Here is a 115,343-nt window from a genome sequence, read left to right as displayed (position 1 = left end):
AAATAAAACATTAACGCAGATAGCGCTGGAATGCGGATATTACGACCAGTCGCACTTTATTCATGACGTGAAGGAGTTTACTGGCTATCATCCGGGTTTTTATTTTTCAGGCAAGGCCGAGGGAACTGAATACCGGAATGCATAATGTCTGGTTTTTACAATTTTGAGAACAGGGGGACAGCTAATTTTGAGAAAAAAACAAATTATGGCAACAATACACATCCCCGAAAATTACCAGGCTGTCATGCCTTACCTCATTGTTAAAAACGGTGCTCAGTTTATCGGGTTTACCCAAAGTGTTTTTGGCGCAACCGAACAATTTAAAACCATGCGCGACGAACATACCATTATGCACGCCGAGATTAATATAAACGGCAGCACCATCATGTTTGCCGATTGTACCGATACTTACCAACAGCAAAATGCAGGTATGTTTGTATACGTAGAAAACTGTGACGAAACTTACCAGAAGGCCCTTGATAACGGAGCCGAAAGCATCATGTCGCCGGCCGATCAACCATACGGCAGGAGCGCAGGGGTAAAAGACCCGTTCGGAAATACATGGTGGATTACTAACCCGTTATAAATAATCTAATTTATGGAACTTACACGGTGATATAAAAAGGAGGTTTGGAGTAAGTGGTAATGTGAGGTTTGCTGTTGACGGCTATTTTGTTGACGATGAAAGTATGCTCATTTCGGCGCAGGACATCAACGAAATAAACCTAACCTGGAAAAAGAATAAAGATGGGTCGCCGGATGTGACGATCAACATATGGATACTGGCGCCTGAAGCCCGCAAAGGCCCTGTTGCCGGAAGGCGCCCAACTGATAAACCCGGTGAAATTTACATAAGGGGATTGGTATCAAAATAATTTTATTTCGGATAAAATCTTTTCCTTTGCCGGTCGTCATACATATAATATATGTACGCTTTTATTTTAGCATTACACTCTCTTACGCGCTGGTTTGTTATGGCCAGCCTGCTTTTTGCCATTTATCGCGCTTACAGCGGATGGCTTACTAACAAAAGCTATTCAAAATTTGACGACCGTACACGGGTTATTACCACCAATATTGCCCATATCCAGCTAACTATTGGGCTCTGGCTGTATTTCATCAGTCCGATAGCCAATTACTTCATCAGCCATTTTAAAGAGGCGGTGCACGAGCGGCAGATCAGGTTTTTTGGCATGGAGCACGTTACCATGATGCTGATCGGCATTACGCTGATCACCATTGCCTCATCAAAAGCCAAACGAAAAACACTTGATAAGGACAAATTTAAAACCACGGCCATTTGGCTAACCATTGCCCTGCTGGTTATTTTAAGTTCCATCCCCTGGTCGTTTTCGCCGTTAATCAGCCGCCCGTTATTCAGGCCGTTTTAAATACCGGGCCTTGAAAACTGAGCGGTCATCTTATTTAAGGGCGAACCACCTCACTCAGCAACATCAATCACCAACTTACCGTTCGCCTTACCATTCTCTAATATCTCGTGGGCTTGATTGGCCGTAGCCAATGTAAATGTACGCTCATCTACCAGCGGAACAATTTTGCCGGCTTCAACAAGTTTTGCGGCCTCCTGCATAATTTCACCATGATGTTTGCGCCCTCTACCGGTGAGCATCGGCATCAAAGTAAACACTCCTGAGTATGTAGCTCCCCGGAATGATAAGGGCGCCAGCTTATGCTCTCCCCAGCCCAGGCAACTTACCACATGACCAGTATAATAACGCACCGCATTAAATGATGCATCTAAAGTGGCTCCGCCCAGGGTATCATATACAATATCAAACCCTTCGCCGTTAGTATAATTGTTCACATATTCTTCAACAGTTGTGGCACGATAATCGATAAAAGTAGCGCCAATGCTTTCAATATATTGCTGTTGGGCCGCACTGCCGGTAGCATATACATCCGCACCAAAGGCTTTCGCTACCTGAACCGCTAAATGGCCAACGCCTCCGGCACCACCATGTACCAGCACTTTTTGTCCCTCATGCACATTTGCCCTGTCTACAAGGCCTTCCCAGGCAGTTATAAAATTAAGCGGCATCGAAGCCGCCTGTCTGAAACTTAAGTGAGATGGTTTAATAGCAAGCAGGTCTGCATCAAAGGCAGCATATTGCGCGTAAGTACCCTGTAGCCCACCAATACCACCGGCAAGGCCATACACTTCATCGCCAGGTTTAAAAGTATTTACATCAGCACCAACTGCTTCAACTATGCCGGCAAAGTCCATCCCTAAAATGGCAGGTAAGGGCTGCCTGGCATGTCCGCCTTTACCGGTACGGATCTTATTATCCAATACGCTGACGCCGCTGGCTATAATACGCACCAGTACCTGGCCTTTGGAGGCAATTGGGCGGTCAACTACGGTTATTGTGAAAGGCGCATTTGCTTCAGGAGCGATAAGGGCCTGCATTGTTGTATTTTGAGTTTCCATTGTGTTGTTGTTTAATTACAATACAAAATTATACAAGCGGTCAGCCATATTCCTTGTACAATCCCTCGTAACATTTGTACATTTACACTATGGTAAAAGATAATTTATACCAGCCTTTTGAAGTTGTTTTGCGCGAACCACTCAGCGCCTGTCCCCGCAGCGAACACTCACACAGCTTTTTCGAGTTTATTTATATCATAAGCGGCACCGGAAAGCAGTGCATAAACAAAAGCAAGTTTACCTATAAACCCGGTCACCTGTTTTTACTTACACCTGATGATTCACATTATTTTGAGATACTAACCGAAACACAGTTCCTGTTTATCCGCTTTAACCCACTTTACATTAAAGATCGTGACCTTAGCAACGAAACAGCCGAGCATCTCAATTTTTTGCTAAAAAACGCAGGCCAGGCACCGGGATGTATATTAAAAACCGATGAAGACAAGGCCGTTGTAAAACCCATTATGCAGGCCATCATCAGTGAAAAAGAAAAAAAAGGGCTTTACAGTAGAGCGCTCCTGCAGCAATATATCAATACGGTTATAGTAATCGCCGCCCGTAATGTGGCTATGAGCATGCCCGATGAAGTTAGTGAGGCCACCGAAGAAAAAACACTTGATATCCTGCAATACATCCAGGCCAACATCTACTTCCCTGAAAAACTAAAAGCTAAAGTCATAGCCGATAAAGCCGGGATCTCTGAAAACTACCTCAGCCAGTATTTTAAAAAACATACCGGCGAATCCATGCAGCAGTATATAATCAATTACAAACTGAAGCTGATTGAGAACCGTTTACTGCACAGCAACATGCGTATGGTTGAAATTGCCAATGAGCTTGGTTTTAATGATGAGAGCCACCTGAACCGTATTTTTAAAAAATACAGACATATGAACCCTTCGGATTTTAGGAAAGCGGGAGGAGAATTGCATACCCTTGTTTAATACGTTAAAGCCCGTCAGTTTTATATTAACGACCCAACAAAAACAAGAATTATATTTTAAAAATCGCCATGAATTGAAAATTTGATTAAAATATCTTCAAAAATTTCAAAATAATTTGCTTTTTTATCAAAAACACTTCATAAATTACAATTCTGAAAGATAACTGATTGTCAATTTTTAATTTATTGTAATTTTTTCATGGAAGAATCAGCTTATTTTGACAAATACAGCCCAATTGATAATGTTTGGGACGAAATGTATGGCTTGGATGCTAATGTTCGGGAGCATTACCGTAAAGTTATAGACTACATTTCGAAGGAATCGGCCGACGACCTGAACAAAAAGGAGGAGCTTGCCAAGCGTCTTTTCATGAGCCAGGGCATCACCTTTACCGTTTATAACAGCGGCGAAGGCATTGAAAAGATCTTTCCTTTTGATATTATCCCCCGTATCATCACTGCCGATGAATGGGCTTTTGTTGAGCGTGGCATCAAGCAGCGCCTTAACGCGCTTAATTTATTTCTGAAGGATATATACCACAATCAGTTTATAGTAAAGGACGGCATAGTACCTATTGATATTATTTATTCGTGTCCGCACTTTCTGCGCGAGATGTACCAGCTCCAGGTGCCTTATGATATTTATGTACATATTTCGGGCATCGACCTTATCCGTGATGAAGACGGCACTTTTTACGTGCTCGAAGATAACCTGCGCACCCCATCGGGCGTAAGTTATATGCTCGAGAACAGGGAGATCACCAAACGCTTATTTCCCGACCTGCTGCCGCAATGCAGTGTGCGCAGCGTTACCGAATATCCGTCAATATTATATAAAAACCTGCTGGCGCTTTCACCCCGGCAGATCCATAACCCAACTATTGTTTTACTTACGCCTGGTATTTATAATTCGGCCTATTTTGAGCATACCACGCTGGCCCGCCTGATGGGGGTTGAATTGGTAGAAGGACGCGACCTGGTAGTGAACAACCATAAGGTGTACATGAAAACCACCACCGGGCTGCAACAGGTTGATGTGATCTACCGCCGGGTGGACGATGAGTTTCTCGATCCCCTGGTATTTAACCCGGCAAGTATGCTTGGCGTAGCAGGCCTTATGGGAGCTTACCGTAAAGGCAATGTAGCCATAGTAAATGCTACAGGCACAGGCGTTGCCGACGATAAGGCAGTTTATGCCTATGTGCCCGATATGATCCGCTATTATCTGAACGAAGAGCCCATACTCAAAAACGTGCCAACACACCAGTTAGGCAATCCGGATGAACGCGAAATGGTATTTAAAAACCTCAATAAAATGGTGGTTAAGAAAACCAATGGCAGCGGCGGCTACGGGATGTTGATGGGGCATGCGGCAAGCGAGCAGGAAATAGATGAATATAAAAAGGAAATCCTGAAAGATCCGCGTAATTTCATAGCACAGCCAACCATCAGTCTTTCGGCGGCACCATGTTACATGCAGGGCGAACTAAAGCCACGCAGGGTTGATTTAAGGCCTTACGCGCTGTACGGCCCCGATGGCATTGAAATTGTCCCAGGCGGCCTAACCCGTGTGGCGTTAAAAGAAGGGTCACTGGTGGTAAACAGCTCGCAGGGTGGCGGCAGTAAGGACACGTGGGTGTTAAGCCCCCCGACCCCCTAAAGGGGGAGGAATTGCAGAGTGTATGCTTTTTAATTTTTTTTCCTGGGAGAGAAGTTGTGCAGGCCAAAAACTTAATTGAACAAAGTAATTAAAATATAAACAACAAAATACCGGCGACAAAACCGCCGGCATAATCATTCCCCCTTTAGGGGGTTAGGGGGCTTTTATGTTAAGCAGGGTTGCAGCAAGTTTTTATTGGTTAAGCCGTTACATTGAGCGCAGCGATGGTATGCTGCGGATGCTCAAAATTAATTATGCCTCATCGCAGGATACGGTGCAGGAATTTACCTGGGAACCTGTAATGAGGATTTTTGCAGGACTAAACGCCGGCGAAGCCGAAAAACTGGACAACGACAGCCGGTCGGTTTTAAAGTATATGGTTACCGGGAAAAATAATCCTAATTCCATACTCAACATCATCACACTGGCACGAGAAAACGCCCGCGGTGTACAGGAGCACATCACCAAAGACCTTTGGCAATGCCTGAATGAATATTACCACACTGTAAAAGATCCGCGGTTGGAACGCGCCCTGCACCGGGAAGACCCGATAGGGGTACTGGACGTGCTGATAAAACAAGTAATGCTTTATTACGGCACAGTGGAGATTACTATGGAGCGCGGCGAAGGCCGTGCATTTATGAACATTGGCAAATACCTGGAGCGGGCCATCCAGTCGGTTGATATTTTGGATACTAAATTCAGCTCGATAAGTGATAACCCCGATCTGCTTACTGATACCACTTACTGGAAACACCTGCTGCTTTCATTGGGTGGCTACGAGCTCTATTTGAAAACATATCGCGAAGGTTTTGAGGCCGAAAACGTTTTGGAGCAGGTTGTACTGAACAACGATTTTCCGCGCTCGGTTATTTATTCGGTAAATAATATTCAGCGCTATTTCGACAGATTGAAGAATGACAGCAATGCCGATGACTACAGGGAAATGTCGTTTCAGATAGGCCGGTTGCAAAGCCGCATAAAATACAGTTCGGTAAAAAGTATCAAACAGGAGGGCTTGCACTTGTTCCTCACCCAGATCAGGAGTGAGCTATACGGCATAGGCAATTCACTAAACCAACATTACTTTGCTAATTCATAAATTTAATTTGAAAATGTGTCGATTTGAAAATTTGAAGATGCTCCTACCCTAAATCATTTTCAAATCTTCAAATTATCCAATTAACTAATTCAAGAAATAATGCCTGAATTTAAGATCCAACATATCACCAAATACACCTATGAAGGCCCTGTTCGTGACAGTGCCAACCAAATCATCCTGTTCCCGATAAAAGATGAATACCAGGAAGTGGTAAAACAGGAGCTAAATATAACAGGTAGCCCGGTTGTTGATACTCATATCGATTACTATGGCAACGAGGTTGGCAGTTTCACCTACAGCAACCAGCACAACATGCTGGTCATTAACTCAAAGCTGGTTGTCATTACCCGCCAGCGCCCCCTTCCGGTTAATGATATTTTTCCGGAGCAGCAATGGGAGGATCTTAAACGGCTTCAATACATGGTGCCCTATATTGATTTTTTAAAGCAGGAATATTTTGAAGGCCTGCCCGAGCTACAGGAAATAGTTGAACAGGAACGGCGTAAAGATGAAACCCCCTTTCAGATAGCACTTCGTTTTTGCAGCTGGGTTTACAAAAACTTTGAGTACATCAAAGGCGTTACCACGGTTGAAACTACACTGGATGAAGTATGGAAACTTAAAGCCGGCGTTTGCCAGGATTTTGCCCATATTTTAATGGTGATGCTCCGCCAGCTTAAAATACCATCCCGTTATGTAAGCGGCTATATCTGCACCCATAGCAGCGCTATGCGCGGCGAAGGTGCAACCCATGCCTGGGCCGAAGTGTATGTGCCCGACTATGGCTGGCTTGGCATCGACCCTACAAATAACTGTATTGCCAATGAAACCCACGTACGCCTGGCTGTGGGCCGCAATTTTTCAGATTGTTCGCCGGTTAAAGGTGTTTATAAAGGCGCTTACGGCCACAAGCTGGAAGTATCAGTAATTGTTGACGATGCAGATACTATTGTTTTTGAGGATAAAACCCACGAATCGCCGGCTATGCACGCGGTAGCCGAATTTCCTAAAAACAGCTATCAGCGATATATGGAGATCATTCAACAACAGCAGCAACAACAGCAACAGTAGGTTAGTTGGCAGTGGCAGTTTTCAGTTGGCGGTAGCAGCGGAGAAATTGTTGTCACACCAACAATGGTACAGGGAATCCCTTATTCAGGTAAATCAACGTCAAGGCTCTGATAAAAAGCAACAAGGCCCGGTGCTATTACATGTACATCGTGCTGTTCTTCAATTAAACGGCGGGCGTTGAGGCCAATATTACGGCAAAATTCTTCGTCGGTAATACAGCGTTCAATAGCATCATAAAACTCCTGCCGGTTATTAGCAATAAGGATATTAGTGCCATTGGTAAAATTGATGCCTTCGGCACCTAATGAGGTAGAGATAATGCATTTTTCCATCGCCATGCCCTCTACTATTTTAACCCGCATGCCACCGCTTGAAAGCAAGGGCACCACCATAATAGCCTTACTGTTCACAAACTCAGAAGCATCGTCAACCTCACCCTGGATAAAGATCTTTCCCATCGCTTCATACTCATCAAAGCTATCGGGGATATTATGCCCGGCAACATAAAATTTTACGCGGAGGTCGCCCTCGGTAAGGTCTTTATAAAAATTCTCAATAAACCATTCAATCCCTTCCCGGTTGGGCATCCAATCTAACGAACCTAAAAAAAACAAACTTGGGAACTCCGTTTTATTATAGTCCGGCTTATAATCGGTCAGGGAAATACCTACTGGAAAAATATCAACCGGAATGGTAACACCGTAGGACAACAGCGTTTTTTTATCTTCATTGGTAAATACAGCAATGGCATCAAATTTATTAAGCTGCTGCAGTTCATAATCTTTCACCCGGCGGGCCAGCAAATGCAGGTACCACTTCTTAAACAGGTCGGTTTTTCGTTGTGCCAGCCTCATCCATACCTGGTGTTCAATATTATGCGACCGGTAAATTAACCTGGCTTTTGTATGCTTACGCATAGCGGCCAGGTAAGGCGTTACAAACAGGCCTTCAAACTGGATAACATCGTATGATGTCTGGCGCAATTCGCGTAGCAGGAGTTTTTCAAATTCAGCATTGTAATAACGATCAACGTTGTTTGATTTTTTGCTGAACAGGTTGGTTATGGAATCAAGTACCGATATATTAATGTTAATGTCATATGATGTGTACCTGATCTTCTGCATCAGCTCATCTTCGCCTGTTTGTACACTACCATGATATCTTTTCCCGTTTAAAGCAACCAATGCAACTTCATGTCCAAGTGCAATCAGCCCTTTTATGGTATTGCAAACCACAATAGCGTAACCGCCATTCTGCGGAAATGGGACACGATGAGTTAAAATTAGGATCTTCAAACGGCGGATTTGGTTTTTAACAAAAATACCATCCTGAACGTGGTATTCAAAACTTCATTAAAAAATACTTAACTGCGGGTCGGTTACCCTGAAAGTACGGCGGTGATAGGGTGTAAAACCAATCTTCATTACGGTTTCACGATGCCTTATGGTTGGATAGCCTTTGTTGGTATGCCATTCATATTCCGGGTGTTCGGCCGCTATTTGCATCATATAATCGTCGCGGTAGGTTTTAGCCAGGATAGATGCGGCCGCTATGCTGAAATATTTTCCATCGCCTTGTATAATACACTCATGTGGGATGTTCCGGTACTTTTTGAAGCGATTGCCGTCGATGATCAGGAACTGAGGTTCAAGATGTAATTTTTCGATGGCCCGGTGCATCGCCAGGAATGATGCATTGAGAATGTTAATCTCATCTATCTCCAGATTATCAACAGATGCTACGGCATAAGCCACCGCTTTTTCCTCAATTTCGGCCCGAAGCCGGTACCTTATCTCTTCGGTAACTTGTTTGGAATCGTTTAGCAGGTGATGATCAAAATCAGGCGGTAAAATAACTGCGGCGGCAAATACAGGCCCGGCCAAACATCCTCGTCCCGCTTCATCGCATCCTGCTTCCAAAAATTCGTACTGGTACCTGGCTGATAACATCCGGTAAATATAATAAGAGTTGTAAACGTGTTAGTAAAACAATTAGTATGATGTATTTTTCAACATGTAGTTAACGCACCCTTTACTTAAAAAATTTTTAGCGTAAGCAGGGTAATATCATCAATGGGCTTGCTTTTATAAACGTTGCTCAAATAATCCAACAGCGCCTGATTAAAATTATCGGGCGATAGCTCGCCATGCGCAAGCACAAAATCAAGTAATTTATCCTCATTCCATATTTTGGTGCTGGGCGATTCAAAATCCATGAGCCCATCCGTATAGTTAAAGATCAGGCTGCCGGGCTCCACATCAACTTCGCCCTCGTTTAAAAAAGGCAGATCTTCAAAAACCCCAATCATGGTGGTACCCAGTTTAAGTGGAATGGCACCGCCTTCTGAATAAAGTATAGTTGGGTTGTGCCCCGCATTGATATAATTAAGCCGTCGTTTTTTTTGATTATATCGCGCAAGGAACAGAGTGATAAACCGTTCGCCTTTGGTATTGCTGAGTACAATCTTATTTAAACGGTCAATAATATTGGTCAAATCATCCTCAACCGCCGCCCAGGCATGCAGGCTGGCCTGGAAATTGGCCATCAGCAAAGCAGCCGAAATACCCTTACCCGATACATCGGCAATACACCATAAAAACTCATGCTCATTAAGGCGGATAAAATCAAAATAATCACCGCCGATGTTTTGATGCGGAAGATACTTAGCCCCAATCTCCACACTATCATCTTTATGTTCACGCATGGGGATCAGCATATTCTGCACTTCCACCGCAAGCTCCATCTCGCGCAAAAAACGTTCTGATTGCAGCCGTTCGCGGAAAAGTTTTTTATTTTCAAGCGCCACAATGATCACGTTCATCAGCGTTTGGATGAAATTGAGATCATTGTTAAGCATCTCGCCCGAGGTATTAAAATCGCCGATAAGGGCATAGGCAAGAGCTTTGCTTTTGTGATATACCGGGATAAAGTAATTGTATTTTTTAAGGAGGGGGTCGCGATGCCCGGCAATAGCTATAGGCGCTTTAACTTTACTCAGCTTTTTACACGCACGGGCCAGCACTACCGATGATTCAACGTCGCCGCCATACTTAGCTATACAGGCAAATTTATCATCCTTTTCAATCAAAAACCTGAGTTTACCTACCTGCAAATAGTTTTGCAGAATAACTTCCAGCATTTGAATGAGAATAGGAGTAGCGGTATTTTTGTTTATGGCCCGCGTTATTTCCAATAAAGAATTTAATTCCGACTGCCGTTTGAGCAAAAGCCTGATCAATTCGTCTTCGCCGGAACCGTCGTCTATATTCAGCATATTGATATAAGTACGCTGACTAAAATAGAAGAAATAATTTTTAAATACGAGTACTTTGTGATTTTATATCAAAGGCATCGCGCAAGCCAACGGTTACCAGGTTAAAAGCATAAACCAGCAGCATAATGGCCATACCAGGAATGATAGCCAAAAAAGCCGAGTCCATAACAATATAACCATAATGTTCCTTGATCATGCCGCCCCAGGTTGGCATAGGCGGTTGTGCGCCAAAACCCAAAAAGCTAAGCCCCGCCTCTAAAAGTATAGCCGAGGCAAAGTTTGAGGAGGCCAAAACCAGTATTGGCCCGGTTATGTTGGGCAAAATATGTTTAGCTATAATGCGCTTGTTGCTAAAACCTAATGCCCGTGCGGCCTCAATGTACTCCACCTGTTTAAGGCCCATTACCTGGCCGCGCACCAGGCGCGCCACTTCAACCCACATGGAAAGGCCAACGGCTATAAATATTTGCCATAATCCTTTACCCAGCGCAAATGATATGGCGATCACCAATAACAGGGCAGGCAGTGCCCATAAAATATTCATCAGCCAGCTTAATGAGGAATCAACCCATCCTCCAAAATAACCCGCTACAGCCCCTACAGTTACGCCCAGCAGCATACTGATGATAACCGACATCAAACCAACAGCGAGCGAGATCCGTGTGCCCAGCAACAGGCGGCTTAGCATATCCCTACCATAGCCATCAGTACCAAGTAAAAAGGTTTTAGCCCCGATATTCTCCTCCCGTAAGCGGGCTTCAAACTTTTGATAAACAGCCGGGATTGCAGGCAGGGCAATTGTTTGGCCGTTATAATTAAAAATAACCTTCCCGTTTTTATAAACCGGCTTTTGCCCGGTCATTACCTCAAAAATATTGTAGGCTTTTTTCTCGGGCTTATCTTCATCGCCAATATATCCATTAACGTAAATAGAATCTTTAACGAAATGATACCCGGTAACGGGAACTTCTTTATAAAACGACGGCTGCCCATACAGCATCCTGCTGAACAAATTTACGGTATCAACAGCCTCCGCTTTCCTGAGCTTTAACATCATATAGGTTGAGCCCGGCTTTTTTATACTGAGCTGTATGATCATATTATTGGCCTGGGGCGTATCATCGGGCATAATGAGGTAGCCCAGTATCGCAACAAGCAGCGTAAGCAGGATAAATGCAAGCCCGCCTAAAGCAATTTTATTACGCTTAAAAACACGCCAGGTGCGTTTTGCTGGTGTAATTTCGGCCAATGTGTTAATAGTTCATGTGTATTGGCTAAATATCGCTTAAATAGGTGCAATTAGCAATAAGGACGGCTTTCTTTACATTTAGATAGCCGAAAGCTCAAAGCGGAAAGCATAAAGCTTACAAGCCTCTTATCACTAAATCCAGTACATCTAATTTGCTTTGGTTAAGCCCCAATTTCAGCTTTATGCTTTTAGCCTTGAGCTTTTAGCTCCTAATAATGGCTTTTAACTCATTTAACGATTCTTCCTTTCCAGGCATACTTCTTATTTTTTCCTAAAAAACCGATAATGACGAAATAAAGGATATTAAGCGGCAAAACGAAACTTACATACCAAAGTAGTTCACGCCGTTTTAAGAAGTTCATGATCGGTGTCATGTATAACAAGTCTATCGCATATTTAATTCCGATAGTAAGCAGAAACAATTTCAGGAAACAGCTATCGAAAACACCCAGAACGGCGGTTAACAATAGCATAAAATTACACAGCCAGATACTAAGCGCAAAGGCAACCATTTTTTTATTTTTGTACTTGGTTGATTTTGATGCCCAGCGGCGCCTTTGCTGTATAAACTCTTTTAAATTAGGCTTTGCGTGGGTATATACAATTGCCTCGCGCCGTTTTAAAAAGCCTATCCTGCCGGGATAACGCTCCCCAACCTTGTGCAACAAAAGTTCATCATCGCCCGAGGCCAGGTCATCGATGCCGGTAAAACCGCCAACTTCATAAAATACATCTTTACGATAAGCAAAATTTGCCCCGTTGCAAGTGGCGGCAAAACCATGACCTAAAAACGCGCCCCCCATACCAATAAGCGATGAAAAATCAAGCGTTTGCATGCGCTCAAACACCGATTGCTCCTGGAAATAAGTTACCGGCGAAGAAATCATAACCAGGTCATGCTGCTCATAAAAGCCAACTATAGTACGCAGCCATTGATTACCCATACGGCAATCAGCATCCGTTGCTACCATTAAATCGCCTGTTGAAAGTTTAATGGCTTCGGCTATCGCTTTCTTTTTATAGGAGTTAAGTGTTTCGCCAAGCCTAAGCTGCAACAGCTTTACACCCCGTGCCGCATAACTGCTGATGATAGCCGCGGTATTATCGGTTGAATGGTCGTCAACAATAATGACCTCCACCAGGTGTTTGGGATAGTCCTGGGCCAAAATATCTTCAATGGTAAGGTGGATCTTCTCTTCCTCGTTACGGGCCGCAATAAGCACAGTAACTTGGGTGCTAAATGTTTGGGCGATAACCGGAGGGGTGGTGACCTTTGCCCAGCCTATCCGGAGATAGATGAGCAACAGCACATAAAGGCCCATGGAAAATAATGAAATAATACTAATCAGCGCGGTCAAAAGAATTTGAGTTTTAAAACAAAAAACGATCCTAAAATAGCAGGAATAAATAAATTAATAAGCCATATTGACGATACACCGGCTATTACGGCGATATTTTGATCGGTCACATACACAAACAGGTGCGAAGCAGTAAATCCGCGTACACCAATATCAAAGAGATCAAGCGATGGGATGGCTGATGATACCACGAAAAACAGCATCAGCATCAGCATCATGGGTACAACAGCCATATGCGGCATCAACAACTGAAAAACCAGAAAATACTGCATTGAAAAGGTGATATACCGCGCAATGCTAAAACCCATGATCTTGATAAGCTCGTGGGTGTGATACCGGCCCATTACTTCAAAAAAGCGATGATATTTTTTAATGAACGGAACCCTGTCAAGCAAAGTAACTGCCCAGTTGATATGAAAATAAAATATCAGCTGCATAGCTACAATTATAACGCCGATAGCAACTACCCCCCAGGCCAGCAATAAATTGGCATGAATGAAATTGACTACAAACCAGATCATGGCTATTACGCCCAAAACATTGGTTACCGAACCCTGGCTAAATGAACCTACGCCCATGGCAAAAATGCCCGGAATACGTTTACGGGGCGGCAAAAACATAACGCGGCCGCCATATTCGCCCAGCCGGTTTGGTGTGGTTACTGCCCAGGTAAGGCCGCAAAAAACAGCCTCAACAGCTTCCCATAATGAAATATTGATTAAAGCTTTGGTTACATAGCGCCATTTAAGCGCCTCCAGAAACCAGTTCAAAAACATCAACATAACCACCATCCCCATAACAATAACAACATGGGTAGTACTTATTTGCGATGCGAAATGTTCAAACTGCTTTAGGTCGTTATTCTTTTTGTTGAACTGCCGGTAAATAAACCACCCTGCAATTATCAATATACCGGCCTTAAGAAGATATGAAACAACCTTTTTAGCAGAGCGTGTCAAATAGATAAATTTTATGCAATGTTACAAAAAAATGGGGCATGCTAAAGCTTGCCCCATACAACACTGCACGGTTAATTTTGTTTACTTCAATCTTGCCTTTAAAAACTCCAGGGTATTTGCATACGCGTCCTTCGTAGCATAGCTGTTATAAATAGGATTGCTCGGGTTTGCAAAACCATGGTCGGCATCATACTGGTGCAGGTAAACCTTTTTTCCGGCGGCTTTCATATCTGCATCAAATTTAGCTACAACCTTAGGGTTAATCCACTGATCTTTATTGGCGAAGTTCCCCAGCACATCGGCGTTTAAGGCTTTTAGTTTATTTACGTCCTGCTCGGGCATACCATAATACATTACACAAGCTACCGCCTTTTTACCCGCAAGTAAGCTGGTTTGCAAACTCCACCCGCCGCCAAAGCACCAGCCAATAGTAGCGATATGTGCTTTGGGGCCGGCATATGCTATGGCTCCGTTTACTATAGCACGGGCCCTGTCGTCATTTACCGCCTGCATAAATTTCCCCGCGTCTTCGCGTGTGGTAGCTACCTTGCCGTCGTATAGGTCGAGGTCAATGACGTTGACGTTACCCAGGTCATTATATAGCTTTTCTGATTCTTTTTTTACATAGTCATTAAGGCCCCACCATTCATGTATCACCAATAAATAATTATTAGTAGGCTTTTTGGCTTTCATGAAAAATGCTGATGCCTGTTTACCATCAGGCGTTTTGTAGGTGATGGCCTCGCCGATACTGCTTTGAAAGCGGATTGGCAAAGGATTTTTGTGCGACATTTTGAACCGGGTATCGGAGGCCAGCATGGCAAACTGCTGTGTTGCAGATGGATTACTGCAGCAAACCACTTTGCGCTGCGCAAAAGTTATAGTGGTTAAGCTGATAAATAATGTTAATAAGAGCAGTTTTTTCATAGGGTTCAATTTTATGTTAATGAATGCTGTTGTGCATTAAAACAATTACGTTGATAATATAGTTTTAGTTGCGAGGGATAATGTGATTAACCGGTATAAATTTATGATAATGTATACACACTTACCTAAAATTTAATGCACACCTGTTTATTATCTACTGAATCTTATGTGGGTAAAAACACGTATATAGCAATTACCAATATATATTTAATATGCCTGTCCCGCCAATCCCTGACAATGAAATGGAAAGGCTTTTAAGCCTTTCGGAATTTGATCTTGATTATACCGAACACAAAGACAGTTTTAAGGACCTGGCTAAGCTGGCAGCCAAAGTTACCGGCACGGAGGTTTCGCTGGTTAATCTTATCGACTCCTATACACAATGGAGTATCAGTGGCCATGGTTTAGAAATTGAACAAATGCCCCGTGAGGATTCGGTTTGTCAGTATACTATTATAGACGGAGAATATTTTGAGGTTGAAGACTTGCGGAATGACGAACGTTTCCGGGATAAATTTTATGTAACCGACGGGCCCAAATTAAGATATTATTATGGCATACCGCTAAAGGTAGGCGACGATCATAATATCGGGGCCTTATGTGTGCTTGATAAAAATGTTAAGGAACTCACACCCGAAAAGGTTGAACTTTTAAAGATCATTGCCAATGAAATACTAAGCAGGTTAAAAGACCTGAAAGTAATTACCAAACTAAAAAGTAAGCTTGCTGAAGCCAGCGAAATACAAAAAAAGGTAGCTCATGATATCCGTGGGCCTTTAAGCGGAATCATCGGCCTCGCCCAGCTGATCAGCGAACAAGGGGAGTCAAACCAGATAGAAGAGGTGCTGGAGTTTACCAACCTGATCCATAAAAGCGGGCGATCGATACTGGAGCTTGCAGATGAGATCCTGAGTGCTGATAAAAACGATCATAAACCCATATCCAATGGGGCGGAATTTAACCTGCTGGTATTTAAAGATAAAATTGAACGGCTTTTTATTCCGCAAGCCCGCAATAAAAACATTTTGCTTACGGTTACAACCTCATCCGAATCGGAGCGGATTCCCTTTGCCCGGAATAAACTGTTACAAATAACGGGGAACCTTATCTCAAACGCCATAAAATTTACTCCGGCTGGCGGTTATGTTAATGCAGACCTGAGTCTCGAACCGAACGACCATGCCCATATACTGCAAATCCAGGTGAAGGACAGTGGTGTCGGTATAGATGAAAAAGCTATCGAAAAAATACTGAAAGGCAATGCAGCTTCAACAACAGGAACAACCGGCGAAGCGGGATTTGGCTTTGGGCTGGCATTAGTAAAACATCTGATCGAAACCCTTAAAGGATCAATCAATATCTACTCAAAACCTGGCGAAGGGACTGTATTTGAGGTAAGGCTGCCGCAAAAAATGCAATAATAAAAGACCCTGTCCGGAAGATAATAGGGCATAGAGATTTGCATAGGCAAAAAAATCCCTAAATAAGTTGTTTTCCTGAAGGTAGATTATAGATGCAATACCTAAAGTAAAATACCGGGCTTTTAGGCCGGTATTTTACTTTAGGTTATATTTTTACCAGCTTTTGCCGCCGCCGCCACGATTGTCTCTTGAATAGCCGCCACCGCCACCGCGGTTGCCGCCACCGTAACCACCGCCGCCACGGTTACCACCACCGTAGCCACCGCCACTGCTTCTGCGGTCACCGCCTGGTTTTTTCTCTTCTGCCTGGCTTACTGCAATTGATCTTCCTTTAACTTCAGAACCGTTTAGGCCGCTTATAGCTTGTTGTGCTGCCTCATCATCTGCCATTTCAATGAATCCGAACCCTTTGCTTCTTCCTGATTCCCTGTCAATAATAATTTTTACGGAGTTAACTTCACCATAAGCTTCGAAAAGCTGCTTTAAATCGGCTTCCCCTAAAGAAAAAGGAAGACTTCCTACGAATATGTTCATTAATATTTAGTTTTTAATGGGCATGCTTTGTTAATTACCCACGTTTTGTTAACATCAAATATAGTAATAGATATTTGATGATTACTGCATGTTTATGTGAATGAGTGCTTTTATTTTAAAAAAAATTATTTTTTTGACCCTTTTGAGGAAATAAATGGTGAAAGCCAACTCATTAATACAAAGGCCAATCCGTTTTGTTTTGAAAATATAGTGTTTTCGTAAAATAAATATAGAAAGAAGGGGCCGCCCGTATTTTTTTTAATATTAAAGTAACATAAAGTTATTTTCCGAAGATAAATCAGCATTCAAAACCTAAACAACCGACTCAATTTTATAGTGTTTTCCATTTAGCGCAAACTCATCTCCGGCTTTTTTGCCGTTAAGTAAATTGCCTATTGGAGATGCGGGCGAAACCGCAAAATATGTTTTGCCATTGAGTGTCAAAACACCGGCGCTGATAGCCAGGTAAAAATTGCCGTTATTGGTAATTATCACACTACCTGGTTCCGCATGTACCGCGGCACCGGTGGTACCAATCCGGTTTAAGGCAACCAACAGCTTGTTTGCCTCATTTAGCTGCGCCATATTGCGGTTGGTTTCCTGCTGCGCCATTTCGCGCCCGGTTTCATATTTGTCACCCGCACTGCTTTTGGTATCGTCGGTTGAGGCTTTTTGTGCATCGGCTATGGCAAGCTCCGCGGCTTCCATAATTTTACGCACGTGATTAACACATAACTGGTGTAATTCTTTCTTCAGATCGCTCATCTACTAAATCAAATAAAAAACGAAAATAGGGAAAAGGCTAACATCAGTTAATAATAGTTCTTTATTTAGCAGTTCTTTAACAACATAAATTATATGGCTACCGACGGGGTAAAAATAATTGACGGAGATCTTGCTCATGATACTTATTGGGGCATTATGGACCTATATGACAGCAAGGTTGATTTTGAACTCATCAAAGACAAATTTCCGGTGATGGAATTAAGCCATTTTGACGATTATGACAACGAAATTTATATCACAGCCTGTGCCTTAGCATACTGGGAAATCGGGAAAATCAATGCTGAAATATTATCCCTTGTAAAGAGAATGATTGACAAAGGCATCAGCGTCGCGATTTGGGCCGAAAGTTCTGTAAACGAAGGAAAAGCCCGGCACCACCAACTTGAACGATTCTGGAAAAAGATATCCCTGGAAAACGTTAAGATAAGAGCCCCTAAAACATACCGAACCATTACAAACTTATACTTTAAGCCAGATACAGCACTAACCTTTAAGCATATCGACGGCAGTTATAGGGTGATTATCTGTATCGATATTATCCAACACCGCGGCGCATGTGATTATCGTTTTGCGTTGACAACCTATCGAGCAAAAGAGAAACCTACTTTGGTTAATTTATTAAACAATGAGATAATTGGCAGAAAGATGGGCACCGGTTATGATCAATCAGAAACCAGGGCAATGCAGCCAGGAATTGAACGTGTCTGGAACTTTGAAAAAGAGGGAGGAAACTGCAATTTCTTTTTTGGTATTGTTCAATTTGGCATAAATCATAAAAATCTAACAAGCTTCAATACCAAGCTTGAAATTATCGGTACCTTAAAAATATTGCCCGGGCTAAAAATGGCTGGTTCACTAAGTGGGCTTAGAACTTTTGAAGATCTCGAAGCAGAATTTCTTGATTTAGAAAAACGCCTCAGAATATTTGGCGATAAAAAATACCCTGTAAAAGTGTTGTGTGACCTTTAGCAAAAATAAAAGCCCCCTTGCACTCGCTGCTTGGGGCTTTAAACCTAAACCTTATCACTATTTGCAGGCGTTAACCTACAAAGTAGATAAACGTTACGAAGTGCAATAATGGTATGTATGCCTAATTAAAACTGACAAAATAATGATATTCGCACATTACAAGCCAGTCGTTAGTTTATATTAACTGCCTTATCTACAGCTTACCGGCAAAAAATTTAAGGGTTGAAATAATATGTTTTGCCCAGTATGACCACTCGTGCCCACCTGTGTTTTCTTCATAAACATGAGGGATCTTCTCCTTATCCAGCTTTTTATGCAAATCGCGGTTATAATTGATGAGTAGGTCATTGGTACCGCAATCAAACCGAACAGGCGGCAGTTGTGCTCTGTATTTTTTAAATGTTGCAAACACATCTTCATCGGCCACAATATCCTGGGCATAGGTTTTTAAAGGCTCACCGGCAAAAAGTTTGATTTGCGGCAAGCTTGTTATAGACGACAGGCCGGCAATGGCCTTAAATTTATGCCCGTATTTTGCGCCGATCCTCAAAGCGCCAAATCCTCCCATAGAGAGGCCAGCTATAAACAGCGGTGAATTTTGTTTTGCACCCGGAATATTCTCCATTACAGCCGTAGGCACATCCTCGGCTATCCACTGTTCAAAATTAAAGCCGCTATGCGGCAAATAACCTGAGCCATCGCCCCAAAGCCCGTCTGACGGCATGGCTAATATCATTCTTGGCAATTCGCCTTTTTCAATCAGTTCATTGGCTTTTAAATGAACGCCCCCGCTCATGGCCCAGCTCCAGGCACTGCCATATACACCGTGCAGCAATATTACAATAGGTAAAACCTCGTTTTTATTGGCACCCGGCGGTACGTATAAACAGATATCGCCACGACCTTTGAGATTGGGCGTTTTTACCGTTATAAACCGCAGCTGATTACTTTCATATTGCGGATTGGAAATTTCTGTTGTTTTAAATGGCATTAGCTTTTTAGTCGAACACGATAACTCCTTTGGCATTCCTGCCTTTCAGCATGTCGTCAAAAGCTTTATCAAGTTCGTTTATAGAATATGTACGTGTAATCATTTCTTCAAGTAATAAGTGCCCGCTGGTATAATGTTGTACTATATCCGGAAAATCAATTTGCGGGCGGCACTTACCATAAAGCGGGTTAAGGTAAATCTTATCCCATTCAAAAAGGCGCATATCAATGGTGATCTCCTGCTCAATCCCGCTTACCTGCACGGCCGTACCGGCATTGCGCACCATTGCTAAGGGGGCTGCACCTAATTCGGGGATGGCAGTGCATTCAAAAGCGTAATCAGCCCCGCGGCCACCGGTAAGTTTTTTTACTTCTTCGGCGGCTTTAAGCAGGCCTATATCATCTTTCGTGGCTAAAATAGTGTGTGTTGCACCAAACTTAACAGCCATTTCAAGCCGGGTGGGGTTAATATCAATAGCTATGATTATACCCGCGCCGGCAATTTTTGCACCTTGTATCACATTAAGGCCAACGCCGCCGGTACCCAATACAACTGCTGATGAACCTGCTTTTAGCCTGGCTGCATTTACAACTGAGCCGTAGCCTGTCATCACCCCGCAGCTGATGATACTTGCAGCAGGGAATGACATGGTTTCCGATGTGTTTTTTACCACCGCCGACTCTTTTACCAAAGTATATCCGGATATGGTACCAATATTAAACGACCTTAAAATGGGATCGCCATTAAGCGTTGTTCCGTCGAGACCGGCATGGCCCGGAGTGTAGCCATTGCCGCCGGCTGCAACCGGCGAGGCTACTTCACACAAATGCAGGTTACCCTCCAGGCACTGAAAGCATTTGCCGCAATGCATGGCCCAGTTTAAGATCACCTTATCGCCGGGTAGTACACTGCTAATATTTTTCCCAACCGAAACCACAATACCAGCGCCTTCATGACCTATAATGAGCTGCTTTCCCCAGCTTAATGAGTCATGATCGGTATGGCAAAGTCCCGCCGCTTTTATTTTAACCAGCACTTCATGTTCTTTCGGTTCATTCACCACAATATCCTGTACCGAAAAACCACCCTTTCCATTGGCAATAGCTGCCTTGCATATTATGGCCATAATTGGGGATATGTTAAACGTTTTTCATACACCGTTAAACCGGTGGTGCAAATAATAGCAATTACTATAGCTTGCCATATTAACAGTGCTGAATGCAACAAAAATAGGTTAAGCTATGATTCTAAAACTTTAGCAAATTGTCCAAAAAGTGGCCTATATTATCCACGAAAAGGCTCTTTATAACATTCAGCAATGTTTTTAAAGGATCATCGGATAAAATACACCAGTTTTCCACGCCTGTAGTTATTGTTAATAATCAAGCCTTTACATTACTTTAAACTTCAATTATAAAGAAGCAAAAAGGGGGGGGGAGCTGGCGGTAAATTTATCCGCATTTGGCGTGGAACCGTAGGAGTTAAATTGAAAAGTAATCTTAAAAAAAACTTGCGCCCGTTTGCAACGGGCGCTTAATATGGTTCAGCGATTGTATCGCCAGTTGCGTCATAAACGCAAACCCAAGTTAAGCATTCGTTGCAAACGGGCGCAAGAATAACCTCCATGTCATTTTGAGCGCAGCATGGCAGCCGCACGGAAACAGATCCGCACCGAATAGCTACGAGATTGCTTCGTCGTCCCTCATCTATGACATGTTTTTTCTTACATCGAAGCGGAAGCCTTCACATTTTCCATGCCGTAATGTTTCAGGATATCTTCAGGTACACCTGTCCACTTGCCGGGTTGGTTACCTGCGTAGCCAATATCTTTCACCCCAATTTCGCTGGTGAAAAAGCCTGATGCGGTAAGATCACGCATGCGGTTGAAGAAAGCCACACCCTGTGCCATTTCTGGCTTAGCTTTAGCGGGGTAAGCGATCATATCAATTAGCTGGATCTGCTGATCTTTTGTGCAATCGGTAAATGGCTTACCGAAACGGTTAAGGCATTGTAAATCCAACCAACGTAAACCACCACGCATCGGGGTTTGATGATCGGGCATATCTTTTACAATAAACTCAATAAAATCCGGCACCTTGGCATCAGATGCGCTGCCCGATTTATCATCCTTAGGGATAATGATGTCGGCAAGCACAGTGATGGTAGCCATTTCGGCAGCGGTGAAAAATTTATCGGCATGCAGTTTTTTATCCCGCTCAACCTCAAACGGCTGGCGACCTACTTCGTCACCGGCTGCTGTGGTAGTTGTTTCTTCTGCGCCTTTTTTAGTATCGGTTTTACAGGCCTCCAGTAATAATCCTGCCGAAAGTGTACCCAAGCCAAGGGCTTTGAGGGAGTCACGTCTGTTCATAAAATTGTTATGTTAGCTTGTTAAACGTTTAATTTTTTTCTTTCCTGAATAATGTATTCTGCGGTACGCATTGATAACGCAAGGATTGTCCATGTAGCGTTTTTATCGCCTTGTTGTACAAACGGAGCGGCATCAACTACAAACAGGTTTTTACAATCATGCGCCTGGCACCATTTATTTAAGGCCGATTTTTTAGGATCGTTACCCATGCGGATGGTACCTACTTCGTGAATGATCTTACCCGGAGCTTCCAAACCGTAGTTGGTTTCAGGGCCTTGCGGCGGACCGTATATTGCCCCGCCCATATTGTGCATAATTTCCTGGAAGGTTTCCTGCATGTGTTTGGCCTGTTTAATTTCATCAGGGGCCCATTTATAGTGGAAACGCAATACCGGGATCCCGTATTTATCAACTACGTTAGGATCAATTTCGCAATAGTTATCATAACGGGCAATAGCAGTACCACGACCGGCCATGCCAAATTGGGTACCATAAAAACGACGATAGTCGTCTTTCAACGAAGCACCATAACCACCGGCTTCTTTCATTTTACCATCGCGGCCCGGCACTACACCATTCATGTTTTGGATGCCACCGCTAAAACCATATGAGGGCATATGTAAACCGCCGCCATATTCGATGTGGTAACCGCGAGGGAAATCCAGTTTTTTATTATCTAACCACCATGGCGAGTAGATGTGCACACTGCCAACGCCGTCTTCATTGTAACGCTTGCGGTCCATCAACTGTGGAAGGAAACCACCGGCGCTTGAGCCGGTTGAGTCATGCAGGTAATGCCCTACAACACCGCTGCTGTTAGCCAAACCGCCCGGATGCTGGGCCGATTTTGAGTTAAGCAAGATCCTGGCCGATTCGCCTGCGCTTGCACCAAGGATAACTGTTTTGGCGTTAACCTGGTATTCCTGCAAATCTTCTTTATTAACGTATGATACACCCACAGCCAGGCCTTCGGCATTAGTTATCACCTCGCGTACCATGGCGTTGGTAATCACCTTTAAGTTACCTGTTTTGATAGCCGGGATTACCAAACATGATGATGCCGAGAAATCGCCATAAACTTTACAACTACGACCGCATTGCCCGCAGAAGAAACATGCGCCACGGTCTTTATTGCCCGGTAAAGCTTCTGTTAATACCGAACCACGGCCCGGAATAATTTTAACGCCAGCTTTTTGAGCACCTTTTACTATATAAAGCTCATTAAGCCTCGGTTTGGGCGGAGGAAGGAAAATGCCATCCGGTTCGTTCTCCAAACCTTCCTTGGTTCCGTAAACACCTATCATACGGTCAACCTTATCATAGTATGGTTTTACATCGTCATAGGTGATTGGCCAGTCGTCGGTAAGGCCGTCTTTGGCCTGGAAATCACGCGGGCCCATCCTTAATGAGATCCGGCCCCAGTGATTGGTACGGCCACCCAGCATCCGCGAGCGGAACCAGAAAAACTCTGTTTTATCTTTTGTTGTGTAAGGTTCGCCGTCGATTTCCCAACCGCCATAGGCAGCGTCAAAATCGCCGAAAGGACGGGTAGTACCGGCACCGCGGCGCGGCGACTCCCATGGCCATTTTAACTGTTGTGAATCTTTAGCAGGGTCAAAGTAAGCACCGGCCTCAAGCATTAAAACTTTTATCCCGGCGTTGGCCAATACGTAACCGGCCATACCCCCGCCGGCACCAGAACCAACAATCACCACATCATAGGTGGCTGATGATTTTTTAATTTGCAGATCGCTCATATTATATCAAAGTATCCTTCTTTCTTATACGAAGAGAAATTATACATGCCTGGAGCATGTTAACACAATTTAAGTTATGGTATAAAGATATGAACAGGGCACTATATCCGTACCCTGTTCATAAAAAATATTAAAGCTGTTTCAATTTAATGTTACGGTAGCTAACCAGGTGACCGTGATCCTGCAAAGCAATGTGGCCTTTAGGATATTGGGCAAAACCTTTCCAGTTTTTAAACTTGCTATCAGCTAATACCTTGTTCCATTCGTCGCTGCCCATTTTTACATCAACAATTTGGGTACCATTAAGCCAGAAAGTAAGCTGACCATCTTTTTTGCGCAATTTCACTTTGTTCCATTCGCCGGCCGGTTTGCATACATCTTTTGAAGGGGCAATCATATCATACAATGAACCCGCAAGGTGGTTGGCTTTTTTGTTATCGCTGGCATCTTTATTATCAAGCACCTGCATTTCCATGCCAGTTAAGTAAGTTGCGCCAAATTGAGGGTCTTCATGCACCCCGAAAATAATGCCGCTGTTACCCTCTTTGCTGATGTTCCACTCTAAGGTAAGTTCGTAGTTTTCGTACTCGCCATCGGTAACCAGATCGCCATGACCTTCTGCTGCCTGCGGATCGAGTTGCAAAGCACCGTCAACAACTTTCCAGCCTACAACTTCCTTTTTTAAGTAGGTGTGCCAGCCATTGGTGGTTTTCCCATCGAACAGTTTGGTTTGTGCCGATACCGACAGGCAAAAAGCCGGGATGGCCATCAGGCCAAGCATGATTTTTTTCATAAAATTATAGTTGTTTTTATAGTATCAGAACCGCCATTAAAATAGCGTTGGTTGGTTGCGGCGGCTCCTGTTGGTTTCATTGTTTTACTTTGTACAAGGTATCTGACTTAAAAAGTATAAAAACTGTTTAAGGGCATATTTTGATAAAACGTTTTAATTGCAAATTAACTGAACATTTTTTTAGGTTGGGCTAAATATATTGGCTTTTTTTTAATGCTAAAACGATTATCGCAAAAATAAAGTATAAGCCTGCGAAAACTGAGGTAAAAGCTTGGTTACAATGGACAATTTATGGTAGATGGACAACATCGAGCGGGCACCTGATTGTAACAAATGAGGTGTCCCAATTTTTTGATTCCCCATAAAAAAGTGAAAAACCGCCGGTAGTTATTTTTTTAAAAAACAGTAAGGTTCCATTTTTTGAAAGTGAAACAGCGGAACGGCTTTTTTATGAAACACATTGGTAATCAGTTACCTAAAAAAAGGCGAAACAATATTAAACAATTGATTATCAATTAGTAAAGCCTAAAGGAGTAGTTTAAAGGCGTTTCATGTGCGGGCCTGAAAAACCCTATTATTTTCGCTGTTTTTTATGGATTTTAAAGTTTTTCGGATTAAGCAGAATGAACAGTGCGGAGTGCTGACAAAATCCTGTCACCATAATTTCGGATGGAAAGGTGTTGTTTTGCCCAAGTGGCAAAATAAGCCCGGGCTTTAGCAAACGCTATACCGGCGCCCGCGCGGGGCCGATTGAGAAACAGCCAACAAACGTTCATAATTTCTGGCCAATGTCATAAGAAAGTGTTTAGAGATACATTTACTTAGTCCTGACATATCCCCCGGTATAAAAAAACTTATAATAGGTAATATTGCGCCGTTGTGGTTAACCTTATCTTAACGCATAAGATTAACCGTAAATAACTATAACCCAAGCATTATCGGTAATTAATATTTACTACATTGATCAATTTTTATTTAATAAAACCAGGTTTCAAGAAATTTGGGTTAACGCGGCGTTTTAATTTAACGTTTGCATTAAAAGCGATTTGCTTACTGCTCCTTTTTATTACTGTTGACAATTTAACAGCGACTGCGAATACCCGCACAGCTGCTCCGACCGATTCGCTGGCTGACAGCGCACTGATGAAAAAGCGGCTGATTAACCAGGCATTTGATCACATTTATGAGCAAAACCTGCGTGTATCCGAAGGCGGGAACGATTACTTTAACAAAATAAAAACGCAGCTCACTGCCGACCTGGCGCCGAACTTCGTTTTATTCAGCACGCCTAAATCACGTTTCTTCTTTGTGTTTACCGCACGGGTAAAGATCCGCCTGCTGTCCTCACAGGGAGCACCGGTAAAATCTCCAAGCTTTATGCCGGGCGGTACGCTGTATTTCAGGGTGAACGAGGATACTTACAATCCAAAGTTCTTTTCGTTCGGTTACTCGCATCATTCCAACGGCGTACGTGGACCATCACTTAACCCCGATGGCAGCTTTAACCGCGATAGCGGCAAGTTCACCACCAACTTTTATACTTTAACTTATTACAGTGGCAAACGCTTTGATAAAAAAGACCTGATCATCAACCGTTATGATAACCTGGGTTTAGAGGTCCACGCCGGTTTATTCAACCTTGGCCTGTCCGAAGGCTTGAAAGATCATTATGGCTTTATTCGCATCAACGGCAGCCGCATGTATAATTTTGCCAAAGCCATTGAAGATCCAACAGATAAAAGCAAAAAGATCTACCAAAACTGGCAGCGCATCCGGTTCGACTTCACTTACATTGCCGACAAGTACGATAATTACTCAACCTTTGATTTCAAGAAACGTTTAAACGTGAGCCTGAAATACTATTACCAGTTTCCCTTTATGCCTGATGCCGCCCTTATGGTTGGCGGAGGCTACCGCGGACAGGATGATTACAACCAGTTTTTTGAGGATAGCTATGGTTATGTCACTATTGGCTTTGCAACAAGTTTGAGCTTTCATACGCATAAGTAGTAGATTTTTCTACCCTACATTTCTCCAATCGTCATTGCGAGGTACGAAGCAATCCCAAACTTTACAGAGGGATTTGCTTAGCCGCTCTGCCTATCGGGGATTGCTTCGTACCTCGCAATGACGAGATGTAGAAAAACAAAGCGAGGGTTCGAAAACGAACCCTCGCTTTGTTTAGAGAACTTTCTGCCGTCAGCCTGTGATTTGTTGCCCTGCTGCCAAGCATCCAACCCCGCATAACCCTCTTTTTTGTACATTTGCCGCATGGCATCCATTAAACCATCCGTACCCAAAGGCACCCGCGATTTTTCACCCGCCGAAATGGTGAAACGCAATTATATTTTCGACACCATTAAATCCGTTTTCCGCAAATATGGCTATCAGCAGATAGAAACACCCACCATGGAAAACTCATCAACCTTAATGGGGAAATATGGCGAAGAAGGGGATAAGCTGATATTTAAAGTACTTAACAGCGGTGATTATCTGGCCAAGGTTGACGAACAAAAACTTATTGAACGCAATTCTAATTCTGTAGCAGTTGCCATATCAGAAAAAGCCCTACGCTATGACCTTACCGTGCCTTTTGCCCGTTACGTAGTTCAACACCAAAACGAGATCACTTTTCCGTTCAAGCGTTTCCAGGTGCAGCCGGTTTGGCGTGCCGACAGGCCCCAACGTGGCCGTTACCGTGAGTTTTACCAATGCGATGCGGATGTGGTAGGCTCTGATTCACTACTGAACGAAGCCGAGTTTATTATGATCTATGACGAGGCTTTAACCAAGCTTGGCCTTAAAGATTTCAGCATCAAAATCAATAATAGAAAAATACTATCAGGAATTGCCCAGGCTATAGATAAATCCGATAATATCATAGATTTAACCGTAGCCATTGACAAACTGGATAAGATCGGTCTCGATGGCGTGATTAAAGAACTGCTCGAAAAAGGCTTTACCGATGCCGATATCGACAAACTAAAGCCGGTTATCCTGTTGGAAGGCAACAACACCGAAAAGCTGGCAAGTCTTCGTGAAGCGTTAGCGCAATCAGAGATTGGCTTAAAAGGCTGCGACGAAATAGAAACCGTTTTCGGCTATATAGAACGCTGCCCGCTGCAAACTGCTAAGCTTGAATTGGACATCACCCTTGCGCGTGGCTTAAACTATTATACCGGTGCCATCTTCGAGGTGAAAACCAACGAAGTAAATATGGGCAGCATTGGCGGCGGCGGCAGGTATGACGACCTTACCGGCATGTTCGGCTTAAAAGGCCTTACCGGTGCCGGGATCTCCTTCGGGGCCGACAGGATCTATGACGTACTGGAAGAGCTAAACCTTTTCCCCGCCGGCAGCAATCAAACCACGCAGGTGCTTATATGCAATTTCGATAAAGAAGGCGAACTTTATAGCTTACCTCTATTACAGCGGCTTCGCCGCAACAATATCAACACCGAACTCTATCCCGCAGGTGCGAAAATCAAAAAGCAGATGGAGTACGCTAACAATAAAAACATCCCTTATGTGGTGGTTGTCGGCGGTGATGAAATGCAAACCGGGCTATTGACATTTAAAGACATGGCAAGCGGAGTTCAGGAAAAACTGACGGCGGATGAGATCGTAGCAAAACTGAACCGGGATTAAACGTTTTTTTGGCTTTCAGGATTTTTTTCGTTGTCAGAGGCCCGGCCCACCATACTTCGACGGACTACCCATGACATAATAAAAATCAAGGTCATGCTGAACTTGTTTCAGCACCCCACTCGCTAAGCGGCCATGCTAAGCAAAACGGCCATCTGTCCTATGGGATGCCGAAATAAATTCGGCATGACGGCAGGTATATGTAATGTTTCCTATCCCCTTTTCTCTCCCTCATCCTTTTTCAAATGCCCTTCAAGCTGCGGGTTTTGAGGAGGGAGGGTTTTTACGCGGTGTTCAACCTCGGTTTGCTGAACATGAACGGCGTAATCTGCGGGCTCGATATGGCTCCCGCTGGCCTCGGCAAATACCTGGGTAAACTCGGCACCAATGTACAATATGGCCGATGTATAATAGATCCAAACCAATATCACAATAATAGAACCCGCGGCGCCATATGCCGACCCTTGCGCTGTATATTGGATATAAAGGCTGATGAGGTATTGACCTATCATAAACAGGATAGCTGTAAATACCGCGCCGCTGCGCACATCCCGCCATTTGATTTTAACATCGGGCAAAAACTTAAATATGATGCCAAACAAGGTAGTGATCACCACCAGGGTAATGCCCAGGTTTAGCACCTGGACAAATACTTTCGTAAAAGAATCGATACCGGGAAAAAAATGCTGGATCTGATCTTTCAGGGCACTTATAACCAGGTTGATAATAAGCGATGCCAACAACAGGAAGCCCAGGCTGATGATGAGCGAAAAGGACACAAACCGGTTTTTCAGCAATTGCATCCAGCCGCTTTTGGGCTTGGCTTTGACCCTCCAGATTATATTAAGCGAATCCTGGATCTCGATAAAAATACTACTCGCGCCCAATAAAAGCGTAACCACGCCAATAACAACCGCTATGCCCGATTTCCCGGATAGCGCAAGGTGCTTTAACGCATCCTGAATTTGTGCCGCCGGTGTTTTGCCAACATAACGAACAATTTCGGGGTACAACCGCTCGGTTGCGGCATCCTGTCCAAAAACCAGGCCGGCTACCGATATTACAATAATTAATAAAGGGGCAATTGAAAAAACAGTGTAATAAGCCAGCGAGGCGCTTAATTTTAAGCCATTATCTTTTGAAAAGCCCGTGAACGATGCCAGGAGAACCTTCCATAGTTGTTTAAAGTATGCTTTGCTTAAAAATTTCATGCCTGCGTTTTTGTAGATTAATGCTTATTCGTGAATGGTTAAGCAATATTGATGCCTTTTGTAGGGCTATTTAAATAAAAGTTGTGAGTTTTGGACGGGCTTAAAATATTTAGAGGGCCTGTACCGGAATATCCAGCAGCTCATATTTTTCCCAGCCCGTAAAGTCATAATGCCACCATTCGGTTGAGATCACCCTGAAGCCGTATTTGGCCATTATCGTTTTTAATAATTCGCGGTTTGCAATTTGCTGCGGCGGTAAATCCATATAGTTTGCCCCGGCCTTACGGCTAAAGCTATCAAAGCCGGTTGGCATATCCAGTTCTTTGCCGGTTTTAATGTTGATAAGGGAAAGGTCAATAGCGCAACCACGGTTATGCTTTGAGCCTTTGCGCGGATCGGCTACAAAGTTGGTATCGGGGGCCATTTCATAAAAATTAACGGTAACCGAATAGGGCCGATAGGCATCATAAATTTTAATACCGAGTCCCTGCATTTTTAATTCGGCTTCAACCTGCTGAAGCGCTTTTACAACCGGGAGCCTTGCATAAGCTTTGGCCCTTGTATACATGCGGCGATGCATGAAATTGTTGGTTGTAGCATACCGCAGATCTAAGATAATTTCGGGGATATATTTCTTTATTTCAACCAGCTGTTTATCCGGGTTTGCTTTAACCTGTAGTTTATAGCGGGCAATACCATAAATTTTTGTACTGTCGATATATTTATAATGCTGCGCGTTAACGCGCAAAGCACACGCTACAAATATCAGCAATATCAAGTACCGGTGATTCATATTACCCGTTTATCTGTGCGATACGATCAGCAAATCGAGGTCTTTGCAGGGGATCGAAAAACGCTCGCCAATGTGTTTATTGGTAAGCTGGCCCTGGTAAATATAAACCGCGTTACGCACTCCCGATTTTTGCCAGATGAGGTTTTTGATGCCGCCCATATCGCCAATATCAAGCAGTATTGGTGCAAAAATATTGGTGAGCGCATAAGTAGCGGTACGGGCTACACGCGATGCGATGTTAGGCACACAATAATGAATTACATCATATTTGCGAAAAACGGGGTGGGTATGATTGGTAACTTCGGATGTTTCAAAGCAACCTCCCTGGTCAATACTTACATCAATGATCACCGAGTCGCGTTTCATGCGGCTAACGGTTTCCTCGGATATAATGCAGGGGCTGCGGCCATCTTCGGCACGGAGCGCACCTATGGCCACATCGCAGGTGGTGATGGCTTTTTCTAATACAATAGGCTGTACCACCGATGTGAAAACGCGGTTACCGATATTATTTTGCAGGCGGCGAAGTTTGTATATCGACGGATCGAATACCTTAACCTCGGCACCCAATGATATGGCGGTGCGTGCCGCGTATTCGCCCACGGTTCCGGCACCAAGAATCACAATTTCGGTTGGCGGAACGCCGGTGATGCCGCCCAGCATCAGGCCTTTGCCTTCAAAAACATTGCTTAAGTATTCGGCTGCTATAAGTATGGAGGTAGCGCCCACAATTTCGCTCATGGCCCTTACCACCGTGAGGGTATTGCCCTCATCGCGCAAATGCTCAAAACTTAGCGCGGTGATCTTTTTGGCCATCAGCGCCTGAATGCTTTCGGCCTTGAGCGTAGCGATTTGCAGGGTAGAGATCAGAAGCTGCCCGGGTTTCATCAGCTCAATTTCGTGAGTAGTAGGAGGGGCTATTTTGATAATGATATCAGCCTCGTAAACCTTTTTGGTATCATATACTACCTGGGCGCCCTGTTCACTGTAATCCTTATCCGAAAAATTGGCGGCCTGCCCGGCATTACTCTCCAGCATCACCTCGTGGCCGTTATTAACCAGAAGCGCTACCGACAGCGGGGTCAAGGGCACACGGTTTTCCTGGAAGGAAACCTCCTTGGGAATGCCGATGTATAGCTTGTTTTTTTTGCTTTTTACCTCCAGCAACGACTCCTGGGGCTGCAACATTGCTTGCTTGGCAATATCCGAAAACCCGCTGTATATCCCTGAACTCATGATGTGTTTTTTTTAAGGCTGTTGAAGATAAGAAAAAACGATGTATGATAAAACTAAATATTTTCCATGCTGATGCTGCGCGAGGTGCTGTCCAAAACCCGGATCCGGATGTTGGTGTAACGGCTCGGCAGCAGGTCGGGAATTTTTTCGGGCCACTCAATAAAGCAGTAGGCATCACTGTAAAAATATTCCTCATAGCCCATATCCAATGCTTCTGTTTGATTTTTAAGACGATAGAAATCAAAATGAAAAATCTTGCTGTCGCGCCCGGTGTATTCGTTTACAATTGAAAACGTCGGACTGGTTGCCTGTTCTGTTACGCCAAGTTCTTCACATAAAGCTTTGATGAGCGTTGTTTTGCCCGCCCCCATTTCGCCATAAAAAAGAAAAATTTTATTCCCTGCCGAGTTGGCCAGGATGGCTTCGGCAGCCTGCGGTAATTGAGATGTTGAATTTACAGATAGTTGCACGTGTTATAATTTTGTTTTATACCATGTCATTTTGCGAGCGCAGCGTGGCAACCGCATAGAGAGCAGCTGTGCCTGCGTGTGATTGTTTTATATAATGACGTGATCGTAAATTATTGATTATTAAATATATTTTTTGATCGATAGTAATGTGGGCGTTGCCTGCGGCCCGTGCTATCCGCTCATACTGCACAGGCATTAGCCACAAGGCCGGTACCCGCTACTATCACTAACGCTGCCCCCGCACATCATCGCTAAAACTTATCTTATACGCCATCACGGTTTTTCAGGAACTCCCCCGGTGATTACTCCCCCATGACATCCTTTTATTTGCCCAAAAATACTCAAAATACCTAAATTATAAATTAGCCGTCAAGTCTTTAACCCCTCTTGCATCTAATCGCTCTTACAGGAAAATAAAAAGTCCCACCGGATGGCAGGACTTTTTATTTGAAACATCATTAATAATTAATTGATGGATAATGGCAGGTAAATACCGAAGGTAATATTGCGCCCCATGTTATAAATACCAAATTCCGGATCTTCCGAACTTATACGACCGGGCTTAAGACGGCTAAGCGCGTCGTAGTACTTGATGTTGGCCAGGTTATTTCCCGATACATATAGTTTAACCGGTTGTTTGCCAAAGTTAACCGTTGTGCCCAGCCCGGCATTTAACAGCGTGTAGCCTTTGGTGCCGGTTTCAAAAGCCGAATCATAACGGTACTGGTTAAAGAAATTATCTATCCCTACCGAAATGTATGATTGTTTCACCCCTTTAATAGTTGGCTCAAAACGCAGCGTATTTTTCAGCGTACCGGCAGGGATGAACGCCAGCGGCCTGTCGAGTGTGTTGTTTCGGGCATAAGTATAACCAAAGGTATTTTCAAAATGGATGAAGCTTACCGGGTGCAGGGTAAAGTTACCTTCAACACCATACAGGTTAGCATTAACCTGGTTGTAACGGTACACATCAAACTGGCTCAGGCTACCGGCTCCGTTTACGGCCTGTGCTACGTCCCCCTGTTTGTGCGATGCATAAATAAAGTTGTGGATATAGTTTTCATAGATCCCTAAACTGGCACTTACAATTTTGTCATCGTATTGCAGGGTAGCGTCAACCTGGTAACTTCTTTCAGGCGCCAGGTTAGGATTACCTATTTCATAACGGAAAGTACCTTCATGTACACCGTTGGAGCCAAGTTCGGCCGGGTTTGGCGCACGGAAAGCCGAACCGGCGTTGGCCTTGAAATTCAAATTCTCATTAAACTCATGCGTATAACCCAACGCTCCGCTTATGTTCGAAAACTTGTTGGTAAAGGGGGTAAATTTGGTTTCGCCATCCTCAACCAGGCCTTTGCCCTTGTTTTTACGATAATCATACCTGATACCGGCATTAAAGGTGTTTTTATCCCAGGTTTTTTTGATGTATGCGAAAGCGCCCACGCCATAAGTATCATAAGCCGGGATCAAAAACTCCGAGCCTTTGTTTAAACTATGGCCGATGTCCGAACTCGCGCCAAAAACAGGTTGCCATCCGTTTGCTTCGGTAACATAATATTTTACATCGCCCGAGTACGTATTCAGATCAAAGAACAGGGAAGGATCCGGTCCGTCGAGCTCGCGGCGCTGGTTTTTCTGGTAGCCGAGGTTCACTTTCAGGTTGCCCCCTTCGGTAATGAAGTTGTTATCCCAGTTTATCTTATAATGGCGGATATCCTGTTTAGGGTATTCAAGCGTACGGCTTTTGTATTCATCCTGCGTAAATGGTGTGCCATCGTCATGCAAAAAGTTGAGGCCATTAGCGGGCTCCGGATCGTAAAAACCGATATTGTTTTTAAAGTAGCTGAGGTTGATATGCGAGTAACCCCATGATTTATTAAGACCGATCATGCCGCTCAGGTCGGTTTCATTAAAGCCGGAGTTAGGGAAATAGTAATCGGGCGTTTTAAAGGAGTAGGCATTTTTGTAGCTGCCGCGGGCACGCCATACCAGTCCGTTTTCGTTACCGGTGAGCATCAATGAAGTTCCGGTTAGGCCGTTGTTGGTGGAGTAGTTGGTTAAAAACTCACCTTTGATCTGCCCGTCGGGCGGGGTAAGTGGTTCAAGCAGGTTAATAACACCGCCAAGCGCGTCTGATCCGTATAGCAGTGAAGCCGCCCCGCGAAGCACTTCTACTCTGTCCGAGCTGTATTGATCAATCTCAATACCGTGCTCATCGCCCCATTGCTGGCCTTGTTGTTTAATCCCGTCGCTCAAAGTAACTACACGGTTATAGCTTAAGCCACGGATAACCGGTTTGGAAATAGAAGGGCCGGTAGTGATCTGCGACATGCCCGGCACCTGGTGTGCAAGCGCGTCGATGAGGTTGGTTGACTGCCTTAACAAGCCATCGCGTCCCACAGCTGATACTGATGTGCTGTTTTGTTTATTATTAGCGCTGATAGCTGTGCCGGTAATAACCACTTCGTGGGTTTCGATAATGCTCGACTGCAATTCAAAAACCAGCGGAGTGCCGGCCGAAAGATCAACTATTTTGGTAAGGGATTTATAACCCACATATTCTATCGAGAACAGGAACCTGCCCCTGTTGGGTAATGATTTAAAGGAAAACTCGCCATTAGGATCGGTGATGGCAGATATTTTTAATTCGGGGATAGTGATCACAGCACCTGGTAAGGTTTGTTTTGATTGCGCGTCGACCACACGGCCTTTAACAATAATAACATCTGCAAATGCAGAAACCTGCACCAACAGCAATATAATGAAGCTTATAAGCTTTAATTTCATGATAAAAGATTAAGAAAATCAATAAATACCGTTATTAACAACGGCTATGTTTTGAGGAAAGCGTAAGGTAACCTTAAGCAATAACCGGAGGGGCGCGGCCGGCGGCAAGGATAAGCGCAAGGCTTACAAAATTGTAATCGCCGGGTTTAAAAAAATGATCAGAAGTTACAAGAGGGATAAAAAATGAGCTGTTGCTAACAGCCACAGCATCGGTATGGTGCATGGCATCGCACAGTAAACATTTTTCTTTAACAGTTTGCTGACCAACAGCCATATGGCTGTGTTTGGTTATTCCCTTGATCAGGGCGTGCTGGTGCGAATAAACCATATATTGCCCGGCCGCAAAGCAAACAAGCAGCAGCCACGCAAATACAATATGTAAGCGGTTTTTTTTCACAGTCAACATCCCTTTAACGGAATACGGCAAAAATAAGTATTAAAACGGGAATATTAATGCAACATTGTAACAATAATGCGATTGTTCATTGGTTCACTTGTTCATTAGTTTATTTGTCTTTTCCTGCGTATACAGGGAGCTTTAAACAGGTTGGCAAACTTTTCACCAATGAACCAATGAACAAGTGAACCAATGAACTTATCTTTGCCAAATATGACACCTGCCGAGATCAATAAAAAATGGGATGCGCTGCAGCAGCGGATAGCTGAGGATTTTGATAACGAAAAGCCCGATATAAAGGTGATGCTTTTTTTGATCGGGGTACAGGAGCTGGGCCAGGGGCCGCGTAAGTTCAGCAAGCGCCAAAAGGAAGAGCTGATGCATATCGCAACCTGCCGCTTAATGAGCATGATGGGCTTTTACGAGCTTGAAGGCCTTGACCAGGATGGCTGGCCACACTGGAAACGCGTAAAAGTAATCCCGAACTATACCCTGCTTGAACAAGAAATGATGATGAAATCGCTCATTGTAAATTACTTTGAGGAGATGGAGGGGGTGGAATAGCGAGTGGTTTATTGGGTTGATAACAGGGCTTTATAATTCCCCTCTTGAGAGGGCGCGCGGAGGGAAGAGCGATAGCAGGGGTGTGTTTCTGCGATTGGCTTATCAAAGCATAAACACACCCCTCCGCCCCTCTCAGAGGGGAATCGCACATTTCCCAGCTTTTTACCCCTTAAATTGATCCCGGGAAGGGAATTAGAACATTCGGAACAATTAATCTATCTTCATCAATAAAAACAATCAACGGCCATATATGAAGAAACTTTTTACCCTAAGCATTCTTTTATTAACCCTTACAGCCGCGTTTGCCGGGCCGCCTAAAAATCAGTACGTGCGGATCCATACGGTTTATGGCGATTGCATCCTCCGCCTGTATAATGAAACGCCATTGCACCGCGATAACTTTATCAAACTAACCAAAAAGGGATTTTATAATGGGACGCTGTTTCACCGGGTGATCCAGAATTTCATGATCCAGGGGGGCGATCCGGATTCAAAAGACCCGGTAAAAGCAAAACCCGGCGCTGAACTGGGCAATGGCGAAGTGGGCTATACCATCCCCGCCGAATTTCGCGATAGCCTGTTTCATAAACGCGGTGTACTTGCTGCCGCGCGGGATGATAACCCTAAAAAAGAATCAAGCGGCTGCCAGTTTTATATTGTGGAAGGCAAACGCTTTACAGATGGTAAGTTGGATACACTGGAAAATACCCGGCTTAAAGGCCGCAAGATCCCGGCATGGCAGCGCGAATGGTATAAATCAGTCGGCGGTTCGCCACACCTTGATCAAAACTATACCGTTTTTGGCGAGGTTGTTTCGGGGATTGATATGGTTGATAGGATTGCTGCCGTAAAAAAGGATACCAATGATCGTCCCAATACGAATGTGCCGATGACTGTTGAGTTGCTGAGTAAAAAGGAATGTAAGCAGTTGGATAATATATTGTTTCCGGAAAAAAAATAAACCGGCGACTGACTGCCGCGGGTTAGCGATAGCGTAACCCGTGGTTGGCATGATGTAAGCTTTCAGCTTACACAAATTCAGCTGAAAGCTGAAACTATGGTACACCACGGGTTAAAAACCCGCGGCAGATGGATATTATTGCAGTTTAAACTTTAAAAAGAAAACTCCCCCTTTAGGGGGTTAGGGGGCATGAAAATACTTACATATAATGTTAACGGTATCCGTTCGGCAATAAACAAGGGTTGGCTGGCCTGGTTGCAGGCTACTGATGCAGATGTTGTTTGTTTGCAGGAGATTAAAGCCACGCCAGATGTATTGACTGATCTGGGTTTGGTGGATCAGATGGGCTATCAGCACTACTGGTTCCCGGCCGAAAAAAAAGGCTACAGCGGAACAGCCATTTTTACCAAAATATTGCCCAAGCATATTGAGTACGGCTGTGGTATTCCTGACTTTGATCGTGAAGGGCGCTGCATCCGGGTTGACTTTGATGAGGTTTCGGTGATGAGCGTTTATTTCCCATCGGGCTCAAGCGGTGATGACCGGCAGGTTTTTAAATACCGTTTTTTAGATGAGTTTGGCAAGTACCTTACCCTGCTTAAAGTGGAGTATCCTAACCTGGTGGTTTGCGGCGACTATAACATTTGTCACCGTCCTATTGATATTCACAATCCAAAATCAAACGCCAACTCATCGGGCTTTTTACCGGAGGAACGTGAATGGATGGAGAACTTTATTGAGGGAGGGTTTATAGATACCTTCCGCCACCTGAACAAAGAACCGCATAACTACACCTGGTGGAGCTTCCGTGCCGGATCACGCGGTAAAAACTTAGGCTGGCGTATTGATTATGCCATGGCCAGTACCCCGCTTGAAGATAAGATCCGCCGCGCGGCTATATTGCCCGAGGCTAAGCACTCCGATCATTGCCCGGTATTGCTGGAATTGGAGTTTTAAGCCCCTCTAAATCTCCCCTGAAGGGGAGACTTTAAGAAATATTAAAAAAATGTCATTGCGAGCGTAGCGTGGCAATCGCGTAGCTATACAGGGCGTATATGCTTCCGTGCGATTGCCACGCTACGCTCGCAATGACATTAATGGGTTTACTTTGGCCCGTAAGTAGCCACCGGCACTATCATTTCCTCTAACGAGATCCCTCCGTGCTGGAAAGTTTCATTATAGAAATTCACAAAGTGGTTGTAGTTGTTCGGGTACACGAAGTAGCTATCTTCCTTGGCAAAAACAAAGCTTGAGCTAATGTGCAGTCTCGGCAGCATGGCATCATGCGGATTACGGATATGAAAAACCTCCTTAGCATTATAGTTCAGGTTTTTGCCTTGTTTATAACGCAGGTTAGTGTTAGTGTTCCTGTCACCCACAATTTTGCTTGGATTTTTTACCCGGATGGTACCATGATCGGTAGTAATGATAACGCGTACCTGTTTTTGAGCGAGGTATTTCAACAGGTCATACAAAGGCGAATGCTCAAACCACGACAGGGTTAGTGAACGGTAAGCTGCATCATCACTTGCCAGCTCACGGATCATCTGCATATCTGTACGGGCGTGCGAAAGCATATCCACAAAGTTGTATACCACTACATTAAGCTCGTTATTCATGAGGTTATTAACCGACTCGTTCAGCGCCCGGCCTTCGTCAATATTCAGGATCTTGTGGTAAGAGTGTTTGCAATCTTTTCGCAACACGCGCTTCAGGTGATCGGCTAAAAACTCGGCTTCGTACAAGTTCTTGCCGCCTTCATCCTCGTCGTTTTGCCACATAGATGGATAGCGGCGTTCCATATCCAAAGGCATCAGGCCCGAAAAAATCGAGTTACGGGCATATTGCGTAGCTGTTGGCAGGATACTATAATAAGTATCCTCTTCCTCCAGCCTGAAATATTCGGAAATAATAGGGTTAATGATCTTAAACTGATCGTAACGCAGATTATCTATCAAAATAAAAAACAAGGGGCCTTTACCATCCAACTTAGGGAATACCTTCTTTTTAAATAACTGGGGCGATGAAGTTGGCGCCAGATCCGGGTTTTTGATCCAGTTAAGGTAGTTGCGCTCCACAAACTTGCAAAACTGCATGTTTGCTTCGGCTTTTTGCAGCGTCAGGATCTCGTGCATGCCGGCATCTTCCAGTTTTTCCAGCTCAAGCTCCCAGTAGATCAGCTTCTTGTAAACATCAACCCATTCCTGGTGGCTCAGGTTTTCGTTAAGCGTCATGCCCAGTGTACGGAAATCCATCTGGTAGGCCATGGTGGTTTTTTCGGTAACGAGGCGTTTGTTTTCGGTCAGTTTTTTTATAGTAAGCAGGATTTGCTTAGGATGTACCGGCTTAATCAGGTAGTCGTCTATCTTTGAGCCGATGGCATCTTCCATCAGGTACTCTTCTTCATTTTTGGTGATCAGCACAATGGGCACATCATTGTTGATGTTCTTGATCTGCTGCAGGGTTTCCAGGCCGGTAAGGCCGGGCATGTTCTCATCCAGGAAAACCAGGTCGAAATAATTGTTCTTAAAAGAGTCGACGGCGTCGTAGCCATTGGTAACCGTGGTTACTTTGTAGCCCTTTTCGCCCAGGAAAAGTATATGTGGTCTTAACAGGTCAATTTCGTCATCGGCCCATAAAATGGTGGTATCTTGCATAGTATATATATTAAGTGCCTGAATCAGAATTTTCGGAATTTAAAAATTTTCAGAATGATCCGGTATAAGGTTAAATGCTTTTCAAATATCAATTTTTTACCATTAAATTCTGTGAATCCTAAAATTCTATGAATTCTGATTCAGACAGTAAACCCAAATAGATGCTTTTGTTGTTACACAGTAAAGGTATTAACAAAATTTAACAAACCTGTCGCTCTTATTTTACCTTTGTTTTACATTTTTGCAATCATTAGAAGCGGCATTGAATAAAAAGAAAATAATTAACGACCCGGTTTATGGTTTTATCAGTATCCCTACCGAACTGATCTTTGACCTCATATCCCATCCATACTTTCAGCGGCTGCGTTATATTAAACAGCTGGGCATGACCCACCTGGTATATCCCGGAGCATTGCACACCCGTTTTCATCACGCTTTGGGCGCCATGTACCTGATGGATACAGCGCTTGAAACCCTCCGAAACAAGGGCCATCAAATTTCTGCCGAAGAGGAGGAGGCGGTCACCATTGCCATATTATTGCATGATATTGGTCACGGGCCATTTTCGCACGCTTTGGAAAACACCATTATCGACGGGATCGCACACGAGGATATTTCATCAATGCTGATGAATAAGCTTAATGCCCGGTTTGAGGGCAAGCTTACCATGGCTATCAATATTTTTAATGATACCTATCCGCGTAAGTTCCTGCATCAGTTGGTATCCAGCCAACTGGATATGGACAGGCTGGATTATCTTAACCGCGACAGTTTCTTCACCGGTGTATCCGAAGGGGTGATCAGTTCAGAACGGATCATCAAGATGCTTAATGTTAAAGATGACCACGTAGTTGTTGATGAAAAAGGCATTTACTCGATAGAAAAATTTTTAATTGCCCGCCGCCTCATGTACTGGCAGGTTTATCTGCATAAAACAGTAATAGCGGGCGAGGAGGTGTTAACCAAGATCTTCAGGCGCGGCCGCGAACTGATTTCGCAGGGTAAGGAATTGTTTGCCACCCCGGCCCTGCTGCATTTTTTAAAGAACCGCATTGGCCGTGATGCTTTCATGAATGAGGACCATCACGTGGAAACTTTTGCCTGTTTGGATGATACCGATATTATGGCATCGGTAAAAGTGTGGGCATATCATCCCGACCTGGTACTTTCCCATCTTTGCAAAAACCTGGTGCAGCGTAACCTTTTCAGGGTTGATATTACCAACGAATGCCCCGACGAAGCTTTTGTTGAAAGCCTTCGCCAAAAGGCGATGGAAAAATATGGCGTTAGTTATGAAGATGCTGCGGCCTACTTTGTGTTTACCACATCTATCCGCAATAATGCTTATAACCAAAACGATGGCAACATTGGTATATTAATGAAGAATGGCGAGGTAAAGGATATTGCCGCCGCCAGCGACAACTCAAACCTCGTAGCTTTGGCCAAAACGGTGAAAAAATATATCCTTTGTTATAATAAGGAGTTGTTGAATTAACGGGCGGTTTTCACTGTAGAGACGCATAATTGCGTCTCCCGCATGCAGGTTACGGCAGTTCGAGATTGGCAAAGCGATCTGTCCTAAAGGAGACGCAATTATGCGTCTCTACATAAAAAGGCATTATGGATAAATGCCGGAAATGTGCACTGGCCGCGTTAGGAATTGTAGTGTAAAGTCCGCAGCGAGGGTTGGAATTACGGGTTGGGCAAGCGAGGACTTGGAACGGAAAGCCCGGCCGCAGGCAACGCCCCTATTTAAGAGAGCGATAAAACAATGGCGTCGTACTTTGGATTTTAACAAATAGCAAAACGAAACCGATATACATCTGCAACAAATGAAGAAATGGTGAAAAATAAAACGCGTTGACAGTCAAAACTTTTTAACGCGTGTTCATAACTCATTAATAATTTGTTGCTTCAATTTTAACATTTAAATTTGCCCGATGCAATTTACCGCCCATGATATAAGTTTACTGCTCAACGGAACTGTAGAAGGCGATCCTTCGGCAACTGTTAGCCAGCTTGCCAAGATAGAGGAAGCCGGAGCCGGCAGCCTTTCTTTTTTGGCCAACCCTAAGTATGAGCAGTTTTTGTATACTACCAACGCCTCCATTGTTATTGTTAATAATGATCAGCAGTTAACGGAGCCCGTAAAAGCTACACTGATCAGGGTTGAAAACGCTTACAGCGCGTTCACTGTTCTCCTTGATAAGTACAACACTTTCAGGCTTGATAAAAAAGGAATTGAACAGCCAAGCTTTATCCATCCCACAGCACAGGTAGGGGCGGGCGTTTATATAGGCGCGTTTGCTTATATCGGCCAAAATGTGAGCATCGGCGATAATTGCAAGATCTATCCCAACGTTAATATTGGCGATAATGTAAGCCTTGGCAATAATGTAACGCTGTTTGCAGGGGCGACGGTTTACTTTGATTGCGTTATCGGCAACAATGTGATAGTACATTCAGGGGCGGTAATAGGCAGTGATGGCTTTGGCTTTGCGCCCAACCCCGACGGCACTTATACCAAAATTGCACAGATTGGTAACGTAATATTGGAAGATGAGGTTGAAGTGGGTTCAAATACTACTATCGACAGGGCAACCATGGGTTCGACCATAGTGCGTAAAGGTGCGAAAATTGACAACCTGATCCAGATTGCTCATAATGTGGAAATTGGTGCACATACAGTAATTGCAGCACAGTCGGGCATTTCGGGCAGTACCAAAATTGGCGAAAGGGTTGTAATTGGCGGGCAGGTAGGAATTGCCGGTCACCTGAATATAGCTAACGGAACACAGTTTTCGGCGCAAACAGGCATCAATAGCTCTATTACCGAAGAAGGTAAGGTATGGGGCGGTACACCATATATGCCATATAAAGATTACCTTCGTGCCCACGCTAAGCTGCGAAAGCTGCCGGAGCTTGACCGCAAGGTTTATGAGCTTGAAAAATTGATTGAAGAACTACGTAAAGGCAAGGCAAGCGAATAGCCTTAGCCGGTAAATTTAAATATGAACGTTAAACAAAGAACTATTAAAGCGCCGGTTTCGGTATCAGGAACAGGCTTGCACACCGGACAAAGCGTTACAATGACCTTTAATCCCGCCCCTGAAAACCACGGTTATAAATTCAGGAGGGTTGATATTCCCGGTGCGCCTATTATTGATGCCGATGTTGATAACGTAAGCGATACCTCGCGCGGAACATCTATAAGCCAGAACGGCGCTACAGTAAATACTGTTGAGCACGTGCTGGCCGCTTTGGTTGGGCTTGAAGTTGATAACCTGCTGATTGACCTTGATGGCCCCGAAACTCCCATTATGGACGGCAGCTCGATACAGTTTGTTGACGTAATAACCGAAATCGGGCTGATTGAACAGGATGCCGACCGCGAATACTACCATATCCCCTATAACATTCACTACTCTGAACCTGAGCGTAAGGTTGAAATGGTTGCCATGCCTTTGGACGATTACCGTTTTACCTGTATGGTCGACTATAACTCGCAGGTACTGGGCAGCCAGCATGCCAGTATCTCAACTATTGGCGAGTTTAAAAAAGAAATTGCTTCATGCCGTACCTTCTGCTTTTTGCACGAGCTGGAAATGTTGCTAAAGCATGACCTGATTAAAGGCGGCGACCTGAACAATGCCATCGTGGTTGTTGATAAAGATGTTGACCAGGAAGAACTTGATCACCTGGCCAAGCTGTTTAACCGCAAGGATATCAATGTTGCCCCGCAGGGCATTTTAAATAATATTGAACTCCGCCATCAAAATGAGCCGGCACGCCACAAGCTGTTGGATATGATAGGCGATTTAGCGCTGGTTGGCGTGCCGCTTAAAGGGCACATCATGGCCGCAAGGCCAGGCCATGCGGCTAACGTTGCCTTTGCTAAAAAGATCAAAGCGCTCATCAAAAAGGAAAAAAGCCGTAAGCAGGTAAAAACTTATGACCTGAACGCCAAACCGGTTTTTGATACGGTGGAAATTATGGGCATGCTGCCTCACCGTCAGCCTTTCCTGATGATTGACAAGATCCTGGAGCTTACTAAAAGCCACGTTGTAGGGTGTAAAAACGTAACCATTAACGAGGAGTTTTTTAAAGGCCATTTCCCCGGCGCGCCAATCTTCCCCGGTGTATTACAAATTGAGGGTATGGTGCAAACAGGCGGCATCCTGGTGTTAAACACGGTTCCCGATCCGCAAAACTACCTTACCCTGTTCCTGAAAATCGAGAACGCCCGCTTTAAAAGCAAAGTAGTTCCCGGCGATACCATTATTTATATTTGCGACCTGATTGCCCCCATCCGCCGCGGCATAGCTACCATGAAAGGTATAGGCATGGTGGGCGACCGTGTTGTTGTTGAGGCCGAACTGATGGCTCAAATTGTAAAAGTAAAAGAATCTGAAGCATGATCCAGCCATTAGCATACATACATCCACAGGCCAAAATTGCCGATAACGTGGTAATTGAACCATTCGTTACCATCCATAAGGATGTTGAAATTGGCGAAGGTACCTGGATCGGCTCCAACTCCGTAATTATGGATGGCGCCCGCATAGGTAAAAATTGCCGGATCTTCCCCGGCGCGGTAATATCCGCCCCACCGCAGGATTTAAAATATAAAGGCGAGCAAAGCACCGTAACCATAGGTGATAACACAACCATTCGTGAGTGTGTTACCCTTAACCGTGGTACCGCCCTTGATAAAAACACCACCACCATTGGCAGCAACTGCCTGCTGATGGCTTATGTACATGTAGCGCATGATTGTGTTATTGGCGATAACGTAATTGTTGCCAACGCCGTGCAATTGGCAGGCCACATTACGGTTTATGATTACGCTTTCATCGGCGGCTCATCTGCCGTGCACCAGTTTGTCGAAATTGGCGCGCATAGCATGATCTCGGGCGGTTCATTGGTACGTAAAGACGTTCCCCCGTTTACCAAGGCCGGTCGCGAACCGCTGTCATATGTAGGTATCAACTCTGTAGGCTTGCGCCGCAGGGGATTTTCGGCTGCTACAATAGCCGAAATCCAGGAGATCTACAGGATCATATTCCTCAAAAAATATAACGTAACCAAAGCACTTGATATCATCGAGGCCGAGTTTACCCCAAGTGTAGAACGCGATGAGATCATCAACTTCCTCCAAAACTCACAACGCGGTATCATGAAAGGGTTTGGGAATACTTAAAAATATCTGAATCAGAATTTACAGGATTTGAGAATTTTCAGAATCCTGTAAATTCTGATTAGTTACCTTGCTATTCTGTTAATTCTTCCATTCTGAAAATTCTGATTCAGACAATATTATGATCATCACCCTCCAAAACATCGGCCGCCGCTTTAACCGCGACTGGATTTTCAGGGGAGTGGATTATACCTTTACTTCCGGCGAGTCATATGCTATCCTTGGCCCAAACGGTTCCGGGAAATCAACCTTACTGCAGGTTTTAAACGGCAGCCTTTCGCCTTCTACAGGTAAAATTGAATTTGCTAACGAAGGAAAGCCGGTTGAAATAGATACCGTTTTTACTCATTTAAGCCTGGCTGCTCCCTATCTTGAGCTGATAGAAGAGTTTACCATGAGCGAGATGATCGATTTTCATTTCAAATTCAAAAGCTTTAAACCGGGTATAGATAAAGAAACGGTTATCGCACTGCTTAACCTGCCTAAAAGTGCCAACAAGCTTATTAAATACTTTTCGTCGGGGATGAAACAGCGCCTTAAGCTTGCCCTTGCTTTTTGTGCCGATACCCCCATGCTTATGCTGGATGAGCCAACTTCCAACCTCGATACCCAGGGCGTTGATTGGTATTTAAGCCTTGTGCAGCAATTTGCCGCCGGTCGCCTTACTATAGTATGCTCCAACCAGGAGCACGAGTACGGCTTCTGTACGCATAGGTTGAGTATTGTGGATTATAAAGTGTAGATCTGAGACGTTAGATATCAGATTTCCAGTCCTTAGATTATTTGAATAATCTATAAAGAAGATATCCGACTTACTTAGTCTCAAATCTCATAGTTAGAACGCTTCATCGTTAGATATCAGATTTCCAATCCTTAGATTATTTGAATAATCTATAAAACAGATATCCGACTTGCTTAGTCTCAAATCTCATATCTAAAGTCTCATATCTATTTTATACATAACCCTTTAAATGTGGCTGCAGAGTAGAAAATCTCAAATCTAACATCTCAAATCTCAAATCAAATTCCTAAGTTTGCGCCTCAATATTATTTTATGGCTAAGGCATCAGATGTTAAAAATGGAAATGTACTTCGCTTCAACGGCGAATTAGTTCAGGTTGAGGAGTTTTTACACCGTACCCCGGGCAACTTACGCGCGTTTTACCAGGCCCGTATGCGCAACGTTAAATCAGGTAAACTGGTTGAATACCGTTTCCGTACCGATGAAGAGGTTGACATAGCCCGCGTTGAAACCAATGATTATCAATACCTGTATGACGAAGGTGATTCATTAGTAGTAATGGACAACACCACATATGATCAGCATAACGTACCAAAGGCATTATTTGGCCCGGCGGTTAAATTTTTGAAAGAAGGCATGAACGTAATTGTTGCCTTCGAAAGCGACGAGCCCATCATGGGTTCTATCCCGGGCTCGGCCGAGCTGGAAATCACTTACACCGAGCCAGCCGTTAAAGGTGATACTTCAAGCGGTGCTTTGAAAAATGCCACCGTTGAAACCGGCGCGGAGATCCGTGTACCGTTATTCATCAACATTGGCGATAAAGTTAAAGTTGACACCGCTACCGGCGCTTACGTTGAGCGTGTAAAAGGTTAATACACCTGACCCTAAAGGTGGAGGAACAGATATAAACCAGGAAGAGGTTTCGTTTTCACGAAACCTCTTCCTGGTTTTAGCCCCGCCCATGCCGTACCTGTTTCGGGATCACTATAGAAGGGATTAAAACTTATCATGTATGTACGTCATGATCCTCACCATCTCATCTCTTATTTCACGGGTTGACCGGGTAAAATTATTGTTCATGAATGCAAAAGCCAGGCGTTTGCCTTTACGGGTAACTATGTAGCCGCTTTGGTTATGGTTATTGCTTAACGACCCGGTTTTTGCCCAAACAAAAGGCTGCCCGTTATCGGTTTTATAGGCGCTTTTAATTGTACCTGCTACGCCGCCTACCGGCATCATGCTATGTAACAGGTTTTCATCTTTCACCTCGTCCTGAATTTTGAGCAGCAGGGCTACAAGGTCTCTGGGGGTAAACAAATTATACCGCGACAATCCCGAGCCATCAACCCATTGCGGCACATCGGGCAAGTCATTCAAAAAATGTGTTTTTGAGTAATTGATCACCGAATCGGTACTGAGGGTATTAAACTTTACCGACGAGCACACCAGCAACAATTGTTCGGCAATAAAATTATCGCTCGGCTGTAGCATCCGCCGGTAAACGGAATCGGCATTGGTATTATAAATAACCCGCGCATCCGCAGCCATTGGTTCCTGCAATAAGGACACCTGCTTTTTGAGTGTATCCTGCAGCAGGGCCATGGTAAGCTGCAGGCTTGTTTTCCATGGGATTTCCTGTTTATAATTTGGGGGGGGCACCCCGGCAGGGTACACAAAGTTATTGCTGATAAAATCGCGCTTAACTTTAAACTGTGCCGGGTGATAATTAATATCGGCATTTAAAAACCGTTTTAGATATTGGGGTCTTACCTGCATGTTACCGTCATTATCTGCGTAAAGCCGGGCAACGTTATCTTCAATAGGCAGGGCGGTTATTTCGGCCTGGTAATAATCATTGTAATCGTCCCAGCCCCATCCTGCACCAAAAAACTCACCTGTATAGTTACCAGGCGAATAAAAAAGGTGTTTACTGCTGCTCTTCAAAAAGTTAAGCCCGTTTACTCCTTTCAAATCGCTGTGCAGAAAAGAAGGGTCGCCGGTACCCCAAAATATCAGCGAATCTCCGCGGGTTTGATAACGCAATGCCGGGATAGAATCGCCAAGCATTTTCAAACAGGTGTAAAAAGTAAAAAGCTTGGTATTGGATGCCGGGGTAAAGTATTTATCGGCGTTTAATTCATATATCATTTTATGCTCGTCCAAATCATAAAGGGCGAAACCGGTAAAGTGATCATTAACAATCTGCGAATGCTTAAAAAGCTTTTTAACCTTTCGTTTTTTTATGGAACGGGCATAAACAATATCACGACAAAGGGATAAAACACAAACAATTAACAGAAATGAAATTGTTGACTTTCGCATAATAAAATAATTTTTTAACAAATAAATCTCGTAAATTTAATATACCAACTATAACCACTTTGTTACACAAGTTATATTATAAAATACGCCATCCGGGAGCATTGTGGCTGGCATTTGTGTTAACATTTTGCCTTACAACCACAGCCCGGGCCCAGTACTTTGATCTTGATGTGCATAAAAAAAAGGTGAATATCCCGTTTAAACTGGAACGGAACCTGATGATCATTCAACTTAAGATCAACAACAAAGGGCCCTTTAACTTTATATTGGATACCGGCGTAGGTCTCATGATTATAACCGATCCTAAATTAGCCGATTCTATCAGTATTCCTAATAAACGTACATTAAAAATCCCGGGACTTGGCGAAGGGGAGGATTCTGAAGCTTATGTAACCTCAACCTTAGATGTTGCCATACCGGGACTGGTTAGCTATGATGTTGCGGCTGCCATATTAAAAAAAGATCTCTTTAACCTTTCGGGTTACGCAGGCATGCCCATTCATGGGTTACTGGGCTACGAGTTTTTTAACAACCTGGCTGTAAAGATCAGCTTCCAGGACAGTGTAGTTACCGTTTGCAGGCCCAAAGACCTCAAACCTTTCAGAAAAGCGAATAAGATCCCCCTGTCTGTAGAAGACAGGAAAGCCTATGTGGATGCGCGGGTTATAATGCCAGGCGTAGCACCCATTAATACAAAGCTGGTTGTTGACCTTGGCGCAGGGCACCCGGTATCAATTGAGCGTTATATCAAAACCCATGGCCTCCCGCAAAAATTTATTGCTTCGGCCAACCTCGGCATTGGCTTAAACGGACCAATAAACGGCTTTATAAGCCGGATGGATGAATTCAGTTTAGGTAAATTCAGGATGAAAAGAGTAATAGCGTCATTTCCTGATGACAGCAATAACCAAATCAATCTGTCGGTGAAGCGCGATGGAAACCTTGGCGTTGGGATCTTAAAGCGATTTACCGTTATTCTTGATTATCCGGATAGTGCCATGTATTTAAAACCCGGCCCAACCTATAACGATCCGTTTGAGCATGACATGAGCGGCCTTGAGTATTATGCCGCAGGCGACCACCTCGACAGGATTGTTATCAGCCGCGTAGAGCCCGGTTCGGCAGCCGATGAAATTGGCCTTGAGCGCGACGACGAGATCATATCGGTAAATTTTAAACCCGTTTCAAAAATGAACCTCCAGGATATTGATGAAATACTCAAATCAAAGGATGATAGAAGCCTGCTGCTTGAGGTGTACCATGACAAACGGGTTGATAAAGTTGTACTGACATTAAAACGCAGGATATAATTAGTAATACCTGTAAAATTATTATTGATAAAACAATTTGCAGCTAAAAAAAACCTGTTTTTTATATAAGTTTACGGTTTAAACTATTTTTAATAAATGAAAAAACATCCGTTGCCGGGTATTTATTTACGCGGCTCAGTATTGGCACTTGCGGTTTTGGCGGGCTCTTGCGCTGCCAGGAAGCAAGCTGCAAACCCAAGCCTTACCCTAAAAACCATTACCACACCCGGCGGAACCGTTGCGACAGCAACAACCGGAACCCCCAAAAAGGAAGGTATTAAAAAGTTTAGCGACCTTATTCCTGCTAAAACAAAGGCTGATAGTGGCCTTTTTAATACTTATAAAGTTGATGGCAAATATTACTACGAAATACCCGATTCATTAATTAACCGCGAAATGCTGGTGGTTACCCGTTTTGTAAAAACACCGGGCGGCCTCAAAACATTTGGCCAGCAATATGGCGGCGAAGAAATTAACAACCAGGTTTGGAAATGGGAAAAGCACGATAAGCAGGTATTTATCCGGGTGCCCAGCTATTCGTTGCGTGCCGATAGCACCAGCGATATGTACCAATCGGTTAAAAACTCAAACCTTGATGCTATACTGGCCTCCTTTGAGGTGAAAGCGTTTAACAAAGACACTACCGGCGTTTTAATTGATGTTACCGATTTTTACAATGGCGATATTGCCGCTATTGGTTTATCTGATGATATCAAAAAGGCTTATAAAACCATGGGGGTTGATAACTCTCGTTCCTATATCGACACCATTAAAAGCTTCCCGATAAATATTGAGGCGCGCACACTAAAAACCTACCGCGCCGGCGAGTCGCCAACTGATAACAGTAATGCAGCCATTACATTTGAGTTGAACACCTCCATGCTTTTACTGCCCAAAGTCCCGATGAAAGCCCGGATCATGGACCCGCGCGTGGGCTTTTTTGGCCAGCGCCAAACAGATTATGGCACCAATGCTCAAAAAGCCTTAGTAACAGCCTATATTCACCGCTGGAGGTTAGAGCCTAAAGACCCCATTGCTTATGCCAAAGGCGAGCTCGTTGAACCTAAAAAACAAATTGTGTTTTATATTGACCCGGCTACACCTAAAAAGTGGGTGCCTTATTTAATACAGGGCGTAAACGACTGGCAAAAAGCGTTTGAAGCTGCCGGTTTTAAGAATGCCATAACCGCTAAAGAAGCCCCAACGGCAAAACAGGACCCACAATTTAGCACCGAAGATGCCCGCTACAGCGTGATCAGGTATTTTGCATCGGATGTAGAAAACGCTTATGGCCCCCACGTGGCCGATCCGCGCAGCGGTGAGATCCTGGAAAGCCATGTTGGCTGGTACCACAACGTGATGCAGCTATTGCGCGATTGGTACCTGATCCAAACAGCAGCGGTAAACCCCAAAGCCCGCCACGCACAATTTGCTGACGATCAAATGGGCGAGCTGATCCGTTTTGTATCATCGCATGAAGTTGGTCATACTTTAGGCTTGCCACACAACTTTGGCTCAAGCTACGCTTACCCTGTTGATTCACTACGCTCAAAAACCTTCACCGATACACATGGTACCGCACCTTCCATTATGGATTATGCCCGCTTTAACTACATAGCCCAACCCGGCGATGGCGTTACGCACCTGTATCCGCAAATTGGCGAGTACGATAACTGGGCAATAAAATGGGGTTATACCTGGCTCGCAGGCAACAAAACGCCGGAGCAGGAAAAGGAAACATTAGCGGTATGGACCAACAAAAACGCAGGCAACCCTGTTTATTATTTCGGCCGCCAGGGCACCACTATCGATCCCCGCCTGCAAAATGAAGATTTGGGCGATAATGCCATGAAGGCCAGCGCTTATGGTATTGCCAACCTGAAACGGATTTTGCCAAACCTCGAAAAATGGTCGTACAAAAAAGATGAGGACTATGCCGATCTTAATGAATTATATAATGAAGTTTTAGGTCAGTATTACCGTTACATGGGGCATGTTACCACCAACATTGGCGGCATGAACGAAAACTTTAAAACATATGATCAAAAAGGCGCGGTTTATGATTTTGTGAGCAAAGAACGCCAGCGTGAAGCCGCTTTGTTTTTAAACCAGCAATTATACACAACCCCGTTATGGCTAATTAACAAAGCCGAATTGGCCAAGTTTGATAACGGTGTTATGATAAACCGTATTAAAGCCATGCAGGTTTCATTGCTGGGCAATGAGTTAAACCCTTCAAGGCTGGCGCGGATGTATGACAATGAGGCCAAAAACAGCGCTAATGCCTATACCGTTGCGCAGTTATTAACCGATTTACATACAGGCATATTCGGCACAACCAAACCCGACGGCTACCAGCGCAACCTGCAAAGGGGCTATATTGAAAACCTGAAGAACCTGTTAAATACAGATGCAAGCTTCGCGTTCCCTGGTGTATCAAGCGCGCAGCTGGCAAGCTGGGGCTTTACTCCAATCAACATCGCGTTGTCTGATATCAGGCCCATGGTACGCGCCGAATTAAAGAAAATTGATACTGGCCTGCCAAAAGGCGGCGATGCAATAACAGCAGCTCATTATGCCGACCTTCACCTCAGGATAAAGGAAGCTCTTAATCCAACAAGGCCGGTTGTAAATATTGCAGGGGGAATGGTTAGGGGTATAAACACCACCAACCAGGATATACTGAATGAAAAAACAGGAAGTATGAACTGCTGGCCACGTACCAATGTTGAAAACTAATCTGGCACATCTCTTAAAAATCCTTCTTAAAATCCTGCCCTATTTGTAGGGTGGGATTTTTATTTTATGGATTTTACTTTAACAAAACGCTGATGACTTAAAACAATTATGCGCCAGGTATGAAAAGCCATTTGCCTATTTAAGCTGGCTTATATTTTCAAAAAAGGCGACCTGCAAATCAAGCAACGACTTCACGTTTATTTTTTCGCCGTAAGCATCAAAGCATAAAAATTTTGTTAACTCGGGCCTATTTTTCTTCGATTTTTCGAAAAAATTAAAGGTTTCAAAAAAATAATGGTTGGTTGTAACATGGCTTTTACTGTTTGTTTGCGATGTATTCAGCCTAAAACCGATCGTATCGATCCATTTGTGCACTTTTGAATGCAGCGAGTTTCCAATATTGTTCATAGGTTAATGTTTGGTTTAAGTATAACGAAATTTCATGCCACAATGTTACTATCATATAAATTCATTTTAAACAATAGTTTATTTCTTGTGTGGATTATTAACGCTTCAATAGCATTATTTGGTATTTGCTGCAACAAATATTGAAACTAATTATTCACATATTCGTAATAAACCTAAAAACATCCAAACGTAGCTCATTGAGCACTCCCCGCCGCTTATAATTGACTGACTGATCTTTATAACAACCACAAGGCCGGAGACCCCGGCCTTTTTTGCATAATAATTTGTAACAATAATATGATTGATAAGCAATTACAGGCCTAATGTGTAACAATAATATATTGATTAGGCTTTTAGCAAATTTTAAGTTGAACATTTGCAGTTCAATTGCGTCTATATACACACAAAAACAATAATTGCACGCCGAAAAAACGTTTATGAAACCCCTATTTCTTATTTTAAGTTTTACCCTGTTATTTGCCTTTGGTTCCAACGCTCAAACGGGGCGGGAGGTAAAGGGAACTGTCGTTGATTCCACTAAGCTTTCCTTACCCGGAAGTAGTGTTAAGCTGGTTTCAAATGCCGGTGATAGCACCATCGCTATTGCCGATGCAGCCGGTAAGTTTTCGTTCCCGGTAGTAAAAGGCAACAAGCTAACGATTACCATTTCGTCAATCGGTTTCACCGCAATTAAAAAACATTACTCGCTTGATGCCGGCACCCAACCGGTTGATCTTGGCGCTATAGTTTTAAAAACCGAAACCAATATGCTTAGCCAGGTTACCATTGTAGGCGTTAACCCGGTGATATTAAAAGAGGATACTACCGAATATAAAGTAAGCGCATATCCTGTACGTGAAAATGCCCCTGTTGAAGACGTGTTAAAAAAACTGCCCGGCGTTGATGTGGATAAAGACGGTAATGTAACCGCACAGGGCAAATCGGTGACCAAAGTAAGGGTTAACGGAAAGGATTTTTTTGGGGGTGATGTTAAAACAGCAACCAAGAACCTGCCTGCCGATGTGGTTGAAAGCATCCAGGTAATTGATGACTACGGCGACCAGGCTAACCTTACCGGCATCAAAACCGGCGAACCGGATAAGATCCTGAACATCACCATCCGGAAGGACAAGAACCATGGCTATTTTGGACAAGCCACAGCCGGCGATGGCGAAGATTTTTTACCCAAAGCCCCGGGCATAACCAATGCCAACCGCTATATAGGCGATCTGAAATTTTTCAACTTCAATAATGAACAACAAATAGCCGTATTGGGTACCATTAACAATACCAACGTAAATACATTTACTTACGGTAGCCCATCATCGGGCGGAGGTGGTGGTGGTTTTGGCGGCGGGGGCGGCGGCCGGGGCAATGCATTGCGTGGCTCAAGCAGCTCCACAACCAGCGCAAACGGTATCACCAACGCGCACGCTATCGGTGCCAACTTCCGCGATCAGTGGGGTAAAACACTCTCTGTTTACGGAAGTTACAGCTATACTGATAATACTACCAACACCATTAGCTCATCTATCCAAACCAACAACGTTCAGTCGCCAAGTATAAGTACGCAAAAAAGCGATCAAACAGATAATCCTATTAACCATCGTTTTAATTTTAACCTCGAGTGGAAACCCGATACCATTAATTACTTAAAAGTTGTACCAAACTTCACCTACTCGAGTACTAATACAAATGCTAATGAATCCGTATCATCAACTATCGGCGGAATAACCAACTCGTCATACACCTCATTGTCGCACAGCGATGGCACAACGCCAGGCTACGGTATTAACGCCTTGTATAATCACCGCTTTAACGGGCATGGCCGCAACCTGAGCATTAACATCAGCGCTAATACGTCAAAAACATCGCAGTTCGATAATCCAACTTATGATTATGCCGATGGCGCACCCCGCCAGGCGCCTGCCAATCAGCAAACTTATACCGATAGCCGCGTAACCAGCTTTGGTACAAACATCTCGTATCTGGAGCCAATAAGTAAAAGGGGATATTTGGAGCTTAATTATGCATTTAACCGCTCAAACACCACAAGCGACAGGGAAACCGATACGCTCAGTACCGCCAATACCTACGACCATTACGACAGGTTGAGCAACAACTATAAATACAACTTTACCACCAACCGCGTTGGCCTGAACTACCGTTTTATCGAAAAGAAATACAACGTTACTTTGGGTATTGGCGTACAACCGGCCGCATTAAACGGCCTCAATCTTAAAAACGATTCGGCTACGCACATAACCACGTTTAACGTGATCCCCACCGCTCGTTTCAGCTATAATTTTTCGAGGGGAAAAGCTTTAAACTTCCTGTATAACGGATCGAGCAACCAGCCCACATTTAACCAGCTGCAGCCTGTTATTGATTTCACAAACGCGCTTTACCCGGTACAGGGTAACCCTAACCTGAAGCCGGAACTTGCCAATAACTTTTCATTGAGGTATAACAATTTCAGTTTCCAAACCGGCAATATTTTCTTTACTAATTTCAATTTCACAACAACTCAAAACAAGATAGTACAAAACACTATTTCTTATCCCCGCAAATTTAGCAAGGCCGTGTTGGCCGCAGATCCATCGCTAAAAAGCTTTGAGGGTACCAATCTTACCAACTATCTAAATGCAGACGGTTACTATACCGGCACTGCCAATGTGGTATACGCCAAACCATGGGCCCAGCGTAAATTTACCCTGCAATTTAATGGCGCCTTAACCTACACCAACGGTGTTGCGTACTCAAACAGCATCGATAGCAATAACGTTGCCGCATCAGCTGCTCCGTTAAAAAACATAGCCAAAAACCTCAACTTTACCCCGGGCTTAAAATTCAGGGTAAACATTGTTGATGTTATTGATGCAGAAGCCAACAGCAGCTATGGTATTAACAAAACAACCAACTCTATCCATAGCGACCTTATTGATGGCAGCTCAAATTTCCGCACTTTGACATTAGGCTTAGCCGGCAAAAACTATTTCTGGAAAGACTGGACGCTGAGCTATGATTTTACCCGTACTGTGAATTATGGTTATGCCGCCAGCCTTGATATTAAAAACACAAATATTCTGAACACTTACGTTGAGCGCCGGTTCCTGAAAGATCACCGTGGTACTATCCGCCTGGCGGCATATGATTTGTTTAATCAAAATACAGGTTATACATCAGTTGTAAACGGCAACATCACCACACAATCTACAGTAAACAGGCTTGGTCGTTATTATTTGTTAACCTTTACATTCCGCCTGCAAAAGTTTGTCGGCAAAACCCCAACACAAGATCCCGGCCAGCGCAGATTTAACCGCGATGGCGGTGGTCCGGGAGGACCGGGCGGTGGTCCAGGAGGAGGTGGCCCGGGCGGTCCTGGTTCTTTCTAAGGGATAATATTTTTGTCTTCCGCAGGACAAGCGATTTCAAAAGCGTTTTAGCTACCGTAAATTGCAGGCGGGAGACGCAGTTATGCGTCTCTACATTCAAAAACTGTCGTTTTTAAATGGCCCCTACGGTAAGCAACCTATCTGGGCCCATACTGCAATGCGTAAGGAATTGGCGTTATCTTCTTTTTCGCGATATTATCGGGGGTTACGTACACAAAATCAAGCTTACGGCCACCTTCTTTTTGAAAGTATTCTATCCGAAGGGGATAAAATCCCTTTTTTAGAGGAGAAATGTATGACCGTTGTATATCGGCATCGTGTAAACCATCAAGGTCAATGATCAGCTTCTCATTCAGGTATACTTTGCAGCCATCATCGCTCCCTAACCCAAAAATGTAATAGCCATCCTGTTTAACTTCAAATTGCCCATCCATCACTACGCCGAAATTGTTTTGGCGGGGGAGTTTATTGATATCAAAAGTGCTATCGGCTACACCTTCTTTAACCGGTTTTAACGCCTTAAAGTCGGGCAGTTTATCCCACGGCCCTTCATAATAGGCGTAATGAAAACCGCCGGGCTTGTAGTTTTTCCTGAGTGGTTTTGCGGGCAGGTAAGTGCCCTCCCTGAAATCGCCGCTGGTGCTCTTGTCAAATTTAGGACGGCTGGCAATCTGTCTCAAGGTAACTTTTGCAGGGCCGGATAGTTCTATTTCGGGTTTTGCAAACGGCGATGTAACCAATGGTTGCGAGCCATCGAATGTATAATGCACTTTTGTGGTATCATTAAAATACCAGATTTTTATAGGCTTATCCTTTAACACGATCCCGCCGGAGGGGTGAAACTCAAGTGGCTTACCGCCGTAGTCGTTATAGGCAAACCTCAGCCCATCATAAAAGTTTTTTAGTCGTACAGTGCCATGCGATTCGGCGGGGTAAGCTTTTACCACCCATTCAAAACCTGTCGGCGCATCTTTTTTCAGCAGGCTGTCCATGGCATTAATCTTCATTTCCTTCATGCCCCGTCCTTCCCGGCCGCCTATGTAAAGCGCTTTCTCCTTACCTGCAAGCGAAGGCAGCTTCTCTTTAACCTGCTTAAGCATCACTCCATTATCCCACCAATAACTTGGGTCGCCGGCAATATAATTATTGAAAAGCTGTGGTTCGTTTAATAAGGCATAGGTCACAAACACGCCGCCAAAAGAGTGGCCGAAAAGGGTATTATCACCATCAGAAGGATAGGTTTTATCAATATAAGGAATCAGCTCCTCTTTAAAAAACTTTAGAAATTTGTCCGCCCCGCCCGATGTTTTATTTCCGTTATTATGGGTGGGCAAAAAATCTCTATCACGGTCAACATTTAATACCCCGACAATTATCATTGGCGGCATGGTGTGTTCATCGAAGATAAAATGCTGGATATCGCGCCCTAATTTTATATTCCAATCATCAATGATGTACAGTACATCATATTTAGTTGCCGAACCGGCTTTATAACCATCGGGCAATATTACCTGGATAACGCGTTTCTCATTTAATATAACCGAATTGATGGAATCGCGTTTACCGGGGAGGTCCTGCGCCGCAGCGCGTCCTGACAAGCTAAATATTAATGCGATGGTAAAGGATAGAAAAAGGTAGGTCCTGTTCTTCATAATGAGGGAGGTTTGATTACAGGTAAGACTATGCCTTGATAAAGATAGTTACAACACGCCGGCAAAAAACAGCGAATGGCTCTTTTTACATAGCTAAAAGCAGAATGCACAAAGCCTAAAGTTTAATTCACTGATTATTAGACGCTATACAGCTTAATACAGTTCCTTTAATTTTTCCGACATTTATTTAGTGCTTAGCTTATTGAACTTAACACTGTAAGTAACCAGGAAATATCGCTTCAATGTATTGTTTTGCACATCGTTAACCGAATTGGTGTTAATGTAACGGTACACGCTCACGTTTTGATTAAAGAGATCATAAACGGAAAGTTTAAGTTCTCCCCGGTCTTTTTTAAGCATTTGCAGGGCCAGGGACGAGCTCACTACGTTAACCCCTTTTTTAAAACCTGCCGCAACCTGGCTGTTATAATTAAAATCCTGCCTGGTTTCCCAGATGATTTTTTTAGGGAACCTTACCACCAGGCTGTTGCTTATATTGTAGGTAGCTACCCTGATGCTCCTGAAATCGTCGTATTGATATTTGGAGTTCGATTGGTTAAAACCAACGGCGGTATTCAGATCAATCACATCTTTCCAGTTAACATTAATATTTTCGCGCAATCCATATGCAACAGTATTTTGCCAGCCTTCCACATTATTCAGCAAGTTGAGGTTTTGGTAATAGTTGCCATAAAAACTAGCTGATGTACCAAGCTGCCAGTCTTTTATCTTTTTAAACCCTTTAGAAACACCAACTGAAAAATTATAGCTCGGCCTGCCATCGCGGTTAACGGTAGTACTATTTTGCACCCCGTCTGAGCGAATGGTTTGCTGTGTAATTGCCATGTTTTTTTGCGAAGAAATGTTGCCGTATGAGTAAATGCCCAGCTGACTGTTATTAAAGTATTTGAAAAAATTAAAGTAATAGGTATTGCTTATGCCGGGCCTCAAATTTGGATTACCGGTGTAGCTGTACAACGGACTATAAACAATAGTAATAGGCTGCAGGTTTGATACCCCCGGCTGGTTAACACGGCGCTCGTAACTCAAAAATATTCCATAAGCTTCAATACGGATTGTTGGCAACAGGAAAAAATAATTTTGAACAAGCCTGCTGGTCGCGAAATTGTTATTGATCTGCTGCCATTGGGTGTTAAGCCCGGCGATGATTTGTGTTTTTTTATTGAGCTGATAAGTGATCCCCGGTTTAATATTCTCCGTCCAAAGATCACGTTTAAGGTCGGAGCTTTGATTAGTGAGCAGCGAATCAAAGCCGCCTGTTTTACGGTCAAAGGTAAAAACCTGGTCGCTGGTTTTGTTATATATGCCCGATGTGATAACATCAACAATAAGCTTTTTGGTTAGCGGGTATCGGTAACTAAAATCGAGATTGCCCGAAGCATTGTTTGATGTACGGGTAGATAACCTATGCAAGCTATCTGATAATTCCGGGCGTTGATAATTAACCACATCATTATTATTGAAATTGTTGTTATGATTAGGGCTAATGCTGAGGTTATGTGAGATAGTGAACGACTCCTTGCTTTTGTTCTTAGATCGTTTATGAAAATAAAAGCTCTGGTTAAATTGCGTTGAATGCCCATCTCCCCATGAATTTGATACCGACTGGTTCACCGGCATATCAAAATTGTTTGATGTGCTGCCGCTTGACGCGGAGGTATTACTATTTGAATTATAACTTAATGATGGATTATAGCGCAGGTTACGGATTGTGTCAGGCTTCCACTCCACAAGCCCACTTAAAGTGTGTACATAGCTGGTCGCGATCCTGCTGTTAGTAGATCGGGTTAACAGTGTGGTATCCTTCAGAAACTGCTGTTGGAAATTAGCCGATTCATTTACATTATTACGTTGGGTATAAAAGTACTGCAGGTTAAGCTTTAGCTTTTCGCCATAGTTTTGGTTAACATTAAAGCCGCCCGAGGCGATCTTTTCAATCCCGCCGCCCCAGTTTCGGCCGCCGTTAAAGGATGTGTTACCCCCGCTGCGGTCAAAACCACCCTCGGCATTAAGCTCATCGCGAGAGAAAGCGGTATGGTTAAGGTTATTGCTTAACCCGATGAGGCTTACCTGCAGCGTATCCCGAAACATATTGAACAATCCGCCGGCCTCGTACCTGTCGCGCGAACCCACACCTCCGAATACCTTGCCGAAAACGCTTTTCTTAATAGCCTTTTTAAGTTTGATGTTAATGATCTTCTGTACCTGGGTTTCACTTACCAAATGATCGGGGTCATTCTCCCGGTCGTCATAAACCTGAACCTGTGCAACAATGGCCGCGTCCAGGTTTTTGGTGGCTATCTTAGGGTCCGAGCCAAAAAACTGCTTGCCATCAATCAACAGTTTGCTTACCTGTTTACCGTTAACGGTAATGGTTCCGTCACCATCTATTTGTACGCCAGGAAGCTTTTTAAGCAATTCTTCAACGGCGGCATTGGGGCGGGTTTTGAAAGCGGCAGCATCAAATTCAATGGTGTCTTTTTTTACTTTGACTGGCACCCGCTCTGCACGTACCACAACCTCCTTAAGCATCTTACTGCTAAGTATAACGTTGCCCAAATCAATTATATCGCCTTTTTTAAAATTAAAATTATGGATATAGTTTTGATACCCGGCATAGGAAATAACCAGGCGTACCTGCTTATCAACAGGGAGTCGCTGTAATTCAAAATCCCCGTTCTTTTTACTAAGGGTATAAGCTATAAGCGATGTATCTTTCAGGTCGACAACGGCAACAGTACTCAACTCAAGAGCTTGCTTATTCAGGGAATCGGTGACTTTCCCTTTTATTGTGGCTTTTTGGGCAAAAGCCCCGGAAAACAGGCATAACAGTATTAATGAAAGAAGGATGGTTTTCATCAAGGTTTAGGTGCAGACAGGTAAGGTTAATTAAATTGTGTTATAGGTGATGTAGGGCCGTGGTAATTAGGAAACTTAAATCATCAGGTAGTTATAGGGTTTAGATGTTAGCATGTTGGTTAATTTTTTTGATAGACGCGTATTCGACAAATATCAAGCTTAAACTTTTAAAGCATAAAAACAGCTCACCCAGCTTAACCACTACATCCATAACCCCGTAGGCAGCATTATATGCTATAAATGTGCTCTAATAACATGAAAGCAGCATTAATATTGCCTGATATGCTACAAAAAGGGGAGATATTGGGTATTGTAACATTGATTTTACCAAAGCGCCTTTTGTTCCGGGGCCATGCAAAATAAAATTATTTCTTTCTCCGCATTGTTTTTTTGCGATATAAACATCAAACCAAATAAAGAAATATAAACGCGATAAAAATCAAACATATCCGCAATAAAATTTTGCCAATCCCGTTTTTAAACTAATATTGTGCAAGTAATATTATTTTGTACCGAATTAATTACCTAAAACCATAACATTATGAAAGCAGCAGAAACCTACAAGTCCATTTATGTAACGTTTTACAGGTGGAATGTTAAAAACTTTGGTCACGGCGGATTGCCAAAAGCCAACGCCCTTTTTGGAGCAAGCTTTTTGATGATCATTTTGCTGGCCATTTTAGTAAGTGTTGCACAGTTATTTTTAACCGCCGGCTGGTTTCAGTTAAGCCCGGTATCCGGCTTAATGATATTACTGGGCGCCACTGGCGCGTTTGTACTTAATTATTTTGTATTGCTGAACAGCCGCTATTTTAAAAAGGTGAATGCCGCTTTTGCACGCATCAGCAAACACAATCCTAATACGTGGTCAATAATGCTGATGATTTGTGTGATTGTTTCCTGCACCATGCTGCTGGTTGTTTGCCAGGCCGGAACATTTTTAAGATGAGATTAAACAATGTGATTATAAGAAGGCCCGCCGGTACCGGCGGGTTTTTTGTTTTATAGTACGGCTTGTTTTGACTTTGCAAAACCATCGGGTACTACCGCGCGCTATCCCTGAGAAGCGTTTATACTGTCTTTTTATAGTGAACACACCTACTTGTTTTTCAATATCTGGTGATTATTATTGTGATAACATTATCATATCGTTTTTTGCTAAGAAGTAGTACACTAAACTAAATAACACCCTTATCAAACATTAATGAAAGGGATCTTATTAACGTTGTCGTCGTTCCACCCGAAATTAGCTGGCGAGGAGTATGGTAATTCATTGGAAATGATTATTCATACACGTTCGACTACATTGATTTCTAAACCCTTACAACAGTCAATTGATAGTAGTCTAATTACCCGTAAAATAATTCCGGGTCTATAAAAATAAAAAATGGTTATATATGGAGGATTTAGAAAAATTAGAAAAGCGTTGGAAAGAATTAATGAGTCGGCCCCGGTCAAAGCAAGAAGCAGATGAAGCATTAACGCTCGCTGAGCGACTTGAATCGGAAAGAGTAAAAGAATATTTTGACTTAATATTAGAGTTGAAAAACAAGAATATCGTCATCAAGTCTATTTGGGATTTAGTCAATACAAAAGAAACATATCCGCAAGCAATAGATGTTCTATTAAAATATTTGCCCCGTATCCATAACGAGAAAAACAAAGAAGGCATTGTACGGGCCTTAACAGTAAAAGAAGCAAAGGGATTAGCTTCTGCTGCTTTAATAAAAGAATATGAGTTGACGCCTAAAGAAAAAGATGGTTTGCGATGGGTGATTGGTAATGCAATAGCTACCGTTATGACTTTACAAGATGTAGATTGGATGATTTCTGCAGTTAGGGATAAAAGTAACGCAGGAAGTCGTCGACAATTAATTCGGGGATTAGGCACTGTAAAATCTTTGGAGGTACAAGAAGTTCTTAACAAACTATTAGATGATGATGAAGTAAAATCCACGGCAATGGAGGCACTGAAGAAATTGAAAAGAAATACTTGATGGTATCCCTAAGCTATCACAGGCCACACGGCTTTGCCCTGCATGCAAAATAATCAATAAGCAAATTTCGGATCATCCTGCTGCCGCCATGCAGCCCCGTTACCGCAAGCGATTTCGCCGCCACATGGCAAAGACTTGTGGCCCTTATGCGTGATATTTAACCTTAAACACCCGACGAGGCACCCTTTCAATTACCGAAAGATGTGTCGTGGTTACAGGTGTGCCCCATTTATTATGTATTAGTAAACCTAATAATACGCCGGCAAGCTTTTTGTTTTACAACCCCGCTTTATCACTTCATCAAAATTCTATATCTTTCGCTTCAATTAAACTTTTATCACTGTGTTGGTTAAAACTTTTGGAAGCGCGGTTTATGGGATACAAGCTATTACCATAACAGTTGAGGTGAATATTGCATCGGGCACAAAATATTTCATTGTGGGCCTGCCCGATGTTGCTGTAAAAGAAAGTTATTTCAGGATAGAGTCGGCGCTAAAAAACTGCGGTTTCAGGATGCCCCGCCAGCAGGTAGTGGTTAATATGGCCCCGGCCGATATTAAAAAGGAAGGCTCATCCTATGATCTTACTATCGCCACTGGCGTATTAGCCGCATCCGGCCAGATAGAACCTGAAACCCTTGATAAATTTATCATCATGGGCGAGCTTTCACTCGATGGAAGCCTGCAGCCCATAAAAGGTGCTTTGCCCATAGCCATACAAGCCCGTAAAGATGGCTTTAAAGGTTTTATCCTCCCTAAACAAAACGCCCGCGAAGCAGCCATTGTAAACGATTTGGAAGTTTATGGTGTTGAAAGCATTAAAGACGTTGTCGGTTTTTTCAACGGCACATCCGACCTTAAACCCGAAATAGTAAATACCCGCGAAGAGTTTTACGACAGCCTCTGCAATTACGACAGCGATTTCAGCGAAGTAAAAGGCCAGGAAAATATTAAGCGCGCGTTAGAAATTGCCGCGGCCGGCGGCCATAATGTGATCCTGATCGGTCCGCCCGGAGCAGGTAAAACCATGCTGGCCCGGAGGCTCCCCTCTATTTTGCCGCCATTGAGTTTATATGAATCTTTAGAAACCACCAAGATCCATTCGGTGGCAGGCAAACTTGCCGCTGCTGATGCCCTGGTAACCATTCGTCCGTTCAGGAGCCCTCACCATACTATTAGCGATGTAGCTTTGGTAGGAGGGGGAAGCAACCCTGCCCCTGGCGAAATTTCTTTGGCCCATAACGGCGTTTTATTTTTAGATGAATTGCCCGAATTTAAACGCAGCGCGTTGGAGGTAATGCGCCAGCCGTTGGAAGAGCGCCGGGTAACCATATCACGCGCTAAATTTACGGTCGATTATCCCAGCAGTTTTATGCTGGTGGCAAGCATGAACCCCTGCCCATGCGGGTACTATAACCATCCCGAAAAAGAATGTATTTGCCCGCCGGGTATGGTGCAAAAATACCTGAGCAAAATTTCCGGCCCGCTGCTGGACAGGATAGACCTGCATGTGGAAGTAACACCCGTTAACTTCAACGAACTATCATCCGACCGTGCTGCCGAAAAAAGCGAGCTCATCCGCGAACGGGTGATCAGGGCAAGGGAAATCCAGGTAGAGCGTTTCGGCAACCGTCCCGATCTGCATGCCAACGCACAAATGAGCCCTCAAATGGTTCGCGACCTGTGCAAAATCAACGCAGCCGGTCAAACCTTGCTTAAAAAAGCCATGGAAAAACTCGGCCTCTCGGCAAGGGCTTATGACCGCATACTGAAAGTATCCCGCACTATCGCCGACCTTTCAGGGAGTGAGGAAATTAAACTGGAGCATTTAGCCGAGGCTATCCATTTCAGGAGTTTGGATAGAGAAGGTTGGGCTGGGTAAGGTACAACGAGACAGTGTCTAGGGAAAGAGTAATCCGAAGCCGGAAACTTCGGACAGCAAGGGTAGCGGTTCCGCCGGTGTTAGTAATACGATTGATCAATAAAATAAAGAATATGAAAAAGTTTTTTTTCATAGGGGTTTTTATCTTACTATTATTTGCATCGGCGATTTATCATTATAATAATTTAGTTCGGAAAAACTACAGCATAGAATTCAACGGGAAAGTGGAGAAAGTTATTTACAGTATTAAAGGCGAACCAACTGTTTCGATCAATGGTAAGACTTTTGACCTTCCTGTGAATCTTTGGGATTTCAATCACAAAATCGAAAAAGGAGATTCGTTGATAAAATCTAAAGATTCCATGGTTATTAAATTAATAAAATATAAGACTGGACAGGTAATTTTTTGTAACTGATTTATATTTTATGATCTTCCCCCACTGGCGCAAGTATGAAGGGGTGGCAATGTGTGAAAAGGCTACTTGTGCCAAATATTCGAAAATATGAGTACCAAATACAAATTTCACGATCAGGATAAATTATACTTTGTAAGCTTTTCTGTTGTGTATTGGATAGACCTTTTCATAAGAAATGAATACAAACAGGTATTGCTTGACAGTTGGAGGTATTGTCAAAAGCATAAGGGTCTTGAAATATATGGATGGTGTGTTATGACCAGTCATGTTCACCTGATTATTGGAAGCAACAGCAATAAATTGGAGGACATATTGCGTGATATGAAAAAACACACCGCAGCCATATTACGAAGTACAATTGAAAACAATCCTATTGAAAGCCGAAAGGAATGGCTTTTATGGATGATGACACGCGCCGGAACGAAAAATAGCAATAACGAAAAGTTTCAATTATGGCAACAGGACAATCATCCCATTATGCTGTTTAACCATAAAGTATTGCATCAAAAATTAGATTACATTCATAACAACCCGGTAGAGGCCGGATTTGTAGAAAAACCTGAAGATTACTTATACAGCAGCGCACGGGATTACTATGATTTACCGGGCTTGGTTGATATTTTATTAGTCGATCCGTTGCTGGCTTAAATTATAGAAAAACTAAGAAGGCACAAGTAGCCACCCTCTCTTTGCCTGCCCTTCATACTTGCGCCAGTAAAGTGAAGGATGTTATTACGAAGTAACTAAAACTCTCAAATAAAAAAACTTAAATATGTATACCGACTTTGACCAGCACGCCTTTGATATTGATTGGTATTTAACCAACGGAAAAGAAGTCGCCTTTATGACATCTGCTGGTACTTGTTTACCGCGGTCTGTTGCGGAATCTGCTCAAAACAATAAAGTATTGCAGGAATACTTTGAGGGCTTGCCATATACAACCAAATTTGTTATTAACCCTGATCTGGAGAACATCATTAATTCAGAGGCAGACGAGCAGTATCTATCGTCTTTTATAAACATGGCAATGAAAGGACTTTATGCTTTCGACAAAACAAACTTAGGTCTTTTTAACGATCCGAATTATCATTTAGTGGCAACGCCGGTTACTCCGCTAAATGTAAACTTATTGCCGACTGAGATCGCAAGCATCATTAAGAAAACCCGGTTAAATGGCCCAATGGGTTTAACGTTTAATATTTCTATTTTAAAATGACAACCAAACCTTTACTCCTTATCACTATCGCAGCACTAACTATCTTTTCAAGCTCCTGCAAAACCTATTACATGCCTGTTGGTACTTTCCTGGAGCAGGTGCCAACCCTGGAAACGGTGAATTTAAGGCCGGTTACCGCCCAGGACCCTCTTGGGCATAAGCACACCTATAGTATTTATCCTATTGATTCGATTAAATGTTTCGATAAAGACGGAACTCCTTACAAGTTAAAGAACGGGCCATCCATTGAAATACGTTTTACAGATATCAATGGCAAGCGATCAACCTTTTACTTCGACCGCACCTGGGTTATCCAGGATTCTGTTATCGGTGTTCAGTCAAAGATTCTTTCATTGAAAAAAGCAATACCGGTAAGCACTATTAAAACAATTGAAGTACAGGATGGGCGAAAAAAATACAAATACATTAACCAGTAGGCAATATAAAGGTGGCTCACACAACAGCTAATTTGGAGTTTAATAGCGGGCGCTACAAAACCATTCAATTGCCGGCGAAGCCGGGGCTGATACCCGGCGCGGGCAAATTGGGTTATGCAGCTTAGCAGTTTACCTGCAAAACTTTAAGCCATACAGCCAACTGTACTATTATATTAAATAGCCGGTTAACTTAAAAGAAGCATGGCCCGCGGTTGCTGCCAATTGGAAATTTGTTAACCCTCCCATGCACATGATCGCAATGTGTATGATCGCGATACATTTTTTGATGAGATGGCGGGCAATTTACCTGTAATGGTTGGGTAGTTTCAGTCTTATCAGGCTGACAAACTATCGTAGCTTGTTTTTTCATAATGACTTCTCCCTATGTTAGGTGACATTGATAATTGATATAATAAATTTAACTATAAAAGCACTTATTTACAATAGCTTTTACCAGAAAAATAATATTAAAAAATTACGGCTAAACCCGAAGGTGCAAGTAGCTATTGCCCGCAGGCAAACCTGCATATTTGCGCCAGCAAAGGAAAAAAATCATTTGTGGCATCTTAGATAAATAAACAGCCGGAGCAAATAATATATACTCCGGCTGTTTAAATAAGTAGTGCCCCTGTATTTATTTTCCTTTCCAAAACTGCAGGTAATGCAGGTTGTACCCTCCGTTGTTAGCTAATACCTTTATTTTGTTGCTCCCGGCTTTTAAAACAATGTTTTTTACAGCAATAACCTGCCATTTTTTTAACCCGCCGGTGTTGGGAACCGCCACTTCTTTTGCCTGGGTTATATTATTAACTAAAACAGATAGTTGGGCATCATCGGTGGCAGATGCCACTTTGAGGCTTAGGGAGTACATGCCCGATGTTTTAACCTGTATTGTGTACTGTGTCCATTCATTGGTTTCAATATGATCTACATAGTAACTTTCATACTTCGTAGAATCTTTGCTGATATCAACGCCGTCATTCCGGTAAACGTGGCCTTTGTTGCCAACACCGGGTTTGCCTGAAGTATGATAGTCAGCCGTGTCGGTGTCAAAATAAGCATAGCCATTGCGGCCCAGGTCATAATCAACAGCATTGATCACGGTGCCGTTGCCAATCCTGTTGGCTTTAAAGGGCTTAGTAACGGTTGTGTGCGGCTGCCTGAAAATAGCGTCGATGACGTCATGGTGAATAATGGTATTTTCTAATTTAGCATACGTAGCCAGCTCAAGGGTGCCGCTATACGTATTGCTCTCGTTAGGTTTATTCCTGCCGGTGTTCAGGTACCTTGCCACATCATCATAGTTCAGATTTGAACGGATCTCCATCGGGTTGTTGATGCCCAATTTTTTCAATGGCCATAATGACCAGCCAATGTTATTTTTTTCTAATAAGCCGATAGCTTCGGTAAGCCAGGTATTTGAGTTTTCGCCGGTTTCGCCCAGCCATACCGGGATATTATACTGGTCGCGTGTTTTTACGATATGATCGACAGACTTCTGATCGTTAAAATTCCAGTATTTATGAAAGCTCAGCACCATGTTTTTATCCCATTGGGGTAAAATACCGTTATAGTTATTGCCCCAACCGTTGCCCTCAATAATAATAATGTGTTTTTTATCAACCTCGCGAATGGCAGCAGTAATATCAACCATCAGTTTTCTTAGCGGTCCGTTTGTTTTTTCCTTCAGTCCGTTTTTATCGTTTTGAGGATCGTCAAAACCCCAGTTTGGCTCGTTGATGATATCATAAGCGCCTATGTAAGGTTCGTTTTTATACCGTTCGGCCAGTTTACGCCAAAGGGCTATGGTTTTTTGCTTATTAGCCTCGCTGTCCCAAAGCGATGGTTTGTCCGGGTCGCGGTCGGAGATGTTGAGGTCGTTGCCCTGTCCGCCGGGGGCGGCATGCAGGTCAAGGATCAGGTACATGTGGTTTGCTTTACACCAGGCCAGTAAGTCATCGGTCATTTTAAAACCTTTATCCAGCCAGGTGTTTCTACCGGCAACGGGCTCCTTATCGACTGGTAGGGTGTAAAGGTTGTAGTGCATTGGCAGGCGAATAGAATTAAATCCCAGCGTTTCATCGAATCCACATCAATTTTGCGGGTGTTATTGGCCAGCCAGGTATCATAAAACTCCTTAGTTTCGGCCGGGCCCATCAGCTCTTCAAACCTTTCGCGAATGCGGTACTGCCGGCTGTCTTTGTTAATGTGCAGCATATAGCCTTCCTGCAGCATCCATCCCCTAAACCCATACCCCGCAGCAATACATTCTGCCCTTTTTCATCAACTATTTTTTTTCCTTCGGCTTTTAAAAAGCCTGTTTGCGCATTGCCTTGTAAAGAGACAAATAATGCAGGAGCCGCGGCCAGCAAAACTTTAATTCCTGAGCTTATCTTTATATTTTTTATTAACGATGTTAACATGTTGTTGTGCATTTAAATTTTTCCTGAACCGGTTTATATTACCAGATATACGTTCCAACCGAACCTTTATCAAGCTTAACAGCTAATACTTTCCCCTGGTATTGAATGTTAAAATCCAGCGCGCCATCACCGGTGTTGGCTACGATAAGTACTTTTTTGCCATCGGGGGTTTTGAAAGCCACATTAGGTAAAGTATCCATATTGTTTGATGCAATACGTACTGAACCCGGACGTACAAATTTGGAAGCGTGGGCAATTGAATAATAAGCGATGTTTTTCTTTACTTCGTTTTTATCAATGGTAACGGCGCCCTGGCACATTGGGCAGCCGCCCCTGTCGGTATAGGGCTTATATTCAGAGTCGGCGGCAAGGTTCCACTCCAGTACATTGCGGCTCCAGTTACGGGTTGCGCCAACAATCAGGCTTTTTACCGGCCAGGCAATGTTGATGGTACTTTGATTTTCGGGCTCAACGGTCATCTGCTCGGTAAAGTAAATATTTTTATCAGGATGGGCGTTGTGCACATCGGTAAGGGCCGAGATATCGCCGCCATACAGGTGAAAGCCCGAACCATCCACATACTTACGGGCAGCCGGGTCATTCAATATCGAAATAGGGTAGTCGGGCCTGTCGGCATTATGATCGTAAACAATGATCTTTGTTTTGATGCCTGCCGCCTTAAACGCCGGACCAAGGTTGTTTTTGATAAAGTCGGCTTCGTCGGGCGCAACCATCAGCAAGCTGGGGTTATTACCCGGGTGTAATGGCTCATTTTGAATGGTGATGGCATCAATATTAATTCCATTGGCCTTCATTGCCTGGATATATTTAACCAGGTATTTTGCATATACCGGATAACAATCGGGTTTTAACCTGCCGCCGCGGGTATCATTATTGGTTTTCATCCAGGCCGGCGGCGACCATGGCGAACCCAACACCTTGATTGCCGGGTTAATTGCCAGGATCTGTTTCATTACCGGGATCACATCGGTTTTATCCGGTCCAAGGTTAAAATGTTTTAACGTTGGATCTGTCTGGCCTTTGGGCATATCATCGTACGAGAATACTTTCTCGTTCAGATCGGATGCACCAATACTCAGCCTTAAATAACTGATACCAATATCATTTCCTGTAACCGCAAAAAGATTTTTAAGCAGCGCGGCCCGGCTGTCGGCACTCATACGGATGATGTGCATAGCGCTGCCCCCGGTTAATGCAAATCCAAACCCGTCTATCGGCTGGTAATGTTGCTTATCATCAACAGTAATAGTAGTACCGCCGGCCTCCCCGGTTTTAAAAATAAGCGGCACTTTTTGCTGCTCAAAAAGTGCCGATCTGTCGGCCCGGGTAAGCCATAAGCTTGCCTTTGTTTGCGCGTTTATTGCAGCGACCGGGCCAAGCAGCATGGCGCCCAATAAAATCGATTTGATTTGCGTATTCATGAAACAGGATTTACAGGTTTATTTGTTGGATAACAGGAATTAATACGGCTGTTAAAATTGGATGAGTAAAAATATTACTGTTTTTAATAAAACGTAGTAATTAATCGGTTACAAAGTCAATAATTAAATTTTGTAGTGGTTAAGAAGTAGTTTGCCCATGGGGTTAATTTAAATCAGGGCGATATAAAGTCTTGTTTAAACGGGCTAATTTAATTTTCAATTTAAAACATTTGTTTTTATGAAAAGATTTCTATAAATTCACATACAACTATCCAATGAATACTCCATCTAAAAAAATTGTCATATTTGATGACGACGAGGACATCCTTTCTATTTGCAGCTATATTTTGGAGGAACAAGGGTGGGAAGTGCACACATTTAGCGACTGCAATAACATTGTTGAAAAAGTTTCGGGCATCTTGCCTGATGTGATCATGATGGATAACTGGATCCCCGATTCGGGCGGGATCATTGCCACGCAAACCCTCAAAAAAACCGAAGGACTTAAAGAAATACCGGTAATTTACTTTTCGGCAAACAGCGATATCCAGATCCTGGCCAATCATGCCGGCGCCCAAAGCTATTTAGCCAAACCATTTGACCTGGAAGACCTGGAAAAGGTGATCAACAGGGTGATAGCGGCGTAGGTGGGATAGCTATTATGCCATAAATTTATCTTGGGATAGTGCAAAGGGCTGCGTTAGTGATAGGAGCGGATACCGGCCTTGTGGCTAATGCCTGTGCAGTATGAGCGTATAGCACGGGCCGCAGGCAACGCCCATATTTTTCATACCGATCAAAATATATATTTAATTTATAACTATCCGTAACAAAAAAAGAGGTTCAAACAATGACAGCCCTCTTTAAAACGCTTCTATCTTTTTTCCTCAAACGATGCCAGCAGGTTTATATTCGGGTCCACCTTAACATCTGCCGGTTTGGCTTTTACCCGGAAACGGGCTGTTGTCGATTTCTCTTTTACCGGCACAGTTAACAGCTGCCCGTCAACAGACACCTCCAGCGGCAAATTGTAAACATAGGCCTGGTTTTGGGTTACATTTATGGTAATGTAACCATCCTTTTCATTATACTTCCAGCTAACCGCCAAATTTGGGTGCCCGGCGTTGCGTAGCCATTGCGTAAAAAACTGTTTCAGGTCCTTGCCGCTGGTTTGTTCCATTACCCGCCTCAAATCATCAGTATTGGCATTGCTGCCCTGGTATTTTGAATAATAATTTCTTACCCCTTTCCAAAAAACATCGTCGCCCAGTTTGCGCCTCAGCATGTGCAGTACCCAACCGCCTTTTTCGTAGCTATTGGCATTAAGCAGCTGCATAAATTTTGTTTTAACAGCGGTATCAACCACGGGGGTTAAACGCTCTTTTTCAAAATCCAGCACTTTTTTACGCTGGCCAATAAGGCGTGTTTTTAAGGTATCGGCCCCGTATTTATTTTCGAGATAAAGATCGGTCATATAGGTAGCAAAGCCTTCGCTTAACCAAAGGTGGCCAAAGCTTTTCTCGCTGGCGCCATCGCCAAACCACTGGTGGGCAATTTCATGCGCCATTAGTTCTTCTATATCCGGGCTTTTAACCGATTCTTCAAAGTAGAATATGGCACTGGCATTTTCCATACCGCCAAAAATGGTTTTCGACTGCACGTTGGCCAATTTTTCGTAGCTGTAAGGGCCAACATTTTTTATAAAGTAGGGGAGAATGTTTTTAGCTACAGCATAGCTTTTAAACCCAACCTCTTTACTTTCCGGAAAAACATAGGTAAAAACCGGGATTCCGTTAACATCACCGGGGCGGTCAACTGCAAACTCAGCTACGCCTATAACCATTACTTTGGTAGGCAGCGCAACGGCTTCAACCCAATGGGTTAATTTAAGCTTCCCGTCGAGTTGCTTTTCTTCGGTTTGCAGCCCGTTTGATACTACCTGGTAATGATCGGGAGCGGTTACAATAAAATCAACCGTGGCTTTGTCGGCAATATTATCAACGCAGGGCAGCCAGTTGTGGGCCCGGTTAGGCCAGTTATCACCAAAAAAAGTACGGTGCCCGAATGCGTTGGTCGAGATGATCAACCCATCAGCTGGGATGCCGCTATAACTTATCGTATAATCGCGGGTGTTACCTTTATAGGCCCGGGTATTGATCTTTAGCTGTTCATCGTCCTGAGTAAACTTTACCGGCTTCCCGTTTTCGGTTACTGCCGATACCAGCATGCCTTTACCCTCAGCATTCTTTTTCACCAGGTCGAGGCTGAACCCTTCCGCGCCGTTCAAAAACCTTATCGAAACCGTGGCCTTTCCTTCTATATTATTATCGGCATCATTAAGTTTAATATCAAACGTATAATGTTTAACATCAATCTGCGCCCCTGGAACCTGGGCAAATGCCGGCATGGTAAACAGGGCCGGTAACAATAAAAGAACAAAAAATATCCTGCGCATAGCCATGGTTCAGTTTGTTTTGTACTGCAACAAAGCTAATAAAAACAAGCTGTTATCCGCCTTTCCCGGCTATATGGTTTATCACATTTTTACATTGCTAAAACGTTACATTAACCCCTGTGGTGAACAAAAAGTAAAGCCCGTTCATTTTGGTGTTTTTTACATAATCAACCTGGTTAAATGGCTTGATGAGGTAGGGCGTAAAGAGGATTTGCCACTTGTTAATAGTATAGGTTAAAGGCAACGATCCGCTGAAAGCAAGCAGCTTATATTGCCTTACCTCGCGCTGGTTTTGCTGCGTTACCGTTTGCGTTATAATAGTTTGCTTTGGCTGACTGGGAAACAGGATATTAATAGGTGTTTGCTGCTGGGGCTGCTCTATCGAGCGGGTAACCTGCGATTCGGTGTAATAAGTTTGGTAGAAAGATTGTGTACCGGCATAAAGCGAGGCGGTAGGAGTAACCTTTAGCCCGCTTTTTTTATCCGCACCTGTTTTCAGGGCAAAAATTTCTTTTGATAATTCGGCGGTATTAACAACGTCATTGCTGTTATTTTTATTAAACCTATAGCTGATGCCCGCGGTAAATTTTACAATATCATCCGGATTGGCATACAACTGCCCGTCGAGCGTGGCATTAAATGAAGAAAGTATAATGGGACTGCTTTTGGTGATAAAATATTTAGTGGCTGATATGTTGCCTCCATAATACCGTTTTGCATCAAACACGAAAACATAGCCCGGTGTAACGCTAAGGCCCTCGGTGCCTGATTTGGAACCATTAAGATCAAAATAGCCGATAGCGCTTACAAAAAAGCCCTGTTTGCTAACCAATGTAACAGAGGGCAGAAGCACCGGAACACTGCTTTCATCGCGCCTGCCGGCATAGGTAAGGTTTGAAAGATATTGCAAACCCGCATTTACAAACAATTCTTTTGTTTTTGCCGCGGTATCAGGTTTTTGCTGGGCACAAACCGCAGGGCCGGCCAAAGCCAGCAGCAGGATAAGTTTAAGTTTTTTCATGGTTAATGTTGAATTAAAAAAGTGCGGATAATCAAAAAGGCCGGTACCGGCCTTTTTGATTTAATATATGTAAATACTATTACTGTTTGGTAGCGCTCAGTTTGGCTGAACTCTTGCCCGAAGTTTTAACAGTAACGCTTTTCTTTCCCGCCTTTACAGCAGTACTGGAAGCGCTGCTATTTGAGAACCCGGTATTTAGTTTTTTGGAGCCCGCTGCCACGTTACCTGTGCTGTTCAGGTTACCGGAAGAGGTTACGCTTACGCTTTTGCTGACAGCATCGGCGCTATTACCCGCGGCCACTGCTGTTTTACCTGCTGTTGTTGTAGCGCCAGCCCTTAAAGCGGCAGCATTGCTGCTTACTTTTTCGGTAGTGTTAGCAGCAACACCTTCGGTTGTGGTTAATGCTTTTTCGCCTGATGCTGTTACTCCGGTTGCATTAACAGTACCTGCGGCTGAGGTATTGCTGCTAATACCGGCTTGTGCAGCTGTTGTACCTGCCGTAGTATTTACGGTTGAGGCAACGTTGCTGTTAACATTGGCGGCCTCACTGGCGGCAACGCCCGTTACGGCCTGGTTGGTGGTAGCCTGGGTTTGAGCGGCTGTCCGCGCTGCTACATTTTGAGCCTGTGTGGCAGCCTGGTTGGTTACGGTTGAGGTTGTGTTAACCGCTTTTTGCGCTATAGATGCAGCATTCACAGTTGGCGTAGCTACCCGCGTAGCTATTTTAGTAGCGGTAGTTGCTCCAAGATTAACCTGGGCCGAACCAACTTTAAAAGCAAATAACGCAGCGGTCAATAAAACGGGTTTAATTAACTTTTTCATGATTAGTTTTTTAGTTATTAATATGTGAGGGAGGGGTAAACTTAAGCCCTCATCTGTTCGCTGTAGTAAATCAAAGTAAGTGCCATTGCACAGTAAATGACATTTTAATGACTTTAATTCGCAAAAGGTGTGAACATGTGTATAATTTATTATACACATGTTCATTTTGTTCGTCAGCAAAGGAGCAAAAAAAACGTCCCTTGTTTTTAGCAAGAGACGTTCTTTTTATAGGGTATACCTAATTTACATTTTAGGCATCCTGCGCATCATGTTGGCCATAGCAGCGGGATTGCTCATTTGCTTCATCACTTTTTTCATATCATCAAACTGCTTCATGAGGCGGTTAACTTCCTGTAAATCGGTGCCCGAACCTTTGGCTATACGGTTACGGCGGCTTTGATTAATGGTTTCAGGGTTAGCTTTTTCAAACGGGGTCATCGATTGGATAATAGCTTCAATAGCTTTAAACGCGTTATCATCAACCTCAACGTCCTTCATCATTTTGCCCACACCCGGTATCATGCCCATCAGATCTTTCATGTTACCCATTTTCTTGATCTGCTGGATCTGGCCGTAAAAGTCGTTAAAGTCGAACTTGTTTTTGCGGATCTTCTTCTGTAGCTCGGCTGCCTCTTTCTCGTCAAACTGCTGCTGAGCGCGTTCAACCAACGACACCACGTCGCCCATACCCAGGATCCTTGATGCCATACGATCGGGGTGGAAAACGTCAAGCGCTTCCATCTTCTCGCCGGTACCAATAAATTTGATAGGCTTATTAACAACCGATTTGATAGAAAGGGCTGCACCACCACGAGTATCACCATCGAGCTTGGTTAATACCACACCAGTAAAATCAAGGCGGTCATTGAACACTTTAGCAGTATTCACAGCATCCTGGCCGGTCATGGAGTCAACCACAAACAGGATCTCGTGTGGTTTTACGGCATCTTTTACCTGCTCAATCTCCACCATCATGGCCTCGTCAATAGCCAAACGGCCGGCGGTGTCAATAATTACCACGTTATTGCCGTTCTGTTTAGCCTGTGCTATCCCTTCGCGGGCAATAGCGACCGGGTCTTTCGAGTCGCGATTGGCATACACCGGGATGCCTATTTGCTGGCCCAATACCTCCAGCTGATCAATAGCCGCGGGGCGGTAAATATCATCAGCAACCAGCAATGGTTTTTTATTGCGTTGTGTTTTTAAATAATTGGCAAGCTTACCGGTGAAGGTTGTTTTACCGGCACCATTCAAACCGGCAATAAGGATGATGGTAGGAGTAGCCGGAAAATTAAGATCGGCTGTGGTACCGCCCATCAACGCGGTAAGCTCATCGTTCATGAGCTTGGTAAGCAACTGGCCCGGCGAAATAGATGTTAATACATTATTACCAAGCGCTTTTTGCCTTACATCATCGGTAAATGCTTTGGCAGTTTTATAATTAACGTCGGCATCAAGAAGGGCCTTGCGGATCTCCTTCATGGTTTCGGCCACGTTTATTTCAGTAATAGTTCCCTGACCCTTCAGGACCTTGAACGCCCTGTCGAGTTTATCCGAAAGATTTTCAAACATTATATTAAAAAACTTTAATCTTTTTTATAAGGATACAAAGGTATGATTTTGAACTATATTAACTCAATTACTTAGTAGATTAACTTGTAACCCCGGCCACGAACATTGAGAATACTTACTGACGGGTCATCTTTCAAATAACGCCTCAGCTTGGTAATAAATACATCAAGGCTCCGGCTACTAAAATAATCGTTGTTTTGCCAAAGGCTTAACAATAACTCATCACGATTAAGCAGTTGGTTTTTATTCATAATCAACAGGTTAAGAATTTCACCCTCTCGAGTGGTCAACATGCGGTTTTTCTGTTCAAAATTGAGTTCCCCTTGCGGATAATGAAACCGGTACCGGCCAATCTTGGTAATGCCGGCACTTTTATTTGTCACCAGCCTGTTTTTACTCAGTAAAGCCCTTATCCGAATAATGAGCTCCTCCAGGCTGAACGGTTTTTTTAAATAATCGTTCCCCCCGCTTTCAAACCCCTCAACCACGTCCTGCGGTAAAGATTTGGAAGTAAGAAAAATCACGGGTATTTCTGTATCCACATTCCTGATCTGCCGGGCAAGGTCAAAGCCGCTGCCATCAGGAAGCATCACGTCAAGCACTATGATATCGGGCTGGCTATCGTAATAAATGACCTTAGCCAACGCAATGGTATCAGCCTGAAACACGTTAAACCCTCTTGATTGAAGGCTCTCCTGTACTATCTCGGCCAGTACCGGTTCATCCTCAACCAGTAAAACCTTAACGTTATTTATATTGGCCATGCTAAACTAATTGTAGTGCCCTTACCTAACTCGCTTTCTATTTTACACCATCCCCGATGCCGATCCACAATGCTTTTTACATAGCTCAGCCCAAGGCCATGGCCTTTTACACGGTGTTGGTTTCCGGAAGGTACGCGGTAAAACTTTTCAAACACCAGCGGCAGGTCATTAGCTGCTATGCCTATCCCATTATCTTTTACCTCGATGATCAAAAAGTTGTTCTTTATGCTCACACTTATCACCAGTTGAACCCGGGGGCCCGAATACTTAAGTGCGTTATCAACCACATTATTAACTGCATGTTCAAAATACAATTGATCAACCATGATTTTATTTATTCCGGTACTATTTACATAGTTCCAGTTTATTTCCTTTCCGGGCAATGCTGCCGCGCTTGCTAACAGACCTTTTATTTCGGCGTCGATATCAACACGTTCTGGCTTTATATCAAAATCCGCGTTTTCATACACCGAGATGCTTAGCACCCGATCAACCAGCCCGGCCAGTTTTTCGAGTTCATTTTTGGTATGAGAAAGATAACGCTGCGTCTTTTCACGGTCATCAAGTACACCAAAGCCGTTCAATGCTTCTATTGCAGCCGAAGCTGTGGCAATCGGCGTTTTAAACTCATGGGTTATGTTGCTAATAAAATCATTTTTGATAGCCGATAGCCTTTTTTCCCTAAACAGGGTACGCAATAAATAGATAAGGCTAAAGGCCACCAATGCGATAAGCAGCAGCGAACCGGCAAACATAAGTCCCATACGCCCAATAACGTATGAAAAAGGATTGCTGAACATGGCCCTTACGTATTTGTCGCTGCCTTTTTGTTTATAGGTTGGGTACGATTTGGTAATGATGGGATAACGGGCCAGCAGCTTTTCATCAAAATGGTTCAGGTTCATCGTGCTATCGGCATCGCGCAAATAAAATCGGAAGGGGATATCGATATTTCTTTCCTTCAGATAATTTACAAGTACTGGTCTTAGGCGTGTCGTGTCAAAATCATACTTATTAACGTTATCGACCATAAAGCCGCCAAGGTTTTGAGTGCGATAGTATACAACATGATTTTGCAGATCTTCGGTGCGCATGGTGTATGCAAACCGTTGGGCTATTATCCATTTAAAAGTGGTATCACCGGGCAACAATGCCTGGTTAATACCGCGAAAGCTTAATGCCGAAGATGAAAATTTTTGTCCCGGCTTATGGGCGTTTGCTATAGTAAAAATGTGTTTCTTTTCTGTTGTATCAAACCTGCTTGTCATCAAAAACTCGGTAGTATCCATTAGCCGTTTGGCAAGCAACTGCTGTATCGTATCACAACGGAGGCTAAATTCTTTTTTCAATGCATCCTCAAAAGCCATATTTACCTCTTTTTCAAAAGTGGCCTGGTTTACCGCATAGTAGTTTTTCACCCAGTAAAATTGCAACAGTAAAACATTTGCAATTGCCACGGCACATATAACGATAACAAAGCGGGTGTTTTTCGGCATTATCAAATGTAAAACATCGACGTTAAATACGATCAGCTGTTAACATAATATAACGTTTGTTAACCTGACCGATAACACAGTTTTATTTTTACACACTCCATTTTTGCGGTATAAAATCCGTATTCATCATGAAAAAAATATTCGCGTTGCTTTTATCGGCTTGTTGCTTTTCCGCATCGGCCCAGCAAACTTTAAAACCCGGCGATATTATTCCCGCTATTGTTATAAAGCCCATTATTAATGCGCCGGCATTGCAAGTTAACCTTGCCGACTCGACTAAAGCACCATTCTACATTTTAAACTTTTGGGGTACCTGGTGCAGTCCCTGTATCCCCGAAATGGACGCTTTGGCCAAACTGCAAAAAGCAAATGAAAGCAAGATTCGGGTGATTGCCATCTCCAACGAACCAGCCGAACGCTTAAAAAAATACCTGGCCAAAAAACCATCAACTCTATGGCTGGCCAGCGACACATCTTACTTTTTATATAAAGCATTCGGGTTTTCATCTGTTGGGCAATGTGCTATCATTAATAGCAGGCATCAGATCATGGCACTTGTAAAAACAGATTCGGTAAATCAACGGCTAATCAATAAACTTATGGCCGGTAAGTCAATCGAATCATCGGCAGAAGTAAAGGAAGCACCAATAAACAACAGCAAAGATATTTTCGGAGTAGATAGCACTATTAACGAAAGTTTTACCATTCGCAGCTACATGAAGGGGCAACAAAGTATGGGCAGGCACTATTTAAACGCGCCATACAATGGCAGAAGGGTGAGTTATATTAATGTTTGTGCTGATGCTTTATTTAAAGATGCGTTTGACATAACCTCCTCAAAACAGATCGTTTATGAGATAGATGAAAAGTCATTATGTGACTTTGATAATAAAAATTCCCTTTATTGTTTTGATCTGTTAGTTAAACCCGAAGATAAGGACAGTCTCAGCAGCATCATGCAAAAGAAGCTGCTAACTTCACTCCCTATAAAGGCCCGGATATCCGAAAAGTTAATCCCGGTTTATGTACTCAGAGTAAACCCAGACCAAAAATTAGCATTCCAGGTGTCAACGCAAAATAAATCGATGATCAGTTTTAGCGGGGAAGGGTATAACGGTACATCAGTGTCGTTGGCAAATTTCGCAAATGATTATTTGAGCAATGACCTTGACCGCCCGGTTGTGGATGAAACCGGATTGAAAGAAAAATACGATATAAAAACCACGGTCGATCTGCGTACGCAAGAGGGAGTAGTACAGTCGGTAAACAGGCTCGGCCTTATACTGGATAAGGCCGAACGTAAAATGAAAGTATTAGTGTTTTACAAATAGGTTACGGGAACCGGTACAGCATCCCCAATCCAATACCTTCATAGCCTTGCGCTGCGGCGGCGGTGTGTTTATCGTAAAGCAAAGTGCCGTTAACTGTCGCGCTGATGAGCCTGTTAACCTTTGCCGATAACACCAAATCGACACGGTGAGTGATGAACTTAGGCGATTGCGCATAGGGAATAAACAGTGCGTAACGCGTATTGAGGTGAATGTTTTTGGCAATATCTTTATCAAAGAGGGCTACAACCTGAAATGCGAGGTCGTTTTTAACGGTCTTTAACGTATCCACTCCGTAGTTATCGGGTTTCCAGATGTGAATCTTATCATCCAGTACAAAGGTTTGCCTTGCAGTACCGGTACCTAAACGCAAATCGAACCAACTCTTTGGCTTATACTCAAAACCGACCGATTCGGTAAGATAACCCGGCGACATGAAGTTGGATATATATTGCTGATCGAACTTGCCGTTACCGAGATCAACATAATTGAACCCTTTATCAAATTGCGACTCGAACGTCAACGCACCGAAAAAATACCAGCTTTTTGATAATTGCGAAGCTACTTTGTTATCAAAATAAATACGGTCCTGCGTTTTACGTTTGCCCTGGCCTTTATTTTTTGATACCCCGTAGGTAAGGTTAAGCTCCGACACATAACTAAATGGAGCTTTGTTATATTCGGTATGGTAAATAAAATTTGAACCCAATGCCACCGCGCTTACGCCACCCGCCGCATAATTGCTGCTAAATGCCGACTGGCTAAAGTTCAGCCCAAATGTGATTACCTTTTTCCAGTAGTTTACTTTATAATCGAGCATGGTAACAGGTACCATTTCGCGCTGGATCTGTATGGGGCGAACCCGGGTGGGGATGGCGTTTTTGCGAGAATTTATCCGGTATTTATTAAGTACGGCAGTGTCTATTTTAACACTATCTTTTTTCAGGGTATCTGTTTGTGCTTTTGCTGATAAAACGCACGTGACTGATAATGCGAGTATTAGTAATCCCGGTTTTGTTTTTAACATAGTAAACAAATTAAAGCAAAAATCTCCTTTTTTACCCACAATAAACAAAAATGTTGCTTCAGGGTTTAGTCTGGAAAACGAACTTTAGGCAAAAATATTGGAATTTCCGGATATTAAAATGAACCTTGTATTAAGGTTTATCTGCCTTATTCGCGGCCAAGATCCTTCTTGCTATCTTCGGGTGTAACAAGCGGGGTAAGGGAATACGGCCGTTTTTTATACTTTAAAAAGCGATTGAGGTTGGTTTTAATAGAGGCTATAAACTCATAGTCGCTGGCGGTTTTTACAAGGTAATAGCCGGGGCGGTACCGCAGCATGAAGTCGGTAAGCTGCTGATCTTTTAAGTTGGTTATGGCGCCAACATAAGTTCGGTTAAAACGATAGTCAATAACACTTTGCTGATAGTCTTTCTCAATAGTTTCGCGCAGGCGGGCAGCATTGCGGCCACTGCGGCTTAATGAATTGTAAAGCGCGTCGATACTTAAGCCAGCACCGCCCGGCCCAAAGCTCAATAAATCTTTATTGTTAAGAGGCCCGAAGATTTTGGTATAATCGTTTTTGGTTGCAGCAAGCCGTTTTTGGGGGTTAAGCAGGGTATCGCGCACAATAACTTCTTTAAGCTGTATGGCTGTGCGCTTCATATAAACGGCAAGTGATTCGCCGCCTTGCACTTTCAATGTATCGGGATGATGATCTGATTTTGTAAAAACAAGCACATCGCCCGGCTGGGCATCTATCTTGAATTCACCTTTAAAAGTATTGTAAATAGATTTGCCGGTGGTGATGTTCTGTACATTAACTTTGGCTATGCGGTCTTTGCTGTCTTTATCAAACACAACCCCATCCACGGTTTTTTGCTGGGCAAAAACCGGGGCCGCGGGCAGGGCAAAACATATCAGGAGCATCCACAATTTCATTGCGGGGGCAAAAATACGTGTTGTAGAGCGGGCGATCATACAATTTAACAACAATTAACCTTTAGAGGAAAGAGCCAAGATACCAGGAGTCAAGAATCAAGATAAATATTCGGTGATACCTAATCTCAAATTCTTTTGACTCTTGATTCTTGTTGTCTTGACTCTCTATTTTACGACAACAAGCTTCTGGCCAATTTTAATGCCATTGTCGCTCATACTGTTTAATGCTTTCAGGTCATCAACAGTTATTCCAAAACGCTTGGATATGTTGTATAGTGTATCGCCCTGTTTTACGGTGTAGATCTTATCGTCGGGCGGGGTTTTGGAAAGGGTATCCTGAACAGGTTTGCCAATGCTATCGTTGATCTGCGATAACACACGGTCCTCCCGTTTAATTTTAGCAATCTCGCCTTCGGGGCGGTCGTACTGATCGAGGTTATATTTTACAATAATATTGATAAGCAACTGCGGATACTTAGGATTAGTAGCATAACCTGCCTTTTTCAACCCATAAGCCCAGCCTTCGTAATCGTTCTTATCCAGTTCAAAAAGTTTAGCGTAATTTTTACGTTTTAAAAACGCCGAGTGGTCACGGAAGGAATCTTCCGGATTATCATAAACGCGGAAGCAATCATTCACGTTATCGTCATCCTTATAATAGCTTTTGCCGGTCCAGTCGCTGGTGCATTTTATGCCGAAGTGGTTGTTGGCATATTTGGCCAGGTCACTATTGCCGGCGCCCGATTCAAACAAGCCCTGCGCCAGGGTAATACTGGCCGGGATACCATACTGGTTCATTTCCTGGATGGCGATGGCCTTGAAGCGGTCAATATATTCTAACGAGTTGTATGACCGGTAATTGGCAATAGCGTCCTTGTTGGCTTTTTGGATATTGCTGTTATTGCGTTTGGCATCTCGGTTTGATACTGTAGTGGTTTTTTTGCGGGCAGAGCATGAACAGAGGCAAACTACAGCAATGAACAGGTATATGGTTTTTCGCATGAGGCTTAAATCTTATTATGTGGCATATAACCAGGGCCAAATTAAGATTTTATAAACGTAATTATTGCTGTTTAGTTGTTGCGTCGGCCAATTGCGTTTGGTTTGCCGGATTTTCATCCAGGTCATTGAGGTTATACCTGTTAATGATACCTAAAACCTGCGATGCCCATCTGCGGCTACCGGCATAACCGGCACGCTGAATACCTTTTGCCCATCCTTTATAATCATAATGGGTAAGCGCGTCGGCCAGGTGGCTAAACTGCTTGCGCTCGGTCATGATACGTGCAAAGTCCTGGAACGAGTCAAAAACCGAATCGTATCTTTTATAAGAGGTACGAACTTTTTTGTTGTGTTTGGTATAAACTACGGTATTGTAACCTTTTACTCCAAACTGGTTATTAAGGTTTTGTGCTATGTTGCTGTTCCCGCAGCCCGATTCATGCATGGCTACACCTAAAACGATGCTTGCCGGGATCCCGGTTTCGTGCATGATCTTAATGGCATCATCTTTGAACTTTTCAATGTAAGATTGTGAGGTATTTTTCTGTGCTGAAGCAGCTAATGTTGAAATCAACAGTGTTGTAATCAGTAAGATTTTCTTCATAATTTATTTTTTTCTGATAACCAGCAGCCCGTCGCGTACCGGCAGGATCAATTTTTCTATCCTGCTATCAACAGCTATCTGGTCATTTAGTTTGCGGATTCCTTCGGTATCGGCATCTTTTTCGGTGCCGTACACCTTTCCTTTCCACAAAACGTTATCAATTATTATTAATCCTCCGGATCTGACTTTGTCAAAAACTAATTGAAAGTAAGTATAATTATTCTTTTTATCGGCATCTATAAACACTAAATCAAAAACATCCTCCTGTAAATCAACAATAACGGCCTCTGCCTGCCCAAAATGCAGCTTTATTTTGTTTTCAACATTTGTTAGTTTAAGATGTGAAGTGATGATCTCCTCCATTTCGCGGTTAACTTCAATGGTGTGGAGGATGCCGTCGTCGGCCAAACCCTCGGCCAGGCAAATAGCCGAGTAGCCTGTATAGGTACCTATCTCCAGGATGCGCTTAGGCTGCACCATTTTGCTTAAAAAACTAAGCAACCTACCCTGGTAATGCCCCGATAGCATGTTGGGTTTTAACACCTTGATATGCGTTTCGCGGTTGAGCTTTTTAAGCACCTCCGGCTCCGGGTCGCAATGGTCATCTAAGTAAGCCAGTAAGGCATTAGGGAGAATATCCATCCTGCAAAACTACGAATTTTATTTTTAATGGTGCTCAAATGCATTTTTCAATCTGATTAACAATACTTTACAACAAATAAATCTTCTTTGAATATTAATAAAAAAAGCGTCATTGCGAGGAACGAAGCAATCCCAAGCTATACAGGGCGGACCTGCCAATAGGGGATTGCTTCGTTCCTCGCAATGACGCTTCTATATACTCTTAGCTGCCTTCAATCTATCCTATATCATTTTCCCCTAATCAGCTTAAAATCTCGTCCCCATCCAACTCTGCAGCAGTATCACCGCCGATATCGTATCCACCAACTCCTTATTTTGCCGGTGTTTCTTGTTCATGCCGCTTTGGGCGATAGTTGCTGATGCCATTTTTGAGGTAAAGCGTTCATCAACCATTTCGATAGGGATTTCGGGGAAAGTTTTCTTTAACAGGTTTACAAACCCTTTTACATGAATGGCCGATTGCGAGGGGGTGTTGTCCATCTGCTTTGGTTCGCCTACGATGAACCGCTCCACTTGTTCTGCTTGCAGATATTTTTTTAAAAACTCAATAATGTTATTGGGGTGGATGTTATCGAGGCCTGTCGCGATGATCTGCAAAGGGTCGGTAACCGCAATGCCGATGCGCTTGGTTCCATAATCAAATGCCATTACTCTCATTTGGTAAAGATATGAGATGCGAGATATGAGATGTGAGAATTTTTGAATATGATGACAGTCACTCTTACTTTCCATCAAGTAAGGACGCTCTGCTATGCCATTCTTGTCTCAAATCTCACATCTCCTATCTCACATCTAAAATCAAATTACTATTTTGCACCAAATGCAGTTTAAAGAAATAGTAGGACAGGAAGCAACTAAGCAACGATTGCTTAACACGGTGAGCGAGAACCGGGTAAGCCATGCGCAATTATTTTTAGGCCCCGAAGGATCGGGCAGCCTGGCGCTTGCTGTTGCCTATGCGCAGTACCTATCCTGCGAAGACAAGCAGCCCGGTGACTCATGCGGGGTATGCTCTTCCTGCCGGAAGTACCAGAAACTGATGCACCCGGACCTGCATTTTTCTTACCCTTTCTTTGCAAAACATAAAGATGATACAGCGCTTACTTTTATTGAGCAATGGCGCGGCGCTTTAACGGCTAACCCATATTTAAGCCTGGACATATGGCGCGGGTATCTGGATGCCGAAAACAAACAGGCCAATATCAATATTGCCGAATGTCACCAGATCATTAAAAAATTAAGCTTTAAGCCTTTTGAATCGGAGTATAAGATCCTGATCCTCTGGCTTCCCGAATACCTCGACAAAGAGGGGAATGCTTTGCTTAAAATTATTGAAGAACCGCAGCCCAATACGCTGTTTTTATTAGTAGCCCAAAACCAGGATCAAATCCTGAACACCATATTATCGCGTACACAGCTGGTTAAAATACCCGCGTTGGAGTATGATGAAATTAAGGAACATTTAATAAGCGTCCATCACCAAACCGAGGAAGCCGCTGCCGAAATTGCCTACCTGAGCAATGGCAACATGACCGAAGCACTGGCCATGCTGCAGCAGGACAACAAAAGCTATCACGAGCTGTTTGTACAATGGTTGCGCTATTGCTTTGGCAATAAAGGTATTGAGGTGATGGCTTTTGTGGAGCAGTTTGCCAAAATGGGACGCGAAAACCAAAAAAACTTTTTGCGTTATGGTACCAGCTTTATCCGTGAATGCTGTTTACTCATTGCCGGGGCCGGTAGCCTGGTACATTTACCGGCAAAGGAACTGGACACGGCTCAAAAAATGAGTAATGTGCTGAGCATTGGCAAATCGCAAATGATTATTGATGAGCTGGAAAAGGCACATTATCATGTGGAGCGCAACGCTAATCCCAAAATCTTATTTTTAGATGTATCTTTACAAATTATTAAAATACTAATAAATAAAAATGTCCCTGCGGGGAATCAATATATGCCAAGTTAATTATGGGATGTGGAAGTTGCTCAACAGGTGGCGGATGTTCGCCTGCGGGCTGCAAAAGTAACGGCAGTTGCCTTACTAATGGTTGCAGCAAATTAGATGTTTACGATTGGCTGTCGCATATGGACATGCCGACTAACTATAAGCCTTTTCAGGTTATTGAAGTTAAGTTTAAAGGCTCGCGCAAGGAGTTTTATTTAAACAACGATAATATTTACCTCGAAGCCGGCGAACTGGTGGCTGTTGAAGCAACCACTGGTGGCTACGATATTGGCCATGTTTCGCTTACCGGCGAACTGGTACGCATGCAGATGGTAAAACGCCATGTAAAGGAAGCCGATGTTGTAAAAAAGATCTACCGTAAAGCTACCGTTGCCGATGTTGACAAATGGAAAGCCGCCAAGGATATGGAATGGGAAACCATGCACAAATCGCGCAAGCTGGCGCTTGACCTTAACCTGAGCATGAAGCTAAGCGATGTGGATTACCAGGGCGATAAAACCAAGGCTACATTTTATTATACGGCCGAAGGCCGCGTTGATTTCAGGGAACTGATCAAGAAAATGGCCGAAACCTTCCGCATCCGTATCGAGATGAGGCAGATTGGCATGAGGCAGGAAGCAAGCCGTTTAGGCGGCATAGGTTCATGCGGCCGCGAGCTTTGCTGCTCAACCTGGCTTACCGATTTTAAAACCGTATCTACTTCGGCAGCCCGCTATCAAAACCTTTCGTTAAATACGCTGAAACTGGCCGGCCAGTGCGGCAAGCTGAAATGCTGCCTTAACTATGAGCTGGATACTTACATGGATGCCTTAAAATACATCCCTGATAATGTAAACACCCTTAAAACCCAAAAAGGGGATGCCCGCTTGCAAAAAACCGACATCTTTAAAAAAATAATGTGGTTTAGCTACCCGGGAGAAGAATCATGGGTTCCGTTGCCAATAAAAAAGGTTAAAGAGATTCAGCAGCAGAATAAAGATGGTGTGATCCCTGAAGACCTTGGTGAAATTGTTGAAGTTGAAACACCCGCGGCAAAAGCGCTCGATTACGAAAACGTGGTTGGCCAGGATAGCCTCACCCGCCTCGACGAACGACGCAATAACAATAAAAAGAAGAACAAAAACCGTAATAAAAACCAGAAACCCGGAGGCCAGGCGCAAGCCGAGGGCAAACCGGCCAATCAGCAGCCGCAGCAGGGATCGGGTAATCCGCAGGAAAAACCGGCACAGCAGCCACGTCCTGAAGGAAACCGCCAGCAGCAAAACAATAACAGACCCCAGGGTAACAGGCCTCCCCAGCAAAACAGACCGCAGGGAGAGGGCCGGCCTCAAGGCGAAACCAAACCTCTGAGAGAACCGAGACCACAGGGTGAACCGAGGCCACAAGGCGAAGGAAAACCACAGGGTGAAGGAAGCGGTAATAACAACAGGCGCCGCAGGCCAAACCGCCCAAACCGGAATAATAATAACGACAATAATCAACAGGCAAAACCTGAATGAAACGGGCTTTAAATATCATTTACCCGGCAGTATTGTTATTGGTAACCATATTTGCCGGTTCCTGTACCGATCCTAACAGGATCATTGATACCAACACCGAGATTGCCGATCATAACTGGTCGTACGTTAACCGCGTAAACTTTGATGTTAAAATTGATGATGAAAAAGTTGCCTATAACCAATACCTTAATTTACGGGTTACGGGCAACTATAAGTACTCCAACATTTTTGTATTGGTTAATCAAATCTCGCCCGATAAAAAAACGCATACTACGCGTTTTGAGGTAAAGCTGGCCAATCCCGATGGCGAATGGCTGGGCAGGGGATCAGGTAACCTTTACAGCTACCAGGTGCTTTTGCGTAAAGATTATCATTTCCCCACCAAAGGCGTTTACCGTTTTCAGATAGAACAAAACATGCGTGATAACCCCCTTCATGAAATCAGCGATGTAGGGTTAAGGATAGAGAAAGCTCAATAATTTATACTAAGGGATATTATAGGTAACGGTAACCGAGCCATGCGTTAACACTTCCCTGTCGGTATCCTGTACAACTATTTTATCATTGTCATAAATTCTGTAAGTTACGGTATTGCTAACGTCTGATGCAACAACCAGGGTTACCTGGTCGTTTTGATTCAATGTAGCAGTATAGCTGTATGATGATCCTTTTGCAACAGCTTTCGCATCAACTATTTTAGGGCTGCTATCCGTTGTTTTATATTCGGATAATGAAACATTAAAGGCATCTGCTCCGCTTACCGTAACTTTTATAGTGTGGGGCTGCGGTGGTTGCTCTGTGCTCTTTTTTGAGCAGGAGGCAAACAGCAAGCTTATCAATATCCCATAAATCAGTTGCTTCATAATTGGTTTTATTTGTGAATATGCTTAATTTATACCAGTGAACAAAATCTTAATAATAAAACTGAAACGTATAACTACCCGTTAAGCCTTAAACATCACCCATGAAAAAATTAACCATCATTACATTTGTAGCTGCTTCAATAGCTTTTGCATCCTGTAATAGCGCCGATAAAAATAACCGTCAAAACGATACCAGCGCGACCCAAGGCAGCGGCGGCCCTGCCGATTCAACAAAAACTTCAACAGCCCGAAACACCGACACTACAACTAATTCAGCAGACACCACTACGCTTGGTGCTGATACTGATTCTGCTGTGCATCCGGTGCATTAATACCGGCTGATCACTATTTCTTTTGTTCATGATTAAACTAAGAATTAGCTGATTAGTCTACCTTCAGGAGTTTGCTTTTTTGTTGCCTTTAATCTTTTATCAAATGAAATACCTAAACCTATCTTTTCTTATCATCTTTTTTCCCTTAGTGTTATCAGCCCAAACTAATAATACTATAGCAACGCCCCGGATTGATAAACGTGTAGAATTGCTGAGCATTGTTTTCCGTTTAGCGGGTAACGTAGAATACAATGCACCTGACAATGTTAAATACGTTGCGGATATTCACAAGCATTTTGATAAATTTATTGACCATCCGCTCATTCAATACGCCCGGGAAATGCGGGACAGCAGCGGTGTTAGCTATGATGCCGTTATGTCAATGGCCGTTCACTTAAATGAACCACCGGCATTCGAACCATTAGTACCTTTTTCAGTCTCTTTACCAGACAAAAGGTGGACCCTGGAAAGCGCTGTAAAATTCACTGCCCTATTAAAGCAATTTTATAAAGACACTGACTTCGATGGGTTTTTCCATGCCCATTTACCTGATTATGCTATAGCCGAAAGCCGCTTTAATGTCCTGTTTAAAAAGCTGGATGTATCCTGGTATTATAAATTTTATAGTAAAGCGCCGGACGAAAATTTCAATATCATCATAGGGTTTGGAAATGGCGGAGGAAACTACGGGCCACATGTTTATTTAAACGATCATACCAAAAAAGTATATGCAATTATTGGTTCTGGTACTTTTGATGAGCAAGGCTCACCTACTTATGACGCGGCATCTTATCTGCCTACATTGATCCACGAGTTTAACCACTCTTTTATCAATTATCTCACCGATAATTATGAAAGCCAATTGAGAGATGCTGGTGCGCTTATTTACGAAAAGGAGCGCACAAAAATGCGAAAACAAGCTTATGGCGAGTGGAAAACAATGATGAACGAAGCTTTAGTAAGGGCATCAGTAGTCAGTTACCTGAAAACCCATAATACCGATACATTGGTGGCCGAACAAGAGCTTAAGCAGCAATTGGCCAGAGGTTTTGTTTGGATGCGGCCATTGGTTAATTTACTTGGTAAATATCAATCAAACAGAAAAACTTATCCTACACTTGAAAGCTTTATGCCTGCTATTGTCGCCTTTTACAATAAATTGGCGCCAAATATTAATTTTTACGATGACGACTATCAGCAACATTGTGCCCGGGTAATAGCAGTAAGGCCTTTTAAAAACGGCGATACGACGATAAGAGCCAATACAACTGAAATTATATTTGATTTTGATAAAAAATTGGATGGCATAAAGTACTTTTTTGGCCCGGGAGCCAGGGGTATAGATCATTATCCTAAGTCGGCAAAATTCACCTTTGCTAATGATAACAAAAGCATTATTATGAAAGTTAGCCTGAAGCCCAATACCGAATACCAGATAAATATTGCCGGCGGTATGATGCGGGCAAGCGATGGCTATGCTGTACAAAACTATATCCTGAATTTTAAAACAGAAAATAATCCCATCCCTTAATTCACTTGCCTTTCCTGATTAACTTTATTAGTATTTATAAAATTTTATGCTTTACTTTACTAATATTTTTATCAAATAAATGATTGGTATTATATTAGTAATTGTATCCCTGATCATCCTGCTGATTGCCGTTTTTTTATTCCTGAAAAAGCCAAAAGCAGTTGAGCTGATCTCGGCCGGTGAGTTGAGCAAACTCCGGTATGAGCAAGATCAGCTTAAAATTTTATTAGCCAAAGCCGAGGAAAAATCAAACGGTTTAGTTGCTGAAAAAGAAAGCATTACCAATTTTTTAAAGGAGGAAAAAAGCCGGCTTATCGACGAGCTTTTATACGAACGCACCCAGTTGGCACAGGCCAATCAATCTTTAGAAAGTGCCCGGGCCTACTATAAATCGCAGCAAGAGAAACTGCAGGAACAAAAGGCCGAGATAGAGCAGATCCGTACGCAGTTTCAACGCGAATTTGAAAATGTGGCCGAAAAACTACTCAAAGAAAAATCAAAGGAATTTACCGATATCAACCGTAGTAATTTGGATGTTATCCTTAACCCGCTAAAGGAAAACCTGAAGGCTTTTGAGGATAAAGTTGAGAAAGTTTACAACATGGAAGCCGCTGAACGGAACACCCTGAAAGGGGTAATCACGCAGCTGATGGACCTGAATAAACAGATCAGTGACGAGGCCCAAAATCTTACCAAAGCGCTTAAAGGAGATAACAAAAAACAAGGCAACTGGGGTGAGGTAATTTTGGAGCGGGTACTGGAACGCTCAGGCCTCGTCAGAGACCAGGAATACCGCATCCAGGCTGCCATGCAGGCTACCGACGGTGCAAGATATCAACCCGACGTAATCATCGATCTGCCCGATGAAAAACACCTGATTATCGACTCCAAAGTATCTCTCATTGCGTACGAAAAGTTGGTCAATGCCGATACCGAGGAGGATCGAAAACTATTTGCCAAAGCTCATGTGGAATCCATTCGCGGTCATGTTGCCGGTCTGTCAGCCAAAAAATATCATGATTTGTATAAGATCAATTCGCCCGATTTTGTGCTGCTTTTTGTGCCGATAGAATCGTCTTTCAGCATAGCTGTACAACTGGATGGCGAACTGTTTAATTATGCCTGGGATAGGAAAGTGGTGATTGTTAGTCCGTCGACTTTGCTGGCTACTTTGCGTACCATCGCCAGCATGTGGAAACAGGAACGCCAAAACCGTAATGTATTGGAAATAGCCCGTTTAAGCGGCGATATGTATGATAAGTTTGTTGGTTTTCTGAGTGATATGGATAGCATTGGCAAAAATATCAACCAAACGCAATCGGCTTATAATAATGCTATCAATAAATTATCGGAGGGTAGGGGCAACCTGACAACTACCGCCGAAAAGATCAAAAAGTTGGGAGCAAAAGCGGACAAGCAAATAGATCAAAAATATATTGGGGAAGAGTAAGTCATTAAAAAATCATGTCATTGCGAGGAGCAGCCAAGGGTTTTAGTTGAGGAGCGACGCGGCAATCTCGTCGCCATACGGGACGGATTTGCATTTTGGACAGCACAGCTACGAGATTGCCACGCTATCGCTCGCAATGACATTTCTTAATTATGTCTTTCCGCCGCCGCCGCTCGGCTCCAGCCGAGTGGCGGCTATTCCCAGGCCTTTGGCCTGTTTTCGCCATGCTTATTTACGGCGGCCAGAGGCCGTTTGATAGTTACCACTCGGCTGGAGCCGAGCGGTGGCTACTATTTTTTAACTATTCTTTCTTTCAAACCACCAATCGGCCTCTTTGGTAAACATCAACGCCCATCCCCATAGTTCAACAATGATCTCGACGAGAGTTAAAATGATGAGGTAAACAGGCATTTCTATAGCTTTTTTTGGAGCCGAACTATCATGTAAAATTCCAAAACTGTATAACAATGATGATCCCAGGAAAAATACATTCAGCAGAATCAAAACAGAAAGAATGATCCGTGCCCATTTTTTTCCTTCGCCGGTAACGAAGATCAAAAATCCTACAGCGACGAATACAAACAGGATGGCCGAAAAATTGAAACCGTCCAGGTAATTATTCAACGTTTGGATCAGTAAGCCCAGGTAAAGCAATAAAATTCCCTTCACAAAAGCCCCGGGCGGCTTGCCATCGGGATGATTGTTAAGGTAAAATTTATCAAAAATATCCTGCAGCATTATTCAGCTTTTTTAAATGCATTCCAGCCCTGGGCCTTCAATTCATGTACAGTACCGCTTTTAGTGATCAGGTTACAGCCGGCCGATGGTTCGGTGATATAGCCGATGATGCTGATATCCATTTTAAATTTGATCTTATCATAATCGGCCTGCTTCACGGTGAACAACAATTCATAATCTTCACCACCACTCAAAGCGCAAATAGTAGGATCGAGGTTGAACTCACGGGCTGTTTCAAACGTCATCGGGTCGAGCGGAATTTTTTCCTCGTACAAGTTACAACCTTTGTTGCTTTGCTTGCAGATGTGTAATAATTCGGAAGCCAAACCGTCGGATACATCGATCATAGCGGTTGGTTTTACCTCAATGCTTTTCAGCAGTTCCACCACATCACGGCGGGCTTCCGGTTTCAACTGGCGCTCAACTATGTAATCTTTTCCTTCCAGATCTGGCTGAATATTAGGATTTTCCAAATAGATCAATTTTTCGCGTTCCAAAAGCTGCAACCCGGTATAAGCACCGCCCAAATCTCCGGATACACAAATCAGGTCGCCTTCTTCGGCACCGTTACGGTACACAATGTCAGCTTCATCAGCATAGCCAATAGAAGTTACGCTGATCACCAGTCCCTGTTTTGATGATGTTGTATCTCCGCCAATCAAATCCACATTATATTTTTCACAGGCTATATAAATTCCCTGGTAAAGCTCCTCAATGGCTTCGAGCGGAAATTTGCTCGACATGCCGATAGACACCGTAACCTGCGACGCTATTCCATTCATCGCGTAAATATCACTTAGGTTTACCTGTATAGCTTTGTAACCCAAATGCTTAAGCGGCGTGTACGCCAAATCAAAATGGATCCCTTCCAACAGCATATCGGTACTCACCAACACTTTTTTACCAGCGAAATCAAGTACAGCGGCATCGTCGCCGACTCCTTTTTTTGAGCTTTCGTTAGTAAGCTTAATATTTTTTGTAAGGTGACCGATAAGGCCAAATTCGCCAAGCTCCTCTAAATTGGTTCTATCCTGATTTTCAAACATATTAGCACCTCTAAATCTTCCCTAAAAGGGGAGACTTTTAAATTTACATTTTTATACATATTAGCCGCAACCCGCTTTACATCTTCCGCCGAAGGCGGGAAATTTTTTTTACACTTTTTGGTCATATACCAACCAAATTTTTCTCACCGCCAAAAACGGACAACAAATATATCGACTCCCGCTACCCTTCGGCTTTTATACTTTTTAACAACAATGTGGATAACCCAATATTTCGGGCCGCAACCTTTATACCTTATATCCGCCTTTGGCGGAAAAATTTTTTATGGTTTTTAGCCTTTTTACAAGCAAGAAGGCACTTTTACACTAAAAATACTTTCAATTTTATAGCTCCCGGTTTTCCACAATTCCCCGGTTTATAACTTCCTGATAAGACCATCCAACCGATCAAAAAACCGGTGAAATCAACCGGTAATCGGTGTAATCCCAAAGAACTACAATCCCAGCTGTGCCGAAATCTCAAGCATGCGCTCAATCGGTTTCACTGCTTTTTCAATGATATGCTGTGGTACAGTTACCTCAGGCGTTTCATTTTTCAAACACAGGTATAACTTTTCCAGTGTGTTACGCTTCATGTGCGGGCAATCGTTACATGCGCAGTTGTTATTTGGCGGTGCCGGGATAAATATTTTATCCGGGTTTTCCTTTTGCATCTGGTGTAAAATACCCGATTCTGTCGCTACTATAAATTCTTTATCCTGGTGGCTGCTGGCATATTTTAAAATTCCTGTTGTTGAACCAACATAATCGGCCATTTCCAGTATAACGTCCTCACATTCAGGATGTGCCAACAGCTTTGCACCCGGGTGACGTTCTTTCAGTTTGGTGATCTTTTCTCTCGAAAATATCTCATGAACCATACAGGCCCCATTCCACAACACCAGGTCGCGGCCGGTTTTTTTGGCTACGTACGCGCCAAGGTTTTTATCAGGTCCGAAAATGATCTTCTGATCCTTCGGTAAGCTCTCTACAATCTGCACAGCGTTGCTTGATGTACAAACAATATCAGTTAAAGCTTTCAATTCAGCCGTACAGTTTACATAAGTGATCACCAGGTGATCGGGATAGTTTTCCTTAAACTTTTTAAACAAGTGTGGCGGACAACTATCTGCTAATGAACAACCTGCCTTCATATCCGGCAGTAAAACCTTCTTGGTTGGCGACAGGATCTTGGCAGTTTCGGCCATGAAATGTACGCCTGCAAAAACAATGATATCGGCATCAGTTTTGGCGGCTTGTTGAGATAATCCTAAACTATCGCCAATGTAATCTGCAATATCCTGGATATCGCCATCCTGGTAATAGTGCGCCAGGATCACCGCATTTTTTTGCTTTTTTAGTTTTTCAATTTCCGCGAAAAGATCAAGCGTCGGATCAATTTCTTCATCCACGTATCCTTTCAGATTTATTTCTTCGAAGGTATTCATTTCCACAATTCAATTAATAACAACTAATTTTTAAATTAAAAAGAACTATTGTTTATTAGGGTGTTGGTAATGTGCAAAAGTCGGAGTAATTTTTGTTTTAAAAGTTAGTTTTCACAATTTATTAACACTTATACACATTTTTCCACTAAAAATAGCGCTGATTTTTAGATAGGTATGACAATCAATTTTTATTTAGAAAAGTTTTATGTTAATATTTTCAGGGTTGACAAAATGTTAGCTTTATGACCAAAGTGTCGTAAAAGTCGCTCAAAAAATATTGATATTCGACCTGAGAAAGGGAGTTATACACACTGTAAACTATTTTTCACTTTTTGTTTACATAAACTTAACAGGTTATACAGCTGTTATTAACATTAGTACTACTTTTACACACATTCATCTAAAATATGACCCGAAATGTTGATTTCCTTGTAGTGGGTTCAGGGATAGCCGGATTAAGTTTTGCGCTCAAAGCCGCGAAGCATGGTAAGGTACTGATAGTTACAAAATCTAACGAAGACGAATCCAACACCAAATATGCCCAGGGGGGTGTTGCGGTGGTTGTGGATAAAAAAGAAGATTCTTTTGAAAAGCATATCCAGGATACCTTAATAAGTGGAGACGGGCTTTGCGACCGCGAAGTTGTTGAAGCAGTTGTTAAAGAAGGGCCCGAGCGCATCAATGAAATTATTGATTACGGAACCAATTTCGATAAGACAAACGAGGGTGTTTATGACCTTGCTAAAGAGGGGGGGCACTCCGAGTTTCGTGTGTTACATTACAAAGATGTAACTGGCTGGGAGATAGAGCGTTCACTTTTAGAGGAAATTCATAAAAACCCTAATATTGAGATACTTACGCATTATTTTGCGGTTGATTTGATAACGCAGCACCATTTGGGCGAGCTGGTAGGTAAATCAAGTACTGATATTACCTGTTTCGGGATTTATGCGTTTAATACCGAAACTAAGATTGTAGAGAAGATCTTATCTAAAGTTACGGTAATGGCTGCTGGTGGTGCCGGGCATATTTACGCGGTTACCACAAATCCAACAATCGCTACTGGTGATGGTATTGCTATGGTTTATCGTGCTAAAGGTAAAGTACGTAATATGGAGTTCATGCAATTCCATCCAACAGCTTTGTATAATCCCGGCGAATATCCATCTTTTCTGATATCTGAGGCTGTACGCGGTTTTGGCGGCGTGTTAAAGCGTACTAACGGCGAGGAATTTATGCACGAGTATGACGAGCGTAAATCTTTGGCACCCCGTGATATAACGGCAAGGGCTATTGATGCCGAGATCAAAAAATCGGGTGAAGACTTTGTTTATTTAGATGTAAGGCACCGCAGTAAAAAAGATATCCTGAACCATTTTCCTAATATTTATGCTAAATGCCTGGAAATTGGTATCGATATGACCAAAGATATGATTCCCGTTGCGCCGGCTTGTCATTATATGTGCGGCGGTATAATGGTTGATCATGTTGGGCAGTCGTCTATATTAAGGTTGTATGCCTGCGGCGAATGTTCATCAACAGGTCTGCATGGCGCTAATCGTTTGGCTTCAAATTCGTTATTGGAGGCGTTGGTTTTTGCACACAGGATCTACGAGGACGCAATTAAGAATTTTGAAAATAATGTAATCCCCGATAATATCCCGGATTGGGATGAGAAGGGTGTGCAGCTGTCAAACGAAGACATCCTGGTTACCCACAACGTACGCGAAATGCAGAAGCTGATGAATGACTACGTAGGTATCGTTCGTTCGGATTTCAGGCTGGATAGGGCTCTGCGGAGATTGAAATTATTATACGAGGAAACTGAAGATTTCTATAAGAAAACCAAGCTATCGGTTAAACTTTGCGAGCTGCGTAACTTGATCCAGGTATCGTTTATTGTCGTAAAATCGGCTATGTTACGCAAGGAAAGCAGAGGATTACATTATACTACCGATTATCCTGAGCATGCTGAGCAGATTCAGGATACGGTGTTTTAGATTTGAAGAATCTCTTTTATATTTAGGCATGCTTAAGCCTAATAAAATAGTTGATATTTCTTTTTTGATCCTTTTTGGTATAAGTGCCTTGGTTACTATTTATCAAGGGATAAGCAATACGTTTTTGCTTACTATCAATAATTATTTGGCTTTTTTGCTTTATGCTATTATGGTTGGCTTAAAATTTTATTCACCAATAAAAGGAAAATATGGTGTTTTGATTTTATTGGGATTATCTCTTGTAGATATAATTAATTTTAGTGCCGTAGTAATTAATGCCAAGATATATCATCTGGATTCAGGCTGGTCTGTTAATGGGTTGGGCTTCAATATTATTGCGTTTATTCTTCTTATTGTTTATTATTTCTTCAATACAGATTTTGTTCTTTATATTTTGAGAAGTTTGTTTGTTGGGTCGGATAAAGAACTTGCTGATAAGAAAGAAAAGCTGGTAAATTTCTATTACAATAAATTTCGGGAAGAGAATAATGAAAACTTTGATAGTATATTTAAAAATATCGAAACTTACCCGGATGAAGCACAAGTCGCGCTGAAAAAAATAAAAATAGAAAAAGAAGTTTGAGCGAAAAACGGGATTCGAACCCGCGGCCTTCAGTTTGGGAAACTGACGCTCTACCGACTGAGCTATTTTCGCTTATTTATAATCAAACATAAATAAAATTATTCAAATCACTAATCCACTAAATCAATAATTCACTAATTAAAGCTATGCCATTAATTCTGCCTGTAAAAGATAAAAGCCCGGTTTGGGGTAAGGATTGTTTTATTGCCGAAAACTGTACTATAGTAGGGGATGTGGTGATGGGTGATAATTGCTCGGTTTGGTTTAATGCCGTTATCCGTGGGGATGTACATTATATAAAAATTGGTAATAACACCAATATCCAGGATGGTGCAGTGATCCATGCTACCTATTTAAAAGCGCCAACTAACATAGGCAACAGTGTTTCTATAGGGCATAATGCACTCGTACACGGCTGTACTTTACATGATCATACATTGGTAGGCATGGGCGCTATTGTGATGGATCATGCGGTTGTAAATGAGTTTGTGATCATTGCTGCAGGTGCTGTTGTATTGGAAAATACCATATGCGAATCAGGCTATTTATATGCCGGCATCCCTGCAAAAAAAATAAAGCCCCTTACTGATGAGCAAAGGGCTATGTTGAAGCAGTTGCCTCAAAATTATATCATGTATTCGGGCTGGTTTAAGGAGTAACCTTTTCTTTTGGAATAGTCACCGGCTCCTCCGCTTCCCAGTTTGGCCTCAGGGTGATGAGTTTTTCATTTAACCAGATATTTTCGGGTTGTCGCTTCAACCTCACGTTACCGCTATCCCATTTGCCATTTTTATTCTCGTCATAAATGATCCTAACATAATATTTAGCAGCCAGGATCCCTTTATATACCAATGAAGTGTTTTTGGTAATTGGGTCACTTTGAATTAGCTTTTTGTCTTCGCTTAACAACTCAACTACATATGCTTTGGCCGTGTCGGGTACAGTTAGTTTTACTGTAAGCTGGCTATAATTATCCAGCTTATTGATTTGGAATTTTTTAGACAGGCGTTTGTTTTTATCGCCATAAATATCAGTCAAGGCGCCTTCATTCAATACTAACTCATATTTACTGGTTTCGCGCCACCGGTATTTTAAATTGAGCAGTTTATAGTTGCCTGTATCTTTTTGGATGGTGTAATCGCTTGTAGCTACAGAATCTTCGTTTAAGGTAATTTGCGATTGGTCGAAGTTTTCGATGGGGATGCTTGCCGTGATCACCAAATTGCCGCCGGGTTTTAATTTACTGTCATTACCCATGTTATAGCTTGTTGTTACAACACGTGTAAAGCTTTCATTTTTACGTTTAAGCTGATAGATGGTATCTATAGGCTTACCCTTGTCAAATATGGCCACACGCAGGGAGTCGAAGTTCATATTACGCAGATAAACAGATGCTGTATCTTTTGTACGTGAAAATGATACCTGTTTTCTGTCATCCACATTGGCAGGATAAATTACTTTGATAGCCGGCTGTGTCAGCCCTTTATTAAATACCAGTAATAACTTACCATCAGTATCAAAGCGTTTTTCGGATACCCTGAATTTTTCAGGATCCTGTTTGAATAAGTTTAATTGGACATTCGAAGTATCGGCCTTGAGATGAATAGGCTTTTTCAGGAAAGCGATCAGCTCTTCATCGCGGTTAAAAATTTTATCCGGACTTGCTTCTTTTAGGGCATAGATGCGATAGTCATCTTCCCTTAAATTATTCAAAGCGAAATTTCCTGACGAATCGGTGAGGGCAAAGATAGACGGCTTCTTTTTTCCGAAGAGTGTGTCCTGCTTCACCGGGAAAATAAATACCAGTACATCTTTCTCTTTTTCCTGGGTGAGGGTATTGGTTACCGTACCGCTGATGCTCAGTGAATCGATGTGGCTACCGGTAGAAAAAACATAAGTGAAATTTTTCAGAATGTTACTTTCATTCACATCTTGTATTGACTTTCCAAAGTTGATAACGTAGGTAGTATTTTTTTGAAGGCTGTCTTTAAACTCAATTTTTAGTTTTCTTTTGTTTGATGAATACTCGGGTGGCTTCTCCATGGCCGGGCTCATGCTGATCTCCTGGTAAGCGTTAGTGAGTTTGATGAATTCATCAAATTCCAGGTCGATTTGTTTGGCGGCAAAATTCCGGGTTTTATTTCCGGGAATTGCCTTCACCAATTTGGGCGGGGTCTGGTCGCGCGGCCCTCCTTGCGGTGGTTGTTGAGCTGCGCATCCAAAAATGAATAAAACAATAAAAATCAGTATTGAATTTTTGTTAAAAATAGCCGTTTTTGTGTTTAACATAGTTTTTAGGCGATATAAGCGATTTTTATGTTTTTATGAGAAGTACTATTAAAAATTAAAAATAATTGATTTTAAAGGACTTTTTATAATTAATTAATTATCAGATATTTACGTTTTATCTCGATACATGAACCATCAAAACTGAAATATCGGAGGGTGAAACGCCCGAAATTCTTGAAGCCTGGCCCAAAGTGCGTGGTTTTATCCTCATCAATTTTTCGCGCGCCTCTTTGGAGAGCGATACCAACGTGTGATAATCAAAATTTGGATTGATCTCGCGGTCTTCCATTTTTTTCATCCGGTCAACTATCTCCATCTCCTTGATGAAATAACTCTCATATTTGATTTTTATTTCAGCCTGCTCAATAGTTTCTTTATCGTAAGCCGAAAGTAGCTCGGCTAAAGGAGCATCGGCTTTTTTAAGATCGTTAAAGGTTACCTGTGGGCGGCTCAACAAATTGAATAGTTTGGTGCTTTGTGCAAGCGGACTCGTACCCAACTCTTCCATCAGGCTGTTAACTGTTGATGGATCGATGGATTTGTTTTTGGTATAAGCTACAATGTCATCAGAGTTTTTAATCTTTTGATTTACTTTTTCCAAACGCTCATCACTAATCAATCCCAGCTCATGACCCATAGGGGAGAGCCTGATATCTGCATTATCCTGGCGTAATAAAAGTCTATGTTCAGCCCTTGAAGTGAACATGCGGTAAGGTTCTTCGGTACCTTTAGTTACCAGGTCATCTATCAAAACACCTATATATGACTCTGCTCTTTTTAGGATCAGTTCATGTTTATCGTTGATTTTTTGGTGCGCATTGATCCCTGCAATGAAACCTTGAGACGCTGCTTCTTCATATCCTGTAGTGCCATTGATCTGGCCGGCGAAGTAAAGGTTGCTGATCTGTTTAGTTTCTAAGGTTAAACCTAATTGTGTAGGAGGGAAGAAATCGTACTCAATGGCATAACCCGGCCTGAACATTTTTGCGTTCTCAAAGCCCGGTATTTTGGTGAGTGCTTTGTATTGTACGTCCTCGGGCAACGAGGTAGAGAAACCATTTACGTAGATCTCAACGGTGTTTAAACCTTCCGGTTCAACAAAAATCTGGTGGCGATCGCGCTCGGCAAACCTGTTAATTTTATCTTCAATTGAAGGGCAATAACGGGGACCTAAACCTTTGATCCGACCGGTAAACATGGGTGATCTTTCAAAGCCTTCTTTCAAGGTTTCGTGTACATCGGTATTGGTATAGGTGATCCAGCAGCAGCGTTGTTCTTCTATAAATGGTACGTCGGTAAAGGAAAATTTGCCTCTTACGGGGTCGCCCCACTGCTCTTCCATCAAGCTGTAGTTAAGGCTTCGGCCATCCACACGGGGTGGGGTGCCGGTTTTCATTCTACCTGCTTCAAAGCCTAATTCAACCAATTGCTCGGTTAAACCTGTAGCTGCTTTTTCACCTGTACGTCCACCACCAAATCTTTTTTCGCCTATATGGATCACACCATTCAGGAAGGTTCCGTTAGTTAATACAACAGCATCCGCTTCAATTTCGATACCGATAGAGGTACGAACACCCGTAACAGTATTGTTTTTTACCAGGAGAGAGGTTACGGTGTCCTGCCAAAAATCAACGTTTGGTGTGCGTTCTAATGATAAACGCCACTCTTCGGCAAACCGCATACGGTCGCTTTGAGCACGCGGGCTCCACATTGCGGGGCCTTTTGATTGATTAAGCATCCTGAACTGGATAGATGTTTTATCAGTTATAATGCCCGAATATCCACCCAAAGCATCTATCTCCCGCACTATTTGTCCCTTTGCAACACCACCCATTGCGGGGTTACAACTCATCTGTGCAATGGTACCCATATTCATGGTTATCAGCAAAACTGATGAACCTAAGTTAGCAGCGGCGGCGGCAGCTTCACAGCCTGCGTGCCCGGCACCTACTACTATTACATTATATTTCTTAAACATTTTATCCTCCTTGTTCCATTTTTGGTAAGTCTTGAGTCGTAAGTTTTAAGGTTGACTTAATAGTACTTCTATTCAAGGTTTGTTCCACGTGGAACTTTAATTTTATTTATGCAGATTTTCTCGGTAGTACTTTCAATTTACTATTTAGAATTTCAGATTTAGCTACAAAATTACCTCAATTAAACAGATGTTCCACGTGGAACCCTGAATAATGATATTAAAGCTACAAACCCCCAAACGCCCTCTAATACCACAAAAGGGTAGAAGTTTACTATATACGAGGCATAGCAACAGGTGCCTGCGCCAATAAGGTTTAAAAGGCTGTAAAGCTTGCTTTCGGTAGGTAGTTTCTTAGTTAAATTTAACAGAAACGCTATTAAAAGTATAATTACACCTATTGATGCTATAATATCCGATGCTTTCATTATCCTTCGTTTAGCTCAGTTAATTCCATCCAACGGGCGCTTTTATCGTCCAGTTGTTTGTTTAAAACCTCTATTTGCTTTAGTATTTCATCAAGCTTTTTAGGATCAATCCCTGACGCATTTAGCTGCTCGTTTTTATCTTTTATGCTTGCTTCAATGGTGTTGATCTCGCCTTCAATATTTTCTAATTCCTTAGCTTCTTTAAAGCTCAGTTTGCTTTTCTTGGGTGCAGGAGTTTGAGTTTGTGCAACAGGAGCGGGCTTTTTAGCTTGTTGTTTTGCTTCTTCCAGTTCAAGCCTGTACGACGAATAATTACCATTAAAAATGCGTACATGGCCTTTTTCTTCCATAATAAAAAGTTGGTCGGTTAGCTTATCCAGCAAATACCTATCGTGCGATACCATCATCAACACGCCACCGTAATTGGTTAAGAATTCTTCTAATACGTTTAATGTATCGATATCCAGATCATTGGTGGGCTCATCCAGTATCAGGAAATTCGGATTCTTCATCAGGATGCTCATCAGTTGCAGGCGTTTCTTTTCACCGCCGCTCAGTTTTGATATAAAACCATACTGTTTGGCAGGGGGGAAGAGAAACAAGGTAAGCAAAGCAGAGGCTGAAATGGTTTTCCCGTCGGCCATGGTAATAAACTCTGCAACGTTTTTTACGATATCAATTACGCGTTCGTCTTCCTTAAAAGTAATGCCTGCCTGGTGAAAGTAACCTATTACGGTTGTTTCGCCTTTAACTACAGTTCCCTGATCAGGTTGTAAAGCGCCCGTGATGATATTTAAAAGGGTTGATTTACCGCTGCCATTTTTACCGGCCAAACCAATCCGATCACCTTTTTTAAATATATAACTGAAATTATTAATATAAGTGTTACCATTGAATGATTTGTACAGGTGATCCATTTCCATGATCTTGTTGCCCTGGCGTGCTGTTTTAACACTCAGTTCAACTTTATCGCGGATGCCGCCATTCTTGGTTTTTTCTTCCAGGTCGTAATAAGCATCAATTCGGGCTTTTGATTTGGTACCACGGGCCTGGGGTTGGCGGCGCATCCATTCAAGCTCTTTCCTTAACAGGTTGGAGTTTTTCTGAAATGCGGCTTCGTCCGCTGCTTCACGTTCGGCTTTCTTTTCAAGGTAATAACCGTAGCTGCCATTGTAAGGCTGTATCTTGCCTCGATCGATCTCTAAGATCTCGTTACATACGTTATCCAGGAAGTATCTGTCGTGCGTAACCATCAATATGGTTTTGTTGCCTTCCGTTAATAATTTTTCCAGCCATTCTATCGTATCAATATCCAGGTGGTTGGTAGGCTCATCCAGTATATAAACTTCCGGGTCTTCAATAAGCAGCTTGGCTAAAGCTAAACGTTTCTTTTGCCCGCCCGATAGGGTGGTTATATGCTGATTTAGATGATGGATATCTAACCGGCCTAAAATCGTTTTGATCTTGTACTCATACTCCCAGGCATCAACCTCGCTCATCTCTTCCATTACCTTTTCAATGGCCTTGGTATTTTCCGGGTCGTTCTCCATCAGTTCCTCATACCTGCGGATGAGCTGCTGCTGCACATCATCAGCATGAAATATATAATCGCTGATGGTAACCGCGTTTTTAAAGTCTGGATCCTGCTCAAGGTAACCCATGTTAAGGTCACGGGCTTGCACCACTTTGCCTTCGGTAGGTTTTATGGTACCTCCCAATATTTTTAGAAGGGTAGATTTGCCGGCACCATTAACGCCTACAAGCGCAACCTTACGGCCGCGGTTAATACCTATGGTTACATTTTTAAATAACCAGTTGTCATGAAATTGATGGCCAAGGTTCTCGGCAGAAAGATAAGTACTCACGATAGTTGTTTTATTTTATCCGACTCGTATATAAATACACCAGTCGTTTGTTTTGTTGATTGTAGATACATGGCCATGGCAACGGTTGAGGCATCAATGCTTCGGTATTTTTTCCAGCTTCCAAAAAGCAATGGATTTATAACTTTCATTAAGCCGTTTAAAAACTTTTCCATTGGTCGGCTTTCCTGCCTGTCGCCGGCTAAAAAAGATGGCCTGTAAATATGAATAGCGGGTATCCCCGTAGCTGTGATATCAGCTTCAGTTTCTCCTTTAGTTTTCGTATAAAAATTAACACCATTTATATCGGCTCCAATGGAGGATACCAAATGATATTGCTCAAGCCCGTTTTGCTTAGCCAATTGTGCCAGTAATAACGGATAATCATGATCTATCTTGCGATAGACAGCCAAATCAGGCGTTTTCTTTTTTGTTGATCCTAAACAGCAAAATAAAGCGTGGCCATTCAGCTCGTTTTTATATGTTTCGGGCTGTTCAAAGTCAATAACAAGCTGTTTTAATTTATGATGTTGTAGTGGTAGTTTTTTTCTTACCAGGATCAATACTTCATCATAATAGGCTTGTTCCAATAAAATTTGCAGGAGATGACTGCCAATAAGTCCGCTTGAGCCTGCAATAACAGCTTTTTTTGCCATTACTTATTGATTTTTCGCAAAAATACGCATAATTAAATTGTGGAATAAATATTGTGTGTTTAAACATATAATTATTAAATATAACATGAAAACAATATTTTATCCCGAAACAGAACGTGGACACAATGATATAGGCTGGCTAAAGGCCAATTTTTCCTTCAGCTTTGCATCATATTATAATCCTGAGAAAATGAATTTCGGATCGCTGCGCGTTTTGAATGATGATATTATTGCAGCGGGCCGTGGTTTTGGAAGCCATCCGCATGATAATATGGAAATTATCACCATTCCTTTAAAAGGAGGGTTACAGCATAAAGATAGTATGGGCAATGCCGGGGTAGTTAATGCGGGAGAGGTGCAGGTAATGTCGGCGGGTACAGGTGTATATCATTCAGAGTATAATGCCTCGCATAAAGAAGCAGCAAATACGCTGCAGATCTGGCTTTTTCCTAAAGAAAGGGATATCCAGCCCCGTTATGATCAGATGAGCTTTAAAGATCGTTTTAAATTGAATGAGTTAACCACGCTGATCTCTCCAGAAAGAAGTGAAAACACACTTTGGATAAACCAGGATGCCACATTTTCGATGGGGGAGTTTGAAGCAGGGCAAACCATTAACTATGATATTAAAACAAAAGGCAATGGCGCTTACGTTTTTGTGTTGGATGGAGTGGCTAAAATAAACAGCCAGGTTTTAAACAAAAAAGATGCGCTGGGCGTTTATGATACAAGTTCACTTACAATTATAACCGAAAAGCCCTCCCGTTTCCTGATCATTGACGTACCGATGTCATAATCAGTATTTAACCTGAATCCATAAAGTGAATATTATTGAAAGTTCAAAAACAATTGAGCGTTGCTTTGTTGTTGTTTACTATAATTTAAGATTCACTGATGGAAGCACAGCAGGAACTAAGCGGATGGAGGAAATGGCTGGAAGGCATAGGCGACTATGTGGTGTTCTTCTCGCGTTTTTTCCGCAATATATTTACCGGCGGCTTTGAATGGTCGGAGTTTGTAAGGCAATGCTACGAAATAGGCTACCGGTCTATGATGCTGGTGGGTATCACCTCCTTTATTATGGGCCTGGTGCTTATTTTGCAGCTCAGACCATCGCTGGTAGATCTTGGCGCCGAAAGCATGTTGCCTAAAACATTGTCGGTAGCCCTTGTACGCGAAATTGGGCCTGTTATTACGGCTATTATCTGTGCCGGCAAAATAGCATCGAGTATTGGGGCCGAGCTGGGCAGTATGAAAGTTACCGAACAGATTGATGCCATGGAAGTATCGGGCGCAAACCCCGTCCAATATCTGGTAGTAACGCGCATACTGGCAACCAGCTTTATGATTCCACTATTAACCGTTATAGGCGATGCTATTGGGCTTTTTGGCGGTTTCCTGGCGCTCAACTTCACCGATAGCATTAGTTTTTCCCTCTATTTCAATAAATGTATAGCCTCGCTCGATTTTTCGGATCTGCTGCCTGCAGTTGCCAAAACGGTGCTTTTTGGCTTCGCGGTTGGTTTTGTGGGATGTTATAAAGGTTATCACTCGGATAAAGGAACTGAAAGTGTGGGCATAGCAGCAAACTCGGCTGTGGTAACTGCTTCGCTGTGGATTTTTATTATTGATGCGATAGCCGTTCAGATCACCAGTTTGTTATTTTATAAATGAGATGAAAGAAACAAACCAACATACTGAAGACGAAAAGGAACAACCAGCTCAAAAAAAAGAAGTGGTGATCCGTGCAAAGGGGATAAAAAAGTCCTTTGGTAAAAAGCAGGTGCTTAAGGATATCAGTTTTGACTTAAAAAAGGGTGAAAATATCGTTGTACTGGGGAAATCAGGGCAGGGAAAATCGGTTACTATTCAGTGCGTTGTAGGTATGTTACAGCCCGATGGCGGCAGCCTGGAAGTATTTGGTGAAGATATTACCACGATGGATGATGATGAGCTTAAACAGCTTAGGATAAAGATAGGCTTCCTTTTTCAGGGCGGTGCCTTGTATGATTCCATGACGGTAAGGGATAACCTGGAGTTTCCGCTTACCAGGGTATTGAAGCTCAAAGACCAGAAAGAAATTAATAAAAAGGTTGAAGGTGTACTGGATGCAGTTGGTTTGCTTGATGCCATAGATAAAATGCCATCAGATCTGTCGGGCGGGATGCGGAAAAGGGTGGGGCTGGCCCGTACGCTAATTGTTAACCCCGAAATTATGTTGTATGATGAGCCCACTACCGGGCTTGATCCTATAACATCCCGCGAGATCAGTGAACTGATTAACCGGCTGCAACGGAAGTATGAAATATCATCTGTCATCATTACCCACGATATGGAATGCGCCCGCATTACGGCCGACCGGATCCTGGTAATGGATGATGGTAAATATATAGCCGAGGGCTCGTACAAAGAACTCGAAAAATCGGATAACGAAATGGTCAGATCATTTTTTAACGTATCAGCATGAAAACCACATCATCTCAAAAAATAAAAATAGGCCTGTTCACCTTTTTAGGATTAGCAGTGTTGTTGGTAGCTATTTTTTTAATAGGTAACCAAAAAAGCCTGTTCAATTCTACCTTTCATGTTTATGGCCGGTTTAAAAACGTAAGTGGCCTGCAGGTGGGTAATAATGTACGCTTTGCGGGTATTAATGTGGGAGTGGTACAATCTATTAATATCGTGACCGATAGCTCGGTACGGGTTGACCTTACACTGAATAAAAGCGTTAAAAAGTTTATAAAAAAAGATTCGAAGCTGAGCATAGGCAGTGATGGTTTGATGGGGGATAAGCTGGTAGTAATAGCGCCCGGCGGTATTGTTAGCCACGAGGAGATTGAAGATGGCGGCCGTTTAAGTTCGATAAACCCGGTCGACGTAGACAAGATCATTAATAAACTTACCCGCGTGGCCGATAACGCCGAATCATTAACCGAAAATTTAACCGGCATAGTCGCCAAGATTAATAATGGGCAGGGCAGTATTGGCCGCCTGTTGAACAGCGACAAAATGGCGCGCGACCTGGAAGGCACTGTTAAACAGGCCCGTACTACTATCAAAACAGTCCATACTACAACCAATACGCTTAATGAGGACCTTACCGCAGCTCAGCATAACTTTTTGTTGAGAGGTTTCTTTAACAAGAAGAAGAAGCGTGAACAACAAAGGCAGGACAGCATTAAAAAAGCCCAGGAGAAGATTAAAGAGGATAAAGAGAAAGCAGCAAAAGAAGCTCAGAAGCAAAAGGAAAAAGCTGCTAAGGAAGCTGCTGATAAGCAGAAGGATAATAATTGATGATTTGCCAGGTAGTTAAGTTAAAAGCATTTTAATTGACACCGAGCAGTTTTCAAAGGTTATATTTTTCAAAGGCATTCGTTAATTTAAAAACCTATTATTGTTGCAGAATAATAAGCCGGGTACAACCCGGTAGTTAATTACAATGCTATGCCTGTATTACTCCTTTTTGCCGGTTTTATATTGATATTTTTTAGCCTGGGTATTTATTATAAACCAGGCAATAGCAGAAAAGAGATCCTACTGATCAGTATAATATTGTTTTCTGTGTTAATAGTATTCATTACCGAATTGTTAAGTAGCCTGCACCGGTTAAACTTTTTAGGCATATTAATTTCATGGGGCTTGTTTGGTGTTATCAATGCAGTTTATCTGTATTTGAATAAAAGCAGGTTTTTTAGTTTCATCAATAATATAAAGCTTGACACAGGTAAAAAACTAAAAACATTAACTAAACTTCAACTTACGTTAATGGCTGGGATTGCGCTTATGCTGATATTGATTTTTATCCAGGGCATAATATATCCTCCAAATAATTGGGATTCCATGACTTATCACCTCGCAAGGATCACCAGTTGGGTAAGTCATCAATCGGTAGATCATTATGCAACTGATATTACACGCCAGCTTTATCAGCCCCCCTTTGCCGAATATGTAATAATGCATATCAATTTGTTATCGGGGGGAGATTATCTTTCAAATGCTGTACAGTTCTTTTATTTTTTATTTGTGGTGTTAGCTATAGTGCTAATCATTGAAAAGCTTGGCCTTGGGCGCGAATATAAAATAGCCGGGATATTGTTAGCCTGCACTGTTCCTGAAGTTATTTTGCAGGCTTCAAGTACTCAAAATGATGTTGTAATATCGCTATTCGTAATATCAGCTTTGTATTTTGCCATAGAGGCTGCAAAAACCTGTAAATTCAAACATTTTATTTTTTTTGGTTTTTCAATCGGCCTAAGTGTTTTTACTAAAGGCACCGGTTATTTATACCTTACCCCGATTATTCTCTTCGCAATTATTACCGTTGTAATAAATTTTAGTAAAACATTTAAATACAATTACTTGTGGTTTTCGCTTGTTGCTGTACTGTGCTTTTTGTCGGTAAATGCAGGTCATTATAGCCGCAATTATAAGTTGTGGGGCAATATATTAGGCCTTGATAAACAGGAATCAAAAGAGTATTCGAACCAAAAAATGAACGCCGGGTTCTTTTTATCAAACTGCATAAAAAATGCGGGTTTACATTTATGCCTGATGTATGTTGGTGACGTTGCACAAGTATCAGATAGTGCTATTTATAAATTCCATCGTATAGTAGGTATTGATATCAATGATCCTGCCGTTAATTATCGTAATAATAAATTCAGCACAAAAAGCCCGGTTACCAACGAGGATACTGCACCTAATATGCTTCATTTTATTTTTTCGTTTGCCGCCTTTATGATGTTAGTGATTCAAGGGGTTTTCAGTAAGGGAAAAAAGATGAACCAATATGTTATATGGTTAATGGTGATAATTATGCTCCAGGTTTCGTTGTTCTGCTTATATTTAAAATGGCAGCCCTGGCATTCAAGGCTTCATATTCCGTTTTTCCTGCTCTCGATACCGTTAATTTGTTCTGCTCTGAACAATTTCAGGTTATTTAAGAAATTATTTAATGGTATAGTCCCCCTATTTTTGGTGTATGCGTTGTTGGTTGTGCTTCATAACAGCCTCAGGCCTTATACCAATATTATAAACCAACCTCGTTACCAGCAGTACTTTGTAAACAAACCCGGATCATACAAGGAATATAATGCAGTATATCAATCTATTAAAGATTCAAACTACAGTAATATAGGCATTAACCTCGGGATAGATGACTGGCAATACCCTTTGTTTAAAGACTGTTTTAGCAGGCCAATAAACCCCATCTATGTTAACGTAGCTAATGTGTCAAATAAGCTGTATGTCACACCCGAAAAACTTGATTGTATAGTTTCTACTATTATTAATAAGCCTTACATGGATTTTAATGGAAGGCGCTTCTACAACCAATCGGTAAAGAATAAAATTATTTTTTTATATAAATAACTTTAGATCAGTTGGTTGTATTTTAAATATATAGATGATGCCAGCTTATAATGAGCCCTATTTCTGTCGGCATTTAAGCTATCTTCAAAAATACTGCTTTATAAGCACCTGATAATAAGAATGAAAGGATAGTGTTTAATTCGCGCGCGTCCGAGTTTGTCATCGCTCCAGTGTGCCACGTGGAACCTTTTCACCTACAACGAAATAATAACTCCCCCAAATACCCTAAACCCATTCCTATACGCACCGTTCATCTGTGTTTTATCCACCTCGCCACTATTGAGATAAAGTTCATCAGTACCATTGCCTGTTTGCCAGTGCAGATATCCACCGCCGGCCTGAATGGCTATGTGATTTGTGATTGAATAAGCCAATGAGCCGTTCATATTTAATCCATATCCATTAGCATGGTGCCGGTAGCTAACCGGGTGTTGAAAAGTGGTAATGAGGTTCCAGTTGCCCCAGGCATTATAACCTACCTGGTTGTAGGTGATATCGGTATTAACTTTCAGCTTTTTAGTAAGTTTTAAAGATGCAATGGCCTTAATGAATACACCTTTCCATTGGGTTTGGTAGCTGCTGTTCAAGCCCGGAAAGCGGTTACCACTACCATATAAATAAAGGGATTGCCGGTTATCGCTATATCCCACATAAGGTATAAAGATAAATTGCTCATTATCAACTAATTTGCAACCTGCGCCAAGCGCCCAGCCCTGTGTGCTCCCCTTGCCAGCGTCAAAAGTTTCGTTATAAGTATTATTGCTGCGGTTATCGGCACTGTAATCAGCATCATTTACCGTACCTGAGGTTATAAACTGCCGGGCGTAATCTGCATAAATGTTAAATCGTTGATATACATTATATTGTAATGAGGTTTCAACACTTTGCCCGCTCAGCTTTGTCCATTTCAGTTCCGAAAAAACATTAGGGCTTTGACCATTGCTATTACCGGCTATCGACCAGTGAAAATTCTCGCGCTGATAGCCATCGGTAAGATTAAACTCCAATTTGCTCCCGGCCGACTGAGCATATAACTTATGCAAGCCTATTATTAACCACAGAAAGCAAAAGCCGGTAAATTTTTTCATGGCAGGTTTATATAGCAAGTAAGCCTGCCCTTTTAAAAAGAGCAGGCTAAATATATCATTTTAAATTACTGGTTTACGCCAAAAGCCTCCCAGCCCGATGCTGTTGCACGGTTACAGGTCATGGGCTGTGTACCGTTTTCGCTGGAAATAAACTTGCCGTTGTTGCCCCTGAAAGTAATTTTACCATCGGTGGTAGGCACCCAGTCAAATTTTTCCCAGTCGCCTATGGTAGTACGGTTACAGGTAATGGCTTGTGTACCGTTTTCGCTTGATACGTATTTACCCATCGCCTGAAGAGCAACTTTACCGCCCCCGGCATCAACTACAGTAAATTGCTCCCAGTCCGATGCTGTAGCACGGTTACAATTCATGGCTTGTGTGCCATTTTCGCTGCTAACATATTGGTTATTAAAACCTTTTAAAGTGATAGTTTGACCAATAGGAGGCGTAGTACTGCTACCTGACATGTCATAAACCCGTACATAATCAACCACCATGTTGCAAGGCAAAGCACTATCATTGATGGTGTTACCCGGCAAATCTCCGCCGATGGCGAGGTTAAGGATAATAAAGAAAGGATTATGAAATGCGCCGGTATTGTTGATATTATTGGAAATATTACCGGTTACATACAGCGTATTATCCACATACCAGCGAATAGAATTGGTATCCCACTCAACTGCGTAGGTATGGAAACCTGTTGGCGTGGTGGTGGTACTGCCGCCATATTGCACGTGGCCGCCGTTGTTGTACCAGTGCATAGTGCCCAAAATGGTATTGGAGGTGTTTACCTGCTCCATGATATCTATTTCGCCGCATTGTGGCCAGCCTACGGTTCCGATGTTTGCGCCCAGCATCCAAAATGCCGGCCATGTACCTTGTACCGCCGGCAACTTGATACTTGCCTCAATACGACCGTAGGTAGGCTGGAATTTACCGGCTGTAGTCAATTTGGCCGATGTATAAGGCTGGCCTCCAACGGATTGCTTGCGGGCAGTAATGGTAAGGAAACCACCTGATACCGTTGCGTTTGCCGACTGGTAATATTCTTTTTCATTATTGACATTGGGGTTGCCGTTATCAATGTTCCAGTTGTTGGTGTTAACGCTGGTGCCGTTAAACTCATCGCTCCATACCAGTGTACCTGCCCTTGGCGTGGTTGTTGATCCTGCCGTTTCATCGGCTGTTTTAATGGTAGGTGAGGTTTTGTTCAGGTCCTTGCTGCAGGACGAAATTAAAAGCATGAATGCCGATGCAGTAGCGGCACTCTTCGCAAAATTTAAAAGTTGTTTCATAATGATGGTATTGGTGAATAATTAATTGGTTTTGCAGGTAATTATTGGTTTACACCAAAAGCTTCCCAACCTGATGCTGTTGCACGGGTACAGGTCATGGGTTGTGTACCGTTCTCGCTGGATATAAATTTGCCGTTATTGCCGCGGAGGGTAACCTTGCCATCGGTTGTGGGGATCCAGTCAAATTTTTCCCAGTCGCCAAAGGTTGTGCGGTTGCAGGTTATGGCCTGTGTCCCGTTTTCTGACGATACGTATTTATTCATGGCCATCAAAGCTATTTTGCCCCCACCGGCATCAACAACGGTAAATTGTTCCCATGCTGAGGCGGTTGACCGGTTGCAATTCATGGCCTGCGTGCCGTTTTCGCTGCTTACGTACAGGTTATTAAAGCCTTTAAAAGTGATGATTGAACCTATGGGCGGGCCTGATGCTGAACTTTGGGTGCCGGTCCATTTAAAGGTTGCTACAGCGCCCGCGGCTAAAGTGTAAGTAAAAGATTCGCCACCCCATTTAACTTTAAAGCTTACGCTTGATGAACCATTGTTAAGCGCGATGAGTACCTTGCTGCCATCGGAATTTTTGAAGGCCACGTTTTGGATACTGCCTGATAAATTGGAAGAAATCCGCACAGCTCCGGGCCGTACAAAACGCGATGCGTGACCGATAATGTAATAACCAACATTACGGGTGATAGAAGTACCGCTAACAGTGATACCTCCCAAACAGGTACTGCAGCCGCCCGGTGTATGCGGGTTGTTATTTGGGTCGGAGGCCAGGTTCCACTCTAAAACATTGCGGCTCCAGTTGCGGGTAGCGCCAATAATGAGTGTATTAACATGCCATGACAAATCGCCGCCAAAATTGCTTGGTGCGCCAACCCATTGCTCAGTGAAATAAACGTTTTTGTTGGGATAGGCGTTGTGTACATCAGTCAGGGCGCTGATATTGCCCGCATACAGGTGAAAAGCTGAACCGTCAACATAAGGATTAGCGCCGCCATCGGCTAACACGGTTTCGGGATAATCAATCCTGTCGGTATTGTGGTCATAGGCAATGATTTTGGTTTGAAAGCCCGCCGCCCTGATTTGCGGGCCGAGGTTGTTTTTAATAAAATTGGCCTGCTCATCCGGCTGCATTACCATACTTGGGTTGTTGTATGGGTTAAGCGGTTCATTTTGAGGGGTAATGGCATCAATGGTAATCCCCTGTGCCTGCATGGCTTGCAGGTATTTTACAAAATAGCGGGCATAGGCGTCATAATAACCTGCTGCTGTATTGAGACTGCCGCCTGTGTAGCCGTTGTTGCCGGTGGTGTTCACCTTCATCCAGGTAGGGGCTGTCCAGGGAGTGGCTATAATTTTGATAGACGGATTTATGGCGATGATCTTTTTGAGGATCGGCAGCAGGTCCTGGTTTTCGGCGCTGATGCTGAAGTTGTTCATGTTAAAATCGCCGGCCGTTTGGTTGTAAGTAAAATCGCTTGAGCTAAGATCGGAAGCACCGATGCTGATCCGGATATAGCTGATCCCGATCTGGCCGTTAGCTGTGCCAAAAAGCTCGTTAAGCACATTGGTTTGGTTGGCGCCAAGGCCGTTAAGTAATCCGGCACTGCCCCCGGTTAAGGTGAAGCCGAAACCGTCTATTCCCTGGTAGGTTTGGTTTTCGTCTACTGTAATGGTTGTTGCGTTAGTACCGGCATCGGCAGCAAAATTAAAGCTGGTTTGCGCCTGTAAAAGCTTTGACTGATCGGCAGTGGTAACCCAGGCGTTCACTACTTCGTTAGCGGCCCGCGCTACGGTGCCGCTTGTTTTCTGATTGGGTGCTTCGTTGTTGTTCACATTCTTTTTACAGGAGCAAAAAACAGCGGCGGAGAGCAGGGTGAGGACTGCGAACCGCTTTAATTGGTAATTGATTTTCATTGAGTTGTTTATTTAGTTGATTGATATTCAAAAAATATCACATAAGCCCCTATGCAACAATTCAATATTTGTAACAATATTTAACTGTTGCTTAATTACATCAAAGTATTTGTCAGGGCAAATACGCCCGACCGTTACTGTTTTCCATGAAGCAGGCTTATGCGTAGCTTAAAATTGGCATTACAAATCTACAGTAATTTAAACGGATCAATCAAGAAAAATGTTCATAATTAATTGATTTATAGTGTATTATGAACGATTTAATACGCTTGCATCGCAGTCTTAAAAAGGACAAAAATTAGTTTAAATGGCCTGTGCAACGTTTCTGTTGCGATGAAATTTTTTTTGTGATACGCTTACTTCGCAATTAATTTTAAGGAAAAAAGAGAGGGAGGGTAGGCCTCGGCTATATATGCGCGGATATATTTAGATATGAATTAATCTGTAAACTGTTTAGGACGATACAATTGGAGGTTGAGGTATCGTATCAATTTAACTTTTTCCAGAAAGCGCAAGTCATCATCCCTTATGCCAGCCGCAAAAGACTTGCTCCAAAAAAGGGAAGACGCAAAAACGGACATTCTGCCAAGCAGAATGTCCGTTTTCATCGCGTTTACGCTCAGTTACGGCATCTTATCTTTCAATTCTTTTTCCTTTTCCCGTTCTTCATCCTTCAGCCGCCGTTTTTCCTGCCGTACTTCTTTTCGTGTCCGGCCGCCGGTGGTATCAACAGCGTCAATCTTGAGTTTATATTCGGCTTTAAGTGCTTCTATCTGGGCTTTGATCTGCTCCTTTATCGTTTGTTCTTTTTGTTTCAATTTTTCCTCGGCCTTTTCTTCGGTGGTGTCTTTTTTACCAAAAAGGCGCTGGAAAAAGTTAGGCCTTTTTACCGGCTCTTCAACAACTGGCAAAATACCATCGTCATCTGCTCCGCCTTGTTTCATAAGGCTATCGGCAGTAGCAGTATCAACAGGGGCAATCTGGCGGCGCAGACCTTCCCTTAACCGCACTTCGTAAAATCCATAAGCATTGGTATCCCGGGCGGTATATCCCTTCATCGCCATCAGTTTACCAATCAGGTTAAAGTAGCCATGCAGTCCCGGTCGTAAGGTGCCGTCAGGCTGAAAGGCGTATAAACCGCCTTTAGGGTAGGGGACAATGCTGGCCAGGTAAATGCTTTCTCCCAAACTAAGCTCAGACGGCGATTTGCCAAAGTAATAATGCGAGGCCTCGCCGATACCGTAAATGTTACGGCCCCATTCAATAATGTTAAAGTAAACCTCCAGCATCCTGTCTTTGGTCATGATGCGGTTATTTTCAATAAGCCATACAATCAGGATCTCCTCTATTTTGCGCGACAGGGTTTTCTCCCGGCTCAGGTAGGCGTTTTTTACCAACTGCTGCGATATGCCGCTGCCGCCGCGTTTGTATTTTTTTGTTTTAAAATCGGTAGCTATTGATTTACGGATGGCCTCCATTACAAAGCCATGATTGGTGTAAAAAGATGGATCTTCGGCCGTCATTACCGCGTTTCTCAAATTGGGCGAAATTTGCTGCAG

At 43.0% G+C, this 115,343-nt stretch carries 101 protein-coding genes, 1 tRNA gene and 2 pseudogenes (2 of these 104 running past the window's edge); 47 read left to right on the top strand and 57 right to left on the bottom strand.

The window, feature by feature from the left end; translation table 11 throughout:
* The 4 genes from DIU38_RS27180 to DIU38_RS27165 form a co-directional block, all read left to right on the top strand.
* On the top strand, positions 1 to 145 hold the 3' portion of the coding sequence (locus DIU38_RS27180; protein WP_112655641.1) for a response regulator transcription factor. It extends 662 nt beyond the left edge of the window; only the last 145 of its 807 coding nucleotides appear in the window; its start codon lies off the left edge, out of view; the stop codon is at positions 143 to 145.
* 60 nt (positions 146 to 205) lie between these two features.
* Positions 206 to 586, top strand: a complete 381-nt coding sequence (locus tag DIU38_RS27175) for a VOC family protein (RefSeq protein WP_208057686.1) — start codon at positions 206 to 208, stop codon at positions 584 to 586.
* 61 nt (positions 587 to 647) lie between these two features.
* A complete protein-coding gene (locus DIU38_RS27170) occupies positions 648 to 875 on the top strand; it encodes a hypothetical protein (RefSeq protein ID WP_112655643.1) in 228 nt (75 codons plus the stop codon).
* Between the two features lie 51 nt (positions 876 to 926).
* The gene (locus DIU38_RS27165) at positions 927 to 1,391 is read left to right on the top strand and encodes a hypothetical protein (RefSeq protein WP_112655645.1); all 465 of its coding nucleotides are present in this window, start codon (positions 927 to 929) and stop codon (positions 1,389 to 1,391) included.
* 50 nt (positions 1,392 to 1,441) lie between these two features.
* Here the strand turns inward: DIU38_RS27165 and DIU38_RS27160 are convergent, their stop codons facing one another.
* Positions 1,442 to 2,449, bottom strand: a complete 1,008-nt coding sequence (locus tag DIU38_RS27160; protein WP_208057688.1) for a zinc-dependent alcohol dehydrogenase family protein — start codon at positions 2,447 to 2,449, stop codon at positions 1,442 to 1,444.
* Positions 2,450 to 2,538: 89 nt separating this feature from the next.
* Between DIU38_RS27160 and DIU38_RS27155 the strand changes: the two genes are divergently transcribed.
* From DIU38_RS27155 to DIU38_RS27140, 4 genes are all read left to right on the top strand, one after another.
* The gene (locus tag DIU38_RS27155; RefSeq protein ID WP_112655647.1) at positions 2,539 to 3,396 is read left to right on the top strand and encodes an AraC family transcriptional regulator; all 858 of its coding nucleotides are present in this window, start codon (positions 2,539 to 2,541) and stop codon (positions 3,394 to 3,396) included.
* Between the two features lie 198 nt (positions 3,397 to 3,594).
* Positions 3,595 to 5,055, top strand: coding sequence for a circularly permuted type 2 ATP-grasp protein (locus tag DIU38_RS27150; RefSeq protein WP_112655649.1), 1,461 nt, complete (start codon positions 3,595 to 3,597; stop codon positions 5,053 to 5,055).
* Between the two features lie 166 nt (positions 5,056 to 5,221).
* Positions 5,222 to 6,157: an alpha-E domain-containing protein gene (locus tag DIU38_RS27145; protein ID WP_090532596.1), complete on the top strand. Its 936-nt coding sequence runs from the start codon at positions 5,222 to 5,224 to the stop codon at positions 6,155 to 6,157.
* A gap of 99 nt (positions 6,158 to 6,256) precedes the next feature.
* Positions 6,257 to 7,228 (top strand): transglutaminase family protein, encoded by a 972-nt coding sequence (locus tag DIU38_RS27140; RefSeq protein WP_112655651.1) that lies wholly within the window; start codon positions 6,257 to 6,259, stop codon positions 7,226 to 7,228.
* Between the two features lie 80 nt (positions 7,229 to 7,308).
* Here the strand turns inward: DIU38_RS27140 and DIU38_RS27135 are convergent, their stop codons facing one another.
* From DIU38_RS27135 to DIU38_RS27105, 7 genes are all read right to left on the bottom strand, one after another.
* Positions 7,309 to 8,523 (bottom strand): glycosyltransferase family 4 protein, encoded by a 1,215-nt coding sequence (locus DIU38_RS27135; protein ID WP_112655653.1) that lies wholly within the window; start codon positions 8,521 to 8,523, stop codon positions 7,309 to 7,311.
* A gap of 57 nt (positions 8,524 to 8,580) precedes the next feature.
* Entirely contained in the window at positions 8,581 to 9,177 is a 597-nt protein-coding gene (locus DIU38_RS27130; protein ID WP_112655655.1) for a ribonuclease HII, read from the bottom strand.
* Between the two features lie 86 nt (positions 9,178 to 9,263).
* Positions 9,264 to 10,502, bottom strand: coding sequence for a PP2C family protein-serine/threonine phosphatase (locus DIU38_RS27125; RefSeq protein WP_112655657.1), 1,239 nt, complete (start codon positions 10,500 to 10,502; stop codon positions 9,264 to 9,266).
* A gap of 40 nt (positions 10,503 to 10,542) precedes the next feature.
* A complete protein-coding gene (locus DIU38_RS27120; RefSeq protein WP_112655659.1) occupies positions 10,543 to 11,751 on the bottom strand; it encodes an ABC transporter permease in 1,209 nt (402 codons plus the stop codon).
* 227 nt (positions 11,752 to 11,978) lie between these two features.
* Positions 11,979 to 13,109, bottom strand: a complete 1,131-nt coding sequence (locus DIU38_RS27115) for a glycosyltransferase family 2 protein (RefSeq protein ID WP_243770650.1) — start codon at positions 13,107 to 13,109, stop codon at positions 11,979 to 11,981.
* Complete coding sequence (locus DIU38_RS27110) at positions 13,106 to 14,068, bottom strand: lysylphosphatidylglycerol synthase domain-containing protein (protein ID WP_112655661.1); 963 nt, start codon at positions 14,066 to 14,068, stop codon at positions 13,106 to 13,108. Before DIU38_RS27110 ends, DIU38_RS27115 begins: the two co-directional genes overlap by 4 nt.
* Positions 14,069 to 14,149: 81 nt before the next feature.
* The gene (locus tag DIU38_RS27105) at positions 14,150 to 14,995 is read right to left on the bottom strand and encodes a dienelactone hydrolase family protein (RefSeq protein ID WP_112655663.1); all 846 of its coding nucleotides are present in this window, start codon (positions 14,993 to 14,995) and stop codon (positions 14,150 to 14,152) included.
* 212 nt (positions 14,996 to 15,207) lie between these two features.
* Here DIU38_RS27105 and DIU38_RS27100 point away from each other — a divergent pair, with 212 nt between their 5' ends.
* Entirely contained in the window at positions 15,208 to 16,416 is a 1,209-nt protein-coding gene (locus DIU38_RS27100; protein ID WP_112655665.1) for a sensor histidine kinase, read from the top strand.
* A gap of 153 nt (positions 16,417 to 16,569) precedes the next feature.
* Here the strand turns inward: DIU38_RS27100 and DIU38_RS27095 are convergent, their stop codons facing one another.
* Positions 16,570 to 16,950 (bottom strand): RNA recognition motif domain-containing protein, encoded by a 381-nt coding sequence (locus tag DIU38_RS27095; protein ID WP_090532614.1) that lies wholly within the window; start codon positions 16,948 to 16,950, stop codon positions 16,570 to 16,572.
* A gap of 312 nt (positions 16,951 to 17,262) precedes the next feature.
* Positions 17,263 to 17,715 (bottom strand): 3-oxoacyl-ACP synthase, encoded by a 453-nt coding sequence (locus DIU38_RS27090; protein WP_112655667.1) that lies wholly within the window; start codon positions 17,713 to 17,715, stop codon positions 17,263 to 17,265.
* A 213-nt stretch (positions 17,716 to 17,928) separates the two neighbouring features.
* Here DIU38_RS27090 and DIU38_RS27085 point away from each other — a divergent pair, with 213 nt between their 5' ends.
* Positions 17,929 to 18,705, top strand: a complete 777-nt coding sequence (locus tag DIU38_RS27085; protein WP_146750309.1) for a hypothetical protein — start codon at positions 17,929 to 17,931, stop codon at positions 18,703 to 18,705.
* Between the two features lie 193 nt (positions 18,706 to 18,898).
* On the opposite strand, the gene DIU38_RS27080 is transcribed toward DIU38_RS27085, so the two are convergent.
* The 5 genes from DIU38_RS27080 to DIU38_RS27060 all read right to left on the bottom strand — a co-directional run bounded on the left by DIU38_RS27080 (position 18,899) and on the right by DIU38_RS27060 (position 24,617).
* On the bottom strand, positions 18,899 to 19,696 hold the full coding sequence (locus DIU38_RS27080) for an alpha/beta hydrolase (protein ID WP_112655671.1): 798 nt from the start codon (positions 19,694 to 19,696) through the stop codon (positions 18,899 to 18,901).
* Between the two features lie 7 nt (positions 19,697 to 19,703).
* Positions 19,704 to 20,822, bottom strand: coding sequence for a zinc-binding dehydrogenase (locus DIU38_RS27075; protein ID WP_112655673.1), 1,119 nt, complete (start codon positions 20,820 to 20,822; stop codon positions 19,704 to 19,706).
* A gap of 597 nt (positions 20,823 to 21,419) precedes the next feature.
* Positions 21,420 to 22,067, bottom strand: coding sequence for a gluconate 2-dehydrogenase subunit 3 family protein (locus DIU38_RS27070; protein WP_112655675.1), 648 nt, complete (start codon positions 22,065 to 22,067; stop codon positions 21,420 to 21,422).
* 20 nt (positions 22,068 to 22,087) lie between these two features.
* The gene (locus DIU38_RS27065) at positions 22,088 to 23,824 is read right to left on the bottom strand and encodes a GMC oxidoreductase (RefSeq protein WP_090532624.1); all 1,737 of its coding nucleotides are present in this window, start codon (positions 23,822 to 23,824) and stop codon (positions 22,088 to 22,090) included.
* Positions 23,825 to 23,954: 130 nt separating this feature from the next.
* Positions 23,955 to 24,617 (bottom strand): 3-keto-disaccharide hydrolase, encoded by a 663-nt coding sequence (locus DIU38_RS27060; protein ID WP_208057692.1) that lies wholly within the window; start codon positions 24,615 to 24,617, stop codon positions 23,955 to 23,957.
* A gap of 1,143 nt (positions 24,618 to 25,760) precedes the next feature.
* Here DIU38_RS27060 and DIU38_RS27055 point away from each other — a divergent pair.
* Together DIU38_RS27055 and hisS are read left to right on the top strand one after the other, a co-directional pair.
* Positions 25,761 to 26,627, top strand: a complete 867-nt coding sequence (locus DIU38_RS27055) for a hypothetical protein (protein WP_146750310.1) — start codon at positions 25,761 to 25,763, stop codon at positions 26,625 to 26,627.
* A 261-nt stretch (positions 26,628 to 26,888) separates the two neighbouring features.
* On the top strand, positions 26,889 to 28,265 hold the full coding sequence (hisS, locus tag DIU38_RS27050; RefSeq protein WP_112655681.1) for a histidine--tRNA ligase: 1,377 nt from the start codon (positions 26,889 to 26,891) through the stop codon (positions 28,263 to 28,265).
* Between the two features lie 209 nt (positions 28,266 to 28,474).
* Here hisS and DIU38_RS27045 read toward each other — a convergent pair whose 3' ends face one another.
* The 6 genes from DIU38_RS27045 to DIU38_RS27020 all read right to left on the bottom strand — a co-directional run bounded on the left by DIU38_RS27045 (position 28,475) and on the right by DIU38_RS27020 (position 35,156).
* Complete coding sequence (locus DIU38_RS27045) at positions 28,475 to 29,473, bottom strand: YihY/virulence factor BrkB family protein (protein WP_112655683.1); 999 nt, start codon at positions 29,471 to 29,473, stop codon at positions 28,475 to 28,477.
* Positions 29,474 to 29,582: 109 nt separating this feature from the next.
* Positions 29,583 to 30,266: a M15 family metallopeptidase gene (locus DIU38_RS27040; RefSeq protein WP_112655685.1), complete on the bottom strand. Its 684-nt coding sequence runs from the start codon at positions 30,264 to 30,266 to the stop codon at positions 29,583 to 29,585.
* A 9-nt stretch (positions 30,267 to 30,275) separates the two neighbouring features.
* Positions 30,276 to 31,502: an alanine dehydrogenase gene (locus DIU38_RS27035; RefSeq protein ID WP_112655687.1), complete on the bottom strand. Its 1,227-nt coding sequence runs from the start codon at positions 31,500 to 31,502 to the stop codon at positions 30,276 to 30,278.
* A gap of 53 nt (positions 31,503 to 31,555) precedes the next feature.
* Positions 31,556 to 31,972: a tRNA (adenosine(37)-N6)-threonylcarbamoyltransferase complex ATPase subunit type 1 TsaE gene (gene tsaE, locus DIU38_RS27030; protein ID WP_112655689.1), complete on the bottom strand. Its 417-nt coding sequence runs from the start codon at positions 31,970 to 31,972 to the stop codon at positions 31,556 to 31,558.
* A gap of 465 nt (positions 31,973 to 32,437) precedes the next feature.
* Complete coding sequence (locus DIU38_RS27025) at positions 32,438 to 34,759, bottom strand: TonB-dependent receptor (protein ID WP_167516290.1); 2,322 nt, start codon at positions 34,757 to 34,759, stop codon at positions 32,438 to 32,440.
* A 73-nt stretch (positions 34,760 to 34,832) separates the two neighbouring features.
* Positions 34,833 to 35,156 carry a hypothetical protein gene (locus tag DIU38_RS27020; protein WP_143020927.1) on the bottom strand — a complete coding sequence of 108 codons (324 nt, stop codon included), beginning with the start codon at positions 35,154 to 35,156 and terminating at the stop codon, positions 34,833 to 34,835.
* A 213-nt stretch (positions 35,157 to 35,369) separates the two neighbouring features.
* Between DIU38_RS27020 and DIU38_RS27015 the strand changes: the two genes are divergently transcribed.
* The 3 genes from DIU38_RS27015 (at position 35,370) to DIU38_RS27005 (ending at position 37,638) form a co-directional block, all read left to right on the top strand.
* Positions 35,370 to 35,720, top strand: coding sequence for a hypothetical protein (locus DIU38_RS27015; RefSeq protein ID WP_112655692.1), 351 nt, complete (start codon positions 35,370 to 35,372; stop codon positions 35,718 to 35,720).
* 250 nt (positions 35,721 to 35,970) lie between these two features.
* Positions 35,971 to 36,681 (top strand): peptidylprolyl isomerase, encoded by a 711-nt coding sequence (locus DIU38_RS27010; RefSeq protein ID WP_112655694.1) that lies wholly within the window; start codon positions 35,971 to 35,973, stop codon positions 36,679 to 36,681.
* Between the two features lie 189 nt (positions 36,682 to 36,870).
* On the top strand, positions 36,871 to 37,638 hold the full coding sequence (locus tag DIU38_RS27005) for an exodeoxyribonuclease III (RefSeq protein ID WP_112655696.1): 768 nt from the start codon (positions 36,871 to 36,873) through the stop codon (positions 37,636 to 37,638).
* Between the two features lie 146 nt (positions 37,639 to 37,784).
* Here the strand turns inward: DIU38_RS27005 and porX are convergent, their stop codons facing one another.
* Entirely contained in the window at positions 37,785 to 39,338 is a 1,554-nt protein-coding gene (gene porX, locus DIU38_RS27000) for a T9SS response regulator signal transducer PorX (protein WP_112653176.1), read from the bottom strand.
* 262 nt (positions 39,339 to 39,600) lie between these two features.
* On the opposite strand from porX, the gene DIU38_RS26995 reads away from it, so the two are divergent.
* The 6 genes from DIU38_RS26995 (at position 39,601) to efp (ending at position 46,153) form a co-directional block, all read left to right on the top strand.
* Complete coding sequence (locus DIU38_RS26995; protein ID WP_112653181.1) at positions 39,601 to 40,833, top strand: HD domain-containing protein; 1,233 nt, start codon at positions 39,601 to 39,603, stop codon at positions 40,831 to 40,833.
* 445 nt (positions 40,834 to 41,278) lie between these two features.
* A complete protein-coding gene (gene lpxD / locus DIU38_RS26990) occupies positions 41,279 to 42,328 on the top strand; it encodes a UDP-3-O-(3-hydroxymyristoyl)glucosamine N-acyltransferase (RefSeq protein WP_112653175.1) in 1,050 nt (349 codons plus the stop codon).
* Between the two features lie 21 nt (positions 42,329 to 42,349).
* Positions 42,350 to 43,756 (top strand): bifunctional UDP-3-O-[3-hydroxymyristoyl] N-acetylglucosamine deacetylase/3-hydroxyacyl-ACP dehydratase, encoded by a 1,407-nt coding sequence (locus DIU38_RS26985; RefSeq protein ID WP_112653174.1) that lies wholly within the window; start codon positions 42,350 to 42,352, stop codon positions 43,754 to 43,756.
* Positions 43,753 to 44,538, top strand: coding sequence for an acyl-ACP--UDP-N-acetylglucosamine O-acyltransferase (gene lpxA / locus DIU38_RS26980; protein WP_112653173.1), 786 nt, complete (start codon positions 43,753 to 43,755; stop codon positions 44,536 to 44,538). Before DIU38_RS26985 ends, lpxA begins: the two co-directional genes overlap by 4 nt.
* Before the next feature lie 118 nt (positions 44,539 to 44,656).
* Positions 44,657 to 45,277 carry an ABC transporter ATP-binding protein gene (locus DIU38_RS26975; RefSeq protein ID WP_112653172.1) on the top strand — a complete coding sequence of 207 codons (621 nt, stop codon included), beginning with the start codon at positions 44,657 to 44,659 and terminating at the stop codon, positions 45,275 to 45,277.
* Between the two features lie 312 nt (positions 45,278 to 45,589).
* Positions 45,590 to 46,153, top strand: coding sequence for an elongation factor P (efp, locus tag DIU38_RS26970; protein ID WP_090532660.1), 564 nt, complete (start codon positions 45,590 to 45,592; stop codon positions 46,151 to 46,153).
* A 123-nt stretch (positions 46,154 to 46,276) separates the two neighbouring features.
* On the opposite strand, the gene DIU38_RS26965 is transcribed toward efp, so the two are convergent.
* Positions 46,277 to 47,602, bottom strand: coding sequence for a D-alanyl-D-alanine carboxypeptidase/D-alanyl-D-alanine-endopeptidase (locus tag DIU38_RS26965; RefSeq protein WP_112653171.1), 1,326 nt, complete (start codon positions 47,600 to 47,602; stop codon positions 46,277 to 46,279).
* A gap of 59 nt (positions 47,603 to 47,661) precedes the next feature.
* On the opposite strand from DIU38_RS26965, the gene DIU38_RS26960 reads away from it, so the two are divergent.
* Positions 47,662 to 48,912, top strand: a complete 1,251-nt coding sequence (locus DIU38_RS26960) for an aspartyl protease family protein (RefSeq protein WP_112653170.1) — start codon at positions 47,662 to 47,664, stop codon at positions 48,910 to 48,912.
* A gap of 96 nt (positions 48,913 to 49,008) precedes the next feature.
* The gene (locus DIU38_RS26955; protein WP_112653169.1) at positions 49,009 to 51,651 is read left to right on the top strand and encodes a zinc-dependent metalloprotease; all 2,643 of its coding nucleotides are present in this window, start codon (positions 49,009 to 49,011) and stop codon (positions 51,649 to 51,651) included.
* 135 nt (positions 51,652 to 51,786) lie between these two features.
* Here DIU38_RS26955 and DIU38_RS26950 read toward each other — a convergent pair whose 3' ends face one another.
* On the bottom strand, positions 51,787 to 52,059 hold the full coding sequence (locus DIU38_RS26950) for a hypothetical protein (protein ID WP_091174755.1): 273 nt from the start codon (positions 52,057 to 52,059) through the stop codon (positions 51,787 to 51,789).
* Between the two features lie 437 nt (positions 52,060 to 52,496).
* On the opposite strand from DIU38_RS26950, the gene DIU38_RS26945 reads away from it, so the two are divergent.
* The gene (locus DIU38_RS26945) at positions 52,497 to 55,454 is read left to right on the top strand and encodes an outer membrane beta-barrel protein (RefSeq protein ID WP_112653168.1); all 2,958 of its coding nucleotides are present in this window, start codon (positions 52,497 to 52,499) and stop codon (positions 55,452 to 55,454) included.
* A gap of 137 nt (positions 55,455 to 55,591) precedes the next feature.
* On the opposite strand, the gene DIU38_RS26940 is transcribed toward DIU38_RS26945, so the two are convergent.
* Complete coding sequence (locus tag DIU38_RS26940; protein ID WP_112653167.1) at positions 55,592 to 57,106, bottom strand: PA14 domain-containing protein; 1,515 nt, start codon at positions 57,104 to 57,106, stop codon at positions 55,592 to 55,594.
* A gap of 183 nt (positions 57,107 to 57,289) precedes the next feature.
* Positions 57,290 to 59,986, bottom strand: a complete 2,697-nt coding sequence (locus tag DIU38_RS26935; protein WP_112653166.1) for an outer membrane beta-barrel protein — start codon at positions 59,984 to 59,986, stop codon at positions 57,290 to 57,292.
* A gap of 541 nt (positions 59,987 to 60,527) precedes the next feature.
* Between DIU38_RS26935 and DIU38_RS26930 the strand changes: the two genes are divergently transcribed.
* From DIU38_RS26930 to DIU38_RS26900, 7 genes are all read left to right on the top strand, one after another.
* The gene (locus DIU38_RS26930; protein WP_112653165.1) at positions 60,528 to 60,935 is read left to right on the top strand and encodes a hypothetical protein; all 408 of its coding nucleotides are present in this window, start codon (positions 60,528 to 60,530) and stop codon (positions 60,933 to 60,935) included.
* 448 nt (positions 60,936 to 61,383) lie between these two features.
* Positions 61,384 to 61,983 (top strand): hypothetical protein, encoded by a 600-nt coding sequence (locus tag DIU38_RS26925; protein ID WP_112653164.1) that lies wholly within the window; start codon positions 61,384 to 61,386, stop codon positions 61,981 to 61,983.
* Between the two features lie 342 nt (positions 61,984 to 62,325).
* Positions 62,326 to 63,864, top strand: coding sequence for a YifB family Mg chelatase-like AAA ATPase (locus DIU38_RS26920; RefSeq protein ID WP_112653163.1), 1,539 nt, complete (start codon positions 62,326 to 62,328; stop codon positions 63,862 to 63,864).
* A gap of 113 nt (positions 63,865 to 63,977) precedes the next feature.
* Positions 63,978 to 64,280, top strand: coding sequence for a hypothetical protein (locus DIU38_RS26915; RefSeq protein WP_112653162.1), 303 nt, complete (start codon positions 63,978 to 63,980; stop codon positions 64,278 to 64,280).
* Between the two features lie 87 nt (positions 64,281 to 64,367).
* Positions 64,368 to 64,928 carry an REP-associated tyrosine transposase gene (locus DIU38_RS26910; RefSeq protein ID WP_112653161.1) on the top strand — a complete coding sequence of 187 codons (561 nt, stop codon included), beginning with the start codon at positions 64,368 to 64,370 and terminating at the stop codon, positions 64,926 to 64,928.
* Between the two features lie 124 nt (positions 64,929 to 65,052).
* A complete protein-coding gene (locus tag DIU38_RS26905; RefSeq protein WP_112653160.1) occupies positions 65,053 to 65,496 on the top strand; it encodes a hypothetical protein in 444 nt (147 codons plus the stop codon).
* Positions 65,493 to 65,933 (top strand): hypothetical protein, encoded by a 441-nt coding sequence (locus DIU38_RS26900; RefSeq protein ID WP_112653159.1) that lies wholly within the window; start codon positions 65,493 to 65,495, stop codon positions 65,931 to 65,933. Before DIU38_RS26905 ends, DIU38_RS26900 begins: the two co-directional genes overlap by 4 nt.
* 634 nt (positions 65,934 to 66,567) lie before the next feature.
* On the opposite strand, the gene DIU38_RS26895 is transcribed toward DIU38_RS26900, so the two are convergent.
* From DIU38_RS26895 to DIU38_RS26890, 3 genes are all read right to left on the bottom strand, one after another.
* Positions 66,568 to 67,980, bottom strand: coding sequence for a cellulase family glycosylhydrolase (locus DIU38_RS26895; RefSeq protein WP_244311239.1), 1,413 nt, complete (start codon positions 67,978 to 67,980; stop codon positions 66,568 to 66,570).
* A complete protein-coding gene (locus tag DIU38_RS34245) occupies positions 67,896 to 68,150 on the bottom strand; it encodes a hypothetical protein (RefSeq protein WP_244311238.1) in 255 nt (84 codons plus the stop codon). The genes DIU38_RS26895 and DIU38_RS34245 overlap by 85 nt, the downstream gene beginning before the upstream one ends.
* A gap of 244 nt (positions 68,151 to 68,394) precedes the next feature.
* On the bottom strand, positions 68,395 to 69,798 hold the full coding sequence (locus tag DIU38_RS26890) for a glycoside hydrolase family 30 protein (RefSeq protein WP_112653157.1): 1,404 nt from the start codon (positions 69,796 to 69,798) through the stop codon (positions 68,395 to 68,397).
* Between the two features lie 275 nt (positions 69,799 to 70,073).
* Here DIU38_RS26890 and DIU38_RS26885 point away from each other — a divergent pair, with 275 nt between their 5' ends.
* Complete coding sequence (locus tag DIU38_RS26885; RefSeq protein ID WP_090532688.1) at positions 70,074 to 70,445, top strand: response regulator; 372 nt, start codon at positions 70,074 to 70,076, stop codon at positions 70,443 to 70,445.
* Positions 70,446 to 70,672: 227 nt separating this feature from the next.
* Here DIU38_RS26885 and DIU38_RS26880 read toward each other — a convergent pair whose 3' ends face one another.
* The 6 genes from DIU38_RS26880 to DIU38_RS26855 form a co-directional block, all read right to left on the bottom strand.
* On the bottom strand, positions 70,673 to 72,253 hold the full coding sequence (locus tag DIU38_RS26880; protein WP_112653180.1) for a M1 family metallopeptidase: 1,581 nt from the start codon (positions 72,251 to 72,253) through the stop codon (positions 70,673 to 70,675).
* 97 nt (positions 72,254 to 72,350) lie between these two features.
* Entirely contained in the window at positions 72,351 to 73,274 is a 924-nt protein-coding gene (locus tag DIU38_RS26875; protein WP_112653156.1) for a hypothetical protein, read from the bottom strand.
* A 79-nt stretch (positions 73,275 to 73,353) separates the two neighbouring features.
* Positions 73,354 to 74,097 carry a hypothetical protein gene (locus tag DIU38_RS26870; RefSeq protein ID WP_112653155.1) on the bottom strand — a complete coding sequence of 248 codons (744 nt, stop codon included), beginning with the start codon at positions 74,095 to 74,097 and terminating at the stop codon, positions 73,354 to 73,356.
* Between the two features lie 243 nt (positions 74,098 to 74,340).
* The gene (gene ffh / locus DIU38_RS26865; RefSeq protein ID WP_090532696.1) at positions 74,341 to 75,669 is read right to left on the bottom strand and encodes a signal recognition particle protein; all 1,329 of its coding nucleotides are present in this window, start codon (positions 75,667 to 75,669) and stop codon (positions 74,341 to 74,343) included.
* 71 nt (positions 75,670 to 75,740) lie between these two features.
* Complete coding sequence (locus DIU38_RS26860) at positions 75,741 to 76,433, bottom strand: response regulator transcription factor (protein WP_112653154.1); 693 nt, start codon at positions 76,431 to 76,433, stop codon at positions 75,741 to 75,743.
* Entirely contained in the window at positions 76,421 to 77,929 is a 1,509-nt protein-coding gene (locus DIU38_RS26855; protein WP_112653153.1) for a sensor histidine kinase, read from the bottom strand. Before DIU38_RS26855 ends, DIU38_RS26860 begins: the two co-directional genes overlap by 13 nt.
* 128 nt (positions 77,930 to 78,057) lie before the next feature.
* On the opposite strand from DIU38_RS26855, the gene DIU38_RS26850 reads away from it, so the two are divergent.
* Positions 78,058 to 79,260, top strand: a complete 1,203-nt coding sequence (locus DIU38_RS26850; RefSeq protein ID WP_112653152.1) for a DUF3738 domain-containing protein — start codon at positions 78,058 to 78,060, stop codon at positions 79,258 to 79,260.
* A 1-nt stretch (position 79,261) separates the two neighbouring features.
* On the opposite strand, the gene DIU38_RS26845 is transcribed toward DIU38_RS26850, so the two are convergent.
* From DIU38_RS26845 to ruvX, 6 genes are all read right to left on the bottom strand, one after another.
* On the bottom strand, positions 79,262 to 80,284 hold the full coding sequence (locus tag DIU38_RS26845; RefSeq protein ID WP_112653151.1) for a DUF3078 domain-containing protein: 1,023 nt from the start codon (positions 80,282 to 80,284) through the stop codon (positions 79,262 to 79,264).
* A gap of 146 nt (positions 80,285 to 80,430) precedes the next feature.
* Positions 80,431 to 81,240 carry a carboxypeptidase-like regulatory domain-containing protein gene (locus DIU38_RS26840; RefSeq protein WP_146750311.1) on the bottom strand — a complete coding sequence of 270 codons (810 nt, stop codon included), beginning with the start codon at positions 81,238 to 81,240 and terminating at the stop codon, positions 80,431 to 80,433.
* A 126-nt stretch (positions 81,241 to 81,366) separates the two neighbouring features.
* Entirely contained in the window at positions 81,367 to 82,203 is an 837-nt protein-coding gene (locus DIU38_RS26835; protein ID WP_112653149.1) for a glucosaminidase domain-containing protein, read from the bottom strand.
* A gap of 61 nt (positions 82,204 to 82,264) precedes the next feature.
* The gene (locus tag DIU38_RS26830; RefSeq protein ID WP_112653148.1) at positions 82,265 to 82,807 is read right to left on the bottom strand and encodes a glycoside hydrolase family 73 protein; all 543 of its coding nucleotides are present in this window, start codon (positions 82,805 to 82,807) and stop codon (positions 82,265 to 82,267) included.
* 3 nt (positions 82,808 to 82,810) lie between these two features.
* Positions 82,811 to 83,449 (bottom strand): O-methyltransferase, encoded by a 639-nt coding sequence (locus DIU38_RS26825; RefSeq protein ID WP_112653147.1) that lies wholly within the window; start codon positions 83,447 to 83,449, stop codon positions 82,811 to 82,813.
* A gap of 246 nt (positions 83,450 to 83,695) precedes the next feature.
* Entirely contained in the window at positions 83,696 to 84,106 is a 411-nt protein-coding gene (gene ruvX / locus DIU38_RS26820; protein ID WP_112653146.1) for a Holliday junction resolvase RuvX, read from the bottom strand.
* A 163-nt stretch (positions 84,107 to 84,269) separates the two neighbouring features.
* Here ruvX and DIU38_RS26815 point away from each other — a divergent pair, with 163 nt between their 5' ends.
* The 3 genes from DIU38_RS26815 to DIU38_RS26805 are packed head-to-tail and all read left to right on the top strand — an operon-like array spanning position 84,270 to position 87,393.
* The gene (locus DIU38_RS26815; protein ID WP_112653145.1) at positions 84,270 to 85,415 is read left to right on the top strand and encodes a DNA polymerase III subunit; all 1,146 of its coding nucleotides are present in this window, start codon (positions 84,270 to 84,272) and stop codon (positions 85,413 to 85,415) included.
* Positions 85,416 to 85,417: 2 nt separating this feature from the next.
* Positions 85,418 to 86,914: a regulatory iron-sulfur-containing complex subunit RicT gene (gene ricT / locus DIU38_RS26810; RefSeq protein ID WP_112653144.1), complete on the top strand. Its 1,497-nt coding sequence runs from the start codon at positions 85,418 to 85,420 to the stop codon at positions 86,912 to 86,914.
* Positions 86,911 to 87,393, top strand: coding sequence for a gliding motility lipoprotein GldH (locus tag DIU38_RS26805; protein ID WP_112653143.1), 483 nt, complete (start codon positions 86,911 to 86,913; stop codon positions 87,391 to 87,393). The genes ricT and DIU38_RS26805 overlap by 4 nt, the downstream gene beginning before the upstream one ends.
* Positions 87,394 to 87,399: 6 nt before the next feature.
* Here DIU38_RS26805 and DIU38_RS26800 read toward each other — a convergent pair whose 3' ends face one another.
* The gene (locus DIU38_RS26800) at positions 87,400 to 87,777 is read right to left on the bottom strand and encodes a hypothetical protein (RefSeq protein WP_112653142.1); all 378 of its coding nucleotides are present in this window, start codon (positions 87,775 to 87,777) and stop codon (positions 87,400 to 87,402) included.
* A 101-nt stretch (positions 87,778 to 87,878) separates the two neighbouring features.
* Here DIU38_RS26800 and DIU38_RS26795 point away from each other — a divergent pair, with 101 nt between their 5' ends.
* The 3 genes from DIU38_RS26795 (at position 87,879) to rmuC (ending at position 91,090) form a co-directional block, all read left to right on the top strand.
* A complete protein-coding gene (locus DIU38_RS26795; RefSeq protein WP_112653141.1) occupies positions 87,879 to 88,109 on the top strand; it encodes a hypothetical protein in 231 nt (76 codons plus the stop codon).
* A gap of 103 nt (positions 88,110 to 88,212) precedes the next feature.
* Positions 88,213 to 89,640, top strand: a complete 1,428-nt coding sequence (locus DIU38_RS26790) for a DUF4932 domain-containing protein (protein ID WP_112653140.1) — start codon at positions 88,213 to 88,215, stop codon at positions 89,638 to 89,640.
* Between the two features lie 79 nt (positions 89,641 to 89,719).
* On the top strand, positions 89,720 to 91,090 hold the full coding sequence (gene rmuC / locus DIU38_RS26785) for a DNA recombination protein RmuC (protein ID WP_112653139.1): 1,371 nt from the start codon (positions 89,720 to 89,722) through the stop codon (positions 91,088 to 91,090).
* Positions 91,091 to 91,387: 297 nt separating this feature from the next.
* Here the strand turns inward: rmuC and DIU38_RS26780 are convergent, their stop codons facing one another.
* From DIU38_RS26780 to nadA, 3 genes are all read right to left on the bottom strand, one after another.
* Entirely contained in the window at positions 91,388 to 91,828 is a 441-nt protein-coding gene (locus tag DIU38_RS26780; RefSeq protein ID WP_112653138.1) for a hypothetical protein, read from the bottom strand.
* On the bottom strand, positions 91,828 to 92,874 hold the full coding sequence (gene thiL, locus DIU38_RS26775; protein WP_112653137.1) for a thiamine-phosphate kinase: 1,047 nt from the start codon (positions 92,872 to 92,874) through the stop codon (positions 91,828 to 91,830). The genes DIU38_RS26780 and thiL overlap by 1 nt, the downstream gene beginning before the upstream one ends.
* A 452-nt stretch (positions 92,875 to 93,326) precedes the next feature.
* Positions 93,327 to 94,319, bottom strand: a complete 993-nt coding sequence (gene nadA / locus DIU38_RS26770) for a quinolinate synthase NadA (protein WP_112653136.1) — start codon at positions 94,317 to 94,319, stop codon at positions 93,327 to 93,329.
* A 407-nt stretch (positions 94,320 to 94,726) separates the two neighbouring features.
* Between nadA and nadB the strand changes: the two genes are divergently transcribed.
* Together nadB and DIU38_RS26760 are read left to right on the top strand one after the other, a co-directional pair.
* A complete protein-coding gene (nadB, locus tag DIU38_RS26765; RefSeq protein WP_112653135.1) occupies positions 94,727 to 96,319 on the top strand; it encodes an L-aspartate oxidase in 1,593 nt (530 codons plus the stop codon).
* Positions 96,320 to 96,347: 28 nt separating this feature from the next.
* Positions 96,348 to 96,902 (top strand): hypothetical protein, encoded by a 555-nt coding sequence (locus tag DIU38_RS26760; protein ID WP_112653134.1) that lies wholly within the window; start codon positions 96,348 to 96,350, stop codon positions 96,900 to 96,902.
* Here DIU38_RS26760 and DIU38_RS26755 read toward each other — a convergent pair.
* A tRNA-Gly gene (locus DIU38_RS26755) sits at positions 96,902 to 96,974 on the bottom strand. The genes DIU38_RS26760 and DIU38_RS26755 overlap by 1 nt on opposite strands.
* 74 nt (positions 96,975 to 97,048) lie before the next feature.
* Here DIU38_RS26755 and DIU38_RS26750 point away from each other — a divergent pair.
* Entirely contained in the window at positions 97,049 to 97,561 is a 513-nt protein-coding gene (locus DIU38_RS26750) for a gamma carbonic anhydrase family protein (RefSeq protein WP_112653133.1), read from the top strand.
* Here DIU38_RS26750 and DIU38_RS26745 read toward each other — a convergent pair.
* From DIU38_RS26745 to DIU38_RS26725, 7 genes and pseudogenes are all read right to left on the bottom strand, one after another.
* Entirely contained in the window at positions 97,551 to 99,191 is a 1,641-nt protein-coding gene (locus tag DIU38_RS26745; protein ID WP_112653132.1) for an Ig-like domain-containing protein, read from the bottom strand. The two genes, DIU38_RS26750 and DIU38_RS26745, sit on opposite strands and share 11 nt — an antisense overlap.
* 115 nt (positions 99,192 to 99,306) lie before the next feature.
* Positions 99,307 to 101,169, bottom strand: a complete 1,863-nt coding sequence (gene mnmG / locus DIU38_RS26740) for a tRNA uridine-5-carboxymethylaminomethyl(34) synthesis enzyme MnmG (RefSeq protein WP_112653131.1) — start codon at positions 101,167 to 101,169, stop codon at positions 99,307 to 99,309.
* Between the two features lie 179 nt (positions 101,170 to 101,348).
* The gene (locus DIU38_RS26735; RefSeq protein ID WP_208057695.1) at positions 101,349 to 101,594 is read right to left on the bottom strand and encodes a CBU_0592 family membrane protein; all 246 of its coding nucleotides are present in this window, start codon (positions 101,592 to 101,594) and stop codon (positions 101,349 to 101,351) included.
* Positions 101,594 to 101,944 carry an ABC transporter C-terminal domain-containing protein gene (locus DIU38_RS34985; protein ID WP_407716488.1) on the bottom strand — a complete coding sequence of 117 codons (351 nt, stop codon included), beginning with the start codon at positions 101,942 to 101,944 and terminating at the stop codon, positions 101,594 to 101,596. Before DIU38_RS34985 ends, DIU38_RS26735 begins: the two co-directional genes overlap by 1 nt.
* A 180-nt stretch (positions 101,945 to 102,124) precedes the next feature.
* Positions 102,125 to 102,439 (bottom strand): annotated as a pseudogene (locus tag DIU38_RS34980) (ATP-binding cassette domain-containing protein); the annotation flags it as partial.
* Positions 102,440 to 102,637: 198 nt separating this feature from the next.
* A pseudogene (locus DIU38_RS34975) lies at positions 102,638 to 103,459 on the bottom strand (ABC-F family ATP-binding cassette domain-containing protein); the annotation flags it as partial.
* Positions 103,456 to 104,112, bottom strand: coding sequence for an oxidoreductase (locus tag DIU38_RS26725; protein ID WP_112653129.1), 657 nt, complete (start codon positions 104,110 to 104,112; stop codon positions 103,456 to 103,458). The gene DIU38_RS26725 and the pseudogene DIU38_RS34975, both read right to left, overlap by 4 nt.
* An 85-nt stretch (positions 104,113 to 104,197) precedes the next feature.
* On the opposite strand from DIU38_RS26725, the gene DIU38_RS26720 reads away from it, so the two are divergent.
* The 5 genes from DIU38_RS26720 to DIU38_RS26700 all read left to right on the top strand — a co-directional run bounded on the left by DIU38_RS26720 (position 104,198) and on the right by DIU38_RS26700 (position 109,482).
* Positions 104,198 to 104,908, top strand: coding sequence for a pirin family protein (locus tag DIU38_RS26720; RefSeq protein ID WP_112653128.1), 711 nt, complete (start codon positions 104,198 to 104,200; stop codon positions 104,906 to 104,908).
* A gap of 98 nt (positions 104,909 to 105,006) precedes the next feature.
* A complete protein-coding gene (locus DIU38_RS26715; protein ID WP_090532750.1) occupies positions 105,007 to 105,786 on the top strand; it encodes an MlaE family ABC transporter permease in 780 nt (259 codons plus the stop codon).
* 1 nt (position 105,787) lies between these two features.
* Positions 105,788 to 106,579, top strand: coding sequence for an ABC transporter ATP-binding protein (locus tag DIU38_RS26710; protein ID WP_112653127.1), 792 nt, complete (start codon positions 105,788 to 105,790; stop codon positions 106,577 to 106,579).
* On the top strand, positions 106,576 to 107,406 hold the full coding sequence (locus tag DIU38_RS26705) for an MlaD family protein (RefSeq protein WP_090532754.1): 831 nt from the start codon (positions 106,576 to 106,578) through the stop codon (positions 107,404 to 107,406). Before DIU38_RS26710 ends, DIU38_RS26705 begins: the two co-directional genes overlap by 4 nt.
* A gap of 150 nt (positions 107,407 to 107,556) precedes the next feature.
* On the top strand, positions 107,557 to 109,482 hold the full coding sequence (locus DIU38_RS26700; RefSeq protein WP_112653126.1) for a glycosyltransferase family 39 protein: 1,926 nt from the start codon (positions 107,557 to 107,559) through the stop codon (positions 109,480 to 109,482).
* Between the two features lie 194 nt (positions 109,483 to 109,676).
* On the opposite strand, the gene DIU38_RS26695 is transcribed toward DIU38_RS26700, so the two are convergent.
* The 4 genes from DIU38_RS26695 to DIU38_RS26680 form a co-directional block, all read right to left on the bottom strand.
* The gene (locus DIU38_RS26695; RefSeq protein ID WP_112653125.1) at positions 109,677 to 110,570 is read right to left on the bottom strand and encodes a hypothetical protein; all 894 of its coding nucleotides are present in this window, start codon (positions 110,568 to 110,570) and stop codon (positions 109,677 to 109,679) included.
* Positions 110,571 to 110,635: 65 nt separating this feature from the next.
* Complete coding sequence (locus DIU38_RS26690; protein ID WP_208057697.1) at positions 110,636 to 111,865, bottom strand: family 16 glycosylhydrolase; 1,230 nt, start codon at positions 111,863 to 111,865, stop codon at positions 110,636 to 110,638.
* A gap of 41 nt (positions 111,866 to 111,906) precedes the next feature.
* Positions 111,907 to 113,784: a glycoside hydrolase family 30 beta sandwich domain-containing protein gene (locus DIU38_RS26685; RefSeq protein ID WP_112653124.1), complete on the bottom strand. Its 1,878-nt coding sequence runs from the start codon at positions 113,782 to 113,784 to the stop codon at positions 111,907 to 111,909.
* 623 nt (positions 113,785 to 114,407) lie between these two features.
* Positions 114,408 to 115,343 carry the final stretch of a transglycosylase domain-containing protein gene (locus DIU38_RS26680; RefSeq protein WP_112653123.1) on the bottom strand. Its footprint extends 1,317 nt past the window's final position, so 936 of the gene's 2,253 nt are visible here — the last part of the coding sequence; the start codon falls outside the window, past its right edge — the gene reads right to left on this strand; it ends in the stop codon at positions 114,408 to 114,410.

The sequence above is a fragment of the Mucilaginibacter metallidurans genome (genome assembly GCF_003286435.2).
Lineage (GTDB): Bacteria > Bacteroidota > Bacteroidia > Sphingobacteriales > Sphingobacteriaceae > Mucilaginibacter > Mucilaginibacter gossypii.
This window is presented reverse-complemented; position numbering and strand designations above follow the sequence as displayed.

Bases quoted from the DNA above. Each gene is read 5' to 3' on its own strand.
- porX (WP_112653176.1), bottom strand. From the start codon at position 39,338: ATGCAAGATACCACCATTTTATGGGCCGATGACGAAATTGACCTGTTA.
- DIU38_RS26910 (WP_112653161.1), top strand. From the start codon at position 64,368: ATGAGTACCAAATACAAATTTCACGATCAGGATAAATTATACTTTGTA.
- DIU38_RS27070 (WP_112655675.1), bottom strand. From the start codon at position 22,067: ATGAACAGACGTGACTCCCTCAAAGCCCTTGGCTTGGGTACACTTTCG.
- DIU38_RS26940 (WP_112653167.1), bottom strand. From the start codon at position 57,106: ATGAAGAACAGGACCTACCTTTTTCTATCCTTTACCATCGCATTAATA.
- DIU38_RS26900 (WP_112653159.1), top strand. From the start codon at position 65,493: ATGACAACCAAACCTTTACTCCTTATCACTATCGCAGCACTAACTATC.
- DIU38_RS27150 (WP_112655649.1), top strand. From the start codon at position 3,595: ATGGAAGAATCAGCTTATTTTGACAAATACAGCCCAATTGATAATGTT.
- DIU38_RS27015 (WP_112655692.1), top strand. From the start codon at position 35,370: ATGACACCTGCCGAGATCAATAAAAAATGGGATGCGCTGCAGCAGCGG.
- DIU38_RS27125 (WP_112655657.1), bottom strand. From the start codon at position 10,502: ATGCTGAATATAGACGACGGTTCCGGCGAAGACGAATTGATCAGGCTT.
- ffh (WP_090532696.1), bottom strand. From the start codon at position 75,669: ATGTTTGAAAATCTTTCGGATAAACTCGACAGGGCGTTCAAGGTCCTG.
- DIU38_RS26800 (WP_112653142.1), bottom strand. From the start codon at position 87,777: ATGAAGCAACTGATTTATGGGATATTGATAAGCTTGCTGTTTGCCTCC.
- DIU38_RS27175 (WP_208057686.1), top strand. From the start codon at position 206: ATGGCAACAATACACATCCCCGAAAATTACCAGGCTGTCATGCCTTAC.
- DIU38_RS26830 (WP_112653148.1), bottom strand. From the start codon at position 82,807: ATGAAGAAAATCTTACTGATTACAACACTGTTGATTTCAACATTAGCT.
- DIU38_RS26850 (WP_112653152.1), top strand. From the start codon at position 78,058: ATGAAAAAAATATTCGCGTTGCTTTTATCGGCTTGTTGCTTTTCCGCA.
- DIU38_RS26760 (WP_112653134.1), top strand. From the start codon at position 96,348: ATGCTTAAGCCTAATAAAATAGTTGATATTTCTTTTTTGATCCTTTTT.
- mnmG (WP_112653131.1), bottom strand. From the start codon at position 101,169: ATGTTTAAGAAATATAATGTAATAGTAGTAGGTGCCGGGCACGCAGGC.
- DIU38_RS26965 (WP_112653171.1), bottom strand. From the start codon at position 47,602: ATGCGAAAGTCAACAATTTCATTTCTGTTAATTGTTTGTGTTTTATCC.
- DIU38_RS26700 (WP_112653126.1), top strand. From the start codon at position 107,557: ATGCCTGTATTACTCCTTTTTGCCGGTTTTATATTGATATTTTTTAGC.
- DIU38_RS26705 (WP_090532754.1), top strand. From the start codon at position 106,576: ATGAAAACCACATCATCTCAAAAAATAAAAATAGGCCTGTTCACCTTT.
- DIU38_RS27035 (WP_112655687.1), bottom strand. From the start codon at position 31,502: ATGAGTTCAGGGATATACAGCGGGTTTTCGGATATTGCCAAGCAAGCA.
- DIU38_RS34245 (WP_244311238.1), bottom strand. From the start codon at position 68,150: ATGCTGCACATTAACAAAGACAGCCGGCAGTACCGCATTCGCGAAAGG.
- rmuC (WP_112653139.1), top strand. From the start codon at position 89,720: ATGATTGGTATTATATTAGTAATTGTATCCCTGATCATCCTGCTGATT.
- DIU38_RS26725 (WP_112653129.1), bottom strand. From the start codon at position 104,112: ATGGCAAAAAAAGCTGTTATTGCAGGCTCAAGCGGACTTATTGGCAGT.
- DIU38_RS26930 (WP_112653165.1), top strand. From the start codon at position 60,528: ATGAAAGCAGCAGAAACCTACAAGTCCATTTATGTAACGTTTTACAGG.
- DIU38_RS26905 (WP_112653160.1), top strand. From the start codon at position 65,053: ATGTATACCGACTTTGACCAGCACGCCTTTGATATTGATTGGTATTTA.
- DIU38_RS27065 (WP_090532624.1), bottom strand. From the start codon at position 23,824: ATGAGCGATCTGCAAATTAAAAAATCATCAGCCACCTATGATGTGGTG.
- DIU38_RS27145 (WP_090532596.1), top strand. From the start codon at position 5,222: ATGTTAAGCAGGGTTGCAGCAAGTTTTTATTGGTTAAGCCGTTACATT.
- DIU38_RS27005 (WP_112655696.1), top strand. From the start codon at position 36,871: ATGAAAATACTTACATATAATGTTAACGGTATCCGTTCGGCAATAAAC.
- DIU38_RS34985 (WP_407716488.1), bottom strand. From the start codon at position 101,944: ATGGAAGAAAAAGGCCATGTACGCATTTTTAATGGTAATTATTCGTCG.
- DIU38_RS27025 (WP_167516290.1), bottom strand. From the start codon at position 34,759: ATGAAATTAAAGCTTATAAGCTTCATTATATTGCTGTTGGTGCAGGTT.
- lpxD (WP_112653175.1), top strand. From the start codon at position 41,279: ATGCAATTTACCGCCCATGATATAAGTTTACTGCTCAACGGAACTGTA.
- DIU38_RS27140 (WP_112655651.1), top strand. From the start codon at position 6,257: ATGCCTGAATTTAAGATCCAACATATCACCAAATACACCTATGAAGGC.
- ricT (WP_112653144.1), top strand. From the start codon at position 85,418: ATGGGATGTGGAAGTTGCTCAACAGGTGGCGGATGTTCGCCTGCGGGC.
- DIU38_RS26780 (WP_112653138.1), bottom strand. From the start codon at position 91,828: ATGCTGCAGGATATTTTTGATAAATTTTACCTTAACAATCATCCCGAT.
- DIU38_RS27075 (WP_112655673.1), bottom strand. From the start codon at position 20,822: ATGGCCATAATATGCAAGGCAGCTATTGCCAATGGAAAGGGTGGTTTT.
- DIU38_RS26895 (WP_244311239.1), bottom strand. From the start codon at position 67,980: ATGCACTACAACCTTTACACCCTACCAGTCGATAAGGAGCCCGTTGCC.
- DIU38_RS27095 (WP_090532614.1), bottom strand. From the start codon at position 16,950: ATGAACATATTCGTAGGAAGTCTTCCTTTTTCTTTAGGGGAAGCCGAT.
- DIU38_RS26975 (WP_112653172.1), top strand. From the start codon at position 44,657: ATGATCATCACCCTCCAAAACATCGGCCGCCGCTTTAACCGCGACTGG.
- hisS (WP_112655681.1), top strand. From the start codon at position 26,889: ATGGCATCCATTAAACCATCCGTACCCAAAGGCACCCGCGATTTTTCA.
- DIU38_RS26845 (WP_112653151.1), bottom strand. From the start codon at position 80,284: ATGTTAAAAACAAAACCGGGATTACTAATACTCGCATTATCAGTCACG.
- DIU38_RS27100 (WP_112655665.1), top strand. From the start codon at position 15,208: ATGCCTGTCCCGCCAATCCCTGACAATGAAATGGAAAGGCTTTTAAGC.
- DIU38_RS27105 (WP_112655663.1), bottom strand. From the start codon at position 14,995: ATGAAAAAACTGCTCTTATTAACATTATTTATCAGCTTAACCACTATA.
- DIU38_RS27080 (WP_112655671.1), bottom strand. From the start codon at position 19,696: ATGCCATTTAAAACAACAGAAATTTCCAATCCGCAATATGAAAGTAAT.
- ruvX (WP_112653146.1), bottom strand. From the start codon at position 84,106: ATGAGAGTAATGGCATTTGATTATGGAACCAAGCGCATCGGCATTGCG.
- DIU38_RS26875 (WP_112653156.1), bottom strand. From the start codon at position 73,274: ATGAAAAAACTTAAACTTATCCTGCTGCTGGCTTTGGCCGGCCCTGCG.
- lpxA (WP_112653173.1), top strand. From the start codon at position 43,753: ATGATCCAGCCATTAGCATACATACATCCACAGGCCAAAATTGCCGAT.
- DIU38_RS26915 (WP_112653162.1), top strand. From the start codon at position 63,978: ATGAAAAAGTTTTTTTTCATAGGGGTTTTTATCTTACTATTATTTGCA.
- DIU38_RS26855 (WP_112653153.1), bottom strand. From the start codon at position 77,929: ATGCCGAAAAACACCCGCTTTGTTATCGTTATATGTGCCGTGGCAATT.
- DIU38_RS26955 (WP_112653169.1), top strand. From the start codon at position 49,009: ATGAAAAAACATCCGTTGCCGGGTATTTATTTACGCGGCTCAGTATTG.
- DIU38_RS26685 (WP_112653124.1), bottom strand. From the start codon at position 113,784: ATGAAAATCAATTACCAATTAAAGCGGTTCGCAGTCCTCACCCTGCTC.
- DIU38_RS27090 (WP_112655667.1), bottom strand. From the start codon at position 17,715: ATGAGCGATCTGAAGAAAGAATTACACCAGTTATGTGTTAATCACGTG.
- DIU38_RS27085 (WP_146750309.1), top strand. From the start codon at position 17,929: ATGGAATTAAGCCATTTTGACGATTATGACAACGAAATTTATATCACA.
- nadA (WP_112653136.1), bottom strand. From the start codon at position 94,319: ATGAATACCTTCGAAGAAATAAATCTGAAAGGATACGTGGATGAAGAA.
- DIU38_RS26985 (WP_112653174.1), top strand. From the start codon at position 42,350: ATGAACGTTAAACAAAGAACTATTAAAGCGCCGGTTTCGGTATCAGGA.
- DIU38_RS27130 (WP_112655655.1), bottom strand. From the start codon at position 9,177: ATGTTATCAGCCAGGTACCAGTACGAATTTTTGGAAGCAGGATGCGAT.
- DIU38_RS26860 (WP_112653154.1), bottom strand. From the start codon at position 76,433: ATGGCCAATATAAATAACGTTAAGGTTTTACTGGTTGAGGATGAACCG.
- DIU38_RS27040 (WP_112655685.1), bottom strand. From the start codon at position 30,266: ATGAATCACCGGTACTTGATATTGCTGATATTTGTAGCGTGTGCTTTG.
- DIU38_RS27155 (WP_112655647.1), top strand. From the start codon at position 2,539: ATGGTAAAAGATAATTTATACCAGCCTTTTGAAGTTGTTTTGCGCGAA.
- DIU38_RS26710 (WP_112653127.1), top strand. From the start codon at position 105,788: ATGAAAGAAACAAACCAACATACTGAAGACGAAAAGGAACAACCAGCT.
- DIU38_RS26815 (WP_112653145.1), top strand. From the start codon at position 84,270: ATGCAGTTTAAAGAAATAGTAGGACAGGAAGCAACTAAGCAACGATTG.
- DIU38_RS27055 (WP_146750310.1), top strand. From the start codon at position 25,761: ATGAAAAAGCGGCTGATTAACCAGGCATTTGATCACATTTATGAGCAA.
- DIU38_RS26880 (WP_112653180.1), bottom strand. From the start codon at position 72,253: ATGCGCAGGATATTTTTTGTTCTTTTATTGTTACCGGCCCTGTTTACC.
- DIU38_RS26870 (WP_112653155.1), bottom strand. From the start codon at position 74,097: ATGAAAAAGTTAATTAAACCCGTTTTATTGACCGCTGCGTTATTTGCT.
- DIU38_RS26950 (WP_091174755.1), bottom strand. From the start codon at position 52,059: ATGAACAATATTGGAAACTCGCTGCATTCAAAAGTGCACAAATGGATC.
- DIU38_RS27010 (WP_112655694.1), top strand. From the start codon at position 35,971: ATGAAGAAACTTTTTACCCTAAGCATTCTTTTATTAACCCTTACAGCC.
- DIU38_RS26945 (WP_112653168.1), top strand. From the start codon at position 52,497: ATGAAACCCCTATTTCTTATTTTAAGTTTTACCCTGTTATTTGCCTTT.
- efp (WP_090532660.1), top strand. From the start codon at position 45,590: ATGGCTAAGGCATCAGATGTTAAAAATGGAAATGTACTTCGCTTCAAC.
- DIU38_RS27165 (WP_112655645.1), top strand. From the start codon at position 927: ATGTACGCTTTTATTTTAGCATTACACTCTCTTACGCGCTGGTTTGTT.
- DIU38_RS26890 (WP_112653157.1), bottom strand. From the start codon at position 69,798: ATGAATACGCAAATCAAATCGATTTTATTGGGCGCCATGCTGCTTGGC.
- DIU38_RS27160 (WP_208057688.1), bottom strand. From the start codon at position 2,449: ATGGAAACTCAAAATACAACAATGCAGGCCCTTATCGCTCCTGAAGCA.
- DIU38_RS26835 (WP_112653149.1), bottom strand. From the start codon at position 82,203: ATGCGAAAAACCATATACCTGTTCATTGCTGTAGTTTGCCTCTGTTCA.
- DIU38_RS26735 (WP_208057695.1), bottom strand. From the start codon at position 101,594: ATGAAAGCATCGGATATTATAGCATCAATAGGTGTAATTATACTTTTA.
- DIU38_RS26750 (WP_112653133.1), top strand. From the start codon at position 97,049: ATGCCATTAATTCTGCCTGTAAAAGATAAAAGCCCGGTTTGGGGTAAG.
- nadB (WP_112653135.1), top strand. From the start codon at position 94,727: ATGACCCGAAATGTTGATTTCCTTGTAGTGGGTTCAGGGATAGCCGGA.
- DIU38_RS26885 (WP_090532688.1), top strand. From the start codon at position 70,074: ATGAATACTCCATCTAAAAAAATTGTCATATTTGATGACGACGAGGAC.
- DIU38_RS26690 (WP_208057697.1), bottom strand. From the start codon at position 111,865: ATGAAACAACTTTTAAATTTTGCGAAGAGTGCCGCTACTGCATCGGCA.
- DIU38_RS27060 (WP_208057692.1), bottom strand. From the start codon at position 24,617: ATGAAAAAAATCATGCTTGGCCTGATGGCCATCCCGGCTTTTTGCCTG.
- DIU38_RS26935 (WP_112653166.1), bottom strand. From the start codon at position 59,986: ATGAAAACCATCCTTCTTTCATTAATACTGTTATGCCTGTTTTCCGGG.
- DIU38_RS27045 (WP_112655683.1), bottom strand. From the start codon at position 29,473: ATGAAATTTTTAAGCAAAGCATACTTTAAACAACTATGGAAGGTTCTC.
- DIU38_RS26720 (WP_112653128.1), top strand. From the start codon at position 104,198: ATGAAAACAATATTTTATCCCGAAACAGAACGTGGACACAATGATATA.
- DIU38_RS26790 (WP_112653140.1), top strand. From the start codon at position 88,213: ATGAAATACCTAAACCTATCTTTTCTTATCATCTTTTTTCCCTTAGTG.
- thiL (WP_112653137.1), bottom strand. From the start codon at position 92,874: ATGTTTGAAAATCAGGATAGAACCAATTTAGAGGAGCTTGGCGAATTT.
- DIU38_RS26825 (WP_112653147.1), bottom strand. From the start codon at position 83,449: ATGGATATTCTCCCTAATGCCTTACTGGCTTACTTAGATGACCATTGC.
- DIU38_RS26925 (WP_112653164.1), top strand. From the start codon at position 61,384: ATGGAGGATTTAGAAAAATTAGAAAAGCGTTGGAAAGAATTAATGAGT.
- DIU38_RS26805 (WP_112653143.1), top strand. From the start codon at position 86,911: ATGAAACGGGCTTTAAATATCATTTACCCGGCAGTATTGTTATTGGTA.
- DIU38_RS26715 (WP_090532750.1), top strand. From the start codon at position 105,007: ATGGAAGCACAGCAGGAACTAAGCGGATGGAGGAAATGGCTGGAAGGC.
- DIU38_RS26745 (WP_112653132.1), bottom strand. From the start codon at position 99,191: ATGTTAAACACAAAAACGGCTATTTTTAACAAAAATTCAATACTGATT.
- DIU38_RS26695 (WP_112653125.1), bottom strand. From the start codon at position 110,570: ATGAAAAAATTTACCGGCTTTTGCTTTCTGTGGTTAATAATAGGCTTG.
- DIU38_RS26840 (WP_146750311.1), bottom strand. From the start codon at position 81,240: ATGATCGCCCGCTCTACAACACGTATTTTTGCCCCCGCAATGAAATTG.
- DIU38_RS26795 (WP_112653141.1), top strand. From the start codon at position 87,879: ATGAAAAAATTAACCATCATTACATTTGTAGCTGCTTCAATAGCTTTT.